This window comes from Kitasatospora herbaricolor (assembly GCF_030813695.1).
In the GTDB taxonomy this organism is placed as follows: domain Bacteria; phylum Actinomycetota; class Actinomycetes; order Streptomycetales; family Streptomycetaceae; genus Kitasatospora; species Kitasatospora herbaricolor.
This window is the reverse complement of record NZ_JAUSVA010000002.1, coordinates 7,685,362-7,800,704: the sequence shown is the minus strand read 5'-3', so window position 1 is coordinate 7,800,704 and position 115,343 is coordinate 7,685,362. Positions and strand designations below refer to the sequence as shown.

Annotated in this window: 94 protein-coding genes (2 of these 94 only partly in view); 37 read left to right on the top strand and 57 right to left on the bottom strand. The window is 74.0% G+C overall.

What is annotated here, in order from left to right:
- Together J2S46_RS33890 and J2S46_RS33885 are read right to left on the bottom strand one after the other, a co-directional pair.
- Positions 1-840, bottom strand: partial view of a serine hydrolase domain-containing protein gene (locus tag J2S46_RS33890; protein WP_191290183.1) — the 5' portion only. Its footprint begins 330 nt before the window's first position; only the first 840 of its 1,170 coding nucleotides appear in the window; the start codon lies at positions 838-840; the stop codon falls past the left edge of the window.
- A 290-nt stretch (positions 841-1,130) separates the two neighbouring features.
- Entirely contained in the window at positions 1,131-4,529 is a 3,399-nt protein-coding gene (locus J2S46_RS33885) for a CARDB domain-containing protein (protein WP_191290182.1), read from the bottom strand.
- Positions 4,530-5,131: 602 nt separating this feature from the next.
- On the opposite strand from J2S46_RS33885, the gene sulP reads away from it, so the two are divergent.
- From sulP to J2S46_RS33865, 4 genes are all read left to right on the top strand, one after another.
- Positions 5,132-6,865 carry a sulfate permease gene (gene sulP, locus J2S46_RS33880; RefSeq protein WP_191290181.1) on the top strand — a complete coding sequence of 578 codons (1,734 nt, stop codon included), beginning with the start codon at positions 5,132-5,134 and terminating at the stop codon, positions 6,863-6,865.
- A 238-nt stretch (positions 6,866-7,103) separates the two neighbouring features.
- Positions 7,104-8,045 (top strand): polyphosphate kinase 2 family protein, encoded by a 942-nt coding sequence (locus J2S46_RS33875; protein ID WP_191290180.1) that lies wholly within the window; start codon positions 7,104-7,106, stop codon positions 8,043-8,045.
- A 112-nt stretch (positions 8,046-8,157) separates the two neighbouring features.
- Complete coding sequence (locus J2S46_RS33870; RefSeq protein ID WP_191290179.1) at positions 8,158-10,881, top strand: cation-translocating P-type ATPase; 2,724 nt, start codon at positions 8,158-8,160, stop codon at positions 10,879-10,881.
- Between the two features lie 108 nt (positions 10,882-10,989).
- The gene (locus tag J2S46_RS33865; protein WP_268255692.1) at positions 10,990-11,718 is read left to right on the top strand and encodes a DUF5995 family protein; all 729 of its coding nucleotides are present in this window, start codon (positions 10,990-10,992) and stop codon (positions 11,716-11,718) included.
- Positions 11,719-11,782: 64 nt separating this feature from the next.
- On the opposite strand, the gene J2S46_RS33860 is transcribed toward J2S46_RS33865, so the two are convergent.
- Positions 11,783-13,246, bottom strand: a complete 1,464-nt coding sequence (locus J2S46_RS33860; protein WP_191290178.1) for a GuaB1 family IMP dehydrogenase-related protein — start codon at positions 13,244-13,246, stop codon at positions 11,783-11,785.
- A gap of 367 nt (positions 13,247-13,613) precedes the next feature.
- Between J2S46_RS33860 and J2S46_RS33855 the strand changes: the two genes are divergently transcribed.
- The 7 genes from J2S46_RS33855 (at position 13,614) to J2S46_RS33825 (ending at position 23,578) form a co-directional block, all read left to right on the top strand.
- Positions 13,614-15,146, top strand: a complete 1,533-nt coding sequence (locus J2S46_RS33855; protein ID WP_229912736.1) for a hypothetical protein — start codon at positions 13,614-13,616, stop codon at positions 15,144-15,146.
- Positions 15,143-16,315 (top strand): ARPP-2 domain-containing protein, encoded by a 1,173-nt coding sequence (locus tag J2S46_RS33850; protein ID WP_191290177.1) that lies wholly within the window; start codon positions 15,143-15,145, stop codon positions 16,313-16,315. Before J2S46_RS33855 ends, J2S46_RS33850 begins: the two co-directional genes overlap by 4 nt.
- A 63-nt stretch (positions 16,316-16,378) precedes the next feature.
- Positions 16,379-17,503 (top strand): ADP-ribosylglycohydrolase family protein, encoded by a 1,125-nt coding sequence (locus J2S46_RS33845; protein WP_191290176.1) that lies wholly within the window; start codon positions 16,379-16,381, stop codon positions 17,501-17,503.
- Between the two features lie 128 nt (positions 17,504-17,631).
- A complete protein-coding gene (locus tag J2S46_RS33840) occupies positions 17,632-18,021 on the top strand; it encodes an SseB family protein (protein ID WP_229912735.1) in 390 nt (129 codons plus the stop codon).
- Positions 18,021-18,656, top strand: a complete 636-nt coding sequence (locus J2S46_RS33835; RefSeq protein WP_191290175.1) for a type VII secretion target — start codon at positions 18,021-18,023, stop codon at positions 18,654-18,656. Before J2S46_RS33840 ends, J2S46_RS33835 begins: the two co-directional genes overlap by 1 nt.
- On the top strand, positions 18,656-20,839 hold the full coding sequence (locus tag J2S46_RS33830; protein ID WP_191290174.1) for a putative T7SS-secreted protein: 2,184 nt from the start codon (positions 18,656-18,658) through the stop codon (positions 20,837-20,839). The genes J2S46_RS33835 and J2S46_RS33830 overlap by 1 nt, the downstream gene beginning before the upstream one ends.
- A 15-nt stretch (positions 20,840-20,854) precedes the next feature.
- Complete coding sequence (locus tag J2S46_RS33825) at positions 20,855-23,578, top strand: hypothetical protein (protein WP_191290173.1); 2,724 nt, start codon at positions 20,855-20,857, stop codon at positions 23,576-23,578.
- 48 nt (positions 23,579-23,626) lie between these two features.
- On the opposite strand, the gene J2S46_RS33820 is transcribed toward J2S46_RS33825, so the two are convergent.
- On the bottom strand, positions 23,627-24,748 hold the full coding sequence (locus tag J2S46_RS33820) for an ADP-ribosylglycohydrolase family protein (RefSeq protein ID WP_191290172.1): 1,122 nt from the start codon (positions 24,746-24,748) through the stop codon (positions 23,627-23,629).
- A 341-nt stretch (positions 24,749-25,089) separates the two neighbouring features.
- Between J2S46_RS33820 and J2S46_RS33815 the strand changes: the two genes are divergently transcribed.
- The 3 genes from J2S46_RS33815 to J2S46_RS33805 all read left to right on the top strand — a co-directional run bounded on the left by J2S46_RS33815 (position 25,090) and on the right by J2S46_RS33805 (position 27,755).
- The gene (locus J2S46_RS33815; RefSeq protein ID WP_191290171.1) at positions 25,090-26,589 is read left to right on the top strand and encodes an SDR family NAD(P)-dependent oxidoreductase; all 1,500 of its coding nucleotides are present in this window, start codon (positions 25,090-25,092) and stop codon (positions 26,587-26,589) included.
- Between the two features lie 41 nt (positions 26,590-26,630).
- Positions 26,631-27,086, top strand: coding sequence for a nucleotide triphosphate diphosphatase NUDT15 (locus tag J2S46_RS33810; RefSeq protein WP_307352124.1), 456 nt, complete (start codon positions 26,631-26,633; stop codon positions 27,084-27,086).
- Between the two features lie 210 nt (positions 27,087-27,296).
- Positions 27,297-27,755, top strand: coding sequence for a DoxX family protein (locus tag J2S46_RS33805; protein ID WP_191290170.1), 459 nt, complete (start codon positions 27,297-27,299; stop codon positions 27,753-27,755).
- A gap of 89 nt (positions 27,756-27,844) precedes the next feature.
- Here J2S46_RS33805 and J2S46_RS33800 read toward each other — a convergent pair whose 3' ends face one another.
- The 3 genes from J2S46_RS33800 to J2S46_RS33790 all read right to left on the bottom strand — a co-directional run bounded on the left by J2S46_RS33800 (position 27,845) and on the right by J2S46_RS33790 (position 31,801).
- Positions 27,845-28,453, bottom strand: a complete 609-nt coding sequence (locus J2S46_RS33800) for a phosphoribosylanthranilate isomerase (RefSeq protein WP_191290169.1) — start codon at positions 28,451-28,453, stop codon at positions 27,845-27,847.
- A gap of 114 nt (positions 28,454-28,567) precedes the next feature.
- Positions 28,568-29,527: a D-2-hydroxyacid dehydrogenase family protein gene (locus J2S46_RS33795; protein WP_191290168.1), complete on the bottom strand. Its 960-nt coding sequence runs from the start codon at positions 29,525-29,527 to the stop codon at positions 28,568-28,570.
- Between the two features lie 261 nt (positions 29,528-29,788).
- On the bottom strand, positions 29,789-31,801 hold the full coding sequence (locus tag J2S46_RS33790) for an APC family permease (RefSeq protein ID WP_307352890.1): 2,013 nt from the start codon (positions 31,799-31,801) through the stop codon (positions 29,789-29,791).
- 300 nt (positions 31,802-32,101) lie between these two features.
- Between J2S46_RS33790 and J2S46_RS33785 the strand changes: the two genes are divergently transcribed.
- Both J2S46_RS33785 and J2S46_RS33780 read left to right on the top strand, forming a co-directional pair.
- A complete protein-coding gene (locus J2S46_RS33785) occupies positions 32,102-32,995 on the top strand; it encodes a prohibitin family protein (RefSeq protein ID WP_191294588.1) in 894 nt (297 codons plus the stop codon).
- Between the two features lie 115 nt (positions 32,996-33,110).
- Positions 33,111-33,707, top strand: coding sequence for an HD domain-containing protein (locus tag J2S46_RS33780; protein ID WP_191294587.1), 597 nt, complete (start codon positions 33,111-33,113; stop codon positions 33,705-33,707).
- A 113-nt stretch (positions 33,708-33,820) separates the two neighbouring features.
- Here J2S46_RS33780 and J2S46_RS33775 read toward each other — a convergent pair whose 3' ends face one another.
- Complete coding sequence (locus tag J2S46_RS33775; RefSeq protein ID WP_191294586.1) at positions 33,821-34,507, bottom strand: SDR family oxidoreductase; 687 nt, start codon at positions 34,505-34,507, stop codon at positions 33,821-33,823.
- A gap of 126 nt (positions 34,508-34,633) precedes the next feature.
- Here J2S46_RS33775 and J2S46_RS33770 point away from each other — a divergent pair, with 126 nt between their 5' ends.
- Both J2S46_RS33770 and J2S46_RS33765 read left to right on the top strand, forming a co-directional pair.
- Positions 34,634-35,191 carry a TetR/AcrR family transcriptional regulator gene (locus J2S46_RS33770; RefSeq protein WP_191294585.1) on the top strand — a complete coding sequence of 186 codons (558 nt, stop codon included), beginning with the start codon at positions 34,634-34,636 and terminating at the stop codon, positions 35,189-35,191.
- A gap of 85 nt (positions 35,192-35,276) precedes the next feature.
- Complete coding sequence (locus J2S46_RS33765; RefSeq protein ID WP_191294584.1) at positions 35,277-35,798, top strand: hypothetical protein; 522 nt, start codon at positions 35,277-35,279, stop codon at positions 35,796-35,798.
- Between the two features lie 119 nt (positions 35,799-35,917).
- Here J2S46_RS33765 and J2S46_RS33760 read toward each other — a convergent pair whose 3' ends face one another.
- The 4 genes from J2S46_RS33760 to J2S46_RS33745 form a co-directional block, all read right to left on the bottom strand.
- Positions 35,918-36,523 carry an HdeD family acid-resistance protein gene (locus tag J2S46_RS33760; protein ID WP_229913416.1) on the bottom strand — a complete coding sequence of 202 codons (606 nt, stop codon included), beginning with the start codon at positions 36,521-36,523 and terminating at the stop codon, positions 35,918-35,920.
- A 371-nt stretch (positions 36,524-36,894) separates the two neighbouring features.
- Positions 36,895-37,095, bottom strand: coding sequence for a DUF8691 family protein (locus tag J2S46_RS33755; protein ID WP_191294583.1), 201 nt, complete (start codon positions 37,093-37,095; stop codon positions 36,895-36,897).
- A gap of 139 nt (positions 37,096-37,234) precedes the next feature.
- Positions 37,235-39,988: a winged helix-turn-helix domain-containing protein gene (locus J2S46_RS33750; RefSeq protein ID WP_229913415.1), complete on the bottom strand. Its 2,754-nt coding sequence runs from the start codon at positions 39,986-39,988 to the stop codon at positions 37,235-37,237.
- 154 nt (positions 39,989-40,142) lie between these two features.
- A complete protein-coding gene (locus J2S46_RS33745; protein ID WP_191294581.1) occupies positions 40,143-41,414 on the bottom strand; it encodes a hypothetical protein in 1,272 nt (423 codons plus the stop codon).
- A gap of 747 nt (positions 41,415-42,161) precedes the next feature.
- Between J2S46_RS33745 and J2S46_RS33740 the strand changes: the two genes are divergently transcribed.
- Both J2S46_RS33740 and J2S46_RS33735 read left to right on the top strand, forming a co-directional pair.
- Positions 42,162-42,614 carry a DUF6325 family protein gene (locus J2S46_RS33740; RefSeq protein WP_191294580.1) on the top strand — a complete coding sequence of 151 codons (453 nt, stop codon included), beginning with the start codon at positions 42,162-42,164 and terminating at the stop codon, positions 42,612-42,614.
- 58 nt (positions 42,615-42,672) lie between these two features.
- Positions 42,673-42,957 carry an SHOCT domain-containing protein gene (locus J2S46_RS33735; protein ID WP_191294579.1) on the top strand — a complete coding sequence of 95 codons (285 nt, stop codon included), beginning with the start codon at positions 42,673-42,675 and terminating at the stop codon, positions 42,955-42,957.
- Positions 42,958-43,038: 81 nt separating this feature from the next.
- On the opposite strand, the gene J2S46_RS33730 is transcribed toward J2S46_RS33735, so the two are convergent.
- Positions 43,039-45,009, bottom strand: a complete 1,971-nt coding sequence (locus J2S46_RS33730; protein ID WP_229913414.1) for an NAD-binding protein — start codon at positions 45,007-45,009, stop codon at positions 43,039-43,041.
- Positions 45,010-45,317: 308 nt separating this feature from the next.
- Between J2S46_RS33730 and J2S46_RS33725 the strand changes: the two genes are divergently transcribed.
- Positions 45,318-46,643: a CopD family protein gene (locus J2S46_RS33725; RefSeq protein WP_229913413.1), complete on the top strand. Its 1,326-nt coding sequence runs from the start codon at positions 45,318-45,320 to the stop codon at positions 46,641-46,643.
- Between the two features lie 238 nt (positions 46,644-46,881).
- On the opposite strand, the gene J2S46_RS33720 is transcribed toward J2S46_RS33725, so the two are convergent.
- Together J2S46_RS33720 and J2S46_RS33715 are read right to left on the bottom strand one after the other, a co-directional pair.
- On the bottom strand, positions 46,882-49,350 hold the full coding sequence (locus J2S46_RS33720) for a glycoside hydrolase family 9 protein (RefSeq protein WP_191294578.1): 2,469 nt from the start codon (positions 49,348-49,350) through the stop codon (positions 46,882-46,884).
- A gap of 439 nt (positions 49,351-49,789) precedes the next feature.
- Positions 49,790-50,731 (bottom strand): DMT family transporter, encoded by a 942-nt coding sequence (locus tag J2S46_RS33715; RefSeq protein WP_229913412.1) that lies wholly within the window; start codon positions 50,729-50,731, stop codon positions 49,790-49,792.
- A gap of 130 nt (positions 50,732-50,861) precedes the next feature.
- Between J2S46_RS33715 and J2S46_RS33710 the strand changes: the two genes are divergently transcribed.
- Positions 50,862-51,314 (top strand): Lrp/AsnC family transcriptional regulator, encoded by a 453-nt coding sequence (locus J2S46_RS33710; RefSeq protein ID WP_191294576.1) that lies wholly within the window; start codon positions 50,862-50,864, stop codon positions 51,312-51,314.
- A gap of 249 nt (positions 51,315-51,563) precedes the next feature.
- On the opposite strand, the gene J2S46_RS33705 is transcribed toward J2S46_RS33710, so the two are convergent.
- From J2S46_RS33705 to rpe, 3 genes are all read right to left on the bottom strand, one after another.
- A complete protein-coding gene (locus tag J2S46_RS33705) occupies positions 51,564-52,523 on the bottom strand; it encodes a pirin family protein (RefSeq protein WP_307352116.1) in 960 nt (319 codons plus the stop codon).
- A 200-nt stretch (positions 52,524-52,723) separates the two neighbouring features.
- The gene (locus J2S46_RS33700) at positions 52,724-53,605 is read right to left on the bottom strand and encodes an alpha/beta hydrolase (RefSeq protein ID WP_191288262.1); all 882 of its coding nucleotides are present in this window, start codon (positions 53,603-53,605) and stop codon (positions 52,724-52,726) included.
- Between the two features lie 178 nt (positions 53,606-53,783).
- On the bottom strand, positions 53,784-54,467 hold the full coding sequence (gene rpe, locus J2S46_RS33695; protein ID WP_191288261.1) for a ribulose-phosphate 3-epimerase: 684 nt from the start codon (positions 54,465-54,467) through the stop codon (positions 53,784-53,786).
- Positions 54,468-54,646: 179 nt separating this feature from the next.
- Here rpe and J2S46_RS33690 point away from each other — a divergent pair, with 179 nt between their 5' ends.
- Positions 54,647-55,504, top strand: a complete 858-nt coding sequence (locus J2S46_RS33690; protein WP_191288260.1) for an SCO6745 family protein — start codon at positions 54,647-54,649, stop codon at positions 55,502-55,504.
- A 117-nt stretch (positions 55,505-55,621) separates the two neighbouring features.
- On the opposite strand, the gene J2S46_RS33685 is transcribed toward J2S46_RS33690, so the two are convergent.
- Together J2S46_RS33685 and J2S46_RS33680 are read right to left on the bottom strand one after the other, a co-directional pair.
- Positions 55,622-56,269, bottom strand: coding sequence for a cysteine peptidase family C39 domain-containing protein (locus J2S46_RS33685; protein WP_191288259.1), 648 nt, complete (start codon positions 56,267-56,269; stop codon positions 55,622-55,624).
- A gap of 191 nt (positions 56,270-56,460) precedes the next feature.
- The gene (locus J2S46_RS33680; RefSeq protein ID WP_191288258.1) at positions 56,461-57,432 is read right to left on the bottom strand and encodes an aldo/keto reductase; all 972 of its coding nucleotides are present in this window, start codon (positions 57,430-57,432) and stop codon (positions 56,461-56,463) included.
- A 443-nt stretch (positions 57,433-57,875) separates the two neighbouring features.
- Here J2S46_RS33680 and J2S46_RS33675 point away from each other — a divergent pair, with 443 nt between their 5' ends.
- Both J2S46_RS33675 and J2S46_RS33670 read left to right on the top strand, forming a co-directional pair.
- On the top strand, positions 57,876-58,664 hold the full coding sequence (locus J2S46_RS33675) for a serine/threonine protein kinase (protein ID WP_191288257.1): 789 nt from the start codon (positions 57,876-57,878) through the stop codon (positions 58,662-58,664).
- A 52-nt stretch (positions 58,665-58,716) separates the two neighbouring features.
- Positions 58,717-60,303, top strand: a complete 1,587-nt coding sequence (locus tag J2S46_RS33670) for a serine/threonine-protein kinase (RefSeq protein WP_191288256.1) — start codon at positions 58,717-58,719, stop codon at positions 60,301-60,303.
- A 116-nt stretch (positions 60,304-60,419) separates the two neighbouring features.
- Here the strand turns inward: J2S46_RS33670 and J2S46_RS33665 are convergent, their stop codons facing one another.
- Together J2S46_RS33665 and J2S46_RS33660 are read right to left on the bottom strand one after the other, a co-directional pair.
- The gene (locus tag J2S46_RS33665) at positions 60,420-60,791 is read right to left on the bottom strand and encodes a hypothetical protein (protein ID WP_191288255.1); all 372 of its coding nucleotides are present in this window, start codon (positions 60,789-60,791) and stop codon (positions 60,420-60,422) included.
- Positions 60,792-61,003: 212 nt separating this feature from the next.
- On the bottom strand, positions 61,004-62,590 hold the full coding sequence (locus tag J2S46_RS33660; RefSeq protein WP_191288254.1) for an aldehyde dehydrogenase family protein: 1,587 nt from the start codon (positions 62,588-62,590) through the stop codon (positions 61,004-61,006).
- A 178-nt stretch (positions 62,591-62,768) separates the two neighbouring features.
- Here J2S46_RS33660 and J2S46_RS33655 point away from each other — a divergent pair, with 178 nt between their 5' ends.
- Positions 62,769-63,551: an IclR family transcriptional regulator gene (locus tag J2S46_RS33655; RefSeq protein WP_191288253.1), complete on the top strand. Its 783-nt coding sequence runs from the start codon at positions 62,769-62,771 to the stop codon at positions 63,549-63,551.
- Positions 63,552-63,805: 254 nt separating this feature from the next.
- Positions 63,806-65,128, top strand: coding sequence for a pectate lyase family protein (locus tag J2S46_RS33650; protein WP_191288252.1), 1,323 nt, complete (start codon positions 63,806-63,808; stop codon positions 65,126-65,128).
- Positions 65,129-65,285: 157 nt separating this feature from the next.
- On the opposite strand, the gene J2S46_RS33645 is transcribed toward J2S46_RS33650, so the two are convergent.
- A complete protein-coding gene (locus J2S46_RS33645; protein WP_191288251.1) occupies positions 65,286-66,434 on the bottom strand; it encodes a hypothetical protein in 1,149 nt (382 codons plus the stop codon).
- Positions 66,435-66,503: 69 nt separating this feature from the next.
- Positions 66,504-67,433, bottom strand: coding sequence for a 5-dehydro-4-deoxyglucarate dehydratase (locus tag J2S46_RS33640; RefSeq protein ID WP_191288250.1), 930 nt, complete (start codon positions 67,431-67,433; stop codon positions 66,504-66,506).
- 362 nt (positions 67,434-67,795) lie between these two features.
- On the opposite strand from J2S46_RS33640, the gene J2S46_RS33635 reads away from it, so the two are divergent.
- From J2S46_RS33635 to J2S46_RS33615, 5 genes are all read left to right on the top strand, one after another.
- Positions 67,796-68,740, top strand: a complete 945-nt coding sequence (locus J2S46_RS33635; RefSeq protein WP_370882275.1) for a carbohydrate ABC transporter permease — start codon at positions 67,796-67,798, stop codon at positions 68,738-68,740.
- A 53-nt stretch (positions 68,741-68,793) separates the two neighbouring features.
- Complete coding sequence (locus tag J2S46_RS33630) at positions 68,794-69,651, top strand: carbohydrate ABC transporter permease (RefSeq protein WP_370882274.1); 858 nt, start codon at positions 68,794-68,796, stop codon at positions 69,649-69,651.
- Positions 69,652-69,740: 89 nt separating this feature from the next.
- Entirely contained in the window at positions 69,741-71,048 is a 1,308-nt protein-coding gene (locus J2S46_RS33625) for an ABC transporter substrate-binding protein (RefSeq protein WP_191288248.1), read from the top strand.
- A gap of 5 nt (positions 71,049-71,053) precedes the next feature.
- Positions 71,054-72,214, top strand: coding sequence for an enolase C-terminal domain-like protein (locus tag J2S46_RS33620; RefSeq protein WP_191288247.1), 1,161 nt, complete (start codon positions 71,054-71,056; stop codon positions 72,212-72,214).
- Positions 72,214-73,005, top strand: coding sequence for an NAD-dependent epimerase/dehydratase family protein (locus J2S46_RS33615; protein ID WP_191288246.1), 792 nt, complete (start codon positions 72,214-72,216; stop codon positions 73,003-73,005). Before J2S46_RS33620 ends, J2S46_RS33615 begins: the two co-directional genes overlap by 1 nt.
- A gap of 235 nt (positions 73,006-73,240) precedes the next feature.
- Here the strand turns inward: J2S46_RS33615 and J2S46_RS33610 are convergent, their stop codons facing one another.
- Positions 73,241-74,050: an alpha/beta fold hydrolase gene (locus tag J2S46_RS33610; protein ID WP_191288245.1), complete on the bottom strand. Its 810-nt coding sequence runs from the start codon at positions 74,048-74,050 to the stop codon at positions 73,241-73,243.
- A 314-nt stretch (positions 74,051-74,364) separates the two neighbouring features.
- Here J2S46_RS33610 and J2S46_RS33605 point away from each other — a divergent pair, with 314 nt between their 5' ends.
- Positions 74,365-74,520: a hypothetical protein gene (locus J2S46_RS33605; RefSeq protein ID WP_191288244.1), complete on the top strand. Its 156-nt coding sequence runs from the start codon at positions 74,365-74,367 to the stop codon at positions 74,518-74,520.
- 17 nt (positions 74,521-74,537) lie between these two features.
- Positions 74,538-75,227, top strand: coding sequence for a SpoIIE family protein phosphatase (locus J2S46_RS33600; protein WP_191288243.1), 690 nt, complete (start codon positions 74,538-74,540; stop codon positions 75,225-75,227).
- Between the two features lie 325 nt (positions 75,228-75,552).
- On the opposite strand, the gene J2S46_RS33595 is transcribed toward J2S46_RS33600, so the two are convergent.
- The 16 genes from J2S46_RS33595 to J2S46_RS33520 form a co-directional block, all read right to left on the bottom strand.
- Complete coding sequence (locus J2S46_RS33595; protein WP_191288242.1) at positions 75,553-75,954, bottom strand: aggregation-promoting factor C-terminal-like domain-containing protein; 402 nt, start codon at positions 75,952-75,954, stop codon at positions 75,553-75,555.
- 711 nt (positions 75,955-76,665) lie between these two features.
- The gene (locus J2S46_RS33590; protein ID WP_191288241.1) at positions 76,666-77,472 is read right to left on the bottom strand and encodes a hypothetical protein; all 807 of its coding nucleotides are present in this window, start codon (positions 77,470-77,472) and stop codon (positions 76,666-76,668) included.
- A gap of 25 nt (positions 77,473-77,497) precedes the next feature.
- A complete protein-coding gene (locus J2S46_RS33585) occupies positions 77,498-78,145 on the bottom strand; it encodes an Rv1363c family protein (RefSeq protein ID WP_229912113.1) in 648 nt (215 codons plus the stop codon).
- 11 nt (positions 78,146-78,156) lie between these two features.
- Positions 78,157-78,849: a hypothetical protein gene (locus J2S46_RS33580; protein ID WP_229912111.1), complete on the bottom strand. Its 693-nt coding sequence runs from the start codon at positions 78,847-78,849 to the stop codon at positions 78,157-78,159.
- Positions 78,850-78,874: 25 nt separating this feature from the next.
- Positions 78,875-79,390, bottom strand: coding sequence for a hypothetical protein (locus tag J2S46_RS33575; RefSeq protein ID WP_191288240.1), 516 nt, complete (start codon positions 79,388-79,390; stop codon positions 78,875-78,877).
- Positions 79,387-80,685: an MCE family protein gene (locus J2S46_RS33570; protein WP_191288239.1), complete on the bottom strand. Its 1,299-nt coding sequence runs from the start codon at positions 80,683-80,685 to the stop codon at positions 79,387-79,389. Before J2S46_RS33570 ends, J2S46_RS33575 begins: the two co-directional genes overlap by 4 nt.
- Complete coding sequence (locus J2S46_RS33565) at positions 80,685-81,908, bottom strand: MCE family protein (RefSeq protein WP_191288238.1); 1,224 nt, start codon at positions 81,906-81,908, stop codon at positions 80,685-80,687. Before J2S46_RS33565 ends, J2S46_RS33570 begins: the two co-directional genes overlap by 1 nt.
- Positions 81,905-83,092 (bottom strand): MCE family protein, encoded by a 1,188-nt coding sequence (locus J2S46_RS33560; RefSeq protein WP_229912109.1) that lies wholly within the window; start codon positions 83,090-83,092, stop codon positions 81,905-81,907. Before J2S46_RS33560 ends, J2S46_RS33565 begins: the two co-directional genes overlap by 4 nt.
- A gap of 14 nt (positions 83,093-83,106) precedes the next feature.
- Complete coding sequence (locus J2S46_RS33555; RefSeq protein WP_229912162.1) at positions 83,107-84,123, bottom strand: MCE family protein; 1,017 nt, start codon at positions 84,121-84,123, stop codon at positions 83,107-83,109.
- Positions 84,124-84,242: 119 nt separating this feature from the next.
- Complete coding sequence (locus J2S46_RS33550; RefSeq protein WP_191288235.1) at positions 84,243-85,274, bottom strand: MCE family protein; 1,032 nt, start codon at positions 85,272-85,274, stop codon at positions 84,243-84,245.
- Positions 85,271-86,479, bottom strand: a complete 1,209-nt coding sequence (locus J2S46_RS33545; RefSeq protein WP_229912161.1) for an MCE family protein — start codon at positions 86,477-86,479, stop codon at positions 85,271-85,273. The genes J2S46_RS33550 and J2S46_RS33545 overlap by 4 nt, the downstream gene beginning before the upstream one ends.
- Before the next feature lie 119 nt (positions 86,480-86,598).
- Positions 86,599-87,363 (bottom strand): ABC transporter permease, encoded by a 765-nt coding sequence (locus J2S46_RS33540; protein WP_229912159.1) that lies wholly within the window; start codon positions 87,361-87,363, stop codon positions 86,599-86,601.
- A gap of 117 nt (positions 87,364-87,480) precedes the next feature.
- The gene (locus J2S46_RS33535; RefSeq protein WP_191288232.1) at positions 87,481-88,260 is read right to left on the bottom strand and encodes an MlaE family ABC transporter permease; all 780 of its coding nucleotides are present in this window, start codon (positions 88,258-88,260) and stop codon (positions 87,481-87,483) included.
- Entirely contained in the window at positions 88,257-89,237 is a 981-nt protein-coding gene (locus tag J2S46_RS33530) for an ABC transporter ATP-binding protein (RefSeq protein WP_191288231.1), read from the bottom strand. The genes J2S46_RS33535 and J2S46_RS33530 overlap by 4 nt, the downstream gene beginning before the upstream one ends.
- Positions 89,238-89,320: 83 nt before the next feature.
- Entirely contained in the window at positions 89,321-91,081 is a 1,761-nt protein-coding gene (locus tag J2S46_RS33525; protein WP_191288230.1) for a DUF6801 domain-containing protein, read from the bottom strand.
- A 548-nt stretch (positions 91,082-91,629) separates the two neighbouring features.
- The gene (locus J2S46_RS33520; RefSeq protein ID WP_073921437.1) at positions 91,630-92,253 is read right to left on the bottom strand and encodes a hypothetical protein; all 624 of its coding nucleotides are present in this window, start codon (positions 92,251-92,253) and stop codon (positions 91,630-91,632) included.
- Positions 92,254-92,796: 543 nt separating this feature from the next.
- Here J2S46_RS33520 and J2S46_RS33515 point away from each other — a divergent pair.
- Together J2S46_RS33515 and J2S46_RS33510 are read left to right on the top strand one after the other, a co-directional pair.
- Positions 92,797-94,008 carry a PucR family transcriptional regulator gene (locus tag J2S46_RS33515; RefSeq protein WP_191288229.1) on the top strand — a complete coding sequence of 404 codons (1,212 nt, stop codon included), beginning with the start codon at positions 92,797-92,799 and terminating at the stop codon, positions 94,006-94,008.
- A 352-nt stretch (positions 94,009-94,360) separates the two neighbouring features.
- Positions 94,361-94,741, top strand: coding sequence for a hypothetical protein (locus J2S46_RS33510; protein WP_191288228.1), 381 nt, complete (start codon positions 94,361-94,363; stop codon positions 94,739-94,741).
- 203 nt (positions 94,742-94,944) lie between these two features.
- Here the strand turns inward: J2S46_RS33510 and J2S46_RS33505 are convergent, their stop codons facing one another.
- From J2S46_RS33505 to def, 3 genes are all read right to left on the bottom strand, one after another.
- Positions 94,945-96,393, bottom strand: a complete 1,449-nt coding sequence (locus J2S46_RS33505) for an RsmB/NOP family class I SAM-dependent RNA methyltransferase (protein WP_191288227.1) — start codon at positions 96,391-96,393, stop codon at positions 94,945-94,947.
- Between the two features lie 251 nt (positions 96,394-96,644).
- On the bottom strand, positions 96,645-97,580 hold the full coding sequence (gene fmt / locus J2S46_RS33500; RefSeq protein ID WP_191288226.1) for a methionyl-tRNA formyltransferase: 936 nt from the start codon (positions 97,578-97,580) through the stop codon (positions 96,645-96,647).
- 73 nt (positions 97,581-97,653) lie between these two features.
- Positions 97,654-98,199 (bottom strand): peptide deformylase, encoded by a 546-nt coding sequence (gene def, locus J2S46_RS33495; RefSeq protein WP_191288225.1) that lies wholly within the window; start codon positions 98,197-98,199, stop codon positions 97,654-97,656.
- Positions 98,200-98,478: 279 nt separating this feature from the next.
- On the opposite strand from def, the gene J2S46_RS33490 reads away from it, so the two are divergent.
- Entirely contained in the window at positions 98,479-99,093 is a 615-nt protein-coding gene (locus tag J2S46_RS33490) for a hypothetical protein (protein ID WP_229912107.1), read from the top strand.
- A 194-nt stretch (positions 99,094-99,287) separates the two neighbouring features.
- Here the strand turns inward: J2S46_RS33490 and J2S46_RS33485 are convergent, their stop codons facing one another.
- The 13 genes from J2S46_RS33485 to J2S46_RS33425 form a co-directional block, all read right to left on the bottom strand.
- On the bottom strand, positions 99,288-101,369 hold the full coding sequence (locus J2S46_RS33485) for a primosomal protein N' (RefSeq protein WP_191288224.1): 2,082 nt from the start codon (positions 101,367-101,369) through the stop codon (positions 99,288-99,290).
- A gap of 96 nt (positions 101,370-101,465) precedes the next feature.
- Positions 101,466-102,689 (bottom strand): methionine adenosyltransferase, encoded by a 1,224-nt coding sequence (metK, locus tag J2S46_RS33480; protein WP_190215762.1) that lies wholly within the window; start codon positions 102,687-102,689, stop codon positions 101,466-101,468.
- A gap of 173 nt (positions 102,690-102,862) precedes the next feature.
- Entirely contained in the window at positions 102,863-104,086 is a 1,224-nt protein-coding gene (gene coaBC, locus J2S46_RS33475; protein ID WP_191288223.1) for a bifunctional phosphopantothenoylcysteine decarboxylase/phosphopantothenate--cysteine ligase CoaBC, read from the bottom strand.
- A gap of 148 nt (positions 104,087-104,234) precedes the next feature.
- Positions 104,235-104,501, bottom strand: coding sequence for a DNA-directed RNA polymerase subunit omega (gene rpoZ, locus J2S46_RS33470; protein WP_030240625.1), 267 nt, complete (start codon positions 104,499-104,501; stop codon positions 104,235-104,237).
- 68 nt (positions 104,502-104,569) lie between these two features.
- Positions 104,570-105,127: a guanylate kinase gene (gmk, locus tag J2S46_RS33465; protein WP_191288222.1), complete on the bottom strand. Its 558-nt coding sequence runs from the start codon at positions 105,125-105,127 to the stop codon at positions 104,570-104,572.
- A 72-nt stretch (positions 105,128-105,199) separates the two neighbouring features.
- Entirely contained in the window at positions 105,200-105,526 is a 327-nt protein-coding gene (mihF, locus tag J2S46_RS33460; protein ID WP_035795753.1) for an integration host factor, actinobacterial type, read from the bottom strand.
- Positions 105,527-105,850: 324 nt separating this feature from the next.
- Complete coding sequence (gene pyrF, locus J2S46_RS33455) at positions 105,851-106,684, bottom strand: orotidine-5'-phosphate decarboxylase (protein ID WP_191288221.1); 834 nt, start codon at positions 106,682-106,684, stop codon at positions 105,851-105,853.
- A gap of 116 nt (positions 106,685-106,800) precedes the next feature.
- Positions 106,801-107,901, bottom strand: coding sequence for a quinone-dependent dihydroorotate dehydrogenase (locus J2S46_RS33450; RefSeq protein WP_191288220.1), 1,101 nt, complete (start codon positions 107,899-107,901; stop codon positions 106,801-106,803).
- Between the two features lie 65 nt (positions 107,902-107,966).
- Positions 107,967-111,275 carry a carbamoyl-phosphate synthase large subunit gene (gene carB, locus J2S46_RS33445; RefSeq protein WP_191288219.1) on the bottom strand — a complete coding sequence of 1,103 codons (3,309 nt, stop codon included), beginning with the start codon at positions 111,273-111,275 and terminating at the stop codon, positions 107,967-107,969.
- Between the two features lie 3 nt (positions 111,276-111,278).
- On the bottom strand, positions 111,279-112,457 hold the full coding sequence (gene carA, locus J2S46_RS33440; protein ID WP_191288218.1) for a glutamine-hydrolyzing carbamoyl-phosphate synthase small subunit: 1,179 nt from the start codon (positions 112,455-112,457) through the stop codon (positions 111,279-111,281).
- Positions 112,454-113,056, bottom strand: coding sequence for a PH-like domain-containing protein (locus J2S46_RS33435; RefSeq protein ID WP_229912106.1), 603 nt, complete (start codon positions 113,054-113,056; stop codon positions 112,454-112,456). The genes carA and J2S46_RS33435 overlap by 4 nt, the downstream gene beginning before the upstream one ends.
- On the bottom strand, positions 113,053-114,357 hold the full coding sequence (locus J2S46_RS33430; protein ID WP_191288217.1) for a dihydroorotase: 1,305 nt from the start codon (positions 114,355-114,357) through the stop codon (positions 113,053-113,055). The genes J2S46_RS33435 and J2S46_RS33430 overlap by 4 nt, the downstream gene beginning before the upstream one ends.
- Positions 114,358-114,383: 26 nt before the next feature.
- Positions 114,384-115,343, bottom strand: partial view of an aspartate carbamoyltransferase catalytic subunit gene (locus J2S46_RS33425; RefSeq protein WP_191288216.1) — the 3' portion only. 42 nt of this gene lie beyond the right edge of the window; the window shows 960 of its 1,002 coding nt (coding positions 43-1,002); its start codon lies off the right edge, out of view — the gene reads right to left on this strand; it ends in the stop codon at positions 114,384-114,386.

Sequence of the window (115,343 nt, the reverse complement as noted above, 5' to 3'; positions counted from 1 at the left end):
GGTGCCCAGGTCCTCGGGGGTGGACACGATGCCGCCGGAGGCCCAGCTCCCCGAGGCGCCGAACAGCGTGCTGACGTCCTCGGGTGCCTCCGGCGGCTGGACGGCGTAGCCGTGCAGGTAGGGCTCGGGCAGCCGGTACCCCTGCGGGAGGCTGGTCCGGCGCAGGCCGAGCGGCTGCTGGACGACCGTGCGGAGCAGGTCCTCGTAGCGCTCGCCGGAGGCGGCCTCGGCCATCAGCGCGACGGCGATGTTGTCGGAGTTGGAGTAGCGGTACGCGCTGCCGGGGGTGAAGTTCAGCGGCTGGTCGGCGACGAAGTCCAGCAGGCAGCGGGAGTCGAAGCGGTGGTGCGGGTCCGCCCCCAGGATCTCCCGGAAGGCCGGGGCGTCGCTGTAGTCCGGCAGGCCGCTGGTGTGGTTGAGCAACTGGCGCAGCGTCACCGCGCCCCAGGCCGCCGGCAGGTCGGGGAGCCGCTCGGCGAGGGTGTCGTCCAGGCCGAGCAGGCCCTGGTCCACCAGACCGAGCGCGACCGCGCCGCTGAAGGCCTTGGCGGCGCTGGCGATCCGCATGTGGTCGGTGATCCGGGGCGGGCGGGCGGTGCCCACCTCGGCCACACCGGAGCGCAGCACCTCGGTGCGCCCGCCGCGCCGGAGCACCGCGATCACCCCGGGCGGGCCGCCGGCCGTGGCGACCAGCTCGTCCAGGCGCCGCTGCAGCGGCCCTTCACCCTGCGGCGGGCGGGCCTGTGCGGGCGCCGGGGCCAGGCCCGTCAGGGCGGTGGCGGCCAGCAGCGCGAGCAGCGGACGGGACCACGGACGGGGGTGCGGACCGGGGTGCGGCATGAGCGGCTCCTGCGGGGGCGGCCCGCCGGCTGGGCGCGACGGGCGGACGGGCGGACGGATCCCGGCCCACCGCATCACCCCGGGCGCACCGGCGTCCCGCGGCCCGGCCGCCGCCGTCACCCGACCGGGTCACCGCCGCACCGGCCGACCGGAGCAGCACGGGAGGAGCGGCGGCGGGCCCGGCCCGCCCGGCGGCGTTCGGGGCGCGGAACGCGGCGGGCCTCCGGGTCGCGGGTGGGGACCCGCGACCCGGAGGCCCTGGTGGCGCCGGGGTGCCGCCGCCGTGGTGGCTACGGGGCCGTGGTGTTCGGGGTCCCGTTGATGACGAACTGCGAGCCGGGCTCGACCAGCACGTTGCCCTGGGCCGAGTTGGTGATGGTCACGTTGGTGAGCGTGGCGGAGCCACGCGCGCCCCCGTGGGCCAGGATGCCCGAGCCGTTGACGGACTTGTCGATCCGTACGTTGCTGACCTGGACGTTCGGGGTCGCCCCGCCGCCGGTCTTGAACTGGATGCCGTCGTAGGTGGAGTCACTGATGTCGGTGTCGCGGATGGTGACGCCGGGGATGTCCTGCGAGGAGGCGAACAGGGTGATGGCCCCGAACTCCTGCTGCTCGCCCCAGAAGGCGCCGCCGGTGCGGTACAGGGCGTTGTTGGCGATCAGCGTCTGCCCGGAGAAGGGCAGCGGGTCGTGGTCGGTCGCGAGCATGATGCCCGGGTAGTTCATCGTGTCGGAGACGATGTTGTTCTCGATGGTGTTGCCGTAACCGCCGTACACCGCGATGCCGTTGGCGCGCCAGGGCAGCTGGACGGTGTTGTTGCGGAAGTGGTTGTCGTGGCCGATGTCGACCGACTGGTCCTTCACGGCCTTGTTGGACCAGACGGCGAGCGAGTCGTCGCCGGTGTTGCGGAAGGAGGAGTTGAAGACGGTCGAGTTGCGGGTGCTGTTGGCGAAGTTGATGCCGTCGGCGTAGGTGTTGCGGATGCGCATCCCGCTGAACTCGAGGCCGTCGCCCGGCCCCCACAGCGCGGGGATGTTGTCGTAGTCGCGGCCGACCCAGACGGCGACGTTGGCGTGCTCGATCCAGACGTTGCTGATCTTGGTGTTCTTGCCGAACCGGCCGTTGAGGCCGACGCCGCCCTCGGCGTTGCCGTCACCGCCGCGGATGGTGCCCGAGCCGAAGATCGCGATGTCCGAGATCTGGGTGTTGTCGTCGATGTCGAAGCCGAAGTTGCCCTCGTGCGGGTGGTTGATGCCGCCCGCGTCCTGCGGCGCCGTCAGCGTGTAGAGCTGGGTGTGCCACATGCCCGCGCCGCGGATCGTCACGTTGCTGATGCCGACCTGGTTGTACTGGCCACGGTTCAGCGGGTCGTCGGTCAGGATCTTCTGCTCCTGCCGCCACTGGCCGGCGGGGATCCAGACGCAGCCGATCTCGCCCTTCTGGTCGGCCGTCACGGCCCGCTGGATGGCGTCCGTGTCGTCGATGCCGTCGTTGGGCACGGCGCCGTACGCGGTGATCGAGGTGCACCCGGCCGGCTGGGCGAGGGCCGGGGCGACCTGCTCCAGGTCGACCAGGTCGATGATGTAGTAGGCGGCGCTGTCCCCGGCGTCCCGCTGGAGGCGGAACTTGGTGCCCGGCGGGTACGACTGCGGCAGCAGGGCGTTGGACTCGTCGAACAGGCGGCGGGCGTCGCCGCCCGGCGTGTTGGTGAGGCCCTCGGGACTGTCGGTGCTGCCGTACAGCCAGCTGTGCTTGGAGGACAGCGTCAGCTTCCGGTCGAAGGTGCCGTTGACGTAGAGACTGATCGTCGCCGACTGGCCGCCGCCGTTCGCCGCGTCCGGGATCGAGTTCCGCACGACGATCGAGTTCGCGGCGTTGGCGGAGGTGAACTCCACGTACTGACCGGAGGAGTTGAGCTGCACCGACCGGCGGCCGGAGGACTCGGTGGCGAAGTTGGTGTGGCTGAACGTCCGCTTCTGGTCCGACTGCAGCAGGACGCCGTTGTACTGGGCGTCCTCGGCCTCGTACTCGGTGTACGGCAGCGCGGCGCCGCGGCCGACCACGACCGAACGGGCGAACACGTTGTTGTTCTCGTTGGTCTCGGCGACGACACCCGTCGCGTCCGCGGTGGCGGTGAGCGTGGCCCCGCCGCTGGTGGCGGTCCAGGTGCCGGTGATCGGCACCTGCGCGGTCGCGCCGGCGGCGATGGCGCCCGTGCTGCCGTTCAGCGTGGTGGTGCCCACGGCCAGACGGGTGACCGTGCCGGCGGCGACGGCGGTGGTGCCGCGGTTCTGCACCGCGACGGTGAAGCCGACGGACGCGCCCACGGGCGGGGAGGACGGGTTGGTGGTGATGCCGGTGACCGTCAGGTCGGGGCCGGGGCTCTGCGTGACGACGAGCTTCGCCGACGCCGTCCGGCTGTTGTTGCTGTTGTCCTGCTCGGGCACGGTGTCGGCGGGGTCGACCACGGCCGAGACGGTGTAGCTGCCCTGCGGACGCTTGCCGACCGCGACCGGGACGGTGGTCGAGGCACCCGCGGCCAGTGCGCCCACCGGGCCCGAGCCGGCCACGACGCCCTCGATGCTGACGCTGGCCGTGGTCGCCGGGGAGGCGGCCGTACCGGCGTTGCGCACCGTCGCGTTGACCGTCACGGCGTCCGCCTCGGAGGGCGCCGCGGGGGTCCAGGCCAGGTCGGTGACGGTGAGGTCGGGGTTGGGGGCAGCGGTGCCCACCACCTGGAGCTCGGCGACCTGCGCGCCGGGGGCACCGGTGTTGGAGAAGAACGTCAGCTGGACGTCGGAGTACCGGCCGGTCACCGGGATCGTCACGGTGTTCTGGTTGGCCGACGGGCCGAAGGCGTAGTCGGCCCGCGCCTTCAGCTGGGTGAAGCCGGTCGCCGACTGCTCGCGGCCGGCGACCTGGACGGCCTGCGTCCTGGGCCCCCAGGCGCCGTCGGGGTTCAGCTTGACCACCACGGCCTGGAGGTCCGCGTTGGAGCCGAGCTTCACCGTCAGGGTCGACGGGAAGCCGGCGGACTCCCAGTAGGTGGCGGTGCTGTCGTCGACGGCGTTGGCGGCGGTGTAGCTCTGGGTCGTCGAGGACGCCTCGATCGGCTTGTTCCGCGCGAGGTTGGTGCCGTTCGCCGGCGGGTCGACGGGCGGGACGACCGGACCGCCGTGGCCGTAGACCTCCAGTTCGGAGATCTGCGCCGCGTTCCACCCGGTGTTGCCGGTGACCTGCACGCGGACGTACCGGACGGCGGCGGCCGTGAAGGTGATGGCGACGGTGTTCGCCCCGGACGGGTCGAACAGCCGGCCCGCGGCGGTGGCCAGCGTGCCGAAGGCGGTGCCGTCGGCGCTGCCGAGCACGCTCAGCGTCTCGGTGCGGGCGCCCCAGGACGACGGCAGCTTCAGCGCCACCTCGTCGACACTGACGCTGCTGCCGAGGTCGACCTGCACCCACTGGGGGAACGAGCCGGTCGGGCCCTCCCAGTAGGAGGCCTGGCTGCCGTCGGTGACGTTGCCGGCCGGGTAACCGCCGTTGGTGCCACCGGCGGTGGCGGGCTTGCCGAGGGCGAGGTCGGGGCCGTCCGCGGCATGGGCGGCGGCCATGGGCGTCAGTCCGACGGCGACCAGGCCGGCCACCACCGCACCGGTGATCAGGCGCCGGCCCTGGTGTGTCCATCTCATCGTGTAGGTGTCCTCGGGTTCGGGTCCGGGGCGGCCGGGCGCGACCCGTCACCGGCCGACCGCCGCGACTGCTGCGACCGGGAGGAGCCGGGTGACGGGGCGCACGGGTCGGTGCACCGGTACGACAGGGGTGGGGGGACCCCGCCGGCCGCCTGACACGGGTTCGGCAAGGAGTGACAATGCGAGGCAAGGTTTTTGCAGCTCTTGGTCAATCATTTGCACTGTCAGGGTGACAGGTTTCTATCAAGTGCTCACGTTGTCAACGGTTCTGACCCGACGGATGACGACGCCGCCACATTCCCCCAGGTCGCAGCCCTGGACAGGTGCCGCGGACGGCGGGCCGGGCCAGGAGCCCGCCGATCGGTCCCCGCGCCCACCGGACGGCCAGGGCGGCCCCCGACCCCCGGGGCCCGGGGGGCCGGCCCGGGCCCCGCCCACCCCGCCGTTCACCCTTTCGGGCGAGACCTCTGGCGGGGGCCGGCGGCGGCCCGGACGATGGGAGCCGACGCCCCCGCACCGCCCCACGCCCCGCCGCCGGCCCGGTCCCGCCGCCGGCCGGGCGCCCCGGATCCGGCTGCCGTCGGCCCTGCGGAAGGAGACCGATGCCCCAGTCCACCGACCCGGACGGCGGATTCCGGCACCGCGTCGCCGGATTCGTCCCGGGCCTCGGTGTGCTCCGCTCCTACCGGCGCGGCTGGCTGCGCGGGGACCTGCTGGCCGGCGTCACCGTCGCGGCCTACCTGGTGCCCCAGGTGATGGCGTACGCCAGCGTCGCGGGGCTGCAACCGGTCGCCGGGCTCTGGGCGATCCTGCCCGCGCTCGCCGTCTACGCCTTCCTCGGCTCGTCCCGGCTGCTGTCGGTCGGCCCGGAGTCGACCACCGCGCTGATGACGGCCGGGGTGGTGGGACCGCTGGCCGCGGGGAACCCGGACCGCTACGCCGTCCTCACCGCGGCGCTCGCCGTCGTGGTCGGGCTGCTGTTCCTGCTGGCCCGGATCGCCCGGCTGGGGTTCGTCGCCGACCTGCTCTCCCAGCCCGTCCTGATCGGCTACCTGGCCGGCGTCGCCCTGATCATGGCGGTGGACCAGCTGACGAAGATCACCGGGGTCGAGACCGAGGGCTCGGGCTTCTTCCCGCAGCTGATCTCCTTCTTCCGGAACCTCTCCGAGGCCGACGCCCCGACCGTGCTGCTCAGCGCGGCGACCCTGCTCTTCCTCTTCCTTGCGGCCGCGGTCCTGCCGCGCGGGGTCCCGGTCACGCTGCTCGCGCTGGTCCTGGGCACCCTGGTGGTCGCGCTGTTCGACCTGGAGTCGCGGGGCATCGCGGTGATCGGGGACATCCCGACCGGGCTCCCCCGGCCGTCCTTCCCGTCCCTGGACGACTTCCGGGAGCTGGTGCTGCCCGCGCTCGGCGTGCTCCTGGTGGGTTACACCGACGTGATCCTGACGGCCCGGGCCTTCGAGTCCCGGGGCAGCGGCGAGCGCCTGGACGCCAACCAGGAGCTGCTGGCGCTGGGCGTGGTCAACCTCGGCGCCGGGATGTTCCACGGCTTCCCGGTGAGCAGCAGCGCCAGCCGGACCACGCTGGCGAAGTCGGCCGGCGGGCACACCCAGGCGTACGGGCTCACCGCGGGCGTCCTGGTGGTCGGCGTGCTGCTGTTCCTCGGGCCGGCGCTCGCCCTCACACCGTCGGCCGTGCTGGGGTGCCTGGTCGTCTACGCCGCCGTCCGGATGATCGACATCGCCGGGTTCCGGCGGCTCTCCTCGTTCCGGCGCCGGGAGCTGCTGCTGGCCGTCGGCTGCCTGATCGGCGTGCTGGCGCTGGACATCCTCTACGGGGTGCTGGTGGCCGTGGGCCTGTCGGTGGCCGAGCTGCTGACCCGGGTGGCCCGGCCGCACGACGCGGTGCTGGGCCTGGTGCCGGGGGTGGCGGGCATGCACGACATCGACGACTACCCCGAGGCCCGGACCGTCCCCGGGCTGGTGATCTACCGCTACGACTCGCCGCTGTTCTTCGCCAACGCCGAGGACTTCCGCCGGCGGGCGCTGGCGGTGCTGGCCGAACAGCCCGGCCCGGTGCGCTGGTTCGTCCTCAACACCGAGGCCAACGTCGAGGTGGACATCACGGCGCTGGACTCGCTGGAGGCGCTGCGGGACGAACTGGTGGCCGGCGGCTGCGTGTTCGCCCTGGCCCGGGTCAAGCAGGACCTGCGGGCGGAACTGGACGCGTACGGGCTGACCCGGTCGATCGGCGCGGACCGGATCTTCCCCACGCTGCCCGCGGCGGTGGCCGCGTACCGCGCCTGGAGCGGGGCGGGCGACGATGAAGCGGGCTAGGGGCTGTCCGACCGTTCCCGCCGGGCGCGCGACGCCGGGCCCCGCGGGCCGAGTTGCGGGGCCGGGCCCGGGCCCGCAGGCTCGGATCCAGACCCGGGCAAGGGGCTCCGCCGCACGACGGGCGGCCCGTGGCGGAGCCCGGCCGCCCCGGGCACGAACGGCTGCGGCCGCACCGGGCACGAACGGCTGCGAGGGCTGCGGCGGCCCCGCCCGCGCACGTCAGGAAGGCTGGTCCCGGATGGCAGGCAAACAGGCCCGGCGGATCGCGAAGTTCATCGAGCCGCTGCGGGTGGAACCCGGCTCCCGGGTGGACCTGAGCGACTTCGACCCCCGCTACAAGGCCGGGATGAAGAAGCGGGACGGCGTCCGGCTGCTGGAGAGCGGCGTGGAGCTGCTGGCCGAGTACCAGGCCCGGCTGGCCGCCCAGGACACCTACGGCGTCCTGTTCTGCCTTCAGGCGATGGACGCCGGGGGCAAGGACGGCACCATCCGGCACGTCATGAGCGGGGTGAATCCGCAGGGGGTGCACGTCAGCAGCTTCAAGGTGCCCTCCACCGAGGAGCTCGACCACGACTACCTCTGGCGGTACGCGCGCCGGCTGCCGGCCCGCGGGGACATCGCGATCTTCAACCGCTCGCACTACGAGGAGGTCCTCGTGGTGCGGGTGCACCCGGAGGTGCTGGACCGTCAGCGGATCCCGGACGCCGCCCACGGGTCCGCCCTCTGGGACCGCCGCTACCGGGAGATCAACGACTGGGAGCGCCACCTCACCGACAACGGCTTCAAGGTGGTGAAGGTCTTCCTGAACCTCTCCAAGGAGGAGCAGCGCACCCGGTTCCTGAAGCGGATCGACCTCCCGGAGAAGAACTGGAAGTTCTCCGGCGCCGACGTCCGCGAGCGCAAGTACTGGGACGACTACCAGGAGGCCTTCTCCGAGATGCTCTCGGCCACCAGCACCCCGTGGGCGCCCTGGTACGTGGTGCCGGCGGACCGGAAGTGGTTCGCGCGCATCTGCGCGGCGGCCGTGCTCGCCCACACCCTGATCGAGATCGACCCCCGGTACCCGGTGGTCGACGAGGAGGCGCGCCAGGACCTGCTGGCCGCCAAGCGCCGGCTGAAGAAGGAGGCCCCGAAGGGCGCGCCCGCCGACCCGTACGCGGCCCGGCACGACCTGGGCTGACGTCGGGGGCGGTGCGCGGGGGCGATCGGCGGGCGGGGGACGGCGGTGGCGGACGGAGCGGGATCGGCGGGCGGGCGGCGGCAGGGAAACCTGGGGAACGGAGACAGCGGAGATGGCAGTCGAAGCAGGCCCGACCGGGCCGCAGCAGGGCGAGCGGCCGGACTGGTACGCACGCTCCCCCGAGGACGTCGCGCACCTGCTGGGGGTCGACCCGGAGACCGGCCTCACGGGCGCCCGGGTGGCCGAGCGGCGGGCGGCCCACGGCCCCAACGCCCTGCCCGAGGAGCAGCCCCGGCCGGCGCTGCTGCGCTTCCTGGACCAGTACCGCAGCTACATGCAGATCATCCTGGTGGCGGCGGCCGTGGTGTCGTTCGCCATCGCGCAGTGGAGCACCGCGATCCTGCTGGTCGCGCTGACCCTGCTGAACGCGGTGGTCGGCCTGCGGCAGGAGGGCAAGGCCGCCAGCGCGATGAACGCGCTGAAGTCGATGATGAAGAACACCGCCCGGGTCCGCCGCGACGGCGCCGAGTCGGAGATCCCGGCCGAGGAGCTGGTACCGGGCGACGTCGTGCTGGTCACGGCCGGGGACCAGGTGCCGGCCGACGGGCGGATCGTCCGGGCCAGTGCCCTGCAGATCGACGAGTCGGCGCTGACCGGCGAGAGCACCCCCGCCGGCAAGGACACCGCGGTGCCGCCCGGCGCGAAGCTCGGGCCGGGCGACCAGACGGACATGGCGTTCATGAACACCCCGGTCACCCACGGCAGCGGGGTGCTGATCGTCACCGGCACCGGCGCGGACACCGAACTCGGCCGGATCTCCGGCATGCTGTCCGCCACCGCGAAGGAGGAGTCGCCGCTCACCCGGGAGCTGAACAACCTGACCCTGTGGATCGCGGGCGCGGCCGGCCTGACGATGATCGTGATGTTCGCCCTGGGCCGCAGCCGCGGCCAGGCCTGGGACACGCTGTTCATCGCGGCGGTCTCGCTGGCCATCGCGGCGATCCCGGAGGCGCTGCCGACCGTGACCCAGGTGATCCTCTCGGTGGGCAGCCTCAACCTGGCCGAGCGGAACGCGATCGTCAAGGAACTGCCGTCGGTGGAGACGCTGGGCTTCACCTCGGCGATCAACTCCGACAAGACCGGCACCCTGACGATGAACCAGGTGACGGTGGTGGAGGTGATCAGCCCGACCGACCGGTACACCGTCTCGGGCACCGGCTACGGCCTGGACGGGCGGATCCACCACGCGGCGGGCTCCGCCGCGGGCATCGAGGACAGCATCCTGCCCTTCCTGGTGGCCGGCGACGCCACCCTGGTCGACGGCACGGTGGTCGGCGACCCGACCGAGGGCGCGCTGCTCGTGCTGGGCCACAAGGCCGGGCTGGACGTGGAGGGCACCCGCGGGCGGATGCCGCGGCTCGCCACCCTGCCGTTCGACCCGGGCTACAAGCTGATGGCCACCTTCCACTCCGCGAAGGACGACGCGGGCCGTCCGGTGGTGCGCTGCTTCGTCAAGGGCGCGGCGCCCGCCGTCATGTCCCGCGCCGTCAGCGCGCTGGCGGCCGGCGAGACCGTCCCCTGGGAGGGCGAGCTGAGCCGTCGGGCCCAGGAGCAGGTGGAGCGGATGGGCGGCGAGGGCCGCCGGGTGATGGCGGCGGCCGCCCGCGACCTCGATCCCGCCGACTTCGACCCGGAGGGCGACCTGCTCGCCCTGGTCACCGGGCTGCGGATGACCGGCCTGGTGGGCATGGTCGACCCGCCCCGGGCCGAGTCCAAGGCCGCCGTGGCCAGTGCCCAGGACGCCCACATCAGGGTGCGGATGGTCACCGGTGACGACGTCACCACCGGCGCCGCGATCGCCCGGCAGCTCGGGATCCCCGGCGAGGCCGTGCTGGGCGCCGACTTCGCCGCCTGGCCGGAGCAGGAGCAGCGGGCGCGGATCGAGGGCATCGGGGTGGTGGGGCGGGTCGCGCCGGAGCACAAGGTGCTGCTCGCCGACACGCTGAAGAAGAACGGCGAGGTGGTGGCGATGACCGGGGACGGCGTCAACGACGCACCGGCCATCAAGGCCGCCGACATCGGCATCGCCATGGGCAGCGGTACCGACGTGGCGAAGAACGCCGCCCGGATGATCCTCTCCGACGACAACTTCGCCACCATCGTGTTCGCGGTGAAGGAGGGCCGCAAGCTCTACGACAACCTCACCAAGTACGTCCGGTTCGTCCTGCTGCTGCTGGTCACCTTCGTGCTGACCTTCCTCGGCGCCACGCTCTTCAACATCGCCGCCGGGGAGCCCTTCCCGCCGCCGCAGGTGCTCTGGATCCACTTCGTGGTGAACGCCCCGTTCGGCTTCGCGCTCGGCTTCGACCAGGAGAGCCCGGGACTGATGCGGCGCACGCCGCGGCCGCGCGGCGAGTCGGTGCTGACCCGGCCGCTGCTGACCACCGTCGGCCTGGCCGGCCTGGCGCTGACCGTCCTGCTGCTGGCGCTGATCAAACTCGGCGAGAACCACTTCGGCAGCGTGCACGTCGGCAGTTCGATGGCGTTCACCGCCTTCGCCCTCTGCCTGATCGTGGCAGCGTTCGAGTGCCGCAGCGAGACGGAGTCGGCGCTGCGGACGACGACCTTCGACAGCAAGCAGATGAACCTGGCGGCGCTGTCGGAGTTCCTGCTCGCCGTGCTGGTGACGCAGCTGGACGGGTTCCGGCGGATCCTCGGCACGGCGGAGATCAACCTCCGCCAGTTCGGGTGGGCGCTGCTCGCGGCGGTGGTCTTCCTGGCGCTGTGGGAGCTCGGCAAGGCGCTGGCCCGCCGGGGGCGGACCGCCGCGGTGTGAGCCGCCCGCCCTCGCCCGGGGGCGGATTCCGCGCGGCGGGGCCGCCACCGCCGCCCTGCGGCCTATCATCGGACGATCCGCCCGGTCCGCCGTGAGAGGACGCCCGCCGTGACGATCAGTGACTCCCTGACGGTCGACCAGGCCGTCGACCGGATGCGGGCCCTGCGGGACGTGCTCCCCGCCACGGACGGCGTCGCCGTCTTCAACCGCATGTACCTGACCGTCACCGAGCTGGTCCGCGACCGCCTGACGGCCGGGTACTTCGAGGACCCGGCGGCCATGGCCGCCCTCGACGCCCTGTTCGCCGGCCGCTACCTGCGGGCGGTCGACGCGGCCGCCGCCGGTACCCGCCCGCCCGCCTGCTGGCGGCCGCTCTTCGAGCTGCGCGGGCACCCGGGGATCCACCCGCTGCAGTTCGCGTTGGCCGGGATGAACGCCCACATCGAGCACGACCTCCCGCTCGCCGTCCTGGACACCTGCCGCGCGCTCGGCCGCCGGCCGGCCGAGCTGGCCGCCGACTACCGGCGGATCAACGACCTGCTGGCGCAGGTGGAGGACGAGGTCCGGGACTCGCTGCTGCCCGGCCCGGACGAGCTGCCGCTCGCCGACCCGCTGCTGCACGTGATCGGCGTCTGGAGCATCGACCGGGCCCGCGAGGCCGCCTGGGCGAGCGTGCTGGCGCTCTGGGAGCTGCGGCCGGTGCCGTTCGCCTACGCGGCGGTGAGCTCCGCGCTGGACGGCTCGGTGGGGATGGTCTGCCGGGCGCTGCTCACCCCGCTCGACGGGCGGACGCGGGCCGGCCGGCCCCCCGCCGTGGGGAGCCGGCCGGCCGGTTGAACGTTCCGCCCGCCCCGGACGGCCCGTCCGCCTGCCGGGGGCCGGGCCGTCCGGTCGCGGAGGATCAGGCCCAGCTGGAGTGCAGCGGCTTGCCCTCGGCGTAGCCGGCCGCGCTCTGGATGCCGACCACGGCCTTCTGGTGGAACTCCTCCAGGCTGTTGGCGCCCGCGTAGGTGCAGGAGCTGCGCACGCCCGCGACGATCGAGTCGATCAGGTCCTCGACGCCCGGACGGGCCGGGTCGAGGAACATCCGCGAGGTGGAGATGCCCTCCTCGAAGAGCGCCTTGCGGGCGCGGTCGTAGGCCGACTCCTCCGAGGTCCGGTTGCGCACGGCGCGCGCCGAGGCCATCCCGAAGCTCTCCTTGTACTGGCGGCCGTCCGCGGTGGTCTGCAGGTCGCCGGGCGACTCGTAGGTACCGGCGAACCAGGAACCGACCATCACGTTGGAGGCGCCGGCGGCCAGCGCCATCGCCACGTCACGCGGGTGGCGGACACCGCCGTCCGCCCAGACGTGCTTGCCCAGGCGGCGGGCCTCGGCGGCGCACTCCAGCACGGCGGAGAACTGCGGCCGGCCCACGCCGGTCATCATCCGGGTGGTGCACATGGCGCCGGGGCCGACACCGACCTTGAGGATGTCCGCGCCGGCCTCCACCAGGTCGCGGACGCCCGCGGCGGAGACCACGTTGCCGGCCACGATCGGGATCTGCGGGTCCAGCCCGCGGACCGCGCGCAGCGCGCTGATCATCGACTCCTGGTGGCCGTGCGCGGTGTCGACGATCAGCACGTCGGCGCCGGCCTCGATCAGGGCCTTGGCCTTGCCCGCGACATCGCCGTTGATACCGACGGTGGCGGCCACCCGGAGCCTGCCGGCGGCGTCCACGGCCGGGGTGTAGAGGGTGGCGCGCAGGGCGTTCTTGCGGGTCAGGATGCCGACCAGGCGGCCGTCCGCGTCGACCACGGGGGCGAGCTTGCGGTGGCCCTCGTTGAGCTTCTCGAACGCGGCGCGGGGGTCGATGCCGTCCTCCAGCAGCAGCAGATCACGGGACATGACCTCGCTCAGGCTGGTGAAGCGGTCCACGCCGTGGCAGTCGGAGTCGGTGACCACGCCGACCGGCTTGCCGTCCTCGACCACGACCAGCGCGTTGTGGGCGCGCTTGGGCAACAGGGAGAGCGCGTCGGCCACGGTCGCGCCGGGCTCCAGGGTGATCGCGGTGTCGTGCACCAGGTGGCGCTGCTTGACCCAGCCGATGACGTCGGCGATGACCTCGGTCGGGATGTCCTGCGGGATCGCGACCAGCCCGCCGCGGCGGGCCACCGTCTCGGCCATCCGGCGCCCGGCGATGGCGGTCATGTTGGCGACGACCAGCGGGATGGTGGTGCCCGTCCCGTCGTTCGAGGACAGGTCGACACCCTGCCGGGAGCCCACGGCGGAGCGGCTGGGGACCATGAACACGTCGTCGTACGTGAGGTCGTACGGCACCGAATTGCGGTCGTCGTAGCTGCCGGTCTGGGGGTTCAAGAAGCGCATGAAGAAGGCTCTCTGGCTTTGGGAGGGTACACCTCGGGTGCGGTAAGGGCCGGCCGGCCGAGCGCACTCGGGCGCCCCGCACCCAACCGTCAATAGTTGCCGATACCCCGTACGAACGCCAGTTCACACGTCATTCCTGAAGATCCGCACAAGCCCCCGCCCGGCGCCGCCGTTCCGCATTGGAGGAACCTACGAATGGCATGCCCCGAAAATGGCCGGACGCCAGGTCAGGCCCTCTGCTAGGGTCGCCGGGCCGGCCGCGGGACTCCGGCGCGACTTCCGGAATATGCCTTGCAACGCAATAGTTCGCAGTTCGCGCCCCCATTCCCCGGCCGGCCTCCGCACCGAAACAGGGGGACGGTCACCGATGGCCACCGAGGAATCCTTCGGCGACCTCGTCGCCGCCGACGACGTCCTGCTCTTCGTGAACGCCGCGATCACCGCGACCGGGCAGCGCGAATTCCACTCCGAGGCCGGCGAGCAGCGCCTCTCGCTGGACTTCCTGCACTCCTACATCCTCGGCAACTACCGCGACCTGTACGCGGCGGTGCTCGCCCTGGACGTCAACGACCACAACGCCGCCCTGATCGTCCGGGGCCTGCTGGCCACCGCCGGCGAGGCCACCGCCGCGCAGCGCCGCTCGGAGGGCCGACTGATCGCGCGCCGGCTCGCCCTGCTCCCGCCGCAGCGGGTCTACCGGCTGATCCGCGACCTGCGCCGGGCCAAGGTCAACAACCGGCGCACCCGGGCGATCCTCCGCGACTGGCTCGCCGCCCGGCCCGACCCCGCCCTGGACGCGGTCAAGTACCGCGCCGGGCTCAAGCTCGCCCTGCGGCACACCCACCTCGCCCCGCCCGGCGAGGAGCTCGGCGACTTCCTGTTCCGGCCGGCCCGGCAGCGCGCGTTCGCGACCCCGCTGCTGGACAGCTGGCGCCGCGCCCACTACCAGCAGTCCGCCCTCTACGAACTGCCCCACAGCGTCGCCGAGGGCTTCGCCGCCAAGCACGGCATCACCCGCGGCGCCTACCTGGAGAAGATCGCGCCGCGGATGACCCGGCGGGAGCAGCTGCGCCTCCAGGAGTCCGGCCGGCGGCACGGGGCCGAGGCCGTCCGGGCCGACCTCGGCCGGATGCCGCTGACCCGGCTCGCCGGCTACGTCCTCGGCCTGGCGACGGCCGACCGGGTGCGGCGCCGGACCGAACTCACCGAGGCCCTGCGCACCGCCGCCCGGCGGGCCGCCGGCCCCCACCGGGGCAGCTGGGGGCGGGTCGCCGCCGTGCTGGACGACAGCTTCTCCGCCACCGGCTCCGGCCAGAAGCGCCGCCGCCCGCTGACGGCCGCGCTGGCCTGCCACTTCCTGCTGGAGGCGCTCGCCGCCGAGTACACCCCGCTGTGGACCTCCGGCCGCACCGACGTCCTGCTCGTCCACCCGCTCGGGCCGACCCCGCTCGGTCTGCGGATCGTGGACGCGCTGGACACCGCGCCCGACCGCCTGCTGATCGTCTCCGACGGCTGGGACAACGCGCCGCCGGGCCTCGCCGCCGAAGTGCTGCGGATCTGGCGCACCCGGCTCGACCCCGCGGGCCGGACCAGCATCGTCCACCTGAACCCGGTCTACGACGCCGATGACTTCGACGTCCGCCGGCTGGCCCCGACCGTGCCCACGGCCGGCCTGCGCGACGCGGAGGACCTGCCCACCCTGGTCGGGCTGGCCCGCTTCGCCGAGGGGCGCACCGGCCTGCCCGAGCTGACCGCCTACCTGGACGAGCGGACCCGCGCCTTCCTGGACGCGGCCCCGCCCGCCGGCCCGACCGTCCCCACCCCCGCACCCGCACCCGCACCCGCACCCGCACCCGCCCAGGAGCCGCTCCCCCGGCCCGTCCCCGAGGACGCCCGATGAACCCCCAGGTGACGACCGCGCTGGACCTCACCGGCCTGCGGACCGGGCCCTCCCAGCTCTGGGGCGCCGTCCGGCTGGTCCCGCTGCTGCGGGACCAGCCGGTCGCCGGCCTGCGCCTGCACCGGCGCGCGCTGGGCGAGGAGCACGGCGTCGTCCAGGTCGACCCGCGCACCACCTACCACTCCTACCTCCCGCACGCCTTCGTCGCCGACCGGACCGGCGACGGCACCCCGGTGGCCACCTACGGGACCCACCTCACCGACGGCGGCCCGGCCGAACGGCCGCCCACGAGCGTCCCGCTGCGGTTCCACCACCGGCTCGCCAAGCGCGAGGGCCGCGCCCGGGTGCGCTTCCTGCCCCAGCACCTCGCCCTGGAGGGGTACCTCAGCCTGCACTTCGGCGGCCCGTCGGTGCTCTGGGAGGAATGGTCGCAGCGGGCCGTCCGGCAGGGCCTCTCCCCCCGCGCCGAGGAGGCCTGGACGGGCGCGCGGGTCCGCGGCCTGGGGGACGCGCTACGGCTGTTCGAGATCCACCCCGGGCAGTGCGGCCTGCTGCTGTACCTAGGGGACGCGCTGGCCGCGGCCTTCGCCGTCCCGCACCCCGAGGACTACCGGGCCCTGCACCCCACCCTCGTCCAGGACCTCTACGGCGAACAGGTCCACCACTACGCCACCCTGATGCCGCCGCTGCCCGACTTCCGCGCCCGGATCGCGGGCACCGGCATCCGCTCGGTCGCCGACCTGCGGGCGGCGGCCCGGGGCCAGGAGGAGGAGTGGGCCGGGTTCCACGACTCCACCATGGCGGCCGGCCTGCTCGGCCCGGCCTACACCTTCCGCACCGTCCGCCGGCTCGGCCCCTTCACGCTCAGCCGCTTCCTGCCCGGCTTCCGCCGGCGGGAGGAGAACCACATCGGCGAGACCATCACCGACGAGGCCGGGCGGACGGCCTACCTGAAGACCTTCCGGCTGTCCGAGAAGCAGGTCCGCCGCGGCCACCTGCTCGACCGGCTGGCCGGGCACGACTGGCACCTGGCCCGGACGGCGGCCGACCTCGGCATCGACGAGGCGCAGCTCGGCCTGCGACTGGAGTCGGCGGGCTTCGGCGCCCTGCTGCGCCAGGACGTCCTGGACGGCTACCGCCGGCAGGCCCGGGCGGCAGAGGTGCGCTGAGCACCCGGCCGGGCCCGTCCGGGCTGCCGCCTACCATGGCCACTGATCGATCGTCAAAGGGGGATGACCGTGCAGTACCTGCCCTGGGACCAGCTGACGGCCTACCGCGCCCGGGTCCGCGGCTGCCTGCTCGGCGGGGCGATCGGGGACGCCCTCGGCTTCCCGGTCGAAGGGCTCGCCATGCCGGGGATCGAGGCCCGGTACGGGGAGACCGGCATCACCGGGCTGGTGCCCGACCGCGACGGCGTGACCGGCCGGATCAGCGACGACACCCAGATGACCCTCTTCACCGCCGAGGGCCGGCTGCGCGGCTACGCCCGGGCCATGTCCAGGGGCATCGGCGGGGCGGAGGTCGTCCTGGTGCAGCAGGCGTACCTGCGCTGGCAGGAGACCCAGGACCACGAGGATCCGCCGCCCCGGTACGACCTCCGGCACCGGAGCGGCCGGCTGCGGGAGGAACGCTGGCTGTACGCCCGGCGCGCGCCCGGGCTGGCCTGCCGCTCCGGCCTGCGCCAGAACCACGTCCCGGACGCGCGAAGCGCGATCGACGGCAGGCCGGGGCCGGTCAACCCGGACTCGAAGGGGTGCGGCACGGTGATGCGCTCGGCCCCCTTCGGTTTCACCGACGAGGGCCCGACGGCCTCCTTCGAACTCGCCGCCCGCTGCGCGCAGATCACCCACGGCCACCCGACCGGCTACTACGCGGCCGGCGCCTTCGCCGCGATGATCAGCCACCTGCTGACCGGGGAGGGGCTGGAGTCAGCCGTCCTCAGGAGCATGGAACTTCTCGCCCGCTACCCCGGCCACGAGGAGACCACCGGCGCCCTGCGCAGGGCCGTCGACCTCGCCCGCGGCGGGCCGGCCTCCCCCCTGGCGGTGGAGAGCCTCGGCGGCGGCTGGATCGCCGAGGAGGCCCTGGCCATCGCCGTGTACGCGGCCCTGGCCCGCACCGACCGCTGGAAGAACCGCACCCCGATCGAGTCGGCGTTCCTGACCGCCGTCAACCACTCCGGCGACAGCGACTCCACCGGCTCGATCTGCGGCAACCTGCTGGGCGCCCACTACGGCGACGTACTGCTCCCGGCGCACTGGCTGAAGGAGATCGAGGGCCGGGCCGTGATCGCCGCGCTCGCCGACGACTTCGCCGCCGAGGTCCACCCCGGCGAGCAACGGCCCTGGGAGCACTGACCGCGGGAGCACTGATCGCGGGGTCCTGACCGCGGCAGCACCGCCCGGCCCGGCCGCGGGTTCTCCGGTGCGACCCCGCCGGGTGATCGAGTACCTTCTCCCTTCGAAAGAACATCGGGGGGCGAGTGGTGAACGCGGGTCTGACGCACCAGGTGCGCATGCTGCACGCCGGGGCGGGTGATCCCGGCATCGTGCTGGCCGCGTTCCGCTCCGGCGTCGTGTTCGTGCCGCGGGACGCGGACGGCCGGGTGTGGACCGGGGACGAGGGCGGGATCCGCTGGATCTGGGCCTTCAGCACCGAGGCGGCGCTGGTCGCGTTCGCCCGGGCGCGCGGCCACCGGGGCCCGGAGCTGGACTGGTTGACGGTCCGGGGTTCGCGGCTGCTGGACGTCGCGGTGCCCGCCGTCGGCGTCCCCTGCGGAGTGGCACTGGACGTGGGGAGCGCGCAGCCGATGCTGTTCCCGCCGGTACGGGGGATCGTGCCGGACGCGGTCGCGCTGGACGGGGAGGAGAACTGATGGCGGACTTCCAGGTCGATCCGGAGGCCCTGAAGCTGACGGCCAAGGGCATCAACGACGCGATCGGCGAGCTGAAGAAGGTCGGCATCGCCGAAGGCGCGGTGGTGGGCCGGGGCTTCACCGATCTCGAACTGACCGGAGGGCAGATCGGCTCCCCCGGCTGCAAGTCGGCCTTCGACGAGTTCTGCGAACGCTGGGGGGTGATGGTGCGCGGGCTGGTCCAGCAGGGCAACGAGATCGCCGAGAAGCTCGACCTGTCCGCCGGGATCTACCACGACCACGAGCAGTACGTCTCCGGTGCGCTGAAGGACGCGGTCAGTGCCGCGATGGGCAACCCCAACCTGACGCAGGACCAGGTCGAGGGCCGTTCCTGGAGTCAGACCCTGTCGGACAACCCGTACACCCAGGTCCGGGACGCCGACTACTCGGCGAAGTCCTTCGAGGAGGGGGCGCTGCACTCCGCCGCCACCTGGAAGGGCGTGGAGGCGGACCTGCTGGAGCACAACATCATGCTCGACCAGGTCGGCGACGAGGAGTGGAACAAGGAGCACGCGGCCAAGGCCAAGGCGATGTCGGACGCCCTCAACCAGCGCTTCGACACCTACACCCAGCAGCAGCAGGCGGGCGGCCACTGATGGGCGGCTTCCTCAGCGACGTCAAGAGCTTCGCCGGCGACTTCGTCAGTGTGAACGCGCACGCGGTCGGCGGCGCGCTGGACTTCGTCGGGCTGGAGGACGCGGGCCGGGCCGTCGACAGGTGGGGCGACGGCATCGCCGAGGACCTCGGGGCGGACGTCGGCGAGCTCGATCTCGGCGAGAGCGACGACCCGAAGCAGCTCATCCACGGCGACGTGAAGGCGATCGGCGAGAGCGCCCAGCACCTGCAGAAGTTCGCGCTCGCCTTCGAGGAGGTCGCCGGCGGGCTGAGCCGGATGGACTCCGAGCACTGGCAGGGCAAGGCCGCCGACGCCTTCCGCAAGAAGTTCGCCACCCAGCCCACCGCCTGGCGGGTCACCGCCGACGCCTGCGAGGCCGCCGCGAAGGCCCTGACGGCGCTGGCCGCCACCCTGACCTGGGCCCAGGAACAGGCGCAGCAGGCCATCGACCTGTACGAGAAGGCCGAGCAGGCGACCAAGGACGGCCAGGCGGCGTACAACCACCAGGCGGACGAGTACAACCGGGCCGTCAAGGCGTACAACGCGGCCTCCGACGCCGGGCAGAGCCCCACCGCGCCCACGAAGCCGGCGCCGTTCCAGGACCCGGGCGCGGCCGGGCGCAAGCAGGCCGCGGAGGTGCTGCTGGCGGCCCGCAAGCAGCGGGTGAGCGCCGCCGGCACGGCCGAGCAGGCGATCAGGGCGGCGACCGGCGCCGCCCCCGAGGCGCCCGGGCTGATGGACCGGATCGGGAACGCCCTGGTCGACGCACCCGACGTGATCGCGGGCAGCGCGCTGCACCTGGAGGGCGGGTTCCTCAAGGGCGGCGCCGACCTGCTGAAGTTCGCGCGCGGCGTGAACCCCTTCGACGTGTACAACATGACCCACCCCGCGCTGTACCTGGACCACCTGAACTCCGTCGCCGGGGGCCTGGCCTACACCGCCAACCACCCCACCGAACTGGCCAAGGCCCTGGTCGGCTCCGGCTGGGGATCCGACCCGGCCGAGGCCGGCGGCAAGACCCTGTTCAACCTGCTCTCCGGCCTGGCCACCGGCGGCGGCAGCGAGGCGGCGGCGGTCACCGAGCGGGTGGCGGTCAACGCCCTGGAGCGGGCGGGCCAGCGCACCGCCGTCAACGCGGCCGAGCGCGGCGTGGCGCAGGTGGCCGAGAACGCCGGGCAGCGGGCCGTGGCCGGCCTGGGCGAGCACCCCTTCGTACCGCGCGTGGAGCCGGTCGTACCGAAGGTGGAGCCGGGCGGGCTGCCGGACGGCTGGACGGTCAAGCCCGCCGAGGGCCCCAAGCTGGACGCCGCTCCCGTGCACGAGCCGGCCCCGGCCGCGCACACGCCCGAGCCGGCGGCGCCTCAGCATCCGCACGTGCCCGAGCAGTCGGCGCCCGAGCCCCACCACGTCGAGCCGCACCACGCGGAACCCCAGCACGCCGAAGCCCCCTCCCACCAACCCGAAGCCCCGTCCCACCAGCCCGAGCCCGCCTCCTCCGGGCCGAACTACCACTCCGACGACAACGGCCCGCTGGCCACGATCACCCGGAACCGGGAGCTCGAGGACCTGGGGGTCGCCGAGCGGGACATCGCCCAGCAGGGACGGACCTTCGAGGACGACGCGGCCAGGGAGTACGGCGCCAAGACCTGGAACGAGACGGCCGACAACCTCCCGCCGGAGCAACGCAAGGCCGTGGAGAACTACACCTTGGACTCGGAGACCGCCCCCAAGGGCCAGTCCTACCAGGACATCAACAGATCCCTGCGGGACGAGATCCCGCGGACCTCGCAGATCGACCACCAGGTCGCCGAGCTCGACAAAGCCCTGCAGGCGCACCCCGTACCGGAGGACATCGTGGTCACCAGGGGCACCGACCTGCGCCACCTCGACATCGCCGACCCCGAGGATCTGGTCGGCAGGACCATCACCGAGAAGGGCTACATGTCCACCTCGCTGGGCGACCTGCCGGCGATGTACCAGGGCAAGGACGCGATCCTGCACCTGAGCGTGCCCGGCGGAACCCCGGGACTCTGGGTGGAGAACGTCGGCGCGATGGGGGCCGCCGAACGGGAGCTCCTGCTCGGTCGGAACCTGGACTGGAAGGCCACAAAGGTCGTCAAAGTCGGCAATCAGTACCATGTTTTCGGCGAAATCCTGGGATGACGGAATGAGTGACCGTTGAGCGACAACGACTGGAACAACGAGCGCCTCAACGAGGACCTCCGGTTCACGGTGGTGTCGTCGCCGCCCCGCTACGCGTCCGAGACCGAGCACCCCGTCGAGTACGTCGCGGCGGTGACTCCCGAAGGGGAGGTCACCGGCTACCTCTGGTGGTCCGACATCGACGGGGCGGCCGCGTTCGCACGACGGCTGGCGGTGGCCAGTTGGAACGCCGGCTCCTTCTGGTACGGCAAGCTGCTGGAGGCCAAGGCAAACGGTCTCCAGCCGTCCGAGGCCGTGCGCCGGCTCCTGGCGGAGCCGGGGTCGGCCTCGTCCGGACGGCTCGACCCCGGCTCGCGGGCCGTCAGCCCGCTCCCGGCCCTGACCGAACTGGCCGCCAAGGGCTGGCAGCCCCCGGCCGACCGGATCAAGCCGCGCGGCTGGCGCCCCGACCCGCCCCTCGACCCCGGGCAGTCGGAGCGCGCCCACGCCGCGGGCGGCTGGCTCTACCGGACCGATCCGGGGTACGACCCGGCCGGCCAGGTCCCGCCGCGGGCGGTCGCCGGAGCCTGGGAGGTCAGCCCAGGCGGCCGGGTTCTGCGGTTCTGGCACAACCCGGAGTACGGCACGACCCCCGCACGGGTGGCACCCGCCGGGGCGGGCGCCCCGGTGCCGCCGCTTCACGCCGGCCGGCGCCCGGCCGGCCGGGCCCTGCTCGGCTGGCTGGAGGACCCGCTGGCTCCCCGGTTCTGCCGGCTGGCCGGCTCCTCCGGCAGCGGCCGCACCCACCTGCTCTCCTGGCTGGCCGCCGCCGCGCCCCCGGACAACCCGCGGGCCGACCGCCGCGTCCACGCGGTGCTGCCCGCCGAAGGACTGACGGTCCGTAGCGCCACCTGGCTGCTGGCCGCGCGGCTCGGGCTCGTCGCCAGGACGCCCGCCGAACTGATGGCGGCCCTTCAGGACGGCGTGCCCCGGACCGTGGTGGTCACCGACCTGGACCGGGCCGGCGGCACGCTGCTGCCCGGCGCGGCGGAGCGGATCGCCGTCGAACTGCTCACCCCGCTGCTCCAGGTGCCCTGGCTGCGGCTGCTGGTGGAGTCCGGCTCCGGCACGCAGGCCGCGACCGCGCTGGGCACGGCCGCACCCGCCGGCGCCGTGCTCGACCTGGACGACCCCCGCTGGACCGATCCGGACCGCTTCGCCTCCTGGTGCGCCGGGCTCGGCGGCACCCCGGTGGCCGCCGGGCAGGTCAACCCGAGCCCCGGTCTGGCCCGGCTGGCCGCCCGTACCCCGGCCACGGTGCTCGACCCCGGGGCGTCGCCCGCCGACCGGGCGTCCGCCCTGGCCGCAGCCTGGTGGACCGCGCTGCCGGAGGAACTGCGCCCGGCCGTCCGGGCGCTCGCCGCCGGCCCGGTCACCGCCGGGCTGTGGGCCGCCCTGCCGGGGGTCGGCGGACCGGACGCCGTCCGCCGGGCGGCCGAGCTGGTGCCCGCGCCGGCCGACGGCGGGGCCTGGCGGCTCCAGCCGGACGAGCTCGCGGCCAGGGTGGCCGCCGGCTCCCCCGCCGTGGGCCACGCCGGGCTGGTCCGGAGCATCGCGGACGGCGTCCCCCGGCTGGCCACCGGCCGGCCCGACCTGGCGCAGGCCGGTCCCGAGCGGCTCGGGGCGCTCCTGCGGCACGCCGTGCCCGCGGGCATCGCCGGCCAGCTACTGGCCGACCCCGAGTTCCTGGTGCACGCGGACCCGGCGGCGGTCACCGCCGCCTTCGAACACGCCGAGGCCGCCGGCGACCCACCGGGCGCCCTGGCCGAGGCCTGGCAGCTCGCCTGCCCGGCGTGCGCGGCCGGCACTCCGCCCGAGCGGGCCGCCGCCCTGCACGCCTGGCTGGCGGGCCGGGACGAGGAGGCCGCCGCGCGGTGCGCCGCCCTGTCCGGGCAGACCTGGACGGCCCGCTGGTCGTACCGTCGGGCCAACGGACAGGTACGCCGGACGACGCTCGGCCACGGCCGCTACGCCGGCCGGCTCGCGGTGGCCGTCAACGGCGTCCTGCGCCACCTCGACCCGGCGACCGGCCGGGACGCCGCGAAGACCGACCCGGTCCGGCTGCCCTCGTTCCCCTCCGTCGCCATGCTCAGCGGCGCGGACGGCTCCTACTACCTGCTGCGGGCCGACGGCGTGGTCACCGAGCTCCCCCTGCCCGGCGGCTTTGGCAACAGCCTGTCCCGCGCCCTCGACTGGGCCACCCGCAACTTCGCCGACGGCGTGACCGCGCTGGCGACCCGGGGCGAGCAGGACGAGCCGGCGCTGGTCGCCGTGGGCGACGGCGGCGGGCGGCTGCACTGCTTCGGCACCGACGGCGGGCCGGTGCTCTCGCCGGACGAGCCGCTCCACCGGGGCGCCGTCACGGCCGTCGGCCTCGCCGTCTCCAGCGACGGTGGGTTCGCGCTGAGCGGCGGCCGGGACGGCCGGGTGTGGGGCTGGGCGCACGCGGCCGGACGGGCGCCTGAGCTGGTCGACGAGCACCCCTGCCCGGTCACCGCGGTGGCCGCCGCCGGCACCGCCCGGGGCCCGGTGACCGTCGCCGCCTGGTCCGACGGCCTGGTCCGGATCCGTCGGCCGGACACCTCCGGCCCGGCCCTGGACCTGCGCCTCGGCGGCCCGGCCCGCTCGGTCACCGTCGACCCGGAGGGCCTGGTCTGCCTGGCGCTCCCCAAGGGCGTCGTCGCGCTGGACCTCGACTGACGGCGGCCCCGGCCGCCCGGCCACCGCGCCGGGCGGCCGGGCCGAAGGTCAGTGGTGGATCCAGGGGCGCCGCTCGCCGGGGTGGACCTCGGCGGCGAAGTCGTCGGCGAGCGCGGCGATCACGGCCCGGCCCTCGACCTGCCGCAGCCAGTGCGCCGGGAGCAGCACGTCGCCGTGGCGGGCGCCCAGCAGGTTGCCGCAGATCGAGCCGGTGGAGTCGCTGCCGCCGGAGTGGTTGACCGCGACCAGCAGGGCGGCCGCCACGGGGGTGTGCTCCTCCCGGTACTCGGTCGGGGCGAGCGCCGCGTAGACGCCGATCGACAGGGCCTCCTCCCCGGTCCAGCCCGCGCCGAGGCTCTCCACCTTCGACGCGGTCGCCGGGCCGGTGCGGGCGAGGTCGACGGCCTTGCGCAGGGCGGCCGTCGTCTCCTCGTGCCCGGGGTACCCGGCCAGCAGCTCCATGCTCAGCAGGACGGCGGCCGCCACGGACTCGCCGTCGAGCAGGTGGCTGATCATCGCGGCGAAGGCGCCGGCCGCGTAGTAGCCGGTGGGGTGGCCGTGGGTGATCCGCGCACAGCGGGCGGCGAGTTCGAAGGACCCCTTGGGGTCGCTCCCGGTGAAACCGATGGGCGCCGAACGGACCACCGCTCCGCACCCCTTCGAACCGGGGTTCACCGGGCCCGGGGTGCCGTCGACCGGCAGCCACGGGACGGGGACGTGCTGCTCCCGCAGGCCGGCGACGGTGGCCGCGCCGGCGCCGCGCCGCGCGTACAGCCACCGCTCCTCGCGCAACCGGCCCGTACGGTGCCGCAGACCGTCCCGCGGCGGTGGTCCCGGGTGGTCCTGGGTCTCCTGCCAGCACTGGTACGCGTCGTGCACCATGGCGGTCTCCGCGCCGCTGATGCCCTTCGCCGTCGCGCGGGCGTAGCCCGCCAGCCGGCCCTCGGCGGTGAAGAGCGTCAGCTGGGTCTCCTCGCTGATCCGCCCGGTCACCCCGTCGAGGTCCGGGACCGGCCCGGTGATGCCCCGCTCCCCGTACCGGGCCCGGACCGCCGGCAGCGACAGCCCCTCGACGGGGAAGCCGAGGGCGTCCCCGAGCGCGCCACCGAGCAGGCACCCGCGCAGCCGCGCGCGGTACACCGCCAGGTCCCCCAGCGTGAGCTGCTCCACCCGTGTCCCCCTCCAGCGGTGATCAACCGGCGTCAGCCTAGCCGCCCGTGGGCGGCCCCGGCCGTCGGCCGGACGGACCGGACGGGTGTGCCCCGGCGACGGCCCGGTCCGTGATCCGCGTCACCCGGCGGGCCCGGAGGAGCCGGCGGCGCCGGCCGGCGCGGGGGACGAAGGCCGGGCGTCGGGAGGCGCCGGGTCGATGTCCCCGGATGCTCCCGCCGCGCGCCGGGACGCCGCTGCGACGAGCTGATGATCACAGCGGTTTCGCCTCGTCCTGGCCCGGCCCAGTAGACTCCGCCCGGTAACCGGGCGGGGAAAGCGAGCAAGGAAGCAGTGACGGCATGACGGCGGTCGAGGACATCCAGGACACCGGGACGACCCCGGAGGCGGTCGAGTACGGTCCGGGCATCGACCCCGAACGGCTCGCGCTCTGCCTCAGCGTGCTCGCCGAGCTGGACCAGCTGGACGTGGACCACCCCGACGCGATCGTGGTGCGCCAGGCGGTCGGCGGCGTCTTCCGTACGCTCAAGCAGCGCCGCCGCCAGGAGATGCGGGCCCGCAAGACGGCCAACGACCGCGCCGTGACGGCCGCCACGGCCACCGGCGCGCCCGGCCGGATCGACGACGAGACGGCGGGCGCCTTCGGCCTCACCACCGTCACCACCACGGAGATCGCCGGCATCCTGGAGCGTCCGCGCTCCTGCTACACCTGCAAGCAGCGGTACGTCGAGGTGGACGCGTTCTACCACCAGCTCTGCCCGTCCTGCGCGAAGCTCAACCACAGCCGCCGGGACGCGCACGCGGACCTGACCGGCAAGCGCGCGCTGCTCACCGGCGGCCGGGCGAAGATCGGGATGTACATCGCGCTGCGGCTGCTGCGCGACGGCGCCCACACCACCATCACCACCCGTTTCCCGAACGACGCGATCCGCCGCTTCAAGGCGATGCCGGACAGCGCGGAGTGGCTGCACCGGCTGAAGATCGTCGGGATCGACCTGCGCGACCCCGCCCAGGTGATGGCGCTGGCGGACGAGGTGGCCGCCGACGGCCCGCTGGACATCCTGATCAACAACGCCGCGCAGACCGTGCGCCGGCCCCCGGAGTCCTACCGCGAGCTGGTCAACGCCGAGTCCGCGCCGCTGCCGCTCGGCGAGCTGCCGCAGTCCACCACCATCGGCCGGTTCGGCAGCGGCAGCGTGGACCTGCCCGCCCTGCCCGGCCAGGCCACCGCCGGCAGCGAGCGGCTGAGCGCCGAGGACGTCACCTCCCTGGCCCTGGTCAGCGGTTCGGCCTCGCCGGCCCGGATCGAGGCCGGCACGGCGATCGACGCCGGCGGCCTGGTGCCGGACCTGGCGCCGACCAACAGCTGGGTCCAGACGGTCAGCGAGGTGGGCCCGATGGAGCTGCTGGAGGTCCAGCTCTGCAACTCCACCGCCCCGTTCATCCTGATCAGCCGGCTGCGCCCGGCGATGGCCGCCTCCTCGGCCCGCCGCAAGTACGTGGTCAACGTCTCCGCGATGGAGGGCGTCTTCAGCCGCGGCTACAAGGGCGCCGGGCACCCGCACACCAACATGGCCAAGGCCGCGCTGAACATGCTGACCCGCACCAGCGCCAAGGAGATGCTGGAGACCGACGGCATCCTGATGACCGCCGTGGACACCGGCTGGATCACCGACGAGCGCCCGCACCCGGACAAGATGCGGCTCGCCGCCGAGGGCTTCCACGCCCCGCTGGACCTGGTCGACGGCGCCGCCCGGGTCTACGACCCGATCGTCCGGGGCGAGTTGGGCGAGGACCTGTACGGCTGCTTCCTCAAGGACTACGCCCAGTCCGCCTGGTGACACCCGCACCGCCCGCCTCGACCGTCCCAGGGAGGGACCGGATGACCGTCGCACCGATGCTCGGAGTCGGCGTGATCGTGCCCACCGGGACGGGCGGGGTGCTGCTCGGCCGCCGCATCACGGCGGGCGAGCAGCCCACCTGGGGCCTGCCCGGTGGCAAGGTCGACCAGCCGGGCGAGTCCTTCGAGCAGGCCGCCGCCCGGGAGTTGGCCGAGGAGACCGGTATCCGGCTCCCGGCCGGCGCGATGCGAGTGCTGGCGGTGCTGCTGGACCATCAGCTCGGCCGGCCCCGGCTGACGGCCGCCGTGCTGGCACCGCCGAGCACCGCACCGGCCGAGGTCACCGAGCCGCACAGCTGCGCGGGCTGGGAGCGGTTCGAGGCGGACGCGCTGCCGAGCCCGCTGTTCCACCCCTCGGGGCTGGTGCTGGGCTGCTGGCTCCCCGACCTCGCCGCGCTGCCGGACGCCACCTACGCCTACCCGGTGACCGGGGGCTGAGCCCCGGCCTGCCGGCCCCCGCCGTACCGTCGCCCGGCCGTACCGCCACCAGACCGTCCGTCAGACACCTTCTGCCGCAAGCCCGCTCCGCCTTCGGCGGGGCGGGCTTCTTCTGTGTCCGCGGTGTGAAATCTCGGCAGGCGTACTTGCGGAATCGCACAGCTTAGGTGAGCCTTACCTGATCACTCCCGATCTGTCAGGAGCACCTCAGTGTCTCTCGTCCCCCGCGAATCCGTCGAGACCGCACGGCCCTACGTCCTCGGCCTCTTCCGGATCGTCGTCGGACTGCTCTTCGTCTGCCACGGCGCCGCCTCACTGTTCGGCGTACTCGGCGGGGCCAAGGGCGGCGGCTCCGTACCCGCGCTGAGCTGGCCCGGCTGGTACGCGGCGGTGATCCAGCTGGTCGCCGGCGGACTGGTGCTGCTCGGCCTGGCCACCAGAACGTCCGCCCTGCTCTGCTCGGGCTCGATGGCGTACGCCTACTTCTCGGTGCACCAGGAGCGGGCCCTGTGGCCGCTGCAGAACGGCGGCGAGGGGTCGGTGCTGTTCTGCTGGACCTTCCTGCTGATCGCGGCCGTCGGCCCGGGCAGCCTGGCCCTGGACGGCGTGCTGTCCCGGCGCGGCTTCGGCTCCCCCGCCCGTTCCGAGCAGCCGACCGCCGTCGCCTGACCACGCCTGTGGCCGGCCCCGACGGGGCCGGCCACGGTGGGCGGGTCCACGGGGCCCGGGCCCGGCGCCCACGGTCCGTGAGCCGGGCGTCAGCCCTGCTCGGCCGCCCGGACCCGCCGGAGGAACTCCTCGATCAGCTCGGGGCTCTTCACCCCGCGCCGCACCTCGACCCCGCTCGACACGTCCACGCCCCACGGGCGGGCCAGCGCAACCGCCTCGGCGACGTTCGCCGGGGCCAGGCCGCCGGCCAGCATCCACCGGCCGCTCGGCGGGGCCTCGCCCAGCGCGGACCAGTCCCAGCTCTCGCCCGAGCCGGGGACGGGCGAGTCGAGCAGCAGCAGGTCCTCGCCGAAGTCCCCGCAGGACGCCCCGGCGGCGAAGGCGGCGGAGGTGGCCCGGACCAGGGTCAGCCCGAGGTCACGCAGCTCGGCGAAGGCCGAGGCCGGGTGCTCGCCGTGCAGCTGCACCGCACCGACCCCGGCCGCCCGCGCGTCCCGCCGCACCTGGTCGAGCGGCTCGTCCCGGAACACGGCCACCGAGAGCACCCCTTCGGGCACCGCCGCGACCAGCCGGCGGGCCTGCTCCGGGCTCACCCGGCGCGGGCTCGCGGTCAGGACGAACCCGACCGCGTCCGCGCCGGCCCGTACCGCCGCCTCCACGTCCTGGGTGGTGCTCAGACCACAGATCTTCACGAACACGCCGGCCGGTCCTCCTCCGCTCACCGCTGCAGTTCCGCCCCCACTCTGGCAGGCGGCGCCCCGCCCGCGCGATCCGGCCCCCGGCGGCGGGGCGCCGGATCGGCGGCGGCGCCGTCAGCCCAGCCGGCGGACGGGCGAGCCGGCCAGGAAGGCCGCGATGTCCTCGACGGCCTGGCCGTAGTACGTCCGGTAGTTGCTGTGCGAGACGTAGCCGAGGTGCGGGGTGGCCAGCAGTCGCGGCGCCGTGCGCATCGGGTGGTCCGCCGGGAGCGGTTCGATGTCGAAGACGTCGACGCCGGCCCCGGCGATGGTGCCGGCGTGCAGGGCCGCGAGCAGGGCGTCCTGGTCGACGATGGCCGCCCTGGAGGTGTTGACCAGGTAGCCGGTGGGCCGCATCAGGCCCAGCTCCGCGGCGCCGAGCAGGCCCCGGGTGCGGTCGCCGAGGGCGAGGTGGATCGAGACGAAGTCGCTGGAGGCCAGCAGCTCCTCCTTGGAGGCGGCGAGGCCCACCCCGACCTCCTCGGCGCGCTCCTCGGTGAGGTTCTGGCTCCACGCCGTCACCTCCATCCCGAAGGCGAGGCCGACCTGCGCCACCCGGCTGCCGATCTTGCCCAGCCCGAGCAGGCCGAGGCGGCTCCCGTGCAGGTCGGCGCCGAGGGTGGACTGCCAGGGGCCGCCCTCGCGCAGCGCGGTGGCCTCCGGCACGATGCCGCGCGCGAGGCCGAGCAACAGCGCCCAGGTGTGCTCGACCGGCGGGGTCGACGAGCTGGCCGTGCCGCACACCGTGACGCCGTGCCGCTCGGCGGCGGCGTAGTCGATGACGGAGTTGCGCATGCCGGACGCGATCAGCAGCCGCAGCGCGGGCAGCCGGGCGAGCAGCGAGGCGGTGAAGGCCACCCGCTCGCGCAGGGTCACGACGATCTCGAAGCCCTCCAGGGCGGCGGCGAGTTCGTCCTCGCTGCCGAAGTGCCGGGGGAAGGTGACCACGTCGACCGAGTCGGCGACGGGCGACCAGTCGGCGACGGTGGTCGCGACGGACTGGAAGTCGTCGAGGACGGCGCAGCGGAGTTTCATGTCGGCACTCTCCATCGTGAGGTCCGGGCGGGGTCGGTCGGAGCCGGGACGGCCGGGGGCGGCGCGTCCGCGGCGGGCGCGACCGGCTGTCATGTCCTATCCGATCACGCCGCCGGGCCTCCCGTTCACCCGCCCCCGGCGGGCCGCCGGCGCCGACGGCTCGTCAGCGTGCGGGTGCTCGGCGGCGTACGCGCCGGGCAGAGGGCGGCCGGACCGGGCGCGCGGTCACTCCCCCGCTCCCCGGCGCTGCGGGGTGGAGCGCTACCCGCCGGTCCGGGGCAGGTGGTCGACGTTGGCGGCGGGCTCGCCGCGCCGCACGGCGCCGGGGGCGCGGCGGGCGGGATGGTCGGCCCGCGGGGCGGAGGAGAGCTGCCAGGGCACGCTGATCACCATCACACCGGGGGTGAACAGCAGGCGGCTCTTCAGCCAGAGCGCGGACTGGTTGTGCAGCAGATGCTCCCACCAGTGCCCCACCACGTACTCGGGGATGAACACCGCGACCACCTCCTGCGGGTTCACCCGCCGGTACTCGCGCACATAGCCGACCACCGGTTTGGTGATCTCGCGGTACGGCGAATCCAGCACCTTCAGCGGGACCCGGACGTCGAACGCGGCCCACTGCTCCGTCAGCGCGTCGACGGCGTCCCGCTCGACCGCGACGCTCAGCGCCTCCAGGGTGTCGGGGCGGAAGGCCTGCGCGTAGCCGAGCGCCCGCAGGGTGGGCTTGTGCAGCTTCGCGACCAGCACGATGCCGTGCACCTTGGACGGGCGGACCGACTCGGCGTGCGGGTCGTCCACGGCCAGTTCGGCGGCGACCGCGTCGTAGTGCCGGCGGATGCCGCGCATCATCAGCCAGAGCAGCAGGGCGGCGACCACCGCCAGCCAGGCGCCCTGGGTGAACTTGGTCAGCAGCACGATCACCAGCACCAGCGCGGTGGTGACGGCCCCGAAGCCGTTGATGATCCGGGCCCGGTGGGCGGCGCCGCGCACTGCGGGGGCCTGCTCGCCGCGCAGCAGTGCGTTCCAGTGCCGGACCATGCCGATCTGGGACAGCGTGAAGGAGGTGAAGACGCCGAGGATGTAGAGGTGGATCAGGCTGGTGACGTCGGCGTCGTAGAGCCAGAGCAGAGCGCCGGCCACCACGGCCAGCGCGATGATGCCGTTGGAGAAGGCCAGCCGGTCGCCGCGGGTGTGCAGTTGGCGGGGCAGGTAGCGGTGCTCGGCCAGGATCGAGGCCAGCAGCGGGAACCCGTTGAACGCGGTGTTCGCCGCCAGGATCAGGACCAGCGCGGTCGCCGCCTGGATCAGGTAGAACAGCACGCTGTGGTCGCCGCCGAAGACCGACGCCGCGAGCTGGGCGATCACCGTCTGCTGGGGCGTGTTCGCACAGTCCGGGAACCCGGCGAGCTGGCAGCTGTCCTCGGTGATGTGGACGTCCGAGATCAGGGCCAGGGCGGTGACGCCGACGAACATCACGATGGCGGTGATCCCCATCGCCGCCATGGTGGTCGCGGCGTTCTTCGACTTCGGCCGCTGGAAGGCCGGCACGCCGTTGGAGATGGCCTCGACGCCGGTGAGCGCGGTGCAGCCGGAGGCGAAGGCGCGCAGGCCGAGCAGCAGCAGGCCGAGACCGGCCAGGGTGTCCTTGCCGTGCTCCGGCGTGATCGTGTACCGGGCGCTGGAGGCCACCGGCGTGTGCCCGAAGGCCACCCCGACCAGGCCGGTGACGATCATGAGCATCATGCCGGCGATGAACAGGTAGGTCGGCGCGGCGAAGGCGTTCCCGGACTCCCGCACCCCGCGCAGGTTGATCGCCGCGAGCACCGCCACGAAGCCGACCGCCATCTCGACCCGGTAGTCCGCCAGCGAGGGCAGCGCCGAGATGATGTTGGCGACGCCGGAGGCCACCGACACCGCGACCGTCATCACGTAGTCGACCAGCAGGGAGGCCGCCACCACCAGGCCCGCGTTCGGCCCGAGGTTGGTCGACACCACCTCGTAGGAGCCGCCGCCGCTCGGGTAGGCGTACACCACCTGCCGGTACGAGGCCACCACGATCACCATCAGCGCGACGACCGCCGCAGCCACCCACGGGGTCAGGTAGAGGAACGCGGTGCCGCCGACGGTGAGCACCAGCAGGATCTCCTGGGTGGCGTAGGCCACCGAGGAGAGCGGGTCGGAGGCGAAGATCGGCAGCGCCAGTCGCTTGGGGAGCAGGGTCTCCCCCAGCTCCTCGCTGCGCATGGCCCTGCCGATCACCAGGCGCTTGAGCATCTGCGGCACGTTGAACACACCGGCGAGCGTATGCGGCAGCGGGCCGGCGACCGGGGCTCCGGGCCCGGCCCGGCGCGCCGCCGGACCACTCGCACGGCCTGGCGTTTCCGCGGGTCGCGGTGCTGCGGATGCCCGCGGACGGGCTCCGCCGGGGCGCCCCGGCGGCGGGGCGGCACCCGGCGTCCGGCCCCGCCGCCCGCTCCCCCGCCGCAGGCCGGAGGTGCGGTTCCGCCAGGGTCCGACCGGGCATCAATTCCCCTGCGCCGAAGGCGTACCGAGTTCCAACCAGGGGGATGCACCATGTTCTACTTCGCCGTTCTGCTCCTCGTCGCCGGCATCGCACTGCTCGTGCTCAAACGCCGCTCGATCGTCGGCTTCCGCTTCGCGACCCTCACCGGCGTGCTGGTCGGCGCCCTGGGGCTGCTGCTGGCCCTCAGTTCGTTCACCTACATCGTCGAGCCGTACGAGGTGGGGGTCCCGACCTCGCTCGGTTCGGTGGGCGGGACCTGGAAGCCCGGGCTGCACCTCAAGTCGCCGCTGACCGAGGTCACCACCTTCTCGACCCGGCCGTCCGACCTCAACCTCACCGGCGACGACACGGTGGAGGTGCGCTCCTCCGAGGGCGGGGTGCTGTACGTGGACCTCACGGTGAAGTGGGCGATCGATCCCGAGCACACGCTGTCCCTCTACAAGCTTTCCGGCAGCGCCGCCAACGTCCAGCAGCGGCTGGTGTACCCCGACACCCGGGAGCTCGTCCGCAACGTCTTCGCCAAGCACACCAGCGTCGAGGGCTACGCGACCCAGCGGGAGGCGATCAGCGCCGAGATGGAGCAGCTGATCACCGAACGGCTGTCACCGCGCGGCATCATCGTGAACAGCGTGAACCTGCGCAACGTCAAGCCGAGCGACGTGCTGCAGAAGGCGATCGACCAGAAGATCCAGCAGGACCAGGCGACCCAGCAGGCCGCCGCCGCCGTGCTGACCGCGAAGGCCGAGGCCGAGAAGCGGAAGATCGAGGCCGAGAGCACGGCCGCGGCCAACACGGTGATCGCCAACTCGCTGACCGACCGGATCCTGCTCAGCCAGTGCTACGAGGCCTTCAGGGCGGCCGCCGAGAAGAACCCGGTCTACGCCAGCCCCTGCGGCTCCGGCTCCGGCAGCTCGCCGCTGATCGTGGACGGCACCAAGCGGTAGGGCGCGGCCGCCCGACGCACCGCTCCGGGCGCGGGGCCCGCCCCCGTGCCCGGAGCGGCCGGTGCCGGCCGTGCCCGCCGGCAGGGCCGCGCCGGGCCGTTGCTACGCTGCGGGCGTGGCCCTTCCCAGCATCCGGAGCGTGCGCGCCCTGCACGAGAAGTACGCACCTACCGGCGAGGATCTCGCCCTGGTGCTGACGCACTGCGAGATCGTGGCGCGGATCGCCGTCCGGCTCGCCGAGCTCGCCGGCCCGCGGGTGGACGTCGAACTCGTGCGGATCGGCGCGCTGCTCCACGACATCGGCGTGTACCGGGTCGGCGACGGCCCCTACATCCGGCACGGGGTGCTCGGGCACGAGATCCTCCGCGCCGAGGGCCTGCCCGAGGAGCTGTGCCGGTTCGCCTCCTGCCACACCGGGGTCGGCCTGTCCCGCCAGGACATCGAGAGCCAGTGCCTGCCGATCCCGGTCGGCGACTACCTCGCGGTGAGCGCCGAGGAGCGCCTGGTGATGTACGCGGACAAGTTCCACTCGAAGAGCACCCCGCCGAGGTTCCTCGACGCCGACGCCTACGCCGGCCAGGTGGCCCGCTTCGGGGCGGACAAGGTCGCCGCCTTCCACGAGTTGACCGCCGAGTTCGGCCGGCCGGAGCTGACCGGCCTGGTCGCCGAGTACGGTCACGCCCACCAGCAGGGCTCGACCCTGCGGGTGTGACTTGCGCCCTGCGGCCGTGAACAGCGCCCGGAACGGCGGGCGGTACGGGTGTCGAGCCGCGCCGGGGCTCAGACGGCGGCAGGGTTCGGACGGCGGGGCTCGGGCGCCGGGGCTCAGGCGGCGGCCGGCGGCACGGCCAGGCCCTGCTTGACCCGGCGGCTGACCTCGTCGGCGAGGATCTCGGGGAGCCCCAGCTCCAGTCCGTCCAGCGCCTGCGCGGCCACCGCCGCCGGGTCGGTCTTGCGGTCCGCGGGGACGTGGGCGGCCATGTCGGTGTCCATGAAGCCCACGTGCAGCGCGGAGACGGCGATGCCGCGGGGCGCCAGTTCCAGGCGGGCGGCCCCGGTCAGTGCCCAGGCGGCGGCCTTGGCCGCACTGTAGGCACCGTGCTCCGGCAGGTGCAGCCAGGACAGCGCCGAGAGCACGTTGAGGACGGCGCCGCCGCCGTTCGCCTCGATCACCGGCGCGAACGCCCGGGTCACCAGGAGCGGGCCGAAGTAGTTGGTCTCCATCTCGAACCGCACCGTCGCCTCCTCCCCGGCGATCAGCGGGGTGCCGGTGGCGACCCCGGCGTTGTTCACCAGCAGCGTCACGTCGGAGGCGACGCGGGCGGCGGCCGCGACGGACTCGGGGTCCGCCAGGTCCAGATGCAGCGGTACGGCGCCCGCCACGTCCACCTCCTGCGGGCGGCGGGCCGCCGCGTACACCTTCGCGCCGCGTCCGAGCAGCTGGGCGGTCAGGTGCCGGCCGAGGCCGCGGTTGGCGCCGGTGACGACGGCGACGGAGTTCTTGAGGTCCATGGTTCGGTCTCCCTCGGGTGGGCGGCGGGCGCCGTCGGGGCGGGCGCCCGAAAATAGATTCTGCCCATAATCTAAACAGGCCCGTAGGATAGATGGCAAGCGACATCCAACCAGGGAGGTGGCCGGATGGGCCGCGTGTCACAGGCACAGGCACAGGAGAACCGGGCGCGCGTGGTGGCCACCGCCTCCCGGCTGTTCCGGGAGCAGGGCACCGGCGTCAGCGTCGCCGACCTGATGCAGGCGGCCGGGCTCACCCAGGGCGGCTTCTACAAGCAGTTCGCCTCCAAGGAGGCCCTGGTCGAGGAGGCCGCGGCGCACGCCTTCACCGAACTGGCCGCCCTGCGCACCGAGGAACTGCGCGAGCACGACGGCCGGCCGCGGGCCGCCCGCCAGGGACTGATCGACCAGTACCTGTCGCCCCGGCACCGCGACGACGCCGGCAGCGGCTGCCCGGCCGCCGCACTCGCCGCCGACATGGCCCGCGACCCGGGTCAGGCCGCCCGCGACACCTACACCGAGGGGGTGCGCGAGTTCGCCGGCTGGCTCGCGGACGACCCCGAGGACGGCCTGGCCCGGCTGGCCACCCTGGTCGGCGGCCTGCTGCTGGCCCGGGCCACCGAGGGCTCCGAGCTGTCCGACGAGATCCTCCGGGCCGCGCACGCGGCCCTCTCCGACAGCGGCTGACCGGGACCGGCCCGGCCCTCGGACGGCGCCGCCCGGCCGCGTGGCGCGGCGGGCGCCGGCGGCCGGGCGAACGTAGGGTGAGCCGGTGCACCGACTTCTCCCGTGGCCGCGCCGGCCCGAGCCGGACGGTCCCACCCCCGCGCGGACGGACTACTCGGGAGCCGTCTACGGATCCCTGCTCGCCGCCTCCGTGATCGCCGCCACCGGCTCGGTCGGCGACTTCCCCCGCCTCGAAACCGTGGTGCTGCTGCTCGTCACCGGGCTGGTGTTCTGGGCCGCCCACGTCTACGCGCGGCTCACCGGCGAACGGTCGGCCGGCCGGGCGATCAGCTGGGCCGAGACCCGCCGGGTCGGCGCCCACGAATGGTCGATCGTCGAGGCGGCCGTCCTGCCGAGCATCGCGGTGGCCGTCAGCCCGCTGCTGGGCCTGGGCCTGGTCGCGACCGGCTGGTTCGCCCTCGGCATCGCCGTGGCGCAGCAGGTCACCTGGGCCTACCTCGGGGCGCTGCACGCCAGGGCCTCGCGCCGCGAGGCGAGCATCGAGGCCGGGGTCAACCTGGTGCTCGGGCTGATCATCGTGGCGGCCAAGGCGAGCCTGGGCCACTGAGGGCCGGGCGGAGGCCCTGCCGGTGGGGCCCTGCCGGTGGGGCCCTGCCGGGTGGGCCCACGCACGGGGCCCACCCGGTCGGCCGTCGGCCCGGCGGGCCCCTGCTCCGCCCCAGCCCGTCAGCCCGCCGCGGCCCCGGCGCGGCTCGCCGAACGGGCCGCGTGGCGCAGGACGAGTGCGGAGCCGGCCTCGAACAGCCCGAGCAGCAGCAGCCAGAGCCCGATCAGCCTGGCCAGCGCGATCGCGGACTCGACGGGGTAGCTCAGCACCACGATCCCGGCGAGGATCCCCAACCCGCCGAGGAACCCGGCCAGCCCCCGGCCCGGCAGGCCCCGGCCGGCGATCGCCACGTACAGCGCGAGGATCCCGCCCAGCAGCCAGTAGGCGCCCACCACCAGGGCGAGGAAGCCGACCGTCTGCAACTGGTGGCGCAGGCACAGCACACCGGCCAGCACGGACAGCAGGGCCAGCAGCACGTACAGCACCCGGGCCCCGCCCGAGGTGTCGTGGGTGAAGGCCGTCACGAAGCGGACCACCCCCGCCACCAGCAGCTGCAGGCCGATGATCACGGCCACCACGCGGGCGGTGCCCTCGGGCCAGCTGAGCATCAGGATACCGGCGACGGCGGTCAGGACGCCGAACCCGAGCGTCCACGACCAGGACCGGCCGACGACGGCCAGCCAGTCCTGGGGATCGGCCTGGTCCGGCCTGGGAGCAGTGGTCACGATGGGCCTCCTCGTCCGGGTCGTCCGCTGCGGCCCGGACGGCCGGGCCGCCCGGGGCGTCCGGCGACCCGGACGCCCCGCGCCAGGGGGGTCCCAGGCTGCGACGACAGCTGCAGTGTGCGCCGCCGCGGCCCGCGGGAGATCACCCGCCAGGGGTGGTACGGGGGACGACGGGACGGGACGGGGACGTCGACGGCGCGGGTACGCCGGGACGGGACGGGGGGCCTCGGGACGGGACGGGGGACGCCGGGACGGGACGGGGACGTCGACGGCGCGGGTACGCCGGGGCACGGGCAGTCACCCCTGCGGCAGGCACCCGTTCGGCAGCCACCCGTTCGGCCGTGGCCAGTGTCGGGGTGCGGACGGGCCGGTCAGTCGGGCAGTTGCCGCAGCTCGGTGACGCGCAGGCCCAGCTGCTGGAACCGGGCCAGCAGCCCGTACAGGTGCGCCTCGTCCACGATCGGGCCGACCAGCACGGTCTGGCTGGCGATCACGAAGCTCTCCAGCTCGGGAAAGCCCTCGTCCACCATGGTGTCGGACATGGCGCCGGCCACCCGGATCTCGTAACGCATGCGCGCCTCCCGCGTCGGACCGCCCGCGTCGGGCGTCCCGGGCTCCCCCTCCTGGTTCCAGGCTCGCGGCCGGGGGCCGGGCGGTCATCACCCCGCGGAGGTGAGCCGGCCCCGCGGCCGCCGCCGGCCGGACGACGCCTCAGAGCAGGTGCAGCTTGCGCGCGCGGCGGACCGCCTCGGTGCGCCGGCTGGTGCACAACTTGCGGTTGATGCTCTTGAGGTGGGTCTTGACGGTGTTGACGGACAACTGGAGGTCCGCGGCCACCTCCTGCGTGGACATCAGCTGAGCCACCCGCTCCAGCACCTCCCGTTCGCGCCGGCTGAGCGCTTCGACCGGCGGGGCGTCCTCGGCGGCACCGGGGGCGGGGACCGCCGGACGGCGCAGCGGCTCGGGCAGCCAGCCGTGCTCCGCCGTGAGGTCCGGCCGCCGCCGCAGGAAGGCCGCCAGCCAGGGGCCGGCCTCCAGGAGGGGGCCGCGCAGCCGGTCCGGACGGGCGGTGGCCAGGGCGCGGGCGAGCAACTGCCGGGCCGTCCGGTCGTCGCCGTCGGCCGCGGCGACCTCCGCCTTCAGCAGCAGGACACGGGTGACGGTGGCGGGTGGCCCGGCCGGTGCGCGGGGCAGCGCCCTGGCGGCCGCGCCGCGGTCGCCGGCGGCCAGCCGGGCCCGCGCCGTGGCCAGGGCCAGGCCGGGGCCGCGGGCCCCGTCGGCCGGCAGCACGTCGACCGCGGCCCGGCCCTCACCGGCCGCCACCAGGGCCTCGACGGCGACCGGCGTGATCAGCCCCCGGGCCCAGGGCGAAGGCTCCGCCGCGGCTCCGGGGTGCTCGGCGGTCGCGAGGGCGGCCAGGGCGCGCCGGGGGTCGCCGTGCCGGAGCGCGAGCCGGGCGCGGACCACGGCGTCGAGGACGATCCCCAGCGGATCTCCCCCCGGGCCGGACCTGACCGCCGGGGCACCGCGCTCCGGAACTCCTCGGCCCTCCAGCGCGCCTCCCTCCTCGGCAGTGCCGTCCTGCGCTTCACCGGAGTCGGCCGCCGGGACGCGCCCGGCGTGGCTCCGCGCGGTGGCCGGATCGCCCCGCTCCAGGGCGATCCACGCCAGCACGAGGTGGGCGACCGCGGCCCGGCCGGAGTCCTCCGCCTCCCAGGTCCCGGCCTCGGCGAGGGCCTGCCGGGCCCGCCGCTCCGCCGCACCGACGGCCCCGCCGAGCAGTTCCACCAGGGCGAGCAGCGCCAGCGGCTCGTACCGCTCCGGGTGCTCGGCGCCCGGCGCCTCGGCGACGGCGGCCAGCAGGGCGGAGCGGGCCGCGCCGGGGTCGCCCGACCAGAGCCGGACGGCCGCCAGGTCGGTGAACAGCCGTACCGGCAGCGCCTGGTGCTCCCGCGCGGGATCGGCCGGGACGGCCCGCCGGAGCCGGTCCGCCGTGCGGGCCGCCTCCTCCGCCCCCGGCGCCGAACCCGTCAGCCGGGCGGCCACCAGGCGCAGGACCGCCGCGGTGAGCCGGGCGGGGGCGTCGTCCTCGGCTGCCGCGAGTCCGGCGGTGGCCCGGTCCAGATGGGCCGTCCCGGCCGCGCAGTCGCCGGAGGCCAGGGCGCGGGCGGCCCGGATCAGTTCGGCGCTCGGTCCCTCCAGCCCGGCGGGCATGGCGTCGAAGAGCACCGCCGACCGCCCGCGGCCGGTGGACGAGAGGAACTGGTCCACCGCCGGGCCGGCGGCGAACCAGTCGGCGGCGAGGTCCCAGCGATCGGCGGCCACCGCGTGCCGCAGGGCGTCCTCCGGCAGACCGGCCTGCCGCAGCCAGCGGGCCGCGGTCAGGTGCAGCTCCGGCGGCAGCCCCGGGTGCCGGGCCCGCAGATGGACCCGGAGGATCTCCGCGAACAGCGGGTGCTGCCGGTACCAGGGGCCGTTCAGCGGGGTGACGAAGGCGTTCGCCCGGGCGAGTTCGTCGAGGATCCGCTCCGCGCCGGCGCCGCCGGTGAGGGCGTCGGCCAGGGCCGGGTGGATCCGGTCGAGGATGCTGGTGCGCAGCAACAGGTCGCGGGTCTCCGCCGGCCGGGTGTCGAGCACCTCCGCCAGCAGGAAGTCGGCGATCGTGCTGTGCCCGGCCTCGAACTCCTTGAGGTACTGCCCGCTGTCCGGGCTGCGGGTGGCGGCCAGCGCCCAGAGCCGCAGGCCGGCCGCCCACCCCTCGGTGCGTCCGGTCAGCACCCGGACGTCCGCGCCGGACAGCGACAGGCCGTGCCGGGTCAGCAGGTCGGAGGTCTCCTCGGCGGAGAAGGCGAGGTCCGCGGCGCGGATCTCGGTGATCTCGTCCGCGGCCCGGTAGCGGTGCAACGGCAGCAGCGGCTCGTTGCGGCTGACCAGCACCAGACGCAGCATGCCGCCGCAGTGGCGCAGCAGGTGGTCCAGCCCGGTGGCCACCTCCGGGTCGGTGATCCGCTCGAACTCGTCCAGGACGACCACGACCGGCTCCCGCCGCAGGCCCAGACCGGCCGCCAGGTGCTTGGGGGGCCGGCCGGCGGGGGCTGCGCGGCGTGCGGCGCCGACGGCGCGCGGGAGTGCCCCGGCGGCGCGCAGTGCCTGCCCGAAGTCGTGCCAGAAGACGGCGGGGGTGTTGTCCTGCGCCTCGACGGTCAGCCAGGCCGGGGGGCGCGGGGGCGGCGAGCTCCTGACCCAGTCGCAGACCAGCAGGGTCTTGCCCGCACCGGCCGGTCCGTCGACCAGGACCAGCGGGTGCTCCCGGACCCCGCGGGTGAGGCGGTCGGCCAGCCGGGCCCGGCGGACGAAGGTGGCGGGGACGGGCGGCACGCCGAGCCGGCCGGCGAGGGCGGGGTGGGCGCGGGGTGGGGCGGTCCGCTGCCGGCCGCCCGCCGGGTGTCCCGGTCGTCCGGTCACGGCGATCACCGCCTCAGCGCTCGGTACCCGCCGGGAATCCACGGCCTGCTTACGATCTTCGGCCGCACCCGGTGGACCCGCAAGGGGAGCGGGCCGGGGCGGCCGCTCCGCCGGGGGTCGGCCTCCCCCGGCGGGGTCGGACATCCGTGTGGGCTCAGGCGCCCGCGGGGTCGGGCGTCCGCGGGGCGGGGGTGGCGGGGGGCAGGGTCCGGTAGCTGGGGGCGAGGAACTCCCGGACGGCGAAGGCGATCAGCACCACCACGGCGAACCAGAACACCACCACGCCGCTCGGGTGGTCCCAGAAGGCGAAGATCACGGCGGCCACGAGCAGGACGGCGATGCCGATCCAGCGCTTCCAGCGGCGGACGATCGGCTCCACCGGGCCGGCCCGGAACCCTGCGGAGTCGGCGGCCGAGCGGACGGCGGCGACGCCGTGGCCGCTGACCGAGCGGACCGTCACGGCGGCCCGCGAGGGCCCGATCAGGAAGGCGCCGAGGGCGACCACGACGGCCAGCACGCCGACCACGCGGACGGCCCGGCGCAGGTAGGTGACCAGGGCGTCGTACACCGCGGCGGCCGCGTCGGGCGAGGCGTCGGAGGGCAGGTGGTCCAGGAAGTAGGAGCGGAACACGGCCAGCGCGATGCCCAGCAGCAGCATCGCGGCCCCGATCCCCAGGCAGGCGCCGATCAGGGCGCGGCGCCGGTTGAAGGCGGTGAAGACGCCGGCCGCGGCGACCAGCACGACGATGACCGGCATCCAGTTGCCGAGCACCTCCAGGAGCCGGAAGCCGCTCTTGATCTTGGCCAGGTCGGGCGAGGAGAAGACCACGAAGTCGGTGTGCACGGTCGGGATCTTCGAGGCCGGTCCGAAGCCCGCGTCGACCAGCTGGGCCTTCACCCGCTCGACGGCCGGCCCGATGTCGATGGTGACCTCGTCGTTCTTCAGCTGGACGGTGCCACCGCCCTGGCCGGTCAACGCCTTCACCATGCTGGAGTGACCGGCCCGCAGCGCGGTCTCCCACACCGTCGCGAAGGCGTCGCTGGTCACCACCCGCTCGGCGGCGCTGTGCACGAGGTTGGTCAGCGCGCTCTCCAGCGGACCGGTCAGACCGCCCAGCAGCTGGGCGAGCCTCGGCGGCACGCCCTGGTCCGCGGCGGCCTGCGAGAGGTCGTTCACCACCGCCTTGACATCGATCTGGTCGATGGCGGCGGTGGTGATCCGGTTGGCGAGGGCGTTCTGCACGTCGGGGTTGCGGGCCAGCGGGGCCATCGAGGCGACGAACCGGTCGGTGTCGGTCACCTCGTCGTGCGCCCACACCGCGATGACGGCGAGCAGCGACAGGACGGACGCCACGACCACCAGCACCACCGAACCGGTGGTGCGCAGGCGGTGGTGCTGGGGCCGGCTCGTCTCCCGGGCCTCCAACTGCGCGACCCTGCGGTGCAGGGCGGCGAGCTCCTCGCTCTCGGCCCCGGCCGTGAGCGGTTCGCCGGGGCCGGAGGGCCCCGCGGGGCCGGACGTCTTCCCGAGACCCTTCGCTTCGCCGGGGCCGGACGCCTTGCCGGGGCCGGGCTCTTTCCCGAGACCGAACCCTTCGGCGGGGCCGGACTCCGCCCCGGGCTCGGGCGGGTGTCCGGGGCTGGATCCCGGACGGGGGTTGGATCCCGGACCGGGGCTCGATCCGGGGCCAGGGCTGGATCCGGGGCCGGAGGGCCCGTCGGGTCCGGGTCGACCGTCGGATTCGGACGGCCCGTCGGGTCCGGTCGGTGTCATGGTCGCTCCTCGGTGGCGGTCCCGGACGGCGAGGCGCCGTCACGGGCCGCCTCCCCAGCCAAAGCCCGCCGGGCCCGGACCGCGAGCAGGAGTACCCCGGCAGGGTGACCCCGGCCCCACCCGGTCGGCCGGCGCGCCGCTCCGGGTCACCCCCCTCAGGTGATCCGGAGCGCCGTGGGAGGGATTTAGCGTTAGCGTCGCAGGAGCGCACCCGTCCGGAGCCGGACGGCGGTCGCGGCGCCGCGCCGCACGGTCCGGCGCACCCCCGGTCGCCGCCTGCGGGCCCGTCGCGTCCGGGACCGTTCCCCGATCAGCGCGGGGACCGTACGAGGGACGCCCGACCGGTCCCGCTCCGGGCACCCGGCAGCCGCGCACCGGACGTCACCGATAGGAGTTGACGTGAGCAACGAATCCAGCGAACCGATCGAACCGGGCCCCATCGACTACCTGATCGTCGAATTCCCCGGCAGCCGCCTGACCGGGGAGGGCATGCCCCTGCTCGCCGACCTGGTCGACCGCGGCATCATCCGGATCCTCGACCTGACCTTCGTCAGGAAGGAGGAGGACGGTTCGGTGAGCGGCATCGAGCTGGCCGACGTCAACGGCGACGGGCAACTCGACCTCGCCGTGTTCGAGGGCGTGTCCTCCGGGCTGCTCGGCGAGGAGGAGCGCAGCCAGGCCGGCGCGATCCTCTCTCCCGGCGACTCCGCCGCCGTCCTGCTCTACGAGAACCTGTGGGCCGCGCCGCTGGCCGCCGCGCTCCGCCGTGCGGGTGCCCGCATGATCGCGCGGGGGCACGTCCCGGTCGAGGATCTGATCGAGGCGCTGGACGCGCTCGACGCCAAGGCCTGACCGCACCGTCCCGTTCCCGACCGCAACCCGTCCGCCCTCTCACCCCAGGCAGGAAACCATGCCCGGACTACTGCGCGGCGTCGCACGCACCGCCGTCATCGCCGGTACGGCGACCACCGTCTCCAACCGCGTCTCCCGTCGCCAGGCCAACCGTTGGGCCAGCCAGGAGGCACCGCAGGCCGCACCCGCACCGGCCCCGGCCCAGCCCGCCCCGGCGGCGCCCGGCCCCGCGTCCATGGACGACAAGCTCGACCAGCTCAAGGAGTTGGCCGCCCTGAAGGAACAGGGCGTCCTCACCGAGGCGGAGTTCGCCGCCCAGAAGGCCCGCATCCTCAGCAGCTGACCCCCGCCCGGCAACCGCCGGCCCGGATCACCCGCCCGGGTGATCCGGGCCGGCGGCCGCTCAGGACGGACGGCCCGCGGCTCAGGACGGACGGCCGAAGGTCAGCGCGCCGAGGCCCTGGCGGGTGGCCGCGACCACCACCAGGTCCCCGTCGACGAGCCGGCGGCCCGGCGCCGGGTCCCAGAGCAGTTCGGGCCCGGCACCGGCCGGCCGGGACAGGTCCGGCGTGCGCGCGGCGGGTTCCCTGAGGTCGACGGCGAGGATCCGCCAGAACCCCGCCCGCTGGGCCTCGGCGACGGTCAGTCCGTTCAGCAGCGGGTTGGCGGTGACCTCCACGGCCGCGATCAGCAGCACCTGCCGGCCCACCGCGATCGCCCCGATCACCTGGCGGCCCATCATCGCGGAGGCGAACGAGGGCGCCGCGAGGAAGGAGACACTCCGGCTGCGGGTGTCGGCCCGCGGGTAGGAGTCGCGCAGGGCCCGGTAGACGACGCCGGCGAAGTCGTCGTCGAACAGCCGCAGCACCACCCGGACCTCCGGATTCCCCTCGCGGGCGTGCAGGGCCGCTTCGAGGTTGGCGCTGTCGTTGCCGGTCAGGGTGACCAGGGCGGCGCTCCGGCCGATCTTCGCGGCCTCCAGCACACCCTCCTGGGTGGCGTCCCCGATCACCACCGGCACCCCGTACGCACGTGCGGTGGAGACCCCGAGGGCGGTCGGGTCGCGCTCCACGCAGACCACCGGCACGTCGAGTTCCCAGAGGCTCTCCAGTACCCGGCTGCCGACCCGGCCGAGGCCCACCAGCACGACGTGGCCGGCCAGTCCGCGGGGCGGGCGGCGCAGGGCGGAGGCGCTGCGGAAGGCGCCGAGCGCCTCCAGCGCGAGGGCGATCATCAGCGGCATCACCAGCATCCCGCTGACGGCGGTCAGGATCTGCAGGACCTTGCGCCCGGACCCCTCCTCGGTGGCCGGGTCGCCCACGCCCAGCACGTCCATGACGGTGAGCCAGGCGGCATGCTGCGGCGTGGTGCCGCTGATCGTCGCCGTGAGGGCGGCGAACAGGACCACCAGGCCGGCCAGGGCCGCGAGGGCCCAGCGCAGACGACGGGAGAAGAGCGCAGCGAGCGGCGGGGCGGACAGGCCGGGCAGCCGGCGCGGCCGGCCCGGCGCCTGCACCCGGCCGACGAGCTCCAGCACCGTACGGCGGCCGTCGGGCGGCAGCAGGGCCGGGTCCGGGAGCAGTTCCTCGGCGCGGTCGTGCTCGGGCCGGTCGGTGCGGGCGGCCAGCGTGGCGACCTCGCGGCCCGCCACGGCCGCGCCGGGCGCGACCTCCGTGACCCGCAGCAGTTGCCCGTCGACGGGGACCACGTGGCTGAGGCCGGCCACGGTCGCGGCGACCAGGGCGGGAGCAGCGGTGGCCGACGCCGAGAGGACGGTGGTGGAGGCCTCCAGGGCGGCCGGCGGGAGGTCCGGACGGCGGGCGGCGGCGGCCCGGTCGAGGAGTTGCTCCACCCGCCGGCCGAGCTTGCGGTTGTACACCCGGACGGTCAGCCGCAGGGCGGGGTTGATCCTGCGGGCCCGCAGCGCCACGTGGATGTTGGCCTGGTCGTCCTCCGAGGTCAGGGCCAGCGCGACCGCGTTCCGCACGCCGGCCACCGTCAGCGCCGCGTGGTCGAGCACGGCGGCCTCGACGACCTCCACCGGCAGCCCGTGCTCGGTGGCGAGCGCCTGGATCTGCGGGCCGTGACCGCGCTCGGCGGACGGCAGGACGACCGTCACCCGCTGCCCGTAGAGCCGGGTGAGTTCGACCGTCAGACGGTGTGCCAGCGCGTCGTCGCCGCAGATCACCATGTGCCCGCCCACGGCCGCGTGGCGGGGCGCCTGCTGGCGGGGCAGGCGGTGCGGCCCGCGGTCGGCCTCGGCCTGGCCGGCGGCGCCTCCGGGGCCGATGGCTTCTCCCCGTCCGGCGGGTGCTCCCGGTCCGGCGGGTGCTCCCTGCCGGGCGGATTCTCCCGGTCCGGCGCTGCGCCGGCCGGCGGGCGGTGTGAGTGACATGGCCGCCAGTCTGCCCGGGAGCGGCCGGGCGCAGCAGCGCCTCGCCGGGATCCACCGCGCCGACGACCGTGGGCCGCTGACAGGCCGTGACCAGCGGGTCCGGCGGGGCGGGGACGGTCCGCGCGGACCGCACGGCACGCGTACACGAACGAGCCGCCAACCCCAATGCGGGTGATCCCCTCGGCCCGGCCGAGCCGGCCCGCCGCGGCTGCGAGGACCCCGATACCGTCCTTCCACAGAGTGTTGCGAGCTGACTTAGGTGTGGCTACCCTAAGTCCCTGTTTCCCCCTGCTGATGGAAGGCCCCCCGTGCCCTCGCCTGTGATACCCCCTGCCCTGACGTCCTTGGCGGCGGCCGCACCCTCCACCCCCCTCGGTCCGTTCGTCGACGGCCTCGTGTCCTGGACCACCTGGGTCACCCTGATGGGCCTGGTGGGCCTGATCGCCCTCGCCGTACTGTCCACCGGCCCCGCCGCGGCCCGCACGGCGCCGGCCGCGCTCCCCGCCGTCACCACCCGGATCGCCTGGGCCTCGGTCGTCGCCGGTGTCCTCGCCGCCCCGGCCGTGCTCGCCGAACTCGCGCACAGCGCCTCCAAGAACCACGGCTACGACTGGTCGGCCGCCTGGGACTCCCTCTACGACGGCACCAACGCCGGCCGGCTGTCCGGGCTGGAGGTCACCCTCGCCCTGGTCGCCGCCGCCCTGGTCGCCCCGCTGACGGTCCGCTCGGTGGCCGCCGGCCGGGCCCGCACCTGGCTGCTCGGCGCCGGGCTGGCCGCCGCCTCCGTCTCCCTCGGCGCCACCAAGTTCCCCACCAAGGCGCCCGCCGACCGGGGCCGCGGCAGCTTCGACACCCTGGTCTGGATGCTGCACCTGCTCGGCGGCGGCGTCTGGTTCGGCGGCCTCGCCGGCCTGCTGCTGCTCGCCGTCCCCGGCGCCGTCCCCACCGCCGGACGACGCGCCTTCTGGTCCGTGGCCGTCCGTCGCTTCTCCGTCGCCGCGACGGCCTGCGTCGCCGCCATCACCCTCTCCGGCCTGTTCCTGTACTGGGCGCACGTGGACGGCCTCAGCCAGCTGGTCACCACCATGTACGGCCGGGTGCTCGGTGTGAAGATCCTCATCTTCGGCGGCCTGCTGCTCCTCGGCACCTTCAACCAGTTCTGGCTGCACCCGCGACTCGAAGCCCTGCGCGACGAGGGCGACCAGCGTCCCCTGGTCACCGTGCTGCTCCGCAGGTTCCCGACGGTGGTCGCCGTCGAGGTGGTGCTCGCCCTGGCGCTGCTCCTGGTGGCTCCCTTCCTGCACGGCTCGGCCCGCAACCAGGCCTACCAGGCCCAGGTGTCCGAGCAGTCCGCCACCCCGATCCCCGCCAAGAAGCTCCCGAAGCTCCCGGCGAAGCAGGTCAGCACCTCCACCTGGGTCTGGGGCACTCTGGAGACCGTCGCCGTGATCGCCCTCATGGGCGGCGGCTACCAGCTCTCCGGCCGCCTGGCCCGCCGCCGCTCGGCCGCGGCCACCGCGACCCCGAGTGCGACGACTCCGGACACGACGGCTGCGGAGGTCGCGACCTCGGAGGCCACCGCCTCGGAAGCCACCACCCCGGTGGCCACGGCCTCGGCGTCGCTTCCGGGCTGACCCGGGCGGAGCCCGCCTGACCGGCGGGCGCCCGGCGAATCCAGCTCGGCAGCAGGGCGGTTGGCGCCCGCCCACGTCGACGCCCACGTCGACCCGCAGCCCCCGTCCTGCCTCTCGGCCGGGCAGGGTTGCGGGTCGACGTGGGCGGCCGTGACCCGGGCGCAGTGGCGACGGAACGTCCCCGCGGGTCCGGTCCACCCCTTCGAGCAGACCGGATCGTGGGCGCGGGTGGTGCGGATCAGCCGGTGCAGCCCTTCCCGTTGAGCGTGAAGGCGGGTGCCGCACCGGGTGCTCCGTCGGCCTGGAAGCCGAAGGAGGTCGAGCCGCCGGCGGGGATCGCGGCGTTGTAGCCCGCGTCCTTCGCGGTGACGGCGGCGCCGGACCGGGTGACGGTGGCGCTCCACGCGTTGGTGATCGCCTCACCCGCCCGGAAGGTCCAGCCCAGCGTCCAGCCGGCGACCGGCGTGGTGCCCGTGTTCCTCAGGGTGACCGTGGCGGTGAAGCCCGAACCCCAGCTGTTGACCGCGTAGGTGACCGCGCAGCCGGTGACCGGCGCCGTCGGGCCGGCGCTCACCGACGCCGACGGCGAGGGCGAGGGCGAGGGCGAGGGCGAGGGGGACGGCGAAGCGGACGGGGACGGCGACGGGCTGGAGGACGGGGACGGGGAGACCGACGAGGACGGCGAGCCGGACGGCGTCGGGGTGGATCCGTCGGGCAGCGCGCCCCACTGCTTCACGCCCTTGTCGAGCAGCACCAGGTTCGCCGCGTCGATCGGCGCATCGCCCGGAGTCTTGCCGATGCTCTGGTACGACCAGTCGTTGGAGGGGTCCCAGGCCCCCGAGGAGGCGATCCGGAACTGCACCTCCTTGCGGTACGCCGACTGCCCGGCCGGGGCGATGACGGTGTTGGAGCAGTCGATCGACACGTAGTAGACGGACCCGGAGAACTGGGTCGGCCCGCTGATCGCGCCGCACTGGTTGTAGTTGGTGGTCAGCGTGAGCTGGCTCGGGCTGACACCCGGCTCCAGGGTGAAGTAGTAGCGCAGTTCGGCGTTCTTCATCGCGCGGGCCGGCCAGGCCGACTTGTTGACGAGATAGGCCTTGACCTCGGTGAAGGTGCTGCCGGTGGTGTTCAGCCCGGCCTGCACGGACATCTCCGGCCCGTCCGGGCTCTCCTTCACCGGGAAGGAGGACGAGGCCAGCGGGGTGCCGCCGTACTCGCGGTAGAGGCGGGCCAGCGCCCCGGTGAAGGCCGCGTTGTAGTCGGTGGCGACCTCGTTGTCGGTGTAGTTCGAGCGGTCGTCGGTGTAGGAGTCGTCCGCCGAGCTCGGACCGCCGACCAGCGCGCCGACCAGGAGGTGACGGCTGTTCGCCGGGCTGGTGAGCTGGTCCGTCCAGGAGCCGTGGGCGGTGCGGTGGTGCGGGTTCTTGGGGGAGTTGTCGCCGAAGCCGATCAGATAACTGGACCTGCGGGGATTGTCGCCGAGCGCGTAGTTGATCTGGCGGACGGCGAAGTCGTGGTAACGGGCCCTGCGGGTGTCGTCGCCGGTGATGCCGTCCGAGTACACCAGTGCCACGAAGGCGGTGTTGGCGGCGTAGCGGAGGGATCCCCACGAGTCGAGGACGGCCTCGCCGCCGGGTGAGTAGGTGACCTTGTTGCCGTTGACGCCGACCGTCCACCAGTCCAGCCAGCGGTTGGCGTCGTCGATGTACTGCTGCTTGCCTGTGAGTTGGGCGAGCAGCACGTACGCGCCGTAGGACTTGTCGTCCCAGGCGATGGTCCAACGGTAGGAGCGGGTGCTGGTCTGCGGCTCGGTGGAGAGGTTGGCGTAGGAGGACTCGGCCTTGGCGAGGTAACTCGCGTCCCCGGTGGCCTTGTAGAGCCAGAGCGCTCCCCAGACCAGCTCGTCGTTGTAGCCGCTCCAGGAGTTGTAGTAGCTCTTGGCGTCGGTGATGCAGTCCGAGTACTTGCCCCGGTAGGTGTCGGCGAAGCTGTAGAGCTGCTTGGCGTGCGTCAGCAGGGTGGCCGCGTAGGCCGGGTCGCTGTCGGCGAAGACCATCGAGGAGGAGGCCATCGCGGCGGCCGTCTCGCCGGCGAGGTCGGAGCCGGCGCAGGAGGCGTCGATCTTGTACGACGGGCGTGCCATCGGCAGCACCTCGGCGGAGCCCCACCACTTGTGGTCGTCGGCACCGTTGCCGACCTGCCCGTAGAGGACGTTCGGGGCCGGGTGCGCCTTGATGAAGTAGTCGTTGACGAAGCGCAGGTTGTTCTTCAGGTACTGCATCTGCCCGGAGTCGGTGTACCCCTGCTTCTGGGTGATGCCGCCCCAGGCCAGCATGGTGGTCGAAGCGGCCATCGGCAGGCCGAACTTGACGTGGTCACCGGCGTCGTACCAGCCGCCGGTGAGGTCGAGGCCAGCGTCCTTGCCGTCGTCGGGCGCGGAGTCGCCGCGCCAGCTCACCCGGTTGGTGGCCGGCAGCTTGCCTGACTGCTGGGCCTCGTAGAAGAGCACCGATTTCTGCAGCGCCTCACCGTAGTTGAACGCCGGCGCCGCTGCCTGGGCGCTCTCGGTGTGCAGGGGCAGCAGCAGGCCGGCGGCGAGGGCGCCGGCGAGGGCGAACCCCACCAGGCCGCGCCTGGGGCGGCGGTGCGGCTGCGACGGGACGGGGAGGAGGCGGCCGGGTGGGGGTTCGGCGGGGTACGACATGGCGTCCTTCCGGGACGGCGGGGTGGGTGCGACGGAGGGCGGGGGTACCTCGCGGCGCGGGCGGCGGGGTGACGGACGGCGGTCGGGAGCCGGGCGGGACCGGCCAGGGCGGGGCGGCCTGCGCAGTGGTCGCAGGCTGGGCAGGGGCTGGCGGCGCGTCACCGGTCCGCACGGGGGTGGGGGCGTACGGACCGGTGACGTGCGAGGTCGGGCGGCCCGCGGCGGTGGTGACGCCACGGGATGCTTCTCCACCCCATCGTGGGAGCGCTCCCACGCCTAGGTGGGATGCGACGCCTTCGGGCAGGGGCGGCGCCGTCCATGGTGTCGGGGGGACCTACGGCTGTCAATGAGAAGCGCAGGACGGGAGTTGGGGCCCACGGCCGGGCGCCCGGTTGCGGACGGGAGGAGTGGACCTGAGCGCGGAACCGAGGCGCGGGGCTCAGGCTCGCTCGACAGCCACGGCCCTCTCGCGGACGGTGACCGGGTCCACGGCCGGGGACCGCTCGACCATGCCCAGCGCCACGCCGGCGACGATGACGGCACCCCCGGCGATCTGGGCGAACCGGATGGACTCGCCGTTGATCAGTACGGCACCGAGCACTCCGAAGGCCGGCACCAGGTTGAGGATGTTCACCGCGACGCTCGACGCCATGCGCCGCAGCCCGTAGTTGTAGAGCAGGAAGCCGCCGACCGAACAGGCGACGGCCAGATAGGCCAGCAGCGAGGAGACGGTGGCGTCGGGCACCCGCCACTCACCGGCCTCCAGCAGCGAGGCGAGCAGGAAGCCGGCCGCGCCGGCGAGGGTCTGGTAGTAGGTGACGCCCACCGCGTCCAGGTCCCCGGCGGACCGCTTCACGATCACGTTGTAGCCGGCCCAGACCAGACCGCCGAGCAGCAGCAGCACATCACCGAACCACCGTGAACTCCCCCCGACGTCAGCCCCGTTGCGGACCACCAGGAAGGCACCCAGGGTGGCCAGCAGCACGCCGGCCACCCGCAGCCGTTGCATCCGGCTCCGGAACACCACCAACTCCAGGAGCATGGTCATCAGCGGGTAGGTCGCCACGATCAGCGACGCGTCCGAGGCCGTGGAGAGCTCGACCCCGACGTTCTCCAGTACGAAGTAGCCCGTGATGCCGAGCAGGCCGCTCAGGTACAGCATCCGCCGCCGGCGGGCGTCCGGCCGGGCCGAGGGCGTGCGGCGCAGCCGCATCATCACGGTCAGCAGGCCTGCCGCGAAGGTGAACCGGACGGCCCCGATGGACAGCGGCCCGACATCGTCGAGCACCCGCTTGGTCACCGCGTAGGAACTGCTCCAGAACAGCGCGGCCGCCACGACCGAACAGATCGCCCAGGCCCTGGGCTTACCCTCGTACTGCACCGCGGCTGCCCCTCTCGACTTGACCATCCGTCGAACAATGAGCGGAAGGTCACGCGAAAGGCTAACAACCCCTGCGGAATTCAACCAAGCAGGACGAACTAAATTCGGCTCCGGCCAGATCTGAGGGAACGTGGATGAACTTGATTCGGCGCTGGTCCGGCTTCTCCAGGAGAACGGTCGGCGTACCAACCGCGACCTGGCGCAGGAGCTGGGCATCGCCCCCTCCACCTGCCTGGAGCGGGTCCGCTCGCTGCGCGAACGCGGCGTGCTGACCGGCTTCCACGCGGAGGCCGACCTTGCGGCGCTCGGCCGCGGCCTGCAGGCGATGATCGCGGTGCGGGTCCGTCCGCCCACCCGGACCGTGATCGAGCAGTTCCAGAGCTTCGTGGCACGGATGCCGGAGGTGATCTCGGTCTTCGTCCTGACGGGTACCGACGACTTCCTCCTCCATGTGGCGGTCCGCGACACCGATCATCTGCACGCGGTGGTGCTGGACAAGCTGACGGAGCGACCGGAACTCGCGGACGTCCGGACCTCGGTGGTCTACGGACACCTGCGGAAGAAGGTCATCGGCCCGGCGTGAGAGGTCCGACGGCGACGATCAGCAGGGCGCCGGCTTCCGGACTGCCGTCCGCGACCCGCCGCACGCCGCCGGGAACGCGCGGACCGGCAGCCCGCCGGGCTCCAGCTCGCCGGGCAAGGCCCCGGGATCCGGCGCCGGCCGAAATCGGGCGGCCGCGCCGGGAGGGCCATTCGCTGGAACGGCTTCCTGGAAGCCACCACGATCGCGTTCCCCCTCGCCGCCGTCACCGACCCTGAGTGCAGCCCCGGCTCAGCGCGCCCGGCCCCGTGGCTTCAGGGACCCGGTCGGCAGGTGGGGAGCGGCCAGCCGGGCCCCGTCGTAGCCGTGCACCTCGCCGAAGCGGGGGCCGGACATCCAGTCCTCGCGGGCCTGGGCGATCTCCTCACCGGACCGGCCGATGAAGTTCCACCACATCACGATCTCCTCCTCGAAGGGCTCGCCGCCGAGGAGCAGGACGGCGCCGTCCGTCCGTGCCAGCAGGGGGAGTTCGGTGCGGCCGCAGCCGAGGTAGAGGATCGAACCGGGCTCGACCCGGACGCCGTCCACGTCGACGCTGCCGGTCATGGCCAGGACGGCGTACTCGAAGTCGCGCTCCAGGGGCAGGCGCAGTTCGGCGCCCTCGGTGAGGGCGAGGTCGGCGCCGACCAGGGGGGTGTGGGCGGTTCCGGGTGAGGTGGCGCCGTCCAGGGTGCCCATGATCACGGTGCTGCGCAGGCCGGTGGCGGTGACGGTCGGCAGCTCGCTGTGGTGCTCGAAGGCGGGGGCGGTGTGCCGGTGGGCGTCGGGCAGGGCGACCCAGAGCTGCGCGCCGTGCAGCAGCCGGGCGTGCTCGCGCGGGGACTCCTCGGAGTGCGAGACGGCCCGGCCGGAGGTCATCAGGCCCAGTTCGTAGGGGCGGACGGTCTGCAGGCTGCCGAGACTGTCGCGGTGCAGGACCTCGCCCTCGTGCAGCCAGCTGACGGTCTGCAGGCCCATGTGCGGATGCGGGGGCACCTGCATGCCGGGCTGGTCGGCGATGTCGTCCGGCCCGTAGTGGTCGACGAAGCACCAGGCGCCGACCATCCGCCGGCCGAGGTTGGGCAGCAGCCGGCGCACCTCGGTGCTCTCGCCGAGCCGGACCTGACGTCCGGCCAGCAGTTCCTTGACCGGCCCGGTGCCGGCCTCGCCGCCGCAGCGGGTCGCGGAGGGCTTCAGGTCGAGATTGCTCATGTCGGGTCCACCGTAGGGGTCGGGGCCGGCTCGCACCGGAGTTCCGAACGATCATCCGTCAGACAGGGTGGATCACGAAGCACCGGGAGCGGGCGGCGAACACCGGGACCGTACCGGGGGCGGACCGGGGGCGGACCGGCGGCGAACACCGGGACCGTACCGGGGGCGGTCCGGGACCGGCCGCCCGCCCCCGGACGCGGTCAGGCGGGCCGTCCCGCCAGGGCGTGGCCGAGGAAGGGCATGACGTCCGGCAGCACCCGCCGCCAGAACCCCCCGCTGTGCTCGCCGGGCGGGAAGTGCGCCTCGGCGGCGTGCGGGGCCAGCCGGCGGGCCGCCGCGCAGAACGGGTCCTCGGTGCCGCACCAGACCCCGAGCGGGCTGCCGAGCGGCTGGTCGAGGTGCAGCAGCGGCTCGTACTCGCGCCAATCGGCCTCGTCCCGGAAGACCTCGACGGCCTCGGCGTCCGGCCAGCCGCGGAACACGGCGGGGCTGAGCGCGGCCACCGGGCCGAAGCCCTTGCCGCGGTTGCGGGCGTAGTTGAGGGCGCCGAAGCCGCCCATCGAGATGCCCATCGCGCCGCCGGGCGGGCGCAGCCCCTGTTCGGCGAGCCAGCCGGGCAGTTCGTCCAGCAGCATCCGCTGCGGGTCGTCGCCGGTCGCGGTGCGGCGCCAGTAACTGGCGTTGCCGCCGTCCACGGCGACCACGGCGAACGGCGGGACGCCGGCCGCCACCGCCGCCGAGAGGAACTCCGGCAGCCCGGTCTCGACCATCGTGCGGGCGGTGGCGCCGCGGCCGTGCAGGGCGAGGCAGACCGGCAGGTCGGCCGCGCGGTGGTCACCGGGCGGGGTCATCGTGATCAGCCGCACCGTGGTGCCGCGCGCCGCCGAGCGCCGGTCCTCGGTGCGCACCGGGCCGGCGGTGGCCGCCGGCAGGACGCCGTCGGGGCCGGTCAGGCCGAGGGCCCGGCGCAGCCGTGCGCCGCCGGGCAGGACGTCCTCGGCCATCGCCGCTCCGGTGCCGGCCGCCGCCACGGCCAGGGCGCCGGCCCCGGCGGCGGCCCGCAGCAGTGTGCGCCGGCCCACCCGGCCGGTCCGCTCCCCCGCGCTCCCCGCACGGCCCCCGGACGTCTCCCCGCGACCCACAGCACTCTCCCCCTTCGACGGTGAGTCACCAAGCCTAGAAGGGTGCGGGTCCGGGGTCGGTGCCGCCGCGGTCACAGGTGATCGACAGGTGCGGCACCGGGCCCGGCGGGCCGGGACGTCAGTGGCGGCAGGCCCAGGACGCCCCGGCCGTCGCCCGCTCCGCCTGGGCGCGCAGCGCCCGGACGGCCTCGGCCGGGTCCTCGGCGCCGTAGACGGCCGAGCCGGCCACGAAGACGTCCGCGCCGGCCTCGGCGCAGCGCTCGATGGTGGACGCGGCGACGCCGCCGTCGACCTGGAGCCAGAGGTCCAGGTCGTACTTGGCGATGAGCTCCCGGGTGCGCCGGATCTTGGGCAGCATGATGTCGAGGAAGGCCTGCCCGCCGAAGCCGGGCTCGACGGTCATGATCAGCACCATGTCGAGTTCGGGGAGCAGGTCCTCGTAGGGCTCGATCGGGGTGCCGGGCTTGAGTGCCATGGACGCGCGGGCGCCCTTGGAGCGGATCTCCCGGGCGAGGCGGACGGGCGCGGCGGCGGCCTCGACGTGGAAGGTCACCGAACCGGCGCCGGCCTCGACGTACTGGGGGGCCCAGCGGTCCGGGTCCTCGATCATCAGGTGCAGGTCCAGCGGGGTGTCGGTGGCGCGCGCGAGGGACTCGACCACCGGGACGCCCAGCGTGAGGTTGGGCACGAAGTGGTTGTCCATCACATCGACGTGCAGCCAGTCCGCGCCCCGGACGGCCTCGGCCTCCTCGGCCAGTCGCGCGAAGTCGGCCGACAGGATGCTGGGGTTGATCTGCGCCATTTCCGATGCCTTCACAGCTGGACCAGGGTGCCGGGAGCGGGCACCTCGGCCACATCATCCCCCGGCCGGGCGGCCGGTGGCACACAGCGATACGTCCCCGTGACCCGCGTCACACCGTGTGCGCGCTATCGTGACGGCCGCCGTGGTCCCGTCCCCGTCCCTCCGAGGAAGGTCTGCAGATGGCCGAGTTGGTCCATCCCGCCCGCGCGTTGTGGTGGCTCTTCGAGCCGGTGCACGCCGTCACCTACTTCTCCCCCGAGGGGAGGGCCGCCTACGAGGCGGCCGGGCTGCGCGGCGGCTGGCGCGGCTACTTCGCCGGACGGGCGGCGCCGTTGGGCGCGGTGGACGCTGCGCCGGTGGTCGCCGCCTTCTTCAACTTCGCCCCCAGCATGGTGGAGCGGGCACTGCCCGACGTGTGGACCAGGGTGACCCCGCAGGCCGCGCTGGAGGCCCGGACGGCCGGCGCCGCGGCGGCGCTGGAGCGGCTGCTGGAGCACATCAAGCCGGACCGGATCGAGCGGGTGGTGACCCAGCTGGAGCTGGCCGCGGCCAGGCTGGACTGCGCGGGACGGGTGCTGGCCTCGGCCAACGCGGCACTGCCCCGGCCCGAGGGCCTGCCGGCGCGGCTCTGGCAGGCCGCCACGGTGATGCGCGAGCACCGCGGGGACGGGCACGTGGCGGCCCTGGTCGCCGCCGGTCTGGACGGGTGCGAGGCGCTGGTGGTCCGATGTTCGCTGGACCTCCAGCGGGAGGAGCTGCAGCCGTACCGCGGCTGGACGGACGAGGAGTGGGACGCGGCCGCCGAGCGGCTGGTCGAACGTGGCTGGCTGACCGCGCGGGGCACCGTCACGGAGTGCGGCCGGATCCGCCACCAGGCGCTGGAGGCCGCCACCGACCTGGCCGCGGCCCGGGTCTGGGAGGGGTACCCGCGTGCCCAGCTGGACCGGCTGGCCGCCGACCTCAAGCCCATCTCGGCGCTCTGCCGCACGGACCTGCCGCCGATCAACCCGATCGGGCTGCCCGCCGGCGCGGGCTGATCCGGTTCTCGTCGGCGGGCCGCAAGCCGGGTCGTACCCGGCACCGCGCCGCACGGCGGTCCCCCCGGCAGGCCGGGGGGACGACCAGGTCGTACCCAGGACCGCCCCGCGCGGCGGTCAGAGGCCGGCCGGGGCGGCGCCGTGCGGGCCGAGCACGATGCCCCGGCCGGCGTAGAAGCGCGGGAGGTCCGTCCAGGGGACGCGGGCGAAGGCCTGCGACTCGCCGGCGAACCCGGACGGGTTGTGGATCACCAGCTCCTGTTCCGTCGCGCCGACCGCCAGCACCAGGTGGCCGCCGCGGCGGGCCGGTTCGGGCCCGAGGGTGCGGACGGCCGGGTGCACCGAGGTCATCACCAGGCGCCCGTCCGCCAGCAGCCGCGGTATGTCCTCGGCCGGCAGCTCCGGGCGGGACTCGGCCGCGAGCCCCCATCGCTCGCCGACGTAGGCGGCGAACGGCGCGTGGATCAGGCCGTCCAGGCGCTCGCCCCGGCGTACGTACGCACCGGCCGCCAGGCATTCACCCGCAAGGGTGATGGCCGGCGGCGCGACGCCCCACCAGTGGTCCAGCGCCATCCGCAGGCAGGCCATGCCGCAGAGCCGCCAGGACCAGAACTCGTACTCCTCCTGCGTCGCCGCCCCGGACTGGCCCCACAGGGGGTCGTCGGCGGCGCTCAGCTTGCCCGCGATGATCTCCCGGACCAGCTCGGGGGACTCCCACTGGGAGTAGTAGGGCACCTGGTGGATGATCTCCGCGACGGTCGTCATGGCCCGACCCTGCCACAGCCCGGCGCCGCCTTCCCGTCGAGAGCGGCCCGGACGGGGGTCGACCGGAGGCGGGCCTCCCGGACGGAGGCCGACCGGACGGGGCGCACCGGGACGGCGGCGCGGGCCACCCGGCAGGCCCGGGCCCGGACGGCGGCGCGGGTGCTCCGGCCTGCGCCGCCGTACCGGGGCGGCTACCAGGCGTAGTCCTCCGGGGCGGTCCGGCGGCCGGGGAAGATCTCGTCCAGCCGGTCGAGGGTCTTGCGGTCCAGCGTCACGTCCAGGGCTCGGACGGCGGCCAGCAGTTGCTCCAGGGTGCGGGGCCCGACGATCGGGGCGGTCACCGCCGGGCGGGAGAGCAGCCAGGCCAGCGCCACGTCACCGGGCTCGTGACCGAGTTCGGCGGCGAGGTCCTCGTACGCCTGGATCTGGTCCCGCCGGGCGGCCAGCACCCCGGCCTGACGGTCCTGGCTGCGGCGCACCCCCTCGCGCTCCTTGCGGAGCACCCCGCCGAGCAGGCCGCCGTGCAGCGGGGACCACGGGATCAGGCCGAGACCGTAGTGCCGGGCGGCCGGGACGACCTCCAGCTCCACGCTGCGCTCCAGCAGGTTGTAGAGCGACTGCTCACTGGTCAGGCCGAGGAAGTTGCGGGCCCTGGCGGCCTCCTGGGCCTGGGCGATGTGCCAGCCGGCGAAGTTGCTGGAGCCGACGTAGACGATCTTGCCCTGGGCGACCAGCACCTCCATCGCCTGCCAGATCTCCTCCCAGGGCGTGTCCCGGTCGATGTGGTGCATCTGGTAGAGGTCGATGTGGTCGGTCCGCAGGCGGCGCAGGCTGGCGTCGACCGCCCGGCGGATGTTGAGCGCGGAGAGCTTGCCCTCGTTGGGCCAGGTCCCGGTCTCGCCGTACAGCTTGGTGGCGAGCACCGTGCGCTCGCGGCGGCCGCCGCCCTGGGCGAACCAGGCGCCGATGATCTCCTCGGTTCGGCCCCTGGTCCCGTGGCCGCCGTAGGTGTTGGCGGTGTCGAAGAAGTTGATGCCCTGTTCGTGGGCGGCGTCCATGATCCGGTGGGCGTCGGCCTCCTCGGTGTGCGGTCCGAAGTTCATGGTGCCCAGGCACAGGCGGGAGACGGTCAGGCCGGTACGGCCGAGGTGGGTGTACTCCATGGTCCACCACCCTTGTGCGGGCCGGGGGCTTTGTCCAGCACCAACTCCCCGGCGCCCGGGCCGCGGCACGCCGGGTGCCGACCCGGCCCGCGGTGTCGGAATCCGTGGGTGGCGAACCTCCTGACCGCCGGCGGGACGAAGGCCGTCGGCAGGACGGAGCACCCGGCCGGGCCGGCCGCCACCGGGTGCTGCCGGGCTGCTCACACCCCGCCCCGACCCGAGGGCGAACGGCCCCGTACGCCCCGGAGCCGCCCGCCCGCCGACCCCGGGCCGCCGCGCACCCGCGCCGGCGGATCGTCCGGCGCGGTGACCAAGCGTGACCGGAGCGCCTCGGAGCGCGTACGATGCTGCGTGCACGTCGCACCTCCGGGGGCCGGGACGGCCGGGCCCCGTCAGGCCGCGCCGCGCACCGCCACGCGCCGGGCCGCGGGAAGGGGAACGCCTTGGACACGGTGATCGTCCAGCTGCCGGAGCGGGCGGGCCGCCGGCCCGGGGACGCCGCGCCGAAGCCGGAACTGCTGCGGATGGGCCCGGGCGAGAGCGCGGAGTTCGGCCGGGGCTCCCCCGGCCGGCCCGCCGCCGTCCCGCTGGACGACCAGGGCGTCTCCCGGCGGGCCGGCGAGATCACCGCGGCCGAGGACTACTGGCGGCTGTCCAACTTCAGTACCGGCGCGACCTACGTGGTGGAGAACCTGGAGGGCGCCGGCGAACACATCAAGGTGGCTCCCGGACGGCTCGGGGCGCCGGTGCCGTTCGAGTTCTCCCGGGTGGTGCTGCCCTCGCTCGGCGGGAGCACCCACTTCAAGGTCTTCGCACCCCAACACGCCTACCTGGACGGCGAGTCCGGCCCCAGCACCGGCGAGCACACGGTGAGCCCGTTCGCCCTGGACCCGACCTCCAAGTACTTCCTGGTCCTGCTGGCGCTCTGCGAGCCTCGCCTGCGGTCCGCCACCGCGGCCGTGCCGGGCGCCACCGAGGTCGTGGAGCGGCTGCGCCCGCTGCACGGCTGCCGGGAGCTGAGCCGATCCGCCGTCAACTACCACATCGACTACCTGGCCGGCGTCAAGCTGCGCCTGCGCGACGATGCGCTCCCGGCCGGTCCGGGCCTCCCGGCCGCCGCCCGGACCGGCGCGGCCGGGGGCAAGCGCGAGGAACTCGTCTCGCTGGCACTGCGGTTCGACCTGGTGCGGGAGGAGCACCTCGCCCTGCTCCCGGCCCGCCGAACCCGCTGACCCCTCGGCCGGCGCCACCCGGCCGGCCGACGTCCGAAAGGGCCGAGCACGCATGAAGGACCCCGGCAGGCCACCGCTCGACGTGCCGGCCGGCCGACTGGTGGCCGGGACCCGGATCACCGGCCTGATCGGGAACGGCAGTTGGGGCAGCGTCTACGCGGCCGAGGAGCTGGCCGACGGCGCACCGGTCGCCGTGAAGTTCCTCCGCCCCGACCGACTGACCCCCGGCCAGCGCCGGACCATGGCCGAACTCGTCGAGCGCGAGGTGCGGTTCAGCCGCCAGGCCGACCACCCCGGCCTGGTGCGGACGCTGCGCACCGCCACCCTCGACGAGCCGGACGACCCCCCGCTCGACGGCGCCGTGGTGCTGGTGATGGAACGCGCCGAGCGGAGCCTGCAGGACCTGCTCGCCGCCACCGCACCGCACACCCCCGTGCCGGAGGCGGAGCGCCTGCTCACCGAGATCTGCGCCGGTCTCGCCCACATGCACCGCCACGGCTGGGTGCACGGCGACCTCAAGGGCGCCAACATCCTGCTGATGCCCGGCGGCGCCGCCCGGCTGGCCGACTTCGGGCTGACCGCCGAGCTGGAGGGCACCCACGCGTACGTCCCGCCGCTCGGCTCGCCCGACCACGTACCGCCGGAGTGGTGGTCCCAGCGCGCCGGCAGCCGGGGTGTCCCGCTGCGGCCCGGGGCCGACGTGTGGGCCTTCGGCGTGCTCGCCCACCAGGTGCTGAGCGGCGGGCTGCATCCCTTCCCCGGGGCCACCGCCCGGGCCAGGTCGCTGGCTGCCCAGTCCTACGCCCGGGGCGCCTCCCCGCTGCGGCTGGACCGGAGCGTCCCCGAGCGGTGGCGGGGCCTGATCACCGCCTGCCTGGCCGCCGACCCGGCTGCGCGGGGCAGGCTGGACTCGACAGAACTCCTGCGTAGGGTCGTCCTGTTGGCCGGTCCGGAGGCCTGCGCCGAGGTCCGACCCCGACGCCCCCGTCGGGCCGTCCCGCTCGTCGCCGGGGCTCTCGCGCTGACCCTCGCCGCCGGCACCGCCGCTCTCGCGGGCACCCTGCTGCCCGGTGGTGGCGAGTCCCCACCGCCGCCCGCCGCCACCGCCACCTCGGGCGGCCAGGGCGGTCCAGGAGGTCCGGGAGGCCAGGGCGGCCAGGGCGGTCCGAGCCGTCCTGCGGGCGCCATCCCCGAGGACTCCGACGTACCGGTCGCGCTGCGCGAGGTGATCGCCGGCACGGCCCGCCGCTGCCCGGAGCCCGAGGTGACGCCGGCCCTGCTGGCCGCGATGCTCAAGGCCGAGAGCGGGTTCGACGCCGCCGCCGCGCGGCCGCAGTCCGACGAGTACGGCATCGCGATGTGGACACCGGCGGTCTTCAACGCCTGGGCCCAGGACGGCGACAACGACGGCGACCGGGACTACATGTCGGCGCCGGACGCCATCGTCAGCATGGGCAACTACGTCTGCTGGCTCGACCAGCAGTTCAAGCACCGGGGCCTGAGCACCGACCTGCCCGCGCTGGTGGTGGCCGGGTACCGCACCAGCGACAAGACCGTGGCCGACGCCGGCCGGGTGCCGGACCGGGTCCGGCCGCACGTCGACCAGGTGATGAAGTACCTGGCCGAGTACGACGGTTGAGCCGGCACCCGGCGCCCGGCGAACGCGGAGCGTCCCCGCCGCGACGGCCACGGCGGGGACGGTCACGGCGAGGACGGTCACGGCGAGGACGGCCCCGGATGGGGCCCCGGTTCAGCTCAGCACCAGGGGAGTCCGGGGACGGGCTCGTCGTTGCCGCCGCCGGAGAGGTGGATCACGTTCACCCAGACCCCGCGGTTGCCGCTGTCGTCGTCGGTCTTCGCGTACCACTTGTTGTGGTACGCGCCGTCGGACATCTCGGTGCCCACGGCCTGGCAGTAGAAGTAGTTGGTACCGGCGTTGAGGGTGCCGGCCCGGACGTTGCCGCTCCAGAAGGTGGGGGCGGTCTTCCAGACGTGGCAGTCGTAGGTGCCGTTGCCGTTGTCGGTGCAGCCTCCGGCCGCCTCGGCCGAGGTCGCGGTGAGACCGAGCGTGGCGACTCCGAGCACGGCCGCGGCGCCGGCCAGGGCGAGCTTGCGTACAGCGAACATGGTTCTCCCAGGAGATGACGTCCCGTCGACGCGGGACGGGTGGTCGGTACCGGCGCTCCGCAGCGGTGCGCCCACGACCAGAGAACCAGCGCGTCCCCGCCCCCGGTACCTGACACCTGTCAGGGGTGTCCGGCACCCTCCGACAGCGCCGTCTCTGCGCCGACCGGCCCGCGGTCGACCGTCCCGCACTGCGGGCGGGTGGGGGCCCGGACCTACCGGGAGCGGCCGGGCTGCGGGTGGCCGTCCACCCGGCGCGGCACGCCCAGCGGGTTGCCGTCGTGCAGCTCGGCCGGCAGGAGCTCCGGCGGGACGGCCTGATAGCTGACCGGCCGCAGCCAGCGGGCGATCGCACCCGCGCCCACCGAGGTGGCGGTCGAGGTGGAGGCCGGGTAGGGCCCGCCGTGGTGCATGGCGGGAGCGACGGCGACGCCGGTCGGCCAGCCGTCGACGACGATCCGGCCGGCCAGCGGGACGAGGCTGCGCAGCAGCGCGGCGGCGTCCTCACCGCGCTCGTCGGCCGCGAGCTGCACGGTGGCGGTGAGATTCCCGTCCAGCCGGGCCAGCACGGCCGCCAGCTCGGCCTGGTCGCGGTAGCGGGCCAGGACGGTGACCGGGCCGAAGCACTCCTCCAGCAGCAGCGCGTGCGGGCCGTCGGCGGCGAGCAGTGCGGCGGGCACCGCCAGCACGCCGGGGCGGACGGCCAGCGGCGCGGTCGCGGTGGGCTCCTCGGCCGCCGCCAGCAGCTCCTCGACCTCGTCCAGGGCGGCTCGTTCGCGGACGCCGGACAGGAACGCGGCCCGCATCCGGCTGTCGAGCAGCGGGGCGGCCTGGGCCCGGCCGGCGGCCTCGACCACGGCCTTCTCCAGCTCTCCGGCACCGCTCGCCGCGGCGGGGGTCAGCACCAGGCCGGGTTTCACGCAGAACTGTCCGTTGCCCAGGGTGAAGGAGGCGGCCAGGCCGGCACCGATCTCGGCGGCCCGGCCGGCCGCGGCGGCCGGGGTGACCACCACCGGGTTGAGGCTGCCGAGTTCACCGTGGAACGGGATCGGGCGCGGCCGGGCCGCCGCGATGTCGTGCAGGGCACGGCCACCGCGGACCGAGCCGGTGAAGCCGACGGCGGCGGTCAGCGGGTGGCGGACCAGGGCGGGCCCGGCGTCGAACCCGTGCACCAGGGAGACCACGTCCTCGGGCAGGCCGACGGCGGTGGCGGCGGCGCGCAGCAGCCGGGCGCAGAGTTCGGCGGTGGCCGGGTGGTCCGGGTGGGCCTTGACGACCACCGGGCAGCCGGCCGCGAGGGCGCTGGCGGTGTCGCCGCCGGGGACGCTGAAGGCGAGCGGGAAGTTGCCGGCGGCGAACACGGCGACCACGCCGAGCGCGGTACGGATCCGGCGCAGGTCGGGGCGGCCGAGCGCGGGGTCGGCGTGGTCGATCACCACGTCGAGGTAGGCGCCTTCCTCGACGATCCCGGCGAACTCGCGCAACTGGTAGGTGGTGCGCGCGAGTTCTCCGGCGAGCCGGGGCGCTCCGAGGGCGCTCTCCGCGTCGGCCACGGCGATCACCTCGTCGGCAGCGCGCTCCAGCTGGTCGGCGGCGGCGCGCAACAGGGCGGCGCGCAGCGGCCGGTCGGCCAGCGCGTGGGCGGCGCCGGCGGCGGCCCGTACGGCGCGGTCCACGTCGGACGGGCGGGCCTCGACGGCCACCTGCGCGCGGTGGTCGCCGGTGCGCGGGTCGGTGCTCCACACGGGCGCGGCGGGCCTGGTCGTCGCCGGCCCGGCGGCCGGGGCGGTCTCGGTGGTCACGGCGCAGGCCTCCTCATCGGGGTGGCGGTCCGGTAGCGTCCGCTCCGGGGCCCCGGGGGCCCTGCGAGTGGTCTGCGCCACAGTGTCCACACACCATGCATTTGTTCAGTATGCTGAACGCCATACAACTCGTTGAACTCGCGGGACGATACGCCGCGCGACAGAGGGGGTCAAGGGCATGACCACACCGAGCAGCCCCACCGCCGGCACCGGTGCGCAGGTGAAGTCCGCCGTGCGCACCGTCGAGCTCCTGGAGTACTTCGCCGGGCACACCGGCATGCACAGCCTCACCGAGGTGCAGGAGCAGACCGGATACCCGAAGAGCAGCCTCTACATGCTGCTGCGCACCCTGGTCGAACTCGGCTGGGTGGAGACCGACGCGACCGGCACCCGGTACGGCATCGGGGTGCGGGCCCTGCTCGTCGGCACCTCGTACATCGACGGCGACGAGGTGGTCGCGGCGGCCCGGCCGACGCTCGACCGACTGGCCGACGACACCTCGGAGACCATCCACCTGGCCCGGCTGGACGGCACCAACGTGGTCTACCTGGCGACCCGACAGTCCCAGCACAGCCTGCGCCCGTTCACCCGGATCGGCCGGCGGCTGCCGGCCCACTCCACCTCGCACGGCAAGGCCCTGCTGGCCACCCACACCGACGAGCAGGTCCGCCGACTGCTGCCGGCCGAGCTTGAGCCGCTGACCGAGCACACCCACACGGACCGCGAGAAGCTGATCGAGGAGCTGCACGGGATCCGCGAGCACGGTTACGCCGTCGACCGCGAGGAGAACACGCTCGGCCTGCGCTGCTTCGGCACCGCGATCCCGTACCGCACTCCGGCCCGGGACGCGGTGAGCGTGTCGGTGCCGATCGCCCGGCTGACGCCCGGCCGCGAGCAGATGATCCGGGACGCGCTGCTGGACGCCCGCGACCGGCTCACCCTGGCCACCCGGCACCTCTGACGGACCGTCATTCTCCGGCGGCGCCCCGCACTCCGCGTGCGGGGCGCCGCCGTTCGCGTGCCCGCCGGACTTGTTGACAGGACCGCGCCCCGCTCTCTAATGTCCGGCCATGGATGCGATCAGGATTCATATCCATGAACCTGATGGCGACGCTTCGCCTCGCACCGCCTCCCGGCGCGCCCGCCCGCGCGCCGCTCCCCCATCAGCGCGCGCCCTGCGCCACGCGCCGCACCCCCAGGACGAGGAGCCCACCCATGCGCGTCTCCCGATCGATCCGGCCGGCCGGCACCCTGCTCACCGCCACCGTCCTGTGCCTCGGCCTCGCCGTCACCTCGGCACCCGGCGCGGCCGCCTCCAACCCCGGCCGCGCCGTGCTGGCCGCCGACGACGGCTGGGGCTCGGCCACCACCGGCACCACCGGCGGCGCCCGGGCCGATGCCGCGCACACCACGACGGTCCGGACCCGGGCCCAGCTGGTCGCCGCGCTCGGCGGCAGCAACGCCACGAACGGCACCGACGCCACCCCGAAGATCATCTACATCTCGGGCACCATCGACCTCAACTCCGACGACGCCGCCAAGCACCTGAACTGCCAGGACTACAGCACCGACGGGTACTCGCTGGCGGCCTACCTCGCCGCGTACGACCCCGCCGTCTGGGGCACCGCGACGGAGCCGGCAGGGGCCCAGGAGGACGCCCGCACGGCCTCGGCCAAGCTCCAGGGCGAGAAGGTCCAGATCAACGTGGGCTCCAACACCACGATCGTCGGCGTCCACGGCGGCCGGCTGCTCGGCGGCGGCCTGGTGGTGAAGAACGTCGACAACGTCATCATCCGCAACCTCACCGTCGAGGACGCCGCCGACTGCTTCCCGCAGTGGGACCCGACCGACGGCGCCACCGGCAACTGGAACTCGCTGTACGACGCCGTGGCGCTCTACAACGCCACCCACGTCTGGGTGGACCACAACACCTTCACCGACGGCGCCAACCAGGACGCCGCCCAGCCGCTCTACTTCGACCGGCCGTACCAGGTGCACGACGGCCAGCTGGACATCACCAAGGGCGCCGACCTCGTCACCGCGTCCTGGAACGTCTTCAAGGACCACGACAAGACCAACCTGGTCGGCAGCAGCGACAGTTCGACCGTCGACGCGGGCCACCTGCGGGTCACCTTCCACCACAACTTCTGGCAGAACACCGTCCAGCGCTCGCCCCGGGTGCGGTTCGGCCAGGTCGACGTCTACAACAACTACTACACGCCCGAGTCCGGGGACTTCGAGTACGCCCTCGGCGTCGGCAAGTCCTCGCAGATCGTCGCCGAGGCCAACTACTTCAAGCTGCCCGCCGACATCTCCGCCGCCAAGCTGATCTACAACTGGGGCGGCACCGCGCTCACCGACTCCGGCAACCTGGTCAACGGCAGGACCACCGACCTGATCGGCGCGTTCAACACCGCCAATCCGGCCAAGCCGCTCACCGCCGGAGCGGGGTGGACGCCCACCCTGCGCGCCCAGGTCTCACCCGCCTGGGCCGTCCCGGGTCTGGTCAGCGCGAGGGCCGGCGCCGGCCGCGTCTGATCCGCCCCGCCCCCACCGCGGCCCCTCGTTCCCCCGTCCCGGCGGGCCCCGGCGCACCCACGCGCCGGGGCCCGCTCCGACCTGCCTGAACCCGCCACCGGCCGGCGGCGGCCTGACGGACGCCCCGCTGCCCGTCGGCCGAGGGCGGGGGCGTCCGTCAGCCGAGGGCGCGGAGCGCGGCGGCGGCCTTCCGCAGGTCCTCGTCGGAGGCCAACCCCGCGTGGTAGAGCCGGAGTTCGGTGGCCCCTTCGGGGAGGTGGAGGCCGGCCGGGTCGCCGCCGGCGCCCGCGACGATGCCGAGGTTGGCCGCCAGCACGGACCCCGAGGGCATCAGCGCCGCCGCGGCGGGCGCCAGGGACGCCGGGACGACCAGGCCGTCCGCGAACTCCATGACCCGGGAGACCTCCACGCCGCAGTTGGGGCCGCTGCGGTGCGCCACCGGATCGGCGTGCAGCAGGATCCGGAACCCGGGCCCCGCCACACTCCGGACGGCCTCGACCGCCGTCCGCTGGAAGGCGTACGCCGCCGCCGTGCGGTGGGCCAGCGCCGCGCCGGCCAGGTGGTCGCCCAGCAGCGCCGCGATCCGCTCCGGCTCGCTGCCGTCGGACGGCTCCGCGCCGCCGCGCCAAAGCGGCTCCAGCACCGCCCGGACGGCGGCCCGCAGTTCGGCGGGGTCGGCACCGGCCGCGGCGTAGCCGCGCTCGCACGCCGGGCAGAAGCACAGGGAGATCAGGTACTGGCCGACCGGGCCGAGCGGCACACCGGCGATCTTGTCGTGGGCGTGCAGGTGGGCGAGTCCGTACCAGCCGCAGGACTCCAGCTCCACCCCGCCCGCCCCCGGCCGCACGGCGGCCTCGGCCGCCAGCAGCGCGGCGTACTCGACCACCTCCGACTGTGCGACGCAGAGCGCCCACGGGTAGCGCTCGCCGTAGGCGTTGCGCACCGCGACCCGCGGATGCTCGCTGCCGAGACGCGAGTTGTGCGCGAGCACCACCCAGGAGTGGACGTCGATCCCGGCCGCCGCCAGGGCCGACCGGGCGGCCTCGAACGGATCGGCGCCCGGCATCCAGCCCTGCTGGTACGGGCGCAGGGCCCGCCCGTACCAGCGGGCCGGAACGGGCCGGTAGTAGACGGCGGAGTGCCGGGCGGTGACGATCCGGGTGTCGGGGTGGCGCGGGGTGAGCGCCCGGGTGGAGTGGTAGGCGGCGGCGAGGGTGGCCTGCCGGACGCCGAGCGCGGCGAGCCGCCGCGGGGCGTCGGGGTCGCCCACGACGTCCCAGGGGTAGAGGAAGGCGGAGCTGCGCACGACCGGTTCTCCTGGACTGGATCGGAGGGGGACGTGGGCGCCGGGGCCGGCGCCCACGGGCGGTCCTGGTCAGATCAGGGTGCGGGCCCGCTCCAGGAGGCGGGCCAGCTGCGCGATGTGCTCGGGCGCGGCCTCGGTGAGCGGGGAGCGGACGGTGCCGACGTCGAGGCCGTCCATCCGGACGCCGGCCTTGACCAGCGAGACGGCGTAGCCGCGTCCCTGGTTGCGCAGTTCGACCAGCGGCCGGTAGAAGCCGTCCAGCAGGCGGTTCACGGTGTCGTCGTCGCCGCTGCCGAGCGCCTTGTGGAAGGCCAGGGCGAGGTCGGGGGCGAAGCAGAAGACCGCCGAGGAGTAGAGGGTGATGCCGATGCCCCGGTAGGCGAGGCCGGTGAGTTCGGCGGTGGGCAGGCCGTTGAAGTAGCGGAACGGCAGGCCGGGGCGGGCGGTGCGGACGGCGCTGACGATCCGCTGCATCCGGTCGAGGTCGCCGATGCCGTCCTTGAAACCGACGATGTTGTCGACCTCGGCGAGCCGGACGACCGTGTCCGGGTCGAACACGGCGTTGTCGCGGGCGTAGACGATGATCTCCAGCTCGGTGGCCTCGGCGAGGGCGGTGTAGTGCCGCAGCAGCCCCTCCTGCGAAGGGGTCACCAGGTAGGGCGGCATCGCCAGTACGCCGTCGGCGCCGGCGCGCTCGGCGCGGGCCAGGAACTCCAGGGCGAGTGCGGTGCCGTGGCCTACGCCGGCCACCACGGGGACGGCGCCGGCCGCCTCCTCGACGGCGGCGGCGACGACGCTCTCGTACTCGTCGAGGCCCAGCGCGTGGTACTCGCCGGTGCCGCAGGCGGCGAAGACCGCGACCGCGCCGTGGTCGATGCGGGACCTGACATGGGCCCGGAAGGTGGGGACGTCGATGCCGCCGTCGGGCCCGAAGGCCGTGACGGGGAAGAAGAGGAGGCCGTCGAGGCGGTCGACGAGGGGCGGGACGATCTCTGGCATGGCGGGTGCTCTCCGGGACTCGGTGGAGGGTGGAGGGGCTTCTGGGGGTCTCAGCGTTATACATCATTCTGACCACTGGACACATCCATGAACACCGAACCGGCCAAAGCGCCCTCGATTCCGCGGATCTCCCAAGTGATATCAGGGGGTTGACGGCGGGACAGCGCAAATCTAGGGTGTCCAAGCATGTGAACCCTGTCCATGAGCGTGTCACCTTCATGGCAGCGACTTCCCCGAGACACCGTCACACCCCCTGCCCCCACCGCACACCGCCGTGCCGAGCTGCCGACCACCGCTGCCGGGAACCCCGCCGTCGGGGATCGGGCATCCGTGGAACCGGCCCGAGAGGAGGCGAGCTCACCGTGGCTCTCGCCGACAGGACCACCGTCAGGCCGCCCGCCGCCGGGCCACCACCCACCGGTCGGCGCGGGCCCCGCCTGCGCCGGGCCCTCGCCCCGTACGCCCTCATCTCCCCGACCGTGCTGCTGCTCGCGGTCTTCCTGCTCGTCCCCGTCGGCAGCGTCGTCCACTACGCGCTGCAGCACCACGTGGTCAACGAACCGTACGACGACGCCTTCGTCGGTCTCGGCAACTTCAGGGCGATGCTCGGCGACCAACGCTTCTGGGACAGCCTGGCGTTCTCCGCCAAGTGGGTCGTCACCGAAGTCCTGCTGCAACTGCTGCTCGGCCTCGCCCTGGCACTGATCGTCAACGAGACCTTCGTCGGACGGGCGATGGCCCGGGCGCTGGTCTTCTCGCCCTGGGCCGTCTCGGGCGTGCTGACCACCAGCATCTGGATGCTGCTCTACAACCCCGCCACCGGCGTCTTCCACTACCTCTCCGAGATCGGCGTCGGCAACGCCGGCACCTCCGTCCTCGGAAACCCCGACACCGTGTTCGGCGCCGCCGTCGTCGCCGAACTCTGGCGCGGCGTCCCGTTCTTCGCCATCCTCATCCTCGCCGACCTGCAGTCCGTGCCCAAGGAGCTGTACGAGGCGGCCTCGATCGACGGCGCCGGCCGGACGCGCAGCTTCCTGCACGTCACGCTCCCGCACCTGCGGGACGCGATCGTGCTGGCCACGCTGCTGCGCGCGGTCTGGGAGTTCAACAACGTCGACCTGCTGTACACCCTGACCAACGGCGGCCCGGCCGGCGCGACCACCAGCCTCCCGCTGTACGTCGCCCAACTCGCCCGCAAGTCATACGACTTCGGCTACGGCTCGGCGCTCACCACGGCGGCGTTCGTGATCCTGCTGTTCTGCTCGGTGCTCTACCTGCGGCTGAGCAAGTTCGGACGCCAGCGGTGACCGGCCTGCAGCAAGCCCCCCTTGACCGGACCGCACCCGTGGAGAGCCCCGCCGTGACCAGCGCCACCGCCGTCCTCCCACCGGCCGCCGCCCGCCGGGGCGAGCGGGGCAGCCGGTTCCTGCGGCTGTTCCTCCCGCTCGGCCTCTACCTGGTCTTCACCGTCGTCCCCTTCTACTGGATGCTGCTGTTCGCGCTGCGGCCGGCCGGCTCCGCCTCCCTGCTGCCCTGGCCGCTCACGCTGGAGCACTTCGGGACGGTCTGGAACGACATGGGCTTCCGGGTCTACTTCCAGAACAGCGTCTGGATCGCCCTGCTGACGCTGCTGTTCGTCACCTTCTTCGCCCTGATGGGCGGCTACGCCCTCGCCAGGTTCGAGTTCCGCGGCCGGCGGCTGTTCATGCTCGCACTGCTCTGCACCCAGTTCGTGCCGGGCGCGATGATGCTGATCCCGCTCTTCAACATCTTCCAGACCCTCGACCTGATCGACTCCCGGTGGAGCCTGATCATCGCCGAAAGCACCTTCCAGCTGCCGCTGGCGATGATCCTGATGAGCGGATTCGTCCGGAACGTCCCGGTGGAGCTGGAGGAGTCCGCGATGGTGGACGGCTGCGGGCGGATCCGCGCCTTCCTCGCCGTCGTGCTGCCGCTGCTGCGCCCGGGGATCGTCGCCGTCGGCTCCTTCGCGTTCATCGGCAGCTGGAACAACTTCCTCTTCGCCCTGATGTTCCTCAACGACCCGGAGCTGCAGACCGTCCCGGTCGGGCTGCAGACCACGATCGGCGAGAACACCGTCGACTTCGGGGCGCTGGCCGCCGGCGGGGTGGTGGCCGCCGTCCCCGTCGTCCTGGTCTTCGCGGTCGTCCAGAAGTACCTCGTCCAGGGCATGAGCGCCGGCGCCGTCAAGGGCTGAGCACCACCCGGCCCCCGCCCCCGGTCGAGCACAGCGCCGAGCCCGCCGGTCGAGCACCCCACCCGTCACCCACACGTCAGGACCCCCTCATGTCCAGCATCCTGCGCACCACCGCCGCCGCCCTCGCCGCCCTCGGACTGCTGACCGCCTGCAGCTCCACCGGATCGTCCACCGACGCCGGCGGCGGCGCGAAGGTCACCGTCACCTACTGGGACAACAACGCCGGTCCGGCCAGAACACCGCTGTTCCAGCACCTGATCGACGAGTTCGAGAAGGCCAACCCGACCATCACCGTCAAGTACGTCGGCGTCACCAGCTCCGAGGTCGCCGAGAAGTACAACACCGCGATCGCCTCCGGCAGCACCCCGGACGTCGGTGGCGTCACCACCGCGCTGCTCGCCTCGCTCACCGCGCAGAAGGCGCTCGCCCCGCTCGACGACCTGTACGCCAAGAGCTCGCTGAACGGCAGGCTCGCCGCCAACTTCCTGGCCACCTCGAAGGCCGCGAGTGGTGGCAAGGGCCTCTTCCAGCTGCCGTCCTCCGGCAACCAGGACGTCATCTGGTACCGCGCCGACAAGTTCAAGGCGGCCGGGCTCGCCGCCCCGAAGACCTGGGACGAACTGTTCGCCGACGCCGCCAAGCTGACGGACAAGGGCGCCAACCAGTACGGCTTCACCATCCGCGGCGGCGCCGGCGCCGGCTTCCAGGTGCTCTCGGAGGCCTACGCCTACTCCGGGGTGGCCGAGATGTTCGACGCAAGCGGGAGGTCCACCGTCGACGACCCGAAGAACGTCGCGCTGATCGAGAAGATCGCCGCGCAGTACAAGACCACCACCCCCGAGGCCGACGTCTCCAACGCCTACCCGCAGATGCTCGCCCAGTTCCAGGCCAACCAGGTGATGATGGTGCACCACAACCTGGGCTCCACCAAGGACGTGAAGACGGCGCTCGGCGACAAGGTCGCGGGATTCCTGCTGCCGGCGGGCCCGGACGGCACCAGCGTGCTGGCCAACCCCGTCGACGGCTTCGGCCTCTTCAAGAACTCCAAGCACCAGGCGCAGGCCTGGAAGTTCATCGAGTTCCTCGACTCGCACGCCTCCAACAGCTACTGGAACGAGAACGTCGGCCAGATCCCCGCCAACACCGAGGCGTACGCCGACGAGTGGTACGCCAAGTCGGGCATCACCAAGGAGGCGGGCGACCTCCTCAACGCGTCCGGCACCAAGCTCGTCCAGCCGCCGGTCTACCTCCCGCAGTACTCGAAGATCACCAAGACGGACGCCGAGCCGGCCTTCCAGAAGGTCCTGCTCGGCAAGACGTCCGCCGCGGAATTCGCCAAGGGCGTCGCCGACGCCCTCACCAAGGCCCAGGCCGACTACAAGTCCAAGAACGGGTGAGCCGGATGACCCCGACGATCGAACGCATCGAGGTGTCGCTGTTCACCACCGTCGCCCGGACGGCCGTGGACCCGCACGGGCACCGCCACCCCTCCCCCGCGCACGAGGTTCAGGAGGCGCTGCTCACCGTCACCGACACCGACGGCGCCGCCGGCCGGGTCCTCGTCCAGCCCGACCACCTGCGCGGCGCCGTGCTCGACAAGCACATCCGCCCGGTACTGACCGGCCAGGACCCGCTGGAGCGCGAGCGGCTCTGGACCTCGCTGGCCCGCCGCCAGCGCGGCGCCCACGGCGGCCTCACCGACCGCGCGCTCGGCTTCGTCGACCTCGCGCTGTGGGACCTGGCGGGCCACCGCACCGGCCTGCCGGTCTGGAAACTGCTCGGCGGCGCCCGCAGCAGCGCCCCCGCCTACGCCTCCACCATGTGCGGCGACACCACGCCGGGCGGCCTCGCCACCCCCGCCGACTTCGCCGCCTTCGCCGTCCAGCTGGTCGAACAGGGCTACCGGGCCATCAAGTTGCACACCTGGATGCCGCCGGTGCCCGGGGCCCCGTCGGTCGCCCTGGACATCGCCGCCTGCACCGCCGTCCGCGAGGCCGTCGGCCCGGACATCGACCTCATGCTGGACGCCAACCACTGGTACTCCCGCACCGAGGCGCTCCGACTCGGGCGCGCGCTGCAGGAGTTGGACTACTACTGGTTCGAGGAGCCGATGGAGGAGGCCTCGGTCTCCTCCTACCGCTGGCTCGCCGACCAGCTCGACATCCCGGTGATAGGCCCGGAGACGGCGTGGGGCAAGAACTTCACCCGCGCCGAGTGGGTCACCTCCGGCGCCTGCGACATCCTGCGCACCGGCGCCACCGACGTCGGCGGCATCACACCCGCCGTCCGCACCCTGCACCTCGCCGAGGCCTTCAACATGGACTGCGAGGTGCACGGCAACGGCTCCGGCAACCTCGCCCTGCTCGGCGCCGGCACCAACGGGCGCTGGTACGAACGCGGTCTGCTGCACCCGCAGTTCGACTTCGACGAGGTGCCTCCGCACCTGAACTCCGTGATCGACGCGATCGACGCCGACGGTGTGGTGCGGTTCCCGCCGCGCCCGGGCCTGGGCGACGACCTCGACCTCGACCACATCAAGTCCCACACCGTCAGGACACTGTGATGACCCGGACCATCCTGCTCACCGGCGCGGCCGGCGGCGTCGGCACCCTGCTGCGCGACCTGCTCCCCCCGTACGGCTACCGGCTGCGGCTCGCCGACCTGCGGCCGGTCGAGGGCACCGAGGACGCGCTCGTCTTCGACCTGCGCGACGCCCGCGCCGTCCGTGAGGCCGTCCGCGGGGTCGACGCCGTGGTCCACCTCGGCGGCATCTCGCTGGAGGACAGCTTCGCCGCCGTCCTCGGCAGCAACATCGAGGGCCTGCACCACCTGTACGAGGCCGTCCGGCTGGAGGGCGTCGGGCGGGTCGTCTTCGCCAGCAGCAACCACGCCGTCGGCTTCACCCCGTTGACCGGCGAAGGCCTGATCGGCACCGACATCCCGCCCCGGCCGGACACCTTCTACGGCTTGTCCAAGGTCTTCGGCGAGGGCCTGGCCTCGCTCTACGCCGACAAGTACGGCGTGGAGACGGTCTCGATCCGGATCGGCTCCTGCTTCCCCCGGCCGCGCTCGCCCCGGATGCTGTCCACCTGGCTCAGCCCGGCCGACTGCGCCCGACTGGTGCACGCCGCACTGACCGCGCCGGGCGTCGGACACACCGTCGTCAACGGCATCAGCGCGAACACCAGGGCCTGGTGGAGCCTCGCCTCCGCCCGCGCGCTGGGCTACGAACCGCAGGACGACGCCGAGCTGTACGCGGCCGAGGTGCTCGCCGAGCACGGCGAACCGGACCCCGACAGCGCCGACGCCCGGCTGCTCGGCGGGTTCTTCACCACCGTCGAGCCGCCGGCCTGAGCCCTGCGGGCGGGCTGCTCGACGGTGGGTGGGTGGGTGGGTGGGTGGGTGGGTGCGCGGGTGGGTGGGTGCGCGGGTGCGCGGGTGCGCGGGTGGGTGGGTGCGCGGGTGCGCGGGTGCGCGGGTGCGCGGGTGCGCGGGTGCGCGGGTGCGCGGGTGCGCGGGTGCGCGGGTGCGCGGGTGCGCGGGTGCGCGGGTGCGCGGGTGCGCGGGTGCGCGGGTGCGCGGCCCGCTCTCAGCGCAGCGCGTACGGCAGGGTCACCCGCACGTACTCGGCGGGCCGCACCACGTGCGGCTCCCGGCCGGCGTCCTCGTAGAGGTACCGTTCCGCCTTCGGCAGGGCGAGGTCGATGATGTCCAGCACCGAGGTGGACATCGGGTCGCCGTCGTCGCTCTGGGTCAACAGCGCCGTCTCGCCGAAGCCCCCGAGCGCGGCCAGGTCGAGGTCGTAGGCGTCCGGGTCGCGCAGCTCGTCCAGGAAGGTGGGCGCGTTGCGGATGTAGGTGTGCCGCATCGGGGCCGGCAGCCGGGCCCAGGCGCCGGGGCCCAGGGTGATGGTGTCGACGTACAGTTCGGCCGCCGCGGCGGTCTCACCGCGTTCGAGCAGTGCCCGGACCGGCGCGACCCGGGCCACCGCGTCGTCGGCGACCGGGCGCAGGTCCGGGTCGGCCGCCAGCAGGCCGACCGCCGGCGGCTCGTGCACGGCGATCCCCCGCAGCAGCGCCGGCCGGACGGCGGCCAGGCGCAGCGCGGCCATCCCGCCGTAGAGCGTGCCGGCGACGAAGGCCGGTGCCAGTCCGAGCCCCTCGATCAGGCCCGCGAGGTCGGCCGCGTCCTCGTGCACCGACCCCTGGGTCAGGACCTCCTCGCTGCGGCTGTGCCCCCGCCGGTCGTACGTGACCACCGTGCACTGCTCGGCCAGACCCGGTGCCACGCGCTCCCAGCAGTCCGCGTCCCCCCAGGAGCCGTGGACGAGCACCACACTCGGCCCGGCGCCCCGGATCTCGTAGTAGAGCGCCACACCGTTCGCCCTGATCACGGCCATCGCAGACCTCCAGACTCGGTCCCGCTCCGCCCCACCCACCAGCCTGACACAATCGCGCGCGCACGGACGGGCCGCGCCCGGCCGGCTCCGGGAGGGGCGGCCCGCCCGCCGTGCCGCGGGGGCCGCCGGGGGCCGGCCCTCCACCGGGCGGCGGAACGGCGGCCGGCCTCCTCAAGCCCGGCCCGGGCGAGGTCGACGCTCGACCCGTCCGGCGCCCCTACCTGCTCCGAGCTGCGGATATGCCGTGCCGGGAGCCTTCCCCGGCCGGCTGCGGTCGAGGGACGGGGTGTCGCGCGGGTGCCTACAGTGGTCCCATGCCGCAAACCCGTGGCGGAGGCACCGCCCGGATCCCCGGGATCTGGCGATGGCGACCGCCGCCGGCCGTCCGGACGTGGTCCTGGTGGCTGCCGTTCGTCCTGGCCGTCCTGGCCGCCTGCTGGACCTGGCCTTCCACAGCCGGTAACCGCTGAGCTTCCTGCTGGTCGCGGTGCCGCCGCCGGCGGCCGCCACCCGGGGGCCCCGCCCGGTCGCCGTGATCACCGCCGGCCGCGTCCTGCTGGAGCTCGCGATGGCCTCCCGCCGCCCCGGGCACCTGGGCGAGCAGCACCATCTGGCCCTCTACGGGGCCACCGCCCTGATCGGCGTCGCGGCGGTGCTGCTGGCCCGGCAGCGGGTCCGGGCCCAGAACCGTCTGATCCCTGCCCGCTCGGTGGCGGAGGCGGTCCAGCTCACCCCGCTGCGCCCGGTGCCGGAGCGGGTCGGGCCCTGCGAGATCACCACCCGTCCGCTCGAACCGGGCGACGTGATCGTCCTCCACCCGGACGGGGTCAGCGAGGCCCGGAACACCGCGGGCGTCTGCTACCCCGTGCTGGAGCAGTCGGCGGGGCGCTTCGCGGGGCGGCGGCTGCCGGATCCGGAGCTGGTGGCCGCCTTCGTCCGCTCGGACGCGGACTGCTGGTCGGCCGGCGCGGAGGGCGAGGACGACCGCGCACTGCTGGCGCTGGCCGTGCGACCCGGCCGGGACGACGGGCGCCCCCGGGGCGGGGGTGGGGTCCGCGACGAGCGGTGGGTGGACGACTGGGAGGACGAGTGGGACGAGGGGTGGGACGAGGGGTGGGCCGGACGGTGGGACGAGGGCCCGGACGGGACGGACGCCCGGCCGGACCGGGCCCGTTGACCGCACCCGCCCCATGGCCGGGCGTCCCGCGGGGGAACGCCGAAGGCCGCCTCCTCGTGGTTGAGGAGGCGGCCTTCGGCAGGCGGCTGCCGCGCCGCCACCGGGATCACCGGTGGTGCGCAGCGGGCGGGCACCCGTCCGCCGCGCGCGGGTGTGCGCGCGAGCGGGGGGCGGACCGGGCGGGACGGAGCGTCGGTGGTGGGGTCCGGGGTGCGCGGTCGCGCTCCCCGGACCCCTCACCTTCGCCCCGGTTCGCCCCTGTCCGACGGCCGGGGCGCCGCGGTAGTGGCTGGTGGGGGGGAGTCTGCTCAGGTACCGGTTCGGCTTAGTACCAGTGGTGCGTCTGCCAGAACGCCCAGGCGGCGTTCGGGCTGCCGTAACGCTCGTTCATGTAGTTCAGGCCCCACTTGATCTGGGTGGCCGGGTTGGTCTTCCAGTCCGCGCCCGCCGAGGCCATCTTCGAGCCCGGCAGGGCCTGGACCAGGCCGTAGGCGCCGGAGGAGGCGTTGGTGGCGCTGACGTTCCAGCTGCTCTCGTGGGCGACGATCTGGTTGAAGGACGCCAGCTGGTTGGCCGGGACGATCTGCGCGGCCAGGGCCTTCGCGGAGGAGGCCGGGGTGGTCGCGCCGGCGACGGTGGGCGCCACGACGCTACCCAGGGTGGCGATACCGGCGGCGGACACGAGCACGGCGGCCGAAGCACGCAGGCGGGTGGAGAAAATGCGCATGAAAGGGTGATCCTCATCGGTTGCTGCGCTCACGTCCGCAGGTCCGCAGAGCCGGACAGGGGCTCGTACGTCGGGACGGGGCGCTGGGCTTCCGCACGGGGCGGAGCCTTGCGAAGGAGATTCGCAGCGGGACAGGTGCTGCGGTCTCTGGCGACTCCGCAATTGTTAGCGGGCCCGACGGCGGCCGCCAAGACCCCCTTGCTACGACGGTGCGTCGTAGCCGGCGGCGGGATCACCGGTCCGAGATCCCTCCCGGGTACCCCTGCTCCACCCCCTCAAACCACCCAATTCAGGCAAAAGGGACACTCGGGGCGATGTCTCCCACCTGCACAGATTCTCCGTCGACCCTTTAAACCCGGGGAAGCACCAAATCCTGGTCAGCTCCACCCCCGCCGGGGCCTCCGCGACCGGGGCGCGGATCAACTATCCGACTCCGTAGTCCCCGGAGGCCTGTGAGGACCCTCACCTCGACGATGCCTGATATGTCCGATTTTGCGATCGATTGCCGGGTGGTCCAGACCTCCGGGCGCCCTCGGAACGGCCTCGCCGGCCACCCCGCATCCGTCCTCGCCGACCCCTCCGACCCGCCGGATGCACTCCTCCGTGCCCGGGGCGGCACCGAACGTGACCGATGCCGCGGCCTCCGCCCTGCAAGGGCACCTCGGCGGTCGAAGGCGGCCGGCCGTGCAGGGGTTCGGCGGTCGAGAGCGGTCAGCGGGCGAAGGTGTCGATACCGGCGATCTGCCAGACCCCGCCCCGGCGCACGGCGTCGACCGCGAACATCGCGGCGGCATAGGTGCTGTCCCCGGCCTTGGCGGCGTCGGCGGTACTGGTGCTGCGCTGGTCGGCGTAGATCAGCACCCGGGCGCGGTCCCCCTCGATCGCCTCCACCCCGCCGCCGGTGACCGTGGTGGTCAGCACCAGCTTCTGCACCGGGGCCTGCGCCCGGACCTCCGCCAGCATCCCCGCGTACTGCTGCACCGCCGCCCCCACCAGCAGCCGCTTCGCGGCCTCCTCGCTCTTCGCCGGGTCCGCCCACGAATAGGAGAAGAGCGCGTTGACCGCCTGCGAGACCGCTCCCTTCACCTCGTTGGTACGGGCCGCGTCGGTGAGCGCGGCGTTGCGCACGCCCGGGGCCGACCGCAGGTCCGCGCCGGCGCCCCCGGCGACCGCCGCGAAACCGCCCAGCAGGACGGTCAGCAGGGCGAACGCGACGGGGGCGAGCAGCCGCCGGTGGCGAGGCCCGGCGGACGGGACAGCGGCGGCGCCGGCATCCGGCGGCGTCCCCTCCCCCGGGCCGGCGGCCGGTCGGCCGCGGCGGCGGGCGCGGGCCGGCTGCTCCCCGGCCGGCTGCTCGCCGACAGACCGCTCCCGGGCCGCCTGCTCCCGATCGGGCCCGGTCGGCGTCCGGGCCGGGCGGTCCTCCTGCTCCAGGACCGGTCCGGGGCGGCCGCCCGGGCGGCCGCCGACCGCGTCCAGTCGTCGCCGGCGGTTGACCAGGTGGCGGGTCGTCGACATCAGGGGTTCTCCTCGCGCTCGCGGTTCAGTGGCCGGCCGGTTGCTGCGGGGCGGACGGTCCGGCGGACGTGGGTCGCGGGGCCGCCGTACCCGAGGGCGCGGGCACCGCCTGCTGCGGCGCTCCGGACTGCTGCCCTGCTGCGGCGCTGTCGCCCATCGGCACCTGACCGAGCGCGCTGAGCTTCCAGCCGCCGGGCGTGCGGGTCAGCTCGCCGAGCATCCGGCTGTCCTTCGTCGCCGGCGCGCTGTTCGGCACCTGGACGGTGATCCGCAGCGCGATCATCACGCTGGCCCGGCCGGCCCGGTCGTCCAGCTCGGTGACCGCCCCGGAGAGCGCCTTGGCACTGGTTACCGTCTGCGCCTGCCGGACCTGCCCCTCGAACTTGGCCCTCCCCTGGACGAGTTGATCGTGCAGGTCACCGGTGGTGGAACTCTCCCAGAGGTCGAGCCCCGGGCCCAGATCACGGTGGTCGAGGGTGTTCATGTTCTGCGCGGCCTGCTCGCCGGCCGCCAGCACCGTGTCCCGGACCCGCGCGTACGCCGCCGAGTCGTCGTGCGCCGCCGCGTACCAGGACCAGCCGGACCACAGCGCCGGCACGGCCGCCAGCGCGGCCGTCGCACCCGCCACCACGACCAGCGGACTGCGCCGCGGCCTCCTGTCGCCTTCACTCATCTTTCCTCCCCCTACCGGGCCTTGAGGTCGGTGATCCGCCAGTGCCCGCCGTCCAGCCGTGCGGAGACCGACAGTTGGGCGGGCGCCACGGTCGCGGCGCTGCCTTCGCGTTGCGCGACCTGGTCCAGGAAGACCAGCAGCTGCGCACGGTCGGCGGTGAGCCGGACCACACCCGTGCGGACCACCCGGGTGGTGAGCGTCAGCTTCTGCTCGGTCACGCGCTGCCGCAGCTCGGCCATCAAGGCCCCGTACTGCTCGGCGGCGGGGGCGTCCAGCAGTTCCTGCGCCGCCCCCGCCGTGGCCTCGGTGTCCGTCGGCCGGTACGAGAACACCTTGCTGAGCGCCGTCCCGACGTCGCCGGTCACCCGGGCCGCGGCCGCCGGGTCGGTCAGTGCCAGATCGGCGGTGTCCGCCGATCCGCGCAGTTGCGCACCGAGCCGCAGGAAGCCGCCACCGGCCGCCAGCAGCAGGACGAGGAGGAGGGGGAGCAGCACCCGCCGCAGGCGCGGCCGCCCGCGCGAGGGCGACCGGGCGGCCGGCTCTTCCGTCCGACGGGCGCCGCCGGGCTCCTCCCCGTCCTGCCGCTCGCCGGCGCCCGGTTCCTCCGGGAGCCGGGCGGACGAGGCGGCGGACGGCGTACCGGGCTGCTCCTCGGACCGGCCGGGTGGCACCGGTGCCGGATCGCGGACCTCTGCTGTGCTCACGCTGGGACGTCCTCTCGGGTACGGGTCAGCCCTGCGCGCCGGGCGTGGCGACGGGTACGGTGGCCAAGGTGGTGATCTTCCAGCCGGCGGCGGTGCGCTCCAGGCCCACCTCGAAGCGCTTGCGGTCGGTGGCCGGCGCACCGGACTTCGGGGTGACCCGGACCTCCACGGTCGCGAGCATCCTCGCCGTGCCCGCCCGCGGGTCCAGCGCGGTGACGGCGGCGTCGGTGACCGTCCCGCGGGCGGAGGCACCGGACTGCCGGAGCGCACCGCGGTCGCTCTCGGTGGCGCGCAGCATCTGGTCGTGCAGCGGGCCGGCGGTGGCGTCGAGCCGCTCGCTCAGCCACTCCTCGACGCGCTGGGCGTCCACCGTGTTCAGCTCGGTGATCTGCTGCCGGCCGGTGGTCAGCACGGTGTCCCGGGCCCGTGCCAGGGCCAGCGTGTCGTCGGTGCGGGCCTGCGCGTAGTAGGTGGCGGACAGGGCGCAGAACAGCGCCGCGGCCGGCACGGCGACGAGGAGCCCGAGGCGTTTCAGGGTCATCCGGCACCGCCGCCCAGTCCCAGCAGTCCGCGCAGGTCGGTGGGGGCGGCCAGCGGGAGGGCCGGCAGCCCGAGCGGGCCGGGCAGCGCGGTGGCCGGCCCGACCCCGGCGCCGGGACCGGCGGCGCCGGCGGCGGGCGTTCCGGCGGCCGGCAGCAGGGATCCCGGTACGGCCGGCTCGGGCACACCGCCGGTCGGGGCGTTGGCGGAGCCGCGGACACCGATGCCGGTGCCCGGCGCCGCGGTGCAGCGGGCGGCCGTGTTGAACTCCGGTCCGGCGGAGGTGTCGAGGCCGTTGCGGCGGGTCGTGCCCTGGTAGCCGTCGGTGCACGGCAGCGGGCTGAAGAAGGTCAGCGCCATGCCGACCCGCAGGCCGTCCGCGTCGACCGCGCCGGCACCGGCGGCGGCCACCGCCGGGAGCCGGACCAGGAGTTCCTCGATGCCGCGCTGGCGGGTGACCGCGATGTCGGAGGTGGTGAGGAGGTTGGCGAGCAGCACGCCGAGCCCGGGGTTCAGGTCGCCCAGCAGAGAGCTGACCTGGCCGGCCGCGGCCGGTCCGGCGGCGATCACCCGGCGCAGGTCGGGGTCGGAGGCGCTGAGCTGCTCGGCGAGCAGGCGGGCGTCGGTGGCGAAGGACTCGATGGCCCGGCCCTCCTCGGCCTGGGTGCCGAGGACCGTCCGGGCGTCGGCCAGCAGGGTGGTGTTGCCGGGCAGCGCGGCATCGGCGGCGGCGATGAAGCGCCCGCTGTTGTCCAGCAGGGCCCGCAGGTTGGCGTCCTGGCCGGCGAAGGCCTGGCCGAACTCGTCGACGACGGTGCGCAGCGACTGCAGGGGGACGGAGCCGGTGAGCCGGTCGACGCTGGTGAGCAGGTTGGTGACCGGTGCGGGCGTCCGGGTGTCCGGCTCGGCGATGGTGGAGCCGTCCACCAGGTAGGGGCCGTCCGCGGTGCTGGGCCGCAGGTCGATGTACTGCTCGCCGACGGCGGAGAGGTTGGCGACCACGGCCTCCAGCCGGGTGGGGATGCGGGGCGCGGAGTTGTCGATCCGCAGTTCGGCCCGGACGCCGTGGGGAGTGAGCGCGATCGGGCCGACCCGGCCCACCGAGACACCCCGGTAGGTGACGTCGGAGTGCTCGAACAGGCCGCCGGTCTCCGGGAGTTCGACCTGGACGACGTAGTAGCCGCGGACGCCGACGTAGCGCCCGAGGTCGGCGTAGCGGACGGCGATGACGCCGAGGACGAGCACGGCCACCAGCAGGAAGGCGAGGTTGCGCAGGCGGGTTCCGAGGGTGAGCATCAGCGCGTCCTCCCTGCCGGCGCGGCTCCGGTGACGGACGGCAGCGGTACCGGCGGGGCCGGGTGGGCGCGGGCCCCGGCGCCGGGGTCCGGGCCGGGGTCGGTGCCGGGGTCGGTCCCCGGGTCCGTCCCCGGGTCCGGGCCGGGGTCGGGCGGGGGCGGGTAGGCGTTGTCCTCGGCGTCGACCGCCGGGATGATCTGCGTGCCGGGTGCGGCGGTGAGGTCGAGGTAGGCGTTGAGGTAGTCGCCCTTCACGCCGCGCAGGACCTCGTCGGTGAACGGGTAGGTGAGCAGCACCTGCAGCGAGTCGGGCAGCGACGTCCCGGCGTCGGCCAGGCGCTGCAGGGTGGGTGCGAGCGCCTTGAGGTCGGCGACCATGTCGTCCCTGCTCCTGTTGACGGTGTCGACGGCGGTCCCTGAGAGGGTGTCCAGCGAGCGGAGCATGGTGACCAGGGCGCCGCGCTGCTCCTCCAGCACCTTCAGTCCGGGGGCGAGGCCGGTCAGCACGCCGCCGATCTGGCCGCTGCGGCCGGCCAGCGTCGCGGAGAGGCGGTCCAGGCCGTCCAGGGCGTCGGTGATGTCCCGCTTGTGCGCGTCGAGTCGGGTGACCATGGTGTCGACCTGGGTGAGCAGCGAGCGGACCTGCGACTCGTTGCCCGACAGGGCCTTGTTCAGCTCGACGGTGATCGTCCTGAGCTGGTCGAGGCCGCCCCCGTTGAGGAGCATGGAGAGCGCGCCGAACACCTCCTCCGCCTCGGCGCTGCGGTTGGTACGGTCGACGGGGATGACCGATCCGTCGACCAGCCGGTCGGCCGCCTCCTCTGCGGCGGCGGCCGCCGGGCCGGCTCCCGGCTTCGCGGGCGGCGGCGTCAGCTGCACGTACTTCTCGCCGAGCAGGCTGGACTGCTCCAGCTGCGCGTAGGCGTCGGCGGGCAGCCGCACGGCGCCGTTGATCCTCATGGTGACGACGGCGGACCAGTCGTCCGGGGCGAGCGTGATCGCGGTGACCCGGCCGACGGCGACGTCGTTCACCTTGACGGCGGACTGCGGGACCAGGCTCAGGGCGTCGGCGAAGTGCGCCTTGATCTCGTACGGGTGGGAGCCCAGGTCGGCGCCGCCGGGGAGCGGGAGGTCCTGCGCGCCGGTCAGCGAGGGGGTGCAGCCGGCCAGGGCGACGGCGGTGGCCAGTGCGGCGAGGGCGGCCTTGGCGGTGTCCCGGTTCATCGGGCCGCCCTCTCGCCGCCGGGGCCGTTGGCCGGACCGGTCGGGGCGCCGGGGTCCGGGTCGGGCGGGGTCCCCGGGTCGGTGGCCGGGTCGGTGGGGGTGCCCGGGTCCGGGTCCGGCGGGGTGCCCGGGTCGGCGGTGGGAGTGGGCACCGGGGTGGGGGCGGTGTCGACCGGCGGCAGCGGGAGCGGGAGCGTACCCGTGCCGCCCGGCCGGTCTCCGGTGCTCAGCTCGTTCAGGTTGGCGCGGCCGTCGATCGTGCGCCGCGCCGGGTCGTAGGCGGCGAGCAGGTTGTCCGCCGCGAGCGGTGCGGTGTCCAGGAGTTCGGCGAGCGAGGCCCGCTGGTCCACCAGTGACTGGGTGATCGGCACCAGCTGGTCGACGGTGGCCTTGAGCCGGGACCGGTTCTGCTGGATGAAGGTCTTCACCTGGCCCAGTGCGGTGGCGAGTTGGTCCAGCGCGGCACCGAGCTCCTGCCGGGCGGCGGCCAGGAAGCCGGTGACGGTGGAGAGCTGGTCGGCCGCCGCGCGGACCTTGCCGTCGTTCTCCTTCAGCATGGTGGTGAAGGACTGCAGGGCGGCCAGGGTGGCGAAGAGCTCGTCGCTGTGGCCCGAGAGGGTGCGGGTGGCCCGGCCCAGCTGGTCGATGGTCTCGCCCATCGCCTTCCCGTTGCCGTCCAGGTTCCGCGCCCCCACGTCGAGCAGGTCCGAGAGGCTGCCGGTGGCGTTGGCGCCGTCAGGGCCGAGGGCGTCACTGAGCCGGGTGATGCTCGCGTACAGCTGGTCGACCTCGACGGGCGTGGCGGTGCGCTCGGCGGGAATCACCGCGTGGTCGGCGAGTTGTGGTCCGCCGGTGTACGCGGGGGTGAGCTGGACGTACCGGTCGGCGACGACGCTGGGCGCGACCACCACCGCGCCCGCCCCGGCGGGCACCACGATCCCGTCCCGCAGGAGGAGGGTGACCTCGACCCGGGTGCCCTCCGGTCGGACGGCCTCGACGGTGCCGACCTTCACCCCCAGGATGCGCAGGTCGGATCCGGCGTAGACGCCGACGGCGTGGTCGAACCAGGCCGTGACGTGCCGGCCGTCCTGGCCGCCGGCGGCCAGGACTCCGGCTGCCGAGCCGCCGGCCAGCAGGGCGAGGGCGGCGCCGACCGCGATCGGGCGCCCGGCACGTACGCGCATCGGTGACCACCTCATCAGTGACCGTCCCGGGGCTGGGGCGGCAGGCATCCGGTCTCCGGCGGGGTGCCGGCCGGCAGGTAGGTGCGGGGGACGAGCCCGCACAGGTAGCTGTCGAACCAACGGCCGCTCCCGACGGTGTTGCCCACCAGCCGGTAGTACGGCCCGGCCAGCGCGAGGGCCTGGTCGAGGCTCGCCTGGTTGGCGCGCAGCACGGTGGCGACCCGGTCGAGCGCGTCGAGCGTGGGTCCGAGCTGCCGGTCGTTGTCCTGGACCAGCCCGCTCAGCCGGGCACCGAGGTCCCGCGTCCCGGTGAGCAACGCGTGGATGGCGTCGCGGCGTTGGCGCAGTTCGCCGAGGAGCAGGTTGCCGTCGGCGAGCAGGCTCTCGAAGCGGCCGTTCTGGTCGGCGAGGGTGGTGGTCAGCTGCCTGCTGCCGGCGAGCAGCCGGGCCAGCTGGGCGTCCCGGTCGGCGACCGTCCGGGACAGCGCGGAGAGCCCGTCGGCGGCGCCGCGCACCGACTCCGGGGTGTTCCGGAAGGTGTCGGCGATCGCCCGGAAGCTCTCCGAGAGCTTCTCGGTGTTCAGCGCGCCGAAGGTCTGCCCGAGGCCGTCGAGGGCCTTGGTGACGTCGTACGGCGAGGTGGTGCGGCCGAGCGGGATGCGGGCGCCAGGGTCCTGCTCGGCGCCGCCGAGCGGGTCGACGGCCAGGTACTTCTCGCCGAGCAGGGTCTTGATGCCGATGGCGGCGGTGCTGGCGTCGCCGATCCAGGTGTCGCGGACGGTGAAGCTGACCTTGACCCGGTCACCGTCCAGCGCGACCCCGGTGACCTTGCCGACCTTCACCCCGGCGACCCGCACCTCGTTGCCGCTGCGCAGTCCGGCGGCCTCGGAGAAGTCGGCGGCGTAGGCCGTGCCGCCGCCGATCACCGGCAGGGCGTCGGCCTTGTAGGCGGCGGCGGTGGTCACGGCGAGCAGCAGCAGGCCGACCGCTCCGACGACCACGGGGTTGCGCTCCCGGAGCGGGGTGAACAGCGGCTTGCGGCGCCGCTCTCGGCGCCCGGTGCCGCGCGGGCCCGGTCCGGTGGGCGACTGCCCTGCGGACGGCTGCCCGGTGGGCGGCACGGCAGGGTCCGGCTCGTTCTGATGGTCCGTCATGTTCCGCACCTCGCCTCGGAGCTCACGATGCCGGTGGGTGGCCTGCTGCCGTCCGAGGTGGTGACGCCGGTGACGGTGGCCTGGCAGAGGTAGAGGTTGAACCAGGAGCCGTAGCTCGCGGCCCGGCCGATCACCCGCATCTTCTCGGGTGTCTGCCGCAGGAAGTTCTCCAGTTGCGGGGTCCCGTCCGCGAGGTTGGCGGAGAGCCGGCCGAGTTGGCCGATGGTGTCCTTGAGCGGGGCCCGGCCGTCCTGCAGGAGTCCGGCGGTACTGGTCGTGAGCGCGGAGATCGCGGTGATGGACCGGCCGATCGGCTCGCGGTCGCCGGCGAAGCCGGTCACCAGCTGCTGCAGGGTGGCGACCAGGTCGCGGAATCCGCCCTCACGATCGTTCACGGTGCCGATCACCGTGTTCAGGTTGTCGACGACCTCGCCGATCACCTGGTCCTTGGCGGCCAGCGTGCCGGTCAGCGAGCCGACCGTGCGCAGCAGGTTGTCCACGGTGCCGCCCTCGCCCTGGAGCACCTGGACGAGTTCGCCGGCCAGCTGGTTGACGTCCGCGGGCGAGAGGCCCTGGAAGAGCGGCTGGAAGCCGTTGAACAGCTGGGTCAGGTCGAGGGCGGGCGTGGTGCGCTCCAGCGGGATGGTGGCGCCGGGGGCGAGGCTGCGGTCCACCGGCCCGGCACCCTGCTGGAGGTCGACGTACCGCTGCCCGACCAGGTTGAGGTACTTGACGGAGGCGGTGACCGAGGCGGGCAGCGGCCGGCCCCTGGCCACCGAGAAGCGCACCTCGGCGATCCGGTGGTCGACCACCCTGATCCGGTCCACCCGGCCGACCCGCACCCCGGCGATCCGGACGCTGTCGCCGGCGGTGAGGCCGGTGGTGTCGCTGAAGCGGGCCTGGTACCCGACGGTGTCGCCGACACCGGTGTCGGCGATGCCGAGCGCCAGGACGGCGGTGGCGAAGGTGGTCACCAGGACGAAGACCACCGACTTGGCGAGCGGGCCCGCGAGGCTGCGTCGTTTCACCGCAGGGTCACCTCCGCGCCGCGGAGCACCGGGCCGGCCAGCAGGCTGGTCCAGTCCGGGAGGTCCTGCGGGGTGGTGTTCATGCCGGGGGCCAGCAGCTCGGTGACAAGGGCGTTCTCCTGCGGGGAGTTGGGCAGGCCGGCGGCGTCGGCGGGCGGGGCCGTGATCGGCGTGGTGGCGGGGTCGGCCGGGGTGATCGGGGTGCCGGTGTACGGCACGGCGTAGCAGGCCGGGCCGTTGCCCGCCCGGTAGGCGGGAGTGTCCTGGCCGGGCAGGTACTTGCCACGGGAGGGCACGGTGGTGACGGTGATGTGCAGGCCGGGCCGGTCGGTGCCCTTGCCGAGCGCCTTGTCCATGGCGGGGACGAAGCCGGCGAGGGTGCTGAGGGTGCACGGGAAGGACGGTGCGTAGCGGGCGAGCAGGCCGAGGGTGTCCCGGCTGTCGGTGCTGAGCCGGATCAGGTTGTCCTTGTTCTGCCGCAGGAAGGTGTCGAGGTCCTGGGCGGCGCCGGTGGCGGCGCCGTAGAGGGCGGCGAGGCCGGTGCGCTGCTGAGCGACGCTCTCGCTGGTGCGGGTGAAGTCGGTCAGTGCCTGGACGATCTCCGGGGCGGCCCGGTCGTAGACCCGGCTGACCTCCACCAGGCGCCGGATGTCCTCGGTGAGGACGGGCAGTTCGGGGTTGAGGCGGCCCAGGTAGCCGTCCAGCTGGGTGAGGGTGGTGCCGAGCTGGGTGCCGCGGCCGTCCAGGGCGGTGGCCACCGCGTCGAGGGTCGCGGCGAGCTTCTCCGGTCGGACGGCGGTGAGCAGCGGCATCAGGTGGTCGAGGACCTGCTGCAGTTCGACGGCGCTGCCGGAGCGGTCGCGCGGGACGGTGCTGCCGGCCGCGAGGCTGCGCCCGGACGAGTTGGCGGCGGGGACGAGGGCGACGAAGCGCTCGCCGAACAGCGTGGTCGGCAGCAGTTGGGCGGACACCTCGCCGGGGATCTGCCGGAGCCGGGCCGGGTCGATGTCCAGGGTGAGCCGGGCGCCGTCGCCGTCGGTGCGGATCTCCCGGACCCGGCCGACCACGACGCCGCGCAGCTTCACGTCGGCGTTCACGTGCATCTCGTGGCCGACGCTGCCGGCCTCGACGGTGACGGTCGCGCTGTCGGTGAACTGCCGGTCGTAGACGGCGACGGCCAGCCAGGCGAGCAGGACGGGCGTCATCAGGAACGCCACCCCGGCGAGCCGGCGGCGGGCCCGCGCGGCCCGTCGGCCCCGGACGGCGGGGGCAGGCGGTGCGGACGCGCCGGAGCCCGGGACGGCGGCGGCGGGAGCAGGGGCGGTCATCCGGCCACCCGCACCGTCGTGGTCGCGCCCCAGACCGCGAGGCTGAGGAAGAAGTCGCTGACGCTGATGATGACGATCGCGTTGCGCACCGAGCGGCCCACCGCGATGCCCACCCCGGCCGGGCCGCCGGTGGCGCGGTAGCCGTAGTAACAGTGCGCCAGGATCACGATCACGCTGAAGACCAGCACCTTGAAGGTGGAGAGCAGCACGTCCACCGGCGAGAGGAAGAGGTTGAAGTAGTGGTCGTAGGTGCCCGCCGACTGCCCGTTGACCAGTACCGTCACCGCCCGGGAGGCCAGGTACGAGCTGAGCAGGCCGATGCCGTACAGCGGGACGATCGCGACGACCCCGGCGATGATCCGGGTGGTGACCAGGTACGGCATGCTCCGGATGCCCATGCCCTCCAGCGCGTCGATCTCCTCGTTGATCCGCATCGCGCCGAGCTGGGCGGTGAAGCCGGCGCCGACGGTGGCGGACAGCGCGAGGCCGGCCACCAGGGGCGCGATCTCACGGGTGTTGAAGTAGGCGGAGATGAAGCCGGTGAAGGCGGTGGTGCCCAGTTCGTTCATCGCGGCGTAGCCCTGGAGACCGACCACGGTGCCGGTGAACAGGGTCATGCCGATCATCACGCCGACCGTGCCGCCGATCACGCCGAGGCCGCCGCTGCCGAACGCCACTTCGGCCAGCAGGCGTTGCACCTCGGTGCGGTAGCGCCGCAGGGTACGCGGGATCCACAGCGCCGCGGCGAGGTGGAAGAGCAGGTGGTCGCCGCTCTCGTCGAGGAAGCCGAACCAGCGGCGCGGGCGGCGGCGCGCCGGCGGGGTATCGCCCGGCGGCGCGCCGCCGGGGGCCGGGTTCTTGTCGAGCAGGGCCACCGGTCAGGCTCCCTTCGGCGGGACGATCTGCAGGTAGACCGCCGTGAGCACCATGTTCAGGAAGAACAGCAGCAGGAAGGTCACCACCACGGACTGGTTGACGGCGTCCCCGACGCCCTTCGGGCCGCCCCGGGGGTTCAGGCCCCGGTAGGCCGCGACGACGCCGGCCACGAAGCCGAAGACCAGCGCCTTGAACTCGCCGATGTACAGGTCCGGCAGCTGGGCGAGGGCCGAGAAGCTCGCCAGGTAGGCGCCCGGAGTCCCGTGCTGCAGAACGACGTTGAAGAAGTAGCCGCCGAGGACGCCGACCACCGACACCAGCCCGTTGAGCAGCACGGCCACCAGCATCGTGGCCAGCACCCTCGGCACCACCAGGCGTTGGACGGGCGAGACGCCCATCACCTCCATCGCGTCCAGCTCCTCGCGGATGGTCCGGGAGCCGAGGTCGGCGCAGATCGCCGCGCCGCCGGCGCCCGCGATCAGCAGGGCGACGATCAGCGGACTGGCCTGCTGGACGACGGCCAGCACGCTGGCCCCGCCGGTGAACGACTGGGCGCCCAACTGCTGGGTGAGCGAGCCGACCTGGAGGGCGATCACGGCGCCGAACGGGATCGAGACCAGCGCGGCGGGCAGGATCGTCACACTGGCGACGAACCAGAACTGCTCGACCAGCTCCCGTACCTGGAACGGCCGGCGGAAGATCTCCCGGACGGTGGTGGCGGCGAGCGCGAACAGCCGGCCGCTCTGCCGCAGCGGCCCGGCCAGGCGGGTGGCGGCGGTCATGCCCGCTCCCCCGGGCCGGGCGCCGCGGCGGCGCCGAGGGCGGCCCGGGCCGGCGCCGGCAGCTCGTCCCACAGCTCCCGGACCCTGGCCTGCCGCCGCCGCACGGCCGACCTCGCGGGCAGCCTGGGCGACGGCTCCAGCTGCGCGGGGAGCGGCCCGGGCGGCGCGGGCGGGCTTTCGCCGTAACGGAGTTCGCCGGCCAGGGTCGCCTCGTCCTTCTCCTCCGACATCCCGATCGGGCCCTCCCGGCGACCGGTCAGGAACTGCCGGACGACGGGCTCCTCGCTGGTCAGCAGCACCTCCCGCGGGCCGAAGGCGACCAGCCCGCGGCGGAACAGCATGCCCATGTTGTCCGGCACGGTCGCGGCGATGTCGAGGTTGTGGGTGACGATCAGCATCGTCGCGTCGGTCTGCGCGTTGAGGTCGATGAGCAGCTGGGAGAGGTAGGAGGTGCGGACCGGGTCGAGCCCGGAGTCCGGCTCGTCGCACAGGACGATCTGCGGGTCCAGCACCAACGCCCTTGCCAGCCCGGCGCGTTTGCGCATCCCCCCGGAGATCTCACCGGGCAGTTTGCGCTCGGCGCCGAGCAGGCCGACCATCTCCATCCGCTCCATCACGATCCGCCGGATCTGTGACTCCTTGGTGCGGGTGTGCTCGCGCAGCGGGAAGGCGATGTTGTCGAAGAGCGACATCGAGCCGAACAGGGCGCCGTCCTGGAACATCAGGCCGAACAGCTTGCGGACTTCGTAGATGTCCCGTTCGGGGCTGTTCACCATGTCGACGCCGTTGACGAGCACCCGGCCCCGCTCGGGCTTCAGCAGGCCGATCACGGACTTCAGGAACACCGTCTTGCCGGTGCCGGACGGCCCGAGCAGCACGCTGACCTCACCGGGCGGCAGCGTGAGCGAGACGTCCTGCCAGACGGTCTGGCGGCCGAACGACTTGGTCAGACCTTCGACGATCACTTCGATTCCCATGACACCTCCCGGGGGTGAGAGCGGCGGCGGTCGGCGGTGCGGGTACTGCTGCGGGGTGCGGCGGGTACGGCGAGGTACGGCGGTCAGCGGTGCGGCGGAGCGGGCATCTCGATCTCCGGGGTGCAGCCGTTCGGCTCGTCGCTGGTCGGGGTGCAGAGCGCGCCCTGGATGAAGTTCAGCGAGTTCCCTGCGCCCGAGACGGCCGCGGTGAACAGCGGGCTGAGGTCCTCGCCGCCGGTGCCGCAGCCGGTGAACGGCGGGATGACCAGATGGGCGGAGGAGAGCGGGCCGCCGGTCTGCACGGTGTAGTCCGGACGGCCGTCGTCGGTGCTGATCCCGCTGTCCTGCCGGCCTACGAGGGTGAGGTCGACCGGCGCGGCCGTGCGGCAGTTCGGCCCGACGTCGAGCGGCGTGCCGTTCACCCGGACGTCGTACAGGGTCAGGTTCTGGTACCCGGCGGCGGTGGTGATCACCGGCTGGTCCCAGTCGCTGTTCCCGATCACCGTGAGGGTCAGCGGGGTGAGCGGGGTGAGCCTCATCCTCGCCGTGGTCGGCATGAAGCCGAAGGTGAGGAAGGTGGCTTCGGCCGGCGGGAGTTCCAGCTCGCCGATGCCGTCCACCTCGACGTATCCGGGGCTGCCGTCGTCCGTCCAGAGCATCACGATCCGCTTGTGCATGTCGACCCGGATCATCGCCGGGTCGCGGGTCGGGTCATTGATCAGCGCCGCTCCGCCGAGCTTGCCGACATTGGCGTAGCCGACCGCGAACGCGCAGGCGGGCACCGGCTCGAAGGGGTCGGCGCCGGGCATCGGGAGCACGATCGCGCCCTCCGGCACCTTCGGCAGGCGGCGGGGGTCGAGTTCGCCCTGCGGAGCCGCCGGGCAGGCGTTCACCCCCGAATGGACCGGGCCGCCGACCGTGATGGTGCCGCCCTGGGCGGGTGTCTCCGCGCGGGGCGCCACCAGGGCGGAGGCGCCTGCCGAGGCGGACGCGGCACCCGAGGGTGGGGGCGCGCCGGTCGGCGACGGGGCTCCGCCGGCCGGTCCGGTGGCGGTGGGCGAGGCGGAGCCGCCGGCCGGGGCCGAGCCGGACGGCCCGGGCGATCCGGTGGCGGACGGGCTCGGCTGCGTGGCCGCCGACACCGGCACGCTGCCCAACTCCGCTCGCTGGCCGGGATTCTGGACGCAGTGCAGGGAGACCGGGGCCGGCTCGCCGGGGGTCGCGGAGGTGGGGGCGGCCCCGGCGGCCGGGGAGGCGGGGGCGGTGGGCAAGGTGAGGGAGGCGGGGGCAGTGGCAGCGGCGGGGGAGGCGGGGGCAGGAGGAACGGTGGGGGCGGAGGCGGCGGCCAGGGTGAGGTCGAGGTCGCCGGCGGTGAAGGTGACGTCCCCCGGCGCGGACACCGTCACGGGCGCGACCGTCCCGGTGAGGGCGAGCCGCAGAGCGCCCTCACCGGCGAGCGGCGAGCCGGCCGCGGCGAGCACCGTCCAGTCCGCCTCGGCCGCCGAACCGCCCTGCCGCACATGAGCGGTGAACCGGCCCGTCCCGCCGACGGCCGCCGTGCCGGCCGGCAGCAGGGCCGCCACCGCGGCCCGGTCCAGGGCGATCTCGGCGGTCAGCGCCCCGGGCCGGAGCGGCTTGCCCGCCACCCCGGCGTCCGGGTACTCCTGCCCGAGGAGCACCCGGACCTCCACCGGGCCCCGGGCGGACCCGCAGGTGTACCCGAGGTCCAGTTGCCCCGGCCCGTCGGCCGACGAGGCCGCGGCCGGCAGCAGCCCGGCCAGCAGCACGGTGGTGGTGATCGCCGCCGGCCGCCAGGCGCGGCGCCGGACCACTGCTTCGCCCATCGCGGTACTCCTCGGACTGGTCGGTGGAGCCGGTTCGGCGCACGGCGGCGGGAAATCTTCGGACGAACTGCGGGGACAGCGGGAACGGGTGGAACGGCAGCACGAACGGGTGGAACCGGAGCGCCCGGAGCGCGAACGGCCGGTATTGCCGAGCGGCGCGGCGGGGACGAACCGCCGTGGTGGCACGGCACGGTACGCCCACGGACGGAAGGGGGAACGGGGGAAAGCGAGCACGGCGGAGCGGACAACGGGAATCGCACGAACTGCACCGGCCGCATCCGTCGCACGGGTCACGGAATCCAGCGGGTGGTGTTCCTGGGCGAACTGGACACTACGGCCCGGTAACAAGCAGCGACAAGTGATCGAACCCGGGAAGATTCCACGGCCTCGGCTCGGCCGGATTTCTTGTCACCGATTGACAAAGCGCCGGCGGAGGATTGTCCTCCGGTGAGCATCCGCGGCCCCCGGCGGCCGGAGGGATGTCCGGCCGCCGGGGGCCGCGCGCCGGACGGTCCGGGCCCGGCAGGACGGCGGGCCCGGGGTCCGGGTCAGGGCGAGGTGATGGTCTGCGAGGAGGCCAGCACGTACGCCGCGCTGTAGGTCGCCGCGTCGCCGTTGTTGATCAGCCCGAGGCAGGTGCCCGAGACGTTGTACGCGTGCAGGTCGCCGCCGCTCAGCGTGAGGGTGTTCGCCGAGTTGCTGTAGGAGCCGGTGAGGGTGGCCGAGCTGGTGCTGGTGGGACCGTAGAAGTCGGCGGTGCAGCCGGCGCCGCTGATGTGGGCCTTGACGCCGGTGAGCGTCCCGGTGGTGACACCGGTGCCGCTGTTGTAGGAGACCGCGTTCAGGCTCCAGGGCAGGCCCTGCGGGGTGACGGTGAAGGTGATGCCCAGCGGGCCGGAGCAGCTGACCCAGCCGACCGAGGTGATGGAGGAGATGCCGGTGCCGGACAGGCCGGTGCCGCTCGCCAGGGTGCCGGTCGCACTGGAGGAGGTGCAGGTGAGCTTGGTGCCGGTCTTGGTGTCGGTGAGCTTCGGGGAGGTCGCCTTGGCCGTCCAGGCGCCGCCGGGGGTGACGGTCCAGGTGGGTGCGGCGTAGGCGGGGGCGGCGGCGAGGCCCGCGGCTGCGGCGAATGCCGCGGCGACGACCATGCCGCTTGCGGTGAACTTGCGCACGGTTGATCCTTTCGGGGTGGGGTGGAATACCCGATAAACCGGGCCCAGGGTGCCTGGAGTTCGGAATTCGGCTGCTCCCGAATCCGCTCGGCCGCCCTGTTGAACGGGGACGTTACGCATGGGTAACCGGGCGGTGCAACATGCCCGTCACAGATTCTTCCGGCGAACTTACCGGCGGGTATTCCCTTGTCACGAAAGCAGCAAAGAAGGCCGCCCGGTTATAACGAAGCGAGCGGGCGGGGCGGGAATCCGAAAACCGGCCGGTCGGCCGATTAGACCGCCCCCGACGGCCGGCGGCGGGCCACGGGCGTCCGGAAGTGAGGTTTCTGTGTCCGGGGTGCTGCGCTCCGTGTGCGCCGTGGTCTATGTTGCACGCAGCCGCGATGAGTTGTACGCGACCCGCTACCGCCCGGCCGGCCCGCTCCCCACCAGCGCGCCGGGGCCGGGCAATTGACCGAACCTCCGCTCCCCCGCAGCCGCCACCGGCCCGCCGGCGGGCCCTGGCGGCCAAGGGGCGGCGGAGAGCTCAGGGGGTAAACAGGTATGGCCGTAGCCAGGCAGCTGACGGAGCGCGGCGAGCCGATGGGACCGATGCCGCGCGAGTTGGCCATGATCATGCGCCCTGAACTCCCCAGCCTGCTCAAGGAGATGGCGAGCGAGATCGTCGCCGCGATCCCGGAGTACAAACCGCTGATGGAGGGCCCGAACGCGCGGGTGATCCGGCTCGGCATCGAGCAGAACATCGCGGCCTTCGTCGACCAGATCGCCGTCCCCACCGCCACCACGGTGCTGCGGGACGACATCTGCCGCCGCTTCGGCCGCTTCGAGGCCTACGAGGGCCGCAGCCTGGACATGCTGCAGGAGGCCTACCGGATCGGCTGCCAGACCGCGCTGCGCCGGGCCAGGACGCTGGGTAGGCGCTACAACCTGTCCGCCACCGTGATGCTCTCCTTCGCCGACGCGCTCTTCGCCTACATGGGGGACCTCGCCGCGCTCTCCCGCGAGGGCTACCTGCAGGCCATGGCCGAACTGGGCGAGGAGCCGGACAACCGCCGCCGGCAGCTGCTGCGGCGGATCCTCACCGGTTCCTCGGTGGCCCGCAACGCCCTGGTGGAGCTGGCGGAGCACGCGGCCTGGCCGTTACCGGCCGAGGTCACCATGGTCGCGGTGGACGCCGGGACGCTGCCCCCGACCGGCCTGCTCGCCAAGGACGTCCTGCTCGACCTGGCCGTCCCCGAGCCGCACCTGCTGGTGCCGGGGGCGCTCACCGCGGAACGGCGCGCCGAGCTGGACCGGGCCCTGGACGGCTGCCGGGCGGCCTACGGCCTCACCGCCCCGCTGGCCGAGGCGGCGGACTCGCTGCGCTGGGCCCGGCACGCCCTCGCCCTGGCCTCGGCCGGCATCGTGGACGGCGGCCCGGTGGTGTCCTGCGAGGACCACCTGCTGCCGCTCTGGCTGCTCCGGGACCCGGCCCTGGTCGCGCAGTTGGCGAAGAAGTACCTCGGCCCGCTGGCCGCGCTCACCCCCGCCCAGCGCAGCCGGCTGGTCGAGACCCTGCTGACCTGGCTCACCACCCGGGGCACGGCCGCCGAGATGGCCCGGCTGCTGGGCGTCCACCCGCAGACGGTCCGCTACCGGATGCGGATCCTCGACCGCGCCTTCGGACAGCAACTCGCCGACCCCGACGACCGGTTCGCGACCGAGGTGGCGCTGCGGGCGCTGGCCGTCCAGCGCCGCGGGCAGCCCGGCGGCTGAGCAGGTCCCGAGGGGCGGGACGTACGGCACCGGGGCGTCGGCCGACCGTTCCGGCGCGCCGGCGGCCGCGGTGCCGGCGGTGATCTTCGCGGTGGCGGTGGCCCCGAAGATCACCGTCCGAAGGCCCCGGGCCCGGCCTCCGCACCTGGCCGGTCCGCCCCGGGCGGCGCGCGACGGAGACGTTGGCCGGGCGTTGGCAGCCTGTTGGTGGGCCGCGACAGGCTCGGGGTCCTGATGATCAGTGGCCGGATCCCGTGGCCCGGCGGGCGGGATCAGTCGCACCGCGCCGCACCTCAAGTGCGGCGCGGGACATCGCCGTTCGCCCAGTCACCACAGAATGCGGAGCTATCGCATGCGTTCCCTCTTCAAGAAGGCCTCCAGCATCGCGGCCGTGGCGGCCTCGATGGCCTCCCTCTCGATCGCCGGCGCCTCGACCGCCCACGCGGACTCGCAGTACGGCTGCCAGTACCCGTACGTGTGCATCTACGCGGGCGGCACCGTCAACGGCAGCATCATCGGGATGTACCGGGACGTGACCAGCGGGTACCAAAACACCTCGCGGACCAACGTCGCCGTTCTGAACACGCGCAACGACGACACCGTCTGGCTGCGCTACGTCTCCGGGGGCACCACCTACTACACCTGCCTGGAGCCCGCCACCTCGATCTACAACGGCGCCAGCATCTACGCCACCCTCACCGGGATCCGCATCAGCGACTCCCCCACCTGCTGAGTGCCCGGGTGTGCCCGGCCGGGACGGGATCCCGGCCGGGCACACCCGGCAGCCGCTCGACGCGCCCCGGCCCGGCGGGCGGCCCGGGGCGACCGCCGTACGGTGCGCCGCGGGCCGTCCGCCGGGTCGTCAGGGGTGCCCCGGGCCGTCAGGGGTGCGCCGGGCCGTCAGGGTGCCCCGGGCCGTCAGGGTGCCCCGGGCCGTCAGGCGGTGCGCCGCAGCAGCGCCAGGTACATCGCGTCGGTGCCGTGCAGGTGCGGCCAGAGCTGGACGTCCGGGCCGTCGCCGAGCGCCGGGACGCCGGGCAGCAGCGGGCGGGCATCGATCCACTCCAGCCGGCCGCCCTCCTCCCGCAGCACGTCGTCGACCACGGCCCGGGTCTCGGCGAGGTGCGGCGAACAGGTGGCGTAGCCGACCACGCCGCCGATCCGGGTGGCGGCGACGGCGCCGCGCAGCAGGTCCCGCTGGAGCGGCCCGAAGGCGGCGATGTCCTCGGGCCGGCGGCGCCAGCGGGCCTCGGGCCGGCGGCGCAGCGCGCCGAGACCGGAGCAGGGCACGTCGACCAGGACGCGGTCGAAGGTGCCCGGCCGCCAGGCCGGCCGGGTGCCGTCGGCGGCGATCACGGTGTACGGGCCGGGGTTGCCCTCCAGCGCGCGGGCGACCAGCCGGGCCCGGTGCGGCTGCTTCTCGGAGGCGACCAGGGCTGCGCCGCGCCGGGCCGCGAGGGCCGCGAGCAGCGCGGCCTTGCCGCCGGGGCCGGCGCAGCCGTCCAGCCAGACCCGGTCGGGGCCGTCCAGCGGCGCGGCGGCGAGGGCGAGGGCGACCAGCTGGCTGCCCTCGTCCTGGACGCCGACGCGGTTCTCCTTGACCGTCTCCAGCGCGCCGGGGTCGCCGCCCTCGGCGAGCCGGACGGCGTAGGGGGACCATCGGCCGGGGGTGGACTCGGGCAGCGCCTCGGCGAGTTCCTCGACGGTGGCCCGGCCGGGCCGGGCGACGAGGGTGACCTCGGGCCGCTCGTTGTCGGCGCGCAGCAGCTCCTCGACGGCCGTCCGCCCGGAGGCGTCGGGCTGCCAGCGGCCGAGCGAGTCCCAGAGCGCGGAGACGACCCAGCGCGGGTGCGAGTGGACGACGGCGAGGTGGTCCTCGGCGTCCTTCTCGTACGGCGGGGCGACCTGGGCGATCCAGGCGTCGAGGTCCTGGGCGCTGATCCGGCGCAGGACGGCGTTGACGAACTTGGCCTTGCCGTCGCCGAGCACGGCCCGGGCCAGTTCGACGGTCGCGGAGACGGCGGCGTGGCTGGGGATGCGGGTGGTGAGCAGCTGGTGCGCGCCGAGCGAGAGGACGTCCAGGACCGGCGGGTCGACCTCGCGCAGCGGCCGGTCGATGCAGGCGGCGATGACCGCGTCGTAGGTGCCCTGGAGCCGCAGGGTGCCGTAGACCAGCTCGGTGGCGAGGGCGGCGTCACGGCGGTCGAGGTTGTGCTTCTGCTCGGCCTCGCGGAGCAGCGAGGGCAGGATCAGGTTGGCGTAGGCGTCGCGCTCGTCGACGGCCCGCAGGGCGCGGAAGGCGACCGTCCGGGCCGGGTCCTTCTTGGGGCGGCGGTGCGGGCGAGGGGGGCGCTTGGCGCCGGGGGTGCTGCCGGGGGTGCTCATCTGGTGCCTCAATGTGCTGCGGGGTTTACGGATGGGTCCGGTCCGGCGGAACTGCCCGGACCGGGGTGCCCCGGGCCCGACGCTGCGGGAGCGGGGGCCGGGGCACCCGGCGGTGGACCGCCGCGGGGCGGACCGCCACCGGGCCCCGCGTGGGGCCCGGTGCGCGGGGCACCGGCCGGGCCGGCCGGTGCCCCGCGGTGGATCGGGTACTCCACGGTAGATCGGGTGGAGGGTGAAGCTGAACCCGAGGCTCAGAGTCCGAGCTGCTCGCCGGACTCGATGCGGGCCCCGCGGGCCCAGTCCGCCGCGCGCATCGGCTTCTTGCCCTGCGGCTGGACCTCACCGAACTCGATGTCGTGGCTGCCGGTGCCCGCCCGGAGGCTGTTCTTGCCGACCGCCAGCTCGCCGGGGGCGAGTTCGGTGCTGCCGGGGAGAAGCGTGACCGGGCCGGAGACCTTGAGCCGCTCGCCGCGGAAGGTGGTCCACGCGCCGGGCGCGGGGGCGCAGCCGCGCACCACCCGGTCGATCCGCAGGGCGGGGTGCTTCCAGTCGATCCTGGCGTCCTCCACCGAGATCTTCGGGGCGAGGGTGATGCCGTCGGCCGGCTGCGGGACGGCCTGCAGCCCGCCGTCCTCGATGCCGTCCATGGTGGCGCTCAGCAGCCGGGCGCCGGAGTGCGCGAGCCGGGTGAGGAGTTCGCCGCTGGTGTCGGTGGGGCGGATCTCCTCGGTGATGACGCCGAAGACCGGGCCGGAGTCCAGGCCCTGCTCGATCCGGAAGGTCGAGGCGCCGGTCACCTCGTCGCCGGCCAGCACGGCGTGCTGGACGGGGGCGGCGCCGCGCCAGGCCGGCAGCAGCGAGAAGTGCAGGTTGACCCAGCCGTGGACGGGGATCTCCAGGGCGCCGGGGCGGATCAGCGCGCCGTAGGCGACCACCGGGCAGCAGTCGGGGGCGATCTCGGCGAGCCGGGCCAGGAAGTCCGGGTCGCTGGGCTTCGCGGGCTTGAGGATCTCGATCCCGGCCTCCTCGGCGCGCTGGGCGACGGGGCTGGCGACCAGCTTGCGGCCGCGGCCGGCGGGGGCGTCGGGGCGGGTGACCACCGCGACGACCTCGTGCCGGTCGGAGGCCAGCAGGGCGTCCAGGGCGGGAACGGCGACCTCGGGGGTGCCGGCGAAGACGAGGCGCATCAAGGGCCTTCCGGTAGGGGCTGGGTGGGAGCCGAGCTGGGGCGGGGCGGGGCGGGGCCGGGCGGACCGGTCGTCAGCGGGCGCCGCCGAAGGTGCTGTGCGGGGAGACCCGGACGGTCGGGGCGGGCCCGTCCCCCCAGTCGGACTCCCGGATCGCCTTGAGCGCGGCCTTGCGCCGCTCACGGTCGAGGCGGTCGATGAAGATGATGCCGTCCAGGTGGTCGGTCTCGTGCTGGATGCAGCGGGCGAGCAGCTGGGTGCCCTCGACGGTGACCGGCTCGCCGTACATGTCGAAGCCCTTGGCGACCACGCCGAAGGCGCGCCGGGTGTCGAAACGCAGGCCGGGCAGCGAGAGGCAGCCCTCGGGGCCTTCCTGCTCCTCCTCGCTGAGGCTGAGGTCCGGGTTCACCAGGTGCCCGGTGACGCCGTCCACGTGGTAGGTGAACACCCTCAGCGAGATGCCGAGTTGAGGCGCGGCCAGCCCGGCGCCGGGGGCGTCCAGCATGGTGTCGGTGAGGTCCTTGACCAGCGTGCGCAGCTCTTTGTCGAAGGTGGTCACCGGCTGTGCGGTGGCGCGCAGGACCGGGTCCCCGAAGATGCGGATCGGCTGGATCGGCAAGGTGGTGGACTCCCGTCCGGTCGGATTTCGGCTGCTGGCCGTCGGCAAGTCTATGCAATGCCCCCGGGCGCGCGGCCCGCCCCCGCGATCCGGCCGGGCGGGGGCGGCCGATGGGCGGCGGGGGCGGCCGATTGGCGGGCAGGGGGGCGTTCTGGCATATCCCGAGTGCCCCGGCTGCGTGACCCCGGCCCCTGGTCCGGCGTTGGTCAAGTGAGATTGACCGGGGCACGGGGGAGCAGCCCCGACCGAGCTGACCGTACGGAAGGTGGCACGTAGGCCATGGCCGAGCAGATCAATCACGACGCCCGGGCGCGGGCGAGCCTGCACCTGCTGGTGCGGGACATCGAGCGGGTGAGGCGGCAGGTCGACGCGCTGCGGACGCTCACCGCCCAGTTGGGCAACGTCTACCGCCCCCGGCGGCCGAGCACCTCCGCGGGTTTCGTGGTGTACGGGCGGGCCCCGGCGCCGACCGTGCGGCTGGCGCAGGAGCTGCGCGAGAGCGTGGAGACGCTGGTGGCGGCGGCGGTGGAGTTCGACCGGGCGCTGGGTTTCTCCTGGGACTCGGTGGGCTCCGCGCTGGGCGTCACCAAGCAGGCCGTCCACCGGCGGTACGGGATGCGGCGCCCCGCCGGCGAGCTGCTGGCGGCGGGTGGCATCCCGTCGCCGGCCGGGCCCGCGCAGGGGCGCGGGGAGCGGTCCGAGGAGGTGGCGGCCGTCGCGGCGGCCGGGCCGGGGACGGGTTCGCCGGGCATCGGCCCGCAGTCGACGGGCTCGCCGGGCCTGGGTTCGCCGGGCGTCGGCGCGCCGGCCGGCGGGAACCCGGGGCTGGCGGCGACCGTGCCGGCGGCCCGCCAGGGCGGTCTGAACCGCTCGGGGCTGCAGATCCGCGGCTGACCGGGGTGGCACGGCCGGGCCGGGGTGGCACCCGGCCCGGCCCGCCTCGTGGCCGTCCGGCGCGGGCGCCCGGCCAGGATCAGCGGTGGGCACCCGGCGCGGCGGACGGGCTCAGCGGCGCTCACCTGCGCCGCGCGCCCGCGAGCACCCCCACGGCCGGACCGCTCACGGCGCCCGGCCGGCGCCGCGCGCCGTCACCCGATCTCCAGCGGGTCGATCCGCACCTTCACCGGCTCCGGTGTCCGCAGGGCGATCCGGGCGATCTGCGCCGCCTTCAGCGCGGAGGCCAGTGCGGCCCCCTGGCCGGGGGCGACCCGGAGCAGCGCCCGCTCGACCTCCTCACCGCGCCGCCCGCCGAACACCGGCACGGGGCCGAGGACGTCCGCACCCTCCGGCAGCCGGGTGAGGCCGAGCAGGTCGGCCACCGCCGCCGGCGCCCCGGTGACCGAGGCCATCCGGGAGACCGGCGGGAAGTGCAGCTGGGCCCGTTCCTCCAGCTCGAAGGCGGCGTGGCCGGCCGGGTCCCACCGGATCAGCGCCTGGACGGCCCGGGCCGTCGGCTCCGCCACGACCACCACCGTGCCGCCCTCGCTCGCCGGCCGGACCAGCGCGGCCGCCGCCAGCCAGAGCCGCAGGGCCTCCTCCCCCGCCCGCAGGTCGGGCCGGCTCAGCAGGGCCCAGCCGTCCAGCAGCAGCGCGGCCGCGTAGCCGCCTTCGGCCACCGGCTCGGCGCCCGGGGTGGAGATCACCAGCGCGGGCTCGGCCGGCACCGAGAGCAGCACCGCGTCCCGCCCGGAGGTACGGACGGGGATCCTCGGGAAGGCCTTGCCGAGCTCCTCCGCCGTCCGCCGGGCGCCGACCACCTGGGCCCGCAGGCGGAACGAGCCGCATTCGGCGCAGTGCCACCGCTCCTCGGCCTCCCCGCACCAGCCGCAGCGCAGCGGCGCGTCCGACGAGGCCGCCTCCAGCGGCCCCTCGCAGTGCCGGCAGCGGGCCGGTGTGCGACAGCGGCCGCAGGCCAGCCGGGGGACGTAGCCGCGGCGGGGCACCTGGATCAGGACCGGGCCGGTGGCCAGCGCCTCCCGGGCCGTCTGCCAGGCCAGGCTGGGCAGCCGGGCCTGCTGGGCGGCGGCGTCCCTGGCCTGGTCCAGGTCGGTGACGGTGCGGACCCGCGGTGCGACCTCCCGGACGGTCGCCCGGTCGGCGGCCAGCGGCCGGGCCCAGCCCGTGTTCACCAGCTGCGCGCCCTCCACGGTGACCGCGTGCCCCCCGAGCAGGACGCCGGCCCCCTCCTCGGCGGCGCGCAGCAGCGCGACCTCGCGCACGTGCGGGTGCGGGGCGCGCGGGTCGGCGTGGCTGCCATCGCCGTCCGACCAGACCACCACCAGGCCGAGGTCCCGGACGGGGGCGAACATCGCCGCCCGGGTGCCGACCGCGGCGCGGACCGAACCGCGGCTGACCGCCAGCCAGCGCCGATAGCGCTCCTTGGGGCCGAGGTCGGCGGCGAGGGTGGCGTGCAGGCCGCCGCCGAGCAGCTCGGTGAGGGCCTCGTCGACCCGGGCGGTGGACCGCCCGTCGGGCAGCACGACCAGGGCGCCGCGCCCGCCGGCCAGGGTGGCGGCGACCGCCCGGGCGATCTCCTGCGGCCAGCTCGGGCCGGGCAGCGCCGTCCAGACGGCGCGCGGGGCGTGGCCGGCGGCGAGCGCCGCCAGGAACTCCGGCCCCTGCGGGTAGCGGCTCCAGCTGCCCGGTTCGGGGGCGGCGGGCAGCGGCGCCGGCGGCGGGGAGGGCTCGGCCTCGGCCTTGGCGTGCCGGGGCGGCACGGCCAGCTGGAGGACGTCCGCGAGGGTGCCGGCGTACCGGTCGGCGACCGTGCGGCAGAGCCGCAGCAGGGCGGGTGTGAGCACCGGCTCGGGCGAGAGCACCTGGGCGAGCGGTGCCAGCGGGCCGGCGTAGTCGCTGTCGGCCCGGCGTTCGACGATGAACCCGTCGTGCAGTTCGCCGCCCTCGCGGCGTCCGTTGACCACCCGCGCCCCGAACCGGACCCGGACCCGGACGCCCGGCACGGCCTCCTCGGCCATGTTGGCGGGCACGGCGTAGTCGAAGAACTGGTCGAGGTGGAGCAGCCCCTTGTCGACCAGCACCCGGGCCACCGGCAGGTGCTCGGCCCGTTGGGCGCCCAGCCAGGTGCGCGGCTTGGCGCGGCGGACCGTCTCGCGGATGAACGCGAGCTGCTCCGGCGCCCCGCTCCCCCCGGCCTCGTCTGTGCTGCTCATCGCTCCAAGTACTACCACCTAGGACTGACACAAAGCCGCAGGCGGCGGCCGCCCCGTCGGAACGGGGCGGCCGCCGCCTGGCAGGTGCGGCGCGGGTCAGGCCTGGACGGCCTGCTTCAGCTGCTCGACCCGGTCGGTGCGCTCCCAGGTGAAGTCCGGCAGCTCACGGCCGAAGTGGCCGTAGGCGGCGGTCTGCGAGTAGATCGGGCGCAGCAGGTCCAGGTCGCGGATGATCGCGGCCGGGCGCAGGTCGAAGACCTTCACCACGGCTTCCTGGATCTTGAGGACCGGCACGGTCTCGGTGCCGAAGGTCTCGACGAACAGGCCCACCGGCTCGGCCTTGCCGATCGCGTACGCGACCTGGACCTCGGCGCGGGTGGCCAGGCCGGCCGCGACGATGTTCTTGGCGACCCAGCGCATCGCGTACGCGGCGGAGCGGTCGACCTTGGACGGGTCCTTGCCGGAGAAGGCACCGCCGCCGTGGCGGGCCATGCCGCCGTAGGTGTCGATGATGATCTTGCGGCCGGTGAGGCCGGCGTCGCCCATCGGGCCGCCGATCTCGAACCGTCCGGTCGGGTTGACCAGCAGGCGGTAGCCCTCGGTCACCAGCTTGATGCCCTCGTCGGCCAGCGCCTTGAGCTCGGGCTCCACGACGAACTCGCGGATGTCCGGGGTCAGCAGCGAGTCCAGGTCGATGTCGCTGGCGTGCTGCGAGGAGACCACCACGGTGTCGAGGCGGACGGCCTTGTCGCCGTCGTACTCGATGGTGACCTGGGTCTTGCCGTCGGGGCGCAGGTACGGGATGGTCCCGTTCTTGCGGACCTCGGAGAGCCGCTTGGAGAGGCGGTGCGCCAGCGTGATCGGCAGCGGCATCAGCTCGGGGGTCTCGTCCGACGCGTAGCCGAACATCAGGCCCTGGTCGCCGGCGCCCTGCTTGTCGAGGTCGTCGGAGTCGTCGCCCTGGGAGGCGCCCTCGACCCGGGCCTCGTACGCCGTGTCGACACCCTGCGCGATGTCGGGCGACTGCGAGCCGATCGAGACCGACACGCCGCAGGAGGCGCCGTCGAAGCCCTTCTTGGAGCTGTCGTACCCGATTTCGAGGATCTTGTCCCGGACCAGCTGGGCGATCGGCGCGTACGCCTTCGTGGTCACCTCACCGGCGATGTGCACCTGGCCGGTGGTGATCAGCGTCTCCACGGCGACCCGCGAAGTCGGGTCCTCCTTGAGGAGCGCGTCCAGAATGGTGTCGCTGATCTGGTCAGCGATCTTGTCGGGGTGTCCCTCGGTGACGGACTCCGAGGTGAACAGGCGGCGAGACACAGCGCTCCCTGGGGTTGCAGCGGCTGCTGACTGAAGGCCCCCGGCGGACCGGGGACATCCGGAAAGACTTGATTCCTGGAGTGTAACGGGCAGGTACCTGCAAGTGGGACTGCTGTCCGCCAGAAAAGACGGGCCGCCGGGGAAACCAGCCGGACGGCGGACCGCCCGGGGCCTCAGGCCAGACGGGCCGCGACCAGGTCCCACACCACGTCGGCGAGCGCCTCCTTCGGTCCGACCGGTACGGCCGTCTCGGTGCCGTCGGCCCCGAGGACGACCGCCTCGTTGAGGTCCGAGCCGAATCCCTTGCGCTCGCCGACCTCGTTCACGACCAGCAGGTCGCACCCCTTGCGGGCGAGCTTGGCCCGGCCGTTGGCGAGCACGTCGTCGGTCTCCGCGGCGAAGCCGACCACGAGTTGGCCGGGCCTGGCCCGGTCGGCGGAGATCTCGGCGAGGATGTCCGGGTTGCGCACCAGAGCGACCGGTGCGGGGTCGACCCCGTCCACCTTCTTGATCTTCCCGGTGACGTACTCGGCGGGGCGGAAGTCGGCGACGGCGGCCGCCATCACCACCGCGTCGGCGTCCGCCACGGCCTTCAGCGCGGCCTCGCGCAGCTGCAGCGCGGTCGAGACGTGCACCACGTCCACCCCGGCCGGGTCCGGCAGCTCGGCGTTGGCCGAGACCAATGTCACTCTGGCGCCGCGCGCGGCCGCGGTGGCGGCGAGCGCGTAGCCCTGCTTCCCGGAGGAGCGGTTGCCGAGGAAGCGCACCGGGTCGAGCGGCTCGCGGGTGCCGCCGGCCGAGACCACCACGTGGCGGCCGGCCAGGTCGCTGGTGAGGCCGCCGCGGCGCAGCACCGTCCGGCAGGCCTCGAAGATCGCGGACGGCTCGGGCAGCCGGCCCTTGCCGGTGTCCACCCCGGTGAGCCGGCCGACGGCGGGCTCCAGCACGATCGCGCCCCGGCGGCGCAGGGTGGCGACGTTCTCCTGGGTGGCCGGGTGCTCCCACATCTCGGTGTGCATCGCGGGGGCGAGGACCACCGGGCAGCGGGCGGTGAGCAGGGTGTTGGTGAGCAGGTCGTCGGCCAGCCCGTGGGCCGCCTTGGCCATCAGGTCGGCGGTGGCCGGGGCGACCACCACCAGGTCGGCCTGCTGGCCGATCCGCACGTGCGGCACCTGGTGGACGCTCTCCCAGGTCTCGGTGGCGGCCGGGCGGCCGGAGAGGGCGGCCCAGGTCGCCTCGCCGACGAAGTGCAGGGCGGCCGCGGTGGGCACCACGGTGACCTGGTGGCCGGACTCGGTCAGCCGTCGCAGCAGCTCGCAGGCCTTGTAGGCGGCGATGCCGCCGCTGACACCGAGGACGACGCGCGGGGCGTCGGTCCGGTCCGTGGTCGCGCTCATGCTGGCTGTCTCTCCGTCCGTTCGGGTGCAGCTCACCCTACGGCCCTTCAGATCCCGGCCGCACTGTGGCGCCACGCACACGCGACAGGGCCCGCCGGAGCGTGTCCGGCGGGCCCTGTCATGACGCTGTGCGGCAGCGGGAGGCTGCTCAGGCGGCCTCGATCGCCTCGGCGGTGAGCATGCCGGCGTTGATCTCGCGGAGCGCGATCGACAGCGGCTTCTCGTGCACGTGGGTGTCGACCAGCGGGCCGACGTACTCCAGGAGGCCCTCACCGAGCTGCGAGTAGTACGCGTTGATCTGACGCGCGCGCTTGGCCGCGTAGATCACCAGGCTGTACTTGGAGTCGGTGGCCTCGAGCAGCTCGTCGATCGGCGGGTTGATGATGCCCTCGGGCGCGGTCATGGAAGAGGACACGCTAAAACCTTCCGAAAGGTTGGAAAAGACAAGATGCTGATCGGACCGGGTCGGAGCGACCTAGCCGATCAGGCTGCACCGAGCAAGGCTAGCAGTTCGGCCGCTACCTGCTCGACCGAGGTGTTGACAAGAGTCGTGTCGAACTCCGACTCCGCCGCCAGCTCGACCTTGGCCGCTTCCAGCCGCTTCTCGATCACGTCCTGCGGCTCGGTGCCCCGGCCGGTGAGCCGGCGGACCAGCTCGTCCCAGCTCGGCGGGGCCAGGAAGAGCAGCAGTGCCTCCGCCATCGACTCCCGCACCTGACGGGCACCCTGCAGGTCGATCTCCAGCAGGACGGGCACCCCGTTGTCCAGCTTCTCCAGCACCGCCGCACGCGGGGTGCCGTACCGGTTGCCGGCGAAGACGGCCCACTCCAGCAGTTCGCCGTTGGCGATCAGCTTGTCGAACTCGTCGTTGTCGACGAAGTAGTAGTGGATCCCGTTCTGCTCGCCGGGCCTCGGGTGCCGGGTGGTCACCGACACCGAGAGCCAGACCTCGGGGTGCTGCTTCCTCATATGAGCGACGACCGTGCTCTTGCCGACCCCCGAAGGGCCGGAGAGCACGGTCAGCCGCGGACGCTCACTCATGCACCGATTATCCCGGATCGCGGACGATCCGGAGACCACGGGGCACCCTGGATGCGCTTCGCCGGTGGGCGGTCAGGAGGCGGCGCCGCCGAACTCCCGCTCCAGCGAAGCGATCTGGTTGGTACCGAGGCCGCGCACACGGCGGCTCTCGCTGATGCCGAGACGCTCCATGATCTGCTTGGCGCGCACCTTGCCGACACCGGGCAGGCTCTCCAGCAGAGCGGAGACCTTCATCTTGCCGATGACCTCGTTGTCGGCCTTGCCGGCCTTGATGACCTCGTGCAGCGAAGCGCCGGAGTGCTTGAGCCGGTTCTTCACCTCGGCGCGCTCCCGCCGAGCCTCGGCGGCCTTGGCGAGCGCTGCTGTGCGCTGTTCAGGGGTAAGGGGCGGAAGAGCCACGCCGTTCACCTCAGGGTGTGGAAGGAAGGGATGAGCCAGGACGGTTGTACCAGCCCCCTGCAGGCGAACCCAAGGGCTCTGACCTGCGGGAGCGACGAGAATCGCCGCTCCGTGGTGACCTACCGCCGGACACTACCCGGATTGGGCCGCCACGTCAGGAAAAGAACACGAAAAGTCCTGGTCAGCCAAGGCCGACCAGGACTTTTCCGGGCAAAACAGCCGCGAATCCGACCCCTCTTCGGGCAAGTGTGACGGCGCTCACTTCCACCCGGTGCGTCCGGTCCGGCACGCGCTCCCCCGCCGGCCGGCCCCGGACACCCCCGTTCACTTCACCGCGGCGGCGTACTCCTCGACGAATCGCAGGGCCGCCTCGCGCAGCGCGGGGACGGACGGACCGTGCTTGAGCACGTCCCGGCTGACGCTCGGCACCACGTTGCGGACCGAGTCGCCGAACACCCGCGGCAGGTCCGCCATGGTGGCGCCCTGCGCCCCGATCCCGGGCGCCAGCAGCGGCCCGTTGACCGCCAGGTCCACCCCCGCGTCGGCCAGGGTGGCCCCGACCACCGCGCCGAACGAGCCGAGCGGCTCGGCGCCGGCGTTCTCGGCCGCGAGCTGGCGCAGCACCGAGGCCGCCACCGTCTCGCCGCCGGCGCCCACCGCCCGCTGGACCTCGGCCCCCTCCGGGTTGGAGGTCAGCGCCAGCGCGAACACCCCGGCGCCGTTCGCCCGCGCCAGGTCCAGGGCCGGGCGCAGCGAGCCGAAGCCCAGGTAGGGGCTGACCGTCACGGCGTCCGAGAAGAGCGGGCTGGACGGCGAGAGGAAGGCGTCCGCGTAGGCGGCCATGGTGGAGCCGATGTCGCCGCGCTTGGCGTCCATCAGGACCAGCGCACCGGCCGCCCGGGCGTCGGCGACCGAGCGCTCCAGCACGGCCACGCCCTTGCTGCCGAACCGCTCGAAGAAGGCCGCCTGCGGCTTCAGCACGGCGACCCGGTCGGCGAGCGCCTCGACCACGGTGCGGCTGAAGGTCTCCAGGCCGTCGATGTCGTCACCGAGCCCCCAGGCGGCGAGCAGGGAGGCGTGCGGGTCGATGCCGACGCAGAGCTGGCCGCGGGTGTCGAGGGCGTGCCGCAGGCGGGTACCGAAGGGGGCGAGGGTCATGACGGCCTTTCGTGGGAGGGGAGGGGGTCGGGCGGGGGCGGCGGCCGGTCGGCCGGTCCGGGGCGCCCGGGCGGCCTGCGGGCGCCCCCGCCGGTGCGCGGGTGCCGGGGCCCGGGTCAGTTCTCCTTGGCGCTGCCGACGGCCTCGGCCAGCGTGCGGAAGCCGCCGGCCCGCAGCCGGGCGGAGAGCCCCTTGTGGACGCGTCGCATCCAGAACGGGCCCTCGTAGATGAAGGCGCTGTAGCCCTGCACCAGGTCCGCGCCGGCGGTGATCCGCCGCCAGGCGTCCTCGGCGGTCTCGATGCCGCCGACCGAGACGATGGTCAGCCGGCCCTCGGTACGGGCCCGCAGGCGCTTCAGCACCTCCAGCGAGCGGTCCTTGAGCGGGGCGCCGGAGAGGCCGCCCATGCCGATCGCCTCGACCTGCGCGGCGGGCGCCAGCAGGCCGCCCCGGCCGATCGTGGTGTTGGTGGCGATGATGCCGTCCAGGCCGAGCTCCAGGGCCAGGTCGGCGACCGCGTCCACGTCCTCGTCGGCCAGATCGGGGGCGATCTTGACCAGCAGCGGGACGTGGTGCGCGGTGGACCGGTCGGCGGCCTTGCGGACCTCGTGCAGCAGCGGGCCGAGGTGCGAGACGGCCTGCAGGTTGCGCAGCCCGGGGGTGTTCGGCGAGCTGACGTTGACCACCAGGTAGTCGGCGTGCTTGGCGAGGCGCTCGGTGCTCTTGACGTAGTCGCCGATCGCGTCGGCCTCCTCGACCACCTTGGTCTTGCCGATGTTGACGCCGATCACCGGGGTGGAGGTGGTGTGCGGGCGGGCCGCCAGGCGGGCCGCGACCCGGGCCGAGCCCTGGTTGTTGAAGCCCATCCGGTTGATCAGCGCGCGGTCCTCGACCAGCCGGAACAGCCGCGGCGCCGGGTTGCCGGGCTGCGGCTCACCGGTGACGGTGCCGATCTCGACGTAGTCGAAGCCGAGCATCGACAGGCCGTCGATGCCGATGCCGTCCTTGTCGAAGCCCGCCGCGAGGCCGAACGGACCGGGCAGGTCCAGGCCGAGCGCCGTGGTGCGCAGCGCCCGGTCGCGCGGGGCGAGCACCAGGCGGACCAGCACGCCGAGGCCCGGGACGGAGGCGGCCAACCGGATCCAGAAGAAGGCCAGGTGGTGGGCCTTCTCCGGGTCCATCTTCCGGAAGACGAGGTTGAACAGGGTCTTGTACAAAGCGTGGTCCTCCTGGCATGGAAGTGGGGGGCACCCGACTCGCGGTGCCCCCCACTTCGGCGGTGCTACTTACGGCCGGCGTTGATCAGCTCGGCGTGCTCCTGGAGCGACATGACCCCGACCTCGTCGCGCAGCAGCGCGTCGATGCCCTGGACGGCCGCGCCCATCGCCTGGACGGTGGTGAGGCACGGGACGCCGCGGGAGACCGCCGCGGTCCGGATCTCGTAGCCGTCGAGGCGGCCGCCGGTGCCGTACGGCGTGTTGATGATGAGGTCGACCTGGCCGTCGTGGATCAGCTGGACGATCGTCTTCTCGCCGTTCGGGCCCTCGCCCTCGCTGTGCTTGCGCACCACGGTCGCGGGGATGCCGCCGCGCTGCAGCACCTCGGCGGTGCCGGAGGTGGCGAGCACCTCGAAGCCCAGCTCGACCAGCGCGCGGGCCGGGAAGACCAGGTTGCGCTTGTCGCGGTTGGCGACCGAGACGAAGACCTTGCCCTTGGTCGGCAGCGCGCCGTAGGCGCCGGCCTGCGACTTGGCGTACGCCGTGCCGAAGACCTTGTCGATGCCCATGACCTCGCCGGTGGAGCGCATCTCCGGGCCGAGCACGGTGTCGACGCCGCGGCCGTGCACGTCGCGGAAGCGGCTCCACGGCATCACGGCCTCCTTGACGGAGATCGGCGCGTCGGCCGGCAGGGTGCCGCCGTCGCCCTCGGCCGGGAGCATGCCCTCGGCGCGCAGCTCGGCGATGGTGGCGCCGAGCGAGATCCGGGCGGCGGCCTTGGCCAGCGGCACGGCCGTCGCCTTGGAGGTGAACGGCACCGTCCGGGAGGCGCGCGGGTTGGCCTCCAGGACGTAGAGGATGTCGCCGGACAGCGCGAACTGGATGTTGATCAGGCCGCGGACGCCGACGCCCTTGGCGATGCCCTCGGTGGAGGTGCGCAGGCGCTTGATGTCGTAGCCGCCGAGGGTGATCGGGGGCAGCGCGCAGGCGGAGTCGCCGGAGTGGATGCCGGCCTCCTCGATGTGCTCCATGACGCCGCCGAGGTAGAGCTCGGTGCCGTCGTAGAGCGCGTCGACGTCGATCTCCACCGCGTCGTCGAGGAAGCGGTCGATGAGCACCGGGTGCTCGGAGATCAGGCCGGCGTGCCGCTCCAGGTAGGAGGCCAGCGAGGGCTCGTCGTAGACGATCTCCATGCCGCGGCCGCCGAGCACGTAGGACGGGCGGGCCAGCACGGGGTAGCCGATCTCGTCGGCGATGGCCTTGGCCTCGTCGAAGGAGAAGGCGGTGCCGTGCTTGGGGGCCGGCAGGCCGGCCTCCTTGAGGACGCGGCCGAAGGCGCCGCGCTCCTCGGCCAGGTCGATAGCCTCGGGCTGGGTGCCGACGATCGGCACGCCGTTGTCCTTGAGCGACTGGGCCAGGCCCAGCGGGGTCTGGCCGCCGAGCTGGACGATGACGCCGGCCAGCGGCCCCGCCTGCTTCTCGGCGTGGACGATCTCCAGGACGTCCTCCAGGGTGAGCGGCTCGAAGTAGAGCCGGTCGGAGGTGTCGTAGTCGGTGGAGACGGTCTCCGGGTTGCAGTTGACCATGACGGTCTCGTACCCGGCCTCGGAGAGCGCGAAGGAGGCGTGCACGCAGGAGTAGTCGAACTCGATGCCCTGACCGATCCGGTTGGGGCCCGAGCCGAGGATGATCACGGCGGGCTTGGTGCGCGGCGCGACCTCGCTCTCCTCGTCGTAGGACGAGTAGAAGTACGGGGTCTTGGCGGCGAACTCGGCGGCGCAGGTGTCCACGGTCTTGAAGACCGGGCGGATGCCCAGCGCGTGCCGCACCTCGCGGACCACGTCCGGACGCAGGCCGCGGATCTCACCGATCTGCTGGTCGGAGAAGCCGTGCCGCTTGGCGTGGCGCAGCAGCTCGGGGTGGAGCTTGTCGGCCTCGGCCAGCTCGGCGGCGATCTCGTCCAGCAGGAAGAGCTGGTCGACGAACCACGGGTCGATCTTCGTGGACTCGAACACCTCCTCCTGGGTGGCGCCGGCCCGGATGGCCTCCATGACGGTGTTGATCCGGCCGTCGGTGGGCACCTGCGCCTTGGTGAGCAGCGCGTCCTTGTCACCGGTCTCGCCGGCCCAGGAGAACTGCGAGCCCTTCTTCTCCAGCGAGCGCAGCGCCTTGTTGAGCGCCTCGGGGAAGTTGCGGCCCATGGCCATGGCCTCGCCGACCGACTTCATGGTGGTGGTCAGGGTGGCGTCGGCCGAGGGGAACTTCTCGAACGCGAAGCGCGGGACCTTCACCACGACGTAGTCGAGGGTCGGCTCGAAGGAGGCCGGGGTCTGCTCGGTGATGTCGTTGGGGATCTCGTCCAGCGTGTAGCCGACGGCCAGCTTGGCGGCGATCTTGGCGATCGGGAAGCCGGTGGCCTTGGAGGCCAGCGCGGAGGAGCGGGAGACGCGCGGGTTCATCTCGATCACGATGATCCGGCCGTCGACCGGGTTGATCGCGAACTGGATGTTGCAGCCGCCGGTGTCGACGCCGACCTCGCGGATGATCGCGATGCCGATGTCGCGCAGCGTCTGGTACTCGCGGTCGGTCAGCGTCATCGCCGGCGCGACGGTGATGGAGTCGCCGGTGTGCACGCCCATCGGGTCGAAGTTCTCGATCGAGCAGACGACCACGACGTTGTCGTTCTTGTCGCGCATCAGCTCCAGCTCGTACTCCTTCCAGCCGAGGATGGACTCCTCGAGGAGCACCTCGGTGGTCGGCGAGAGGGCCAGGCCCTGGCCCGCGATGCGGCGCAGGTCCTCCTCGTCGTGGGCGAAGCCGGAGCCGGCGCCGCCCATGGTGAAGGAGGGGCGGACGACGACGGGGTACCCGCCGAGGGTCTCGACGCCCGCCATGATCTCGTCCATGGTGTGGCAGATGACCGAGCGGGCGGACTCGCCGTGGCCGATCTTGGCGTTGACGGCCTCGACCACGCCCTTGAACAGCTGGCGGTCCTCGCCCTTGTGGATGGCCTCCACGTTGGCGCCGATCAGCTCCACGCCGTACTTGGCGAGGGTGCCGTTCTCGTGCAGCGAGATGGCGGTGTTGAGCGCGGTCTGGCCGCCGAGGGTCGGCAGCAGGACGTCGGGGCGCTCCTTGGCGATGATCTTCTCGACGAACTCCGGGGTGATCGGCTCGACGTAGGTGGCGTCGGCGATCTCCGGGTCGGTCATGATCGTGGCCGGGTTGGAGTTGACCAGGACGACCCGCAGGCCCTCGGACCGCAGGACGCGGCAGGCCTGGGTACCGGAGTAGTCGAACTCGGCGGCCTGCCCGATGACGATCGGGCCGGAGCCGATCACCAGGACGGACTTGATGTCGGTGCGCTTGGGCACGGGTCAGCTCCCTGCGGTGGTGCGGGCGGCCGGGGCGCCGGCCATCAAGTCGACAAAGCGGTCGAAGAGGTACGCGGCGTCGTGCGGGCCCGCGGCGGCCTCCGGGTGGTACTGCACGCTGAAGGCGGGCGTGTCCAGGCACTGCAGGCCCTCGACCACGTCGTCGTTGAGGCAGACGTGGGAGACCTCGGCGCGCCCGTACGGGGTGTCGCTGACCTTGTCCAGCGGCGCGTTCACGGCGAAGCCGTGGTTGTGCGCGGTGACCTCCACCTTGCCGGTGGTGCGGTCCTGGACGGGCTGGTTGATGCCCCGGTGGCCGTACTTCAGCTTGTAGGTGCCGAAGCCCAGCGCGCGGCCGAGGATCTGGTTGCCGAAGCAGATGCCGAACAGCGGGGTCCTGCGCTCCAGCACGCCCTGCATCACCGCGACCTGGTGGTCGGCGGTGGCCGGGTCGCCCGGGCCGTTGGAGAAGAACACGCCGTCCGGGTTCACCGCGTAGATGTCCTCGACGGTGGAGTTCGCCGGCAGCACGTGCACCTCGATGCCGCGCTCGGCCATCCGCTGCGGGGTCATCGCCTTGATGCCGAGGTCCACGGCGGCGACGGTGAAGCGCTTCTCGCCCACGGCCGGCACGACGTACGGCTCGGTGGTGGCGACCTCGGCGCAGAGGTCCGCGCCCTTCATCTCGGGGGCCTGCAGCACCCGGGAGAGCAGCACCTGCTCGTCGGCGAGCGCCGGGCCGGAGAAGATGCCGACCCGCATCGCGCCGCGCTCGCGCAGGTGGCGGGTGAGGGCGCGGGTGTCGATGCCGCTGATGCCGACCACGCCCTGGGTGGCGAGCTCCTCGTCCAGCGGGCGCAGCGAGCGCCAGTTGGACGGCACCCGGGCGGGGTCGCGGACGACGAAGCCGGCGACCCAGATCCGCCGGGACTCGTCGTCCTCGTCGTTCCAGCCGGTGTTGCCGATCTGCGGGGCGGTCATCACGACCACCTGGCGGTGGTACGAGGGGTCGGTGAGGGTCTCCTGGTAGCCGGACATGCCGGTGTTGAAGACCGCCTCGCCGAAGGTCTCGCCGACCGCGCCGTAGGCCTGGCCGTGGAAGGTCCGGCCGTCCTCCAGGACGAGGACGGCGGGCACTCGCTCCCGCCTCAAGCGCAGCGTGGTGGGGGCAGGTGCGGTCATGTGGCGGCCTCTTCCGTCTTCGTCTTCGTCGTACGTGTTGCGAGTTCGTTGACCGCCTCGACCCAGGCGGCGTGTTCGTCCGGGTGGTCGGCCCGGAACCCGGAGTCCAGGGCGGTGCCCTCCAGGCTCCAGGTGACGACCAGCAGTCCGGCCGGGACGACCTTGCCGGCGATGCCGGAGTCCGTCCGGGCGCCGGCCAGTTGCTCGGCCGGGATCCAGAGGTCCACGTCACCGGGGCGCAGGACCAGCAGGCCCCGCTCGCCGAGGGTCAGCTCGGCGCGGCTGCGGGTGCCGAGGCCGTGGGCCACGATCCGGTCCAGCCAGTTCCCGGCGGTGGTGGTGCCGTGGTAGCGGCCGCTGGACTCCAGGATGACCGGGCCGGCGTCCGCCGGCACGGCGGGCAGCGCGGGCAGGCCGGACTGCAGGGTGCGGCGCCAGTTCCAGCCCTGGCGCATCAGCCAGTAGATCAGGCCGATCACGATCAGCAGGCCGACGGCCCAGCCGATGTAGGACGGCCAGTCGGTGACCCTGGCCTTCTCCTGGGCCAGCGGGGTCTGCCGGGCGAGCAGGGTGAGGGCCGTCGTGGTCGGGCCGCTCACGCGAGCCCGCCGCGCTCGACCAGCTCGCCGGCGAGCACCGTGGCGACCCCGCGCAGGAAGGTGGCGTGCACCCGTCCCGGCAGGTCAAGGCCACGGTAGGGGGTGTTTCGGCTGCGGGTGGCGAAGCTGTCGGGATTCACGGTCCCACGGTACGCGGGATCGAAGAGCACCAGGTTCGCCGGCTCACCGACCGAGACGGGGCGGCCGTGGCCGGAGAGCCGGCCGATCCGCGCCGGGCGGTGGGACATGCGGTCGGCGACGCCCTCCCACTTGAGCAGGCCGGTGTCGACCATGGTCTGCTGGACGACCGACAGCGCGGTCTCAAGGCCGACCATGCCCATCGCGGCGACCGCCCACTCGCAGTCCTTGTCCTCCGCCGGGTGCGGCGCGTGGTCGGTGGCGACGGCGTCGATGGTGCCGTCGGCGAGCGCCTTGCGCAGGGCCAGCACGTCGGCCTCGGTGCGCAGCGGCGGGTTGACCTTGTAGACCGGGTCGTAGCTGCGGACGAGCTCGTCGGTGAGCAGCAGGTGGTGCGGGGTCACCTCGGCGGTGACGTTCCAGCCCTTCTGCTTGGCCCAGCGGATGATCTCCACCGAGCCGGCCGTGGAGACGTGGCAGACGTGCAGGCGGGAGCCGACGTGCGCGGCGAGCAGCACGTCCCGGGCGATGATCGCCTCCTCCGCGACGGCCGGCCAGCCGCCGAGGCCGAGCTCGCCGGAGACCTGCCCCTCGTTCATCTGGGCGCCCTCGGTGAGCCGCGGCTCCTGGGCGTGCTGGGCGACGACGCCGTCGAAGGCCTTCACGTACTCCAGGGCGCGGCGCATGATGACCGCGTCGTCCACGCACTTGCCGTCGTCGGAGAAGACCCGGACGCCCGCGGCCGAGTCGTGCATCGCGCCCAGCTCGGCGAGCTTCTTGCCCTCCAGGCCGACGGTGACGGCGCCGACCGGCTGCACGTCGCAGTAGCCGGACTCCTGGCCGAGCCGCCAGACCTGCTCGACCACGCCGGCGGTGTCCGCCACGGGGAAGGTGTTGGCCATCGCGTGGACGGCGGTGAAGCCGCCCTTGGCGGCCGCCTGGGTGCCGGTGAGCACCGTCTCGGCGTCCTCGCGGCCGGGCTCGCGGAGGTGGGTGTGCAGGTCGACCAGGCCGGGCAGGACGATCAGGCCGTGGGCGTCGATGTCGATGTCGGCCTCGACGTCCAGGCCGGTGCCGATCGCCCGGATCAGGCCGTCGGCGATGTGGATGTCCTGCTGGGCACCGTCGAGGATCTGGGCGTTGCGGATCAGGTAGCTGACCATGGTGTCGGTTCCCTCGCCGGCCGCGCTCACAGGGCGGCCTCACTGGAGTCGGTACGGGCTTCGGGGCGGGCGGGCTCGGTGGCCCCGTCGGCGAAGACGGCCCCGCCGAGGAGGAGGTACAGGACGGCCATCCGGACGGAGACGCCGTTGGCGACCTGCTCGACCACGGTGCAGCGCGGGGAGTCGGCGACCTCGGCGGTGATCTCCATGCCGCGGACCATCGGGCCGGGGTGCATCACGATCGCGTGCTCGGGCAGCTGGGCGAGGCGGGCCCCGTCCAGGCCGTAGCGGCGGGAGTACTCCCGTTCGGTGGGGAAGAACGCGGCGTTCATCCGCTCGCGCTGCACCCGCAGCATCATCAGCGCGTCGGTCTTGGGCAGCACGCTCTCCAGGTCGTAGCTGACCTCGCACGGCCAGTTCTCGATGCCGATCGGCACCAGCGTCGGCGGTGCGACGAAGGTGACCTGGGCGCCGAGGGTGGTGAGCAGGTGCACGTTGGAGCGGGCGACCCGGCTGTGCAGGATGTCGCCGACGATGGTGATCCGCCGCCCCGCGAGGTCCTTGCCGGCACCGGCGTTGAGGTGGCGGCGCATGGTGAAGGCGTCGAGCAGCGCCTGGGTGGGGTGCTCGTGGGTGCCGTCACCGGCGTTGATCACGCTGCCGTGCAGCCAGTCGGACTGCGCGAGGCGGGCCGGCGCGCCGGACGCGTGGTGGCGGATGACCACCGCGTCGGCGCCCATCGCCTGCAGGGTCAGCGCGGTGTCCTTGAGGCTCTCGCCCTTGGAGACCGAGGAGCCCTTGGCGGAGAAGTTGATGACGTCGGCGGAGAGCCGCTTCTCGGCGACCTCGAAGGACGTCTTGGTGCGGGTGGAGTCCTCGAAGAAGAGGTTGACGACGGTGCGCCCGCGCAGGGTGGGCAGCTTCTTCACGGCGCGGCCGGAGAGCTGGGCCAGCTCCTCGGCGGTGTCCAGGATCAGCAGCGCGTC

Coding starts and splice junctions, on each gene's coding strand:
- J2S46_RS33830 (WP_191290174.1), top strand. CDS start 18,656: ATGGGCGGCTTCCTCAGCGACGTCAAGAGCTTCGCCGGCGACTTCGTC.
- J2S46_RS33815 (WP_191290171.1), top strand. CDS start 25,090: ATGACGGCGGTCGAGGACATCCAGGACACCGGGACGACCCCGGAGGCG.
- J2S46_RS33610 (WP_191288245.1), bottom strand. CDS start 74,050: ATGGCCGTGATCAGGGCGAACGGTGTGGCGCTCTACTACGAGATCCGG.
- J2S46_RS33850 (WP_191290177.1), top strand. CDS start 15,143: ATGAACCCCCAGGTGACGACCGCGCTGGACCTCACCGGCCTGCGGACC.
- J2S46_RS33735 (WP_191294579.1), top strand. CDS start 42,673: ATGCCCGGACTACTGCGCGGCGTCGCACGCACCGCCGTCATCGCCGGT.
- J2S46_RS33810 (WP_307352124.1), top strand. CDS start 26,631: ATGACCGTCGCACCGATGCTCGGAGTCGGCGTGATCGTGCCCACCGGG.
- J2S46_RS33625 (WP_191288248.1), top strand. CDS start 69,741: ATGTCCAGCATCCTGCGCACCACCGCCGCCGCCCTCGCCGCCCTCGGA.
- J2S46_RS33490 (WP_229912107.1), top strand. CDS start 98,479: ATGGCCGAGCAGATCAATCACGACGCCCGGGCGCGGGCGAGCCTGCAC.
- J2S46_RS33665 (WP_191288255.1), bottom strand. CDS start 60,791: ATGTTCGCTGTACGCAAGCTCGCCCTGGCCGGCGCCGCGGCCGTGCTC.
- J2S46_RS33530 (WP_191288231.1), bottom strand. CDS start 89,237: ATGGGAATCGAAGTGATCGTCGAAGGTCTGACCAAGTCGTTCGGCCGC.
- J2S46_RS33655 (WP_191288253.1), top strand. CDS start 62,769: ATGACCACACCGAGCAGCCCCACCGCCGGCACCGGTGCGCAGGTGAAG.
- J2S46_RS33690 (WP_191288260.1), top strand. CDS start 54,647: ATGGCCGAGTTGGTCCATCCCGCCCGCGCGTTGTGGTGGCTCTTCGAG.
- J2S46_RS33510 (WP_191288228.1), top strand. CDS start 94,361: ATGCGTTCCCTCTTCAAGAAGGCCTCCAGCATCGCGGCCGTGGCGGCC.
- J2S46_RS33855 (WP_229912736.1), top strand. CDS start 13,614: ATGGCCACCGAGGAATCCTTCGGCGACCTCGTCGCCGCCGACGACGTC.
- J2S46_RS33585 (WP_229912113.1), bottom strand. CDS start 78,145: ATGAGTGAAGGCGACAGGAGGCCGCGGCGCAGTCCGCTGGTCGTGGTG.
- J2S46_RS33730 (WP_229913414.1), bottom strand. CDS start 45,009: ATGTCACTCACACCGCCCGCCGGCCGGCGCAGCGCCGGACCGGGAGAA.
- J2S46_RS33770 (WP_191294585.1), top strand. CDS start 34,634: ATGGGCCGCGTGTCACAGGCACAGGCACAGGAGAACCGGGCGCGCGTG.
- J2S46_RS33620 (WP_191288247.1), top strand. CDS start 71,054: ATGACCCCGACGATCGAACGCATCGAGGTGTCGCTGTTCACCACCGTC.
- J2S46_RS33505 (WP_191288227.1), bottom strand. CDS start 96,393: ATGAGCACCCCCGGCAGCACCCCCGGCGCCAAGCGCCCCCCTCGCCCG.
- J2S46_RS33615 (WP_191288246.1), top strand. CDS start 72,214: ATGACCCGGACCATCCTGCTCACCGGCGCGGCCGGCGGCGTCGGCACC.
- J2S46_RS33575 (WP_191288240.1), bottom strand. CDS start 79,390: ATGACCCTGAAACGCCTCGGGCTCCTCGTCGCCGTGCCGGCCGCGGCG.
- J2S46_RS33720 (WP_191294578.1), bottom strand. CDS start 49,350: ATGTCGTACCCCGCCGAACCCCCACCCGGCCGCCTCCTCCCCGTCCCG.
- J2S46_RS33515 (WP_191288229.1), top strand. CDS start 92,797: ATGGCCGTAGCCAGGCAGCTGACGGAGCGCGGCGAGCCGATGGGACCG.
- gmk (WP_191288222.1), bottom strand. CDS start 105,127: ATGAGTGAGCGTCCGCGGCTGACCGTGCTCTCCGGCCCTTCGGGGGTC.
- pyrF (WP_191288221.1), bottom strand. CDS start 106,684: ATGACCCTCGCCCCCTTCGGTACCCGCCTGCGGCACGCCCTCGACACC.
- sulP (WP_191290181.1), top strand. CDS start 5,132: ATGCCCCAGTCCACCGACCCGGACGGCGGATTCCGGCACCGCGTCGCC.
- J2S46_RS33705 (WP_307352116.1), bottom strand. CDS start 52,523: ATGAGCAATCTCGACCTGAAGCCCTCCGCGACCCGCTGCGGCGGCGAG.
- J2S46_RS33870 (WP_191290179.1), top strand. CDS start 8,158: ATGGCAGTCGAAGCAGGCCCGACCGGGCCGCAGCAGGGCGAGCGGCCG.
- J2S46_RS33485 (WP_191288224.1), bottom strand. CDS start 101,369: ATGAGCAGCACAGACGAGGCCGGGGGGAGCGGGGCGCCGGAGCAGCTC.
- J2S46_RS33640 (WP_191288250.1), bottom strand. CDS start 67,433: ATGCCAGAGATCGTCCCGCCCCTCGTCGACCGCCTCGACGGCCTCCTC.
- J2S46_RS33565 (WP_191288238.1), bottom strand. CDS start 81,908: ATGAACCGGGACACCGCCAAGGCCGCCCTCGCCGCACTGGCCACCGCC.
- J2S46_RS33785 (WP_191294588.1), top strand. CDS start 32,102: ATGTTCTACTTCGCCGTTCTGCTCCTCGTCGCCGGCATCGCACTGCTC.
- J2S46_RS33845 (WP_191290176.1), top strand. CDS start 16,379: ATGACCGTGCAGTACCTGCCCTGGGACCAGCTGACGGCCTACCGCGCC.
- J2S46_RS33680 (WP_191288258.1), bottom strand. CDS start 57,432: ATGGAGTACACCCACCTCGGCCGTACCGGCCTGACCGTCTCCCGCCTG.
- J2S46_RS33430 (WP_191288217.1), bottom strand. CDS start 114,357: ATGGTCAGCTACCTGATCCGCAACGCCCAGATCCTCGACGGTGCCCAG.
- J2S46_RS33560 (WP_229912109.1), bottom strand. CDS start 83,092: ATGCGCGTACGTGCCGGGCGCCCGATCGCGGTCGGCGCCGCCCTCGCC.
- J2S46_RS33670 (WP_191288256.1), top strand. CDS start 58,717: ATGAAGGACCCCGGCAGGCCACCGCTCGACGTGCCGGCCGGCCGACTG.
- coaBC (WP_191288223.1), bottom strand. CDS start 104,086: ATGAGCGCGACCACGGACCGGACCGACGCCCCGCGCGTCGTCCTCGGT.
- J2S46_RS33595 (WP_191288242.1), bottom strand. CDS start 75,954: ATGCGCATTTTCTCCACCCGCCTGCGTGCTTCGGCCGCCGTGCTCGTG.
- J2S46_RS33860 (WP_191290178.1), bottom strand. CDS start 13,246: ATGCGCTTCTTGAACCCCCAGACCGGCAGCTACGACGACCGCAATTCG.
- J2S46_RS33590 (WP_191288241.1), bottom strand. CDS start 77,472: ATGTCGACGACCCGCCACCTGGTCAACCGCCGGCGACGACTGGACGCG.
- fmt (WP_191288226.1), bottom strand. CDS start 97,580: ATGCGCCTCGTCTTCGCCGGCACCCCCGAGGTCGCCGTTCCCGCCCTG.
- rpe (WP_191288261.1), bottom strand. CDS start 54,467: ATGGCGCAGATCAACCCCAGCATCCTGTCGGCCGACTTCGCGCGACTG.
- J2S46_RS33545 (WP_229912161.1), bottom strand. CDS start 86,479: ATGACGCCCGTCCTGCTCGCCTGGCTGGCCGTCGCCGTCTACGACCGG.
- J2S46_RS33875 (WP_191290180.1), top strand. CDS start 7,104: ATGGCAGGCAAACAGGCCCGGCGGATCGCGAAGTTCATCGAGCCGCTG.
- J2S46_RS33775 (WP_191294586.1), bottom strand. CDS start 34,507: ATGGACCTCAAGAACTCCGTCGCCGTCGTCACCGGCGCCAACCGCGGC.
- J2S46_RS33525 (WP_191288230.1), bottom strand. CDS start 91,081: ATGGGCGAAGCAGTGGTCCGGCGCCGCGCCTGGCGGCCGGCGGCGATC.
- J2S46_RS33755 (WP_191294583.1), bottom strand. CDS start 37,095: ATGCGTTACGAGATCCGGGTGGCCGGCGCCATGTCCGACACCATGGTG.
- J2S46_RS33535 (WP_191288232.1), bottom strand. CDS start 88,260: ATGACCGCCGCCACCCGCCTGGCCGGGCCGCTGCGGCAGAGCGGCCGG.
- J2S46_RS33885 (WP_191290182.1), bottom strand. CDS start 4,529: ATGAGATGGACACACCAGGGCCGGCGCCTGATCACCGGTGCGGTGGTG.
- J2S46_RS33650 (WP_191288252.1), top strand. CDS start 63,806: ATGCGCGTCTCCCGATCGATCCGGCCGGCCGGCACCCTGCTCACCGCC.
- J2S46_RS33835 (WP_191290175.1), top strand. CDS start 18,021: ATGGCGGACTTCCAGGTCGATCCGGAGGCCCTGAAGCTGACGGCCAAG.
- J2S46_RS33795 (WP_191290168.1), bottom strand. CDS start 29,527: ATGAAACTCCGCTGCGCCGTCCTCGACGACTTCCAGTCCGTCGCGACC.
- J2S46_RS33790 (WP_307352890.1), bottom strand. CDS start 31,801: ATGCTCAAGCGCCTGGTGATCGGCAGGGCCATGCGCAGCGAGGAGCTG.
- J2S46_RS33605 (WP_191288244.1), top strand. CDS start 74,365: ATGCCGCAAACCCGTGGCGGAGGCACCGCCCGGATCCCCGGGATCTGG.
- J2S46_RS33685 (WP_191288259.1), bottom strand. CDS start 56,269: ATGACGACCGTCGCGGAGATCATCCACCAGGTGCCCTACTACTCCCAG.
- J2S46_RS33570 (WP_191288239.1), bottom strand. CDS start 80,685: ATGCTCACCCTCGGAACCCGCCTGCGCAACCTCGCCTTCCTGCTGGTG.
- carA (WP_191288218.1), bottom strand. CDS start 112,457: ATGACCGCACCTGCCCCCACCACGCTGCGCTTGAGGCGGGAGCGAGTG.